The 80,871-nt window shown below is 56.8% G+C and carries 75 protein-coding genes (1 of these 75 only partly in view); 57 read left to right on the top strand and 18 right to left on the bottom strand.

The features are described 5' to 3' along the window. Positions 1-219 precede the first annotated feature (219 nt). From metA to aceK, 4 genes are all read left to right on the top strand, one after another. A complete protein-coding gene (metA, locus tag AC3WOK_RS22305) occupies positions 220-1,149 on the top strand; it encodes a homoserine O-acetyltransferase MetA (protein ID WP_059312978.1) in 930 nt (309 codons plus the stop codon). Between the two features lie 270 nt (positions 1,150-1,419). Continuing rightward, positions 1,420-3,021, top strand: a complete 1,602-nt coding sequence (gene aceB / locus AC3WOK_RS22300; protein ID WP_059312977.1) for a malate synthase A — start codon at positions 1,420-1,422, stop codon at positions 3,019-3,021. Positions 3,022-3,052: 31 nt separating this feature from the next. Beyond that, positions 3,053-4,357, top strand: coding sequence for an isocitrate lyase (gene aceA, locus AC3WOK_RS22295; RefSeq protein WP_492355122.1), 1,305 nt, complete (start codon positions 3,053-3,055; stop codon positions 4,355-4,357). A gap of 48 nt (positions 4,358-4,405) precedes the next feature. Next, entirely contained in the window at positions 4,406-6,145 is a 1,740-nt protein-coding gene (gene aceK / locus AC3WOK_RS22290) for a bifunctional isocitrate dehydrogenase kinase/phosphatase (RefSeq protein WP_447854939.1), read from the top strand. A 68-nt stretch (positions 6,146-6,213) separates the two neighbouring features. On the opposite strand, the gene iclR is transcribed toward aceK, so the two are convergent. Beyond that, entirely contained in the window at positions 6,214-7,041 is an 828-nt protein-coding gene (iclR, locus tag AC3WOK_RS22285; RefSeq protein WP_074164757.1) for a glyoxylate bypass operon transcriptional repressor IclR, read from the bottom strand. Between the two features lie 193 nt (positions 7,042-7,234). Between iclR and metH the strand changes: the two genes are divergently transcribed. The 5 genes from metH to rluF all read left to right on the top strand — a co-directional run bounded on the left by metH (position 7,235) and on the right by rluF (position 14,299). Then, entirely contained in the window at positions 7,235-10,918 is a 3,684-nt protein-coding gene (gene metH / locus AC3WOK_RS22280) for a methionine synthase (protein WP_447854941.1), read from the top strand. Between the two features lie 116 nt (positions 10,919-11,034). Next, complete coding sequence (locus AC3WOK_RS22275; RefSeq protein WP_059312972.1) at positions 11,035-12,666, top strand: Na/Pi cotransporter family protein; 1,632 nt, start codon at positions 11,035-11,037, stop codon at positions 12,664-12,666. A gap of 95 nt (positions 12,667-12,761) precedes the next feature. Then, positions 12,762-13,055, top strand: coding sequence for a type II toxin-antitoxin system CcdA family antitoxin (locus tag AC3WOK_RS22270; RefSeq protein ID WP_059312971.1), 294 nt, complete (start codon positions 12,762-12,764; stop codon positions 13,053-13,055). Then, positions 13,055-13,372 (top strand): CcdB family protein, encoded by a 318-nt coding sequence (locus AC3WOK_RS22265; RefSeq protein WP_059312970.1) that lies wholly within the window; start codon positions 13,055-13,057, stop codon positions 13,370-13,372. Before AC3WOK_RS22270 ends, AC3WOK_RS22265 begins: the two co-directional genes overlap by 1 nt. A 54-nt stretch (positions 13,373-13,426) precedes the next feature. Further along, positions 13,427-14,299 carry a 23S rRNA pseudouridine(2604) synthase RluF gene (rluF, locus tag AC3WOK_RS22260; protein ID WP_047345636.1) on the top strand — a complete coding sequence of 291 codons (873 nt, stop codon included), beginning with the start codon at positions 13,427-13,429 and terminating at the stop codon, positions 14,297-14,299. On the opposite strand, the gene AC3WOK_RS22255 is transcribed toward rluF, so the two are convergent. The 3 genes from AC3WOK_RS22255 to lysC form a co-directional block, all read right to left on the bottom strand. Further along, entirely contained in the window at positions 14,300-14,572 is a 273-nt protein-coding gene (locus AC3WOK_RS22255) for a YjbD family protein (protein WP_059312969.1), read from the bottom strand. 50 nt (positions 14,573-14,622) lie between these two features. Next, a complete protein-coding gene (gene panS, locus AC3WOK_RS22250) occupies positions 14,623-15,567 on the bottom strand; it encodes a ketopantoate/pantoate/pantothenate transporter PanS (RefSeq protein ID WP_059312968.1) in 945 nt (314 codons plus the stop codon). Positions 15,568-15,660: 93 nt separating this feature from the next. After that, positions 15,661-17,010: a lysine-sensitive aspartokinase 3 gene (gene lysC / locus AC3WOK_RS22245; protein ID WP_047345633.1), complete on the bottom strand. Its 1,350-nt coding sequence runs from the start codon at positions 17,008-17,010 to the stop codon at positions 15,661-15,663. A 374-nt stretch (positions 17,011-17,384) separates the two neighbouring features. On the opposite strand from lysC, the gene pgi reads away from it, so the two are divergent. The 5 genes from pgi (at position 17,385) to AC3WOK_RS22220 (ending at position 23,231) form a co-directional block, all read left to right on the top strand. Further along, a complete protein-coding gene (gene pgi, locus AC3WOK_RS22240) occupies positions 17,385-19,034 on the top strand; it encodes a glucose-6-phosphate isomerase (RefSeq protein WP_047345632.1) in 1,650 nt (549 codons plus the stop codon). Positions 19,035-19,401: 367 nt separating this feature from the next. Beyond that, positions 19,402-19,644: an exopolysaccharide production protein YjbE gene (gene yjbE, locus AC3WOK_RS22235; RefSeq protein WP_008503423.1), complete on the top strand. Its 243-nt coding sequence runs from the start codon at positions 19,402-19,404 to the stop codon at positions 19,642-19,644. A gap of 118 nt (positions 19,645-19,762) precedes the next feature. Beyond that, complete coding sequence (locus AC3WOK_RS22230; protein ID WP_063432020.1) at positions 19,763-20,401, top strand: YjbF family lipoprotein; 639 nt, start codon at positions 19,763-19,765, stop codon at positions 20,399-20,401. Continuing rightward, a complete protein-coding gene (locus AC3WOK_RS22225) occupies positions 20,398-21,135 on the top strand; it encodes a capsule biosynthesis GfcC family protein (protein WP_074170392.1) in 738 nt (245 codons plus the stop codon). The genes AC3WOK_RS22230 and AC3WOK_RS22225 overlap by 4 nt, the downstream gene beginning before the upstream one ends. Then, the gene (locus AC3WOK_RS22220; protein ID WP_059312965.1) at positions 21,135-23,231 is read left to right on the top strand and encodes a YjbH domain-containing protein; all 2,097 of its coding nucleotides are present in this window, start codon (positions 21,135-21,137) and stop codon (positions 23,229-23,231) included. Before AC3WOK_RS22225 ends, AC3WOK_RS22220 begins: the two co-directional genes overlap by 1 nt. A gap of 77 nt (positions 23,232-23,308) precedes the next feature. On the opposite strand, the gene AC3WOK_RS22215 is transcribed toward AC3WOK_RS22220, so the two are convergent. Beyond that, positions 23,309-23,761, bottom strand: a complete 453-nt coding sequence (locus tag AC3WOK_RS22215; RefSeq protein ID WP_492355121.1) for an acyltransferase — start codon at positions 23,759-23,761, stop codon at positions 23,309-23,311. A 96-nt stretch (positions 23,762-23,857) separates the two neighbouring features. Here AC3WOK_RS22215 and psiE point away from each other — a divergent pair, with 96 nt between their 5' ends. Continuing rightward, entirely contained in the window at positions 23,858-24,268 is a 411-nt protein-coding gene (gene psiE, locus AC3WOK_RS22210; RefSeq protein ID WP_021242727.1) for a phosphate-starvation-inducible protein PsiE, read from the top strand. Positions 24,269-24,365: 97 nt separating this feature from the next. Here the strand turns inward: psiE and malG are convergent, their stop codons facing one another. The 3 genes from malG to malE all read right to left on the bottom strand — a co-directional run bounded on the left by malG (position 24,366) and on the right by malE (position 28,127). Then, the gene (malG, locus tag AC3WOK_RS22205) at positions 24,366-25,256 is read right to left on the bottom strand and encodes a maltose ABC transporter permease MalG (protein WP_003860332.1); all 891 of its coding nucleotides are present in this window, start codon (positions 25,254-25,256) and stop codon (positions 24,366-24,368) included. A 14-nt stretch (positions 25,257-25,270) separates the two neighbouring features. Further along, positions 25,271-26,815: a maltose ABC transporter permease MalF gene (malF, locus tag AC3WOK_RS22200; RefSeq protein WP_059312963.1), complete on the bottom strand. Its 1,545-nt coding sequence runs from the start codon at positions 26,813-26,815 to the stop codon at positions 25,271-25,273. 121 nt (positions 26,816-26,936) lie between these two features. Next, positions 26,937-28,127 (bottom strand): maltose/maltodextrin ABC transporter substrate-binding protein MalE, encoded by a 1,191-nt coding sequence (malE, locus tag AC3WOK_RS22195; RefSeq protein WP_492355120.1) that lies wholly within the window; start codon positions 28,125-28,127, stop codon positions 26,937-26,939. 369 nt (positions 28,128-28,496) lie between these two features. Between malE and malK the strand changes: the two genes are divergently transcribed. From malK to ubiA, 5 genes are all read left to right on the top strand, one after another. Continuing rightward, positions 28,497-29,606: a maltose/maltodextrin ABC transporter ATP-binding protein MalK gene (gene malK, locus AC3WOK_RS22190; protein ID WP_059312961.1), complete on the top strand. Its 1,110-nt coding sequence runs from the start codon at positions 28,497-28,499 to the stop codon at positions 29,604-29,606. Between the two features lie 71 nt (positions 29,607-29,677). Next, on the top strand, positions 29,678-30,988 hold the full coding sequence (locus AC3WOK_RS22185; protein ID WP_047345624.1) for a maltoporin: 1,311 nt from the start codon (positions 29,678-29,680) through the stop codon (positions 30,986-30,988). 113 nt (positions 30,989-31,101) lie between these two features. Further along, positions 31,102-32,055, top strand: coding sequence for a maltose operon protein MalM (gene malM / locus AC3WOK_RS22180; RefSeq protein WP_492355119.1), 954 nt, complete (start codon positions 31,102-31,104; stop codon positions 32,053-32,055). A gap of 180 nt (positions 32,056-32,235) precedes the next feature. After that, positions 32,236-32,733: a chorismate lyase gene (ubiC, locus tag AC3WOK_RS22175; RefSeq protein ID WP_023334136.1), complete on the top strand. Its 498-nt coding sequence runs from the start codon at positions 32,236-32,238 to the stop codon at positions 32,731-32,733. A 12-nt stretch (positions 32,734-32,745) separates the two neighbouring features. Further along, positions 32,746-33,615: a 4-hydroxybenzoate octaprenyltransferase gene (gene ubiA / locus AC3WOK_RS22170; protein ID WP_047345622.1), complete on the top strand. Its 870-nt coding sequence runs from the start codon at positions 32,746-32,748 to the stop codon at positions 33,613-33,615. Between the two features lie 89 nt (positions 33,616-33,704). On the opposite strand, the gene zntA is transcribed toward ubiA, so the two are convergent. Both zntA and AC3WOK_RS22160 read right to left on the bottom strand, forming a co-directional pair. Then, on the bottom strand, positions 33,705-35,876 hold the full coding sequence (gene zntA / locus AC3WOK_RS22165; RefSeq protein ID WP_492355118.1) for a Zn(II)/Cd(II)/Pb(II) translocating P-type ATPase ZntA: 2,172 nt from the start codon (positions 35,874-35,876) through the stop codon (positions 33,705-33,707). Between the two features lie 77 nt (positions 35,877-35,953). Further along, positions 35,954-36,580: a lysoplasmalogenase gene (locus tag AC3WOK_RS22160; RefSeq protein ID WP_045909154.1), complete on the bottom strand. Its 627-nt coding sequence runs from the start codon at positions 36,578-36,580 to the stop codon at positions 35,954-35,956. Between the two features lie 129 nt (positions 36,581-36,709). Here AC3WOK_RS22160 and AC3WOK_RS22155 point away from each other — a divergent pair, with 129 nt between their 5' ends. After that, complete coding sequence (locus AC3WOK_RS22155; RefSeq protein WP_492355117.1) at positions 36,710-37,066, top strand: DUF2500 domain-containing protein; 357 nt, start codon at positions 36,710-36,712, stop codon at positions 37,064-37,066. A 60-nt stretch (positions 37,067-37,126) separates the two neighbouring features. Here AC3WOK_RS22155 and AC3WOK_RS22150 read toward each other — a convergent pair whose 3' ends face one another. Then, positions 37,127-37,408, bottom strand: coding sequence for a DUF1145 family protein (locus tag AC3WOK_RS22150; RefSeq protein WP_010436509.1), 282 nt, complete (start codon positions 37,406-37,408; stop codon positions 37,127-37,129). Beyond that, positions 37,392-37,994: a 16S rRNA (guanine(966)-N(2))-methyltransferase gene (rsmD, locus tag AC3WOK_RS22145; protein WP_047345619.1), complete on the bottom strand. Its 603-nt coding sequence runs from the start codon at positions 37,992-37,994 to the stop codon at positions 37,392-37,394. Before rsmD ends, AC3WOK_RS22150 begins: the two co-directional genes overlap by 17 nt. Before the next feature lie 127 nt (positions 37,995-38,121). On the opposite strand from rsmD, the gene ftsY reads away from it, so the two are divergent. The 6 genes from ftsY (at position 38,122) to livJ (ending at position 45,112) form a co-directional block, all read left to right on the top strand. Further along, positions 38,122-39,588: a signal recognition particle-docking protein FtsY gene (gene ftsY / locus AC3WOK_RS22140; RefSeq protein WP_447854948.1), complete on the top strand. Its 1,467-nt coding sequence runs from the start codon at positions 38,122-38,124 to the stop codon at positions 39,586-39,588. Between the two features lie 2 nt (positions 39,589-39,590). After that, positions 39,591-40,256: a cell division ATP-binding protein FtsE gene (gene ftsE / locus AC3WOK_RS22135; RefSeq protein ID WP_025758973.1), complete on the top strand. Its 666-nt coding sequence runs from the start codon at positions 39,591-39,593 to the stop codon at positions 40,254-40,256. After that, entirely contained in the window at positions 40,249-41,304 is a 1,056-nt protein-coding gene (gene ftsX, locus AC3WOK_RS22130; RefSeq protein WP_023326488.1) for a permease-like cell division protein FtsX, read from the top strand. The genes ftsE and ftsX overlap by 8 nt, the downstream gene beginning before the upstream one ends. Before the next feature lie 251 nt (positions 41,305-41,555). Beyond that, positions 41,556-42,413 carry an RNA polymerase sigma factor RpoH gene (gene rpoH, locus AC3WOK_RS22125; RefSeq protein ID WP_010436497.1) on the top strand — a complete coding sequence of 286 codons (858 nt, stop codon included), beginning with the start codon at positions 41,556-41,558 and terminating at the stop codon, positions 42,411-42,413. A 135-nt stretch (positions 42,414-42,548) separates the two neighbouring features. Beyond that, the gene (locus tag AC3WOK_RS22120; protein ID WP_059312956.1) at positions 42,549-43,814 is read left to right on the top strand and encodes a 4-aminobutyrate--2-oxoglutarate transaminase; all 1,266 of its coding nucleotides are present in this window, start codon (positions 42,549-42,551) and stop codon (positions 43,812-43,814) included. A 197-nt stretch (positions 43,815-44,011) separates the two neighbouring features. Then, complete coding sequence (gene livJ / locus AC3WOK_RS22115) at positions 44,012-45,112, top strand: branched chain amino acid ABC transporter substrate-binding protein LivJ (RefSeq protein ID WP_072250764.1); 1,101 nt, start codon at positions 44,012-44,014, stop codon at positions 45,110-45,112. A gap of 104 nt (positions 45,113-45,216) precedes the next feature. On the opposite strand, the gene panM is transcribed toward livJ, so the two are convergent. Continuing rightward, complete coding sequence (panM, locus tag AC3WOK_RS22110; protein WP_047345615.1) at positions 45,217-45,606, bottom strand: aspartate 1-decarboxylase autocleavage activator PanM; 390 nt, start codon at positions 45,604-45,606, stop codon at positions 45,217-45,219. Between the two features lie 424 nt (positions 45,607-46,030). Here panM and livK point away from each other — a divergent pair, with 424 nt between their 5' ends. The 10 genes from livK (at position 46,031) to ugpQ (ending at position 56,090) form a co-directional block, all read left to right on the top strand. Further along, on the top strand, positions 46,031-47,140 hold the full coding sequence (gene livK, locus AC3WOK_RS22105; RefSeq protein WP_008500098.1) for a high-affinity branched-chain amino acid ABC transporter substrate-binding protein LivK: 1,110 nt from the start codon (positions 46,031-46,033) through the stop codon (positions 47,138-47,140). Between the two features lie 46 nt (positions 47,141-47,186). Beyond that, positions 47,187-48,113, top strand: coding sequence for a high-affinity branched-chain amino acid ABC transporter permease LivH (livH, locus tag AC3WOK_RS22100; protein WP_013099131.1), 927 nt, complete (start codon positions 47,187-47,189; stop codon positions 48,111-48,113). After that, positions 48,110-49,387 (top strand): branched chain amino acid ABC transporter permease LivM, encoded by a 1,278-nt coding sequence (gene livM / locus AC3WOK_RS22095; RefSeq protein ID WP_047345614.1) that lies wholly within the window; start codon positions 48,110-48,112, stop codon positions 49,385-49,387. The genes livH and livM overlap by 4 nt, the downstream gene beginning before the upstream one ends. Then, positions 49,384-50,151, top strand: a complete 768-nt coding sequence (gene livG / locus AC3WOK_RS22090; protein ID WP_008500101.1) for a high-affinity branched-chain amino acid ABC transporter ATP-binding protein LivG — start codon at positions 49,384-49,386, stop codon at positions 50,149-50,151. The genes livM and livG overlap by 4 nt, the downstream gene beginning before the upstream one ends. A 1-nt stretch (position 50,152) precedes the next feature. Then, positions 50,153-50,866, top strand: coding sequence for a high-affinity branched-chain amino acid ABC transporter ATP-binding protein LivF (gene livF, locus AC3WOK_RS22085; protein WP_047345613.1), 714 nt, complete (start codon positions 50,153-50,155; stop codon positions 50,864-50,866). A 260-nt stretch (positions 50,867-51,126) separates the two neighbouring features. Beyond that, complete coding sequence (gene ugpB / locus AC3WOK_RS22080; RefSeq protein WP_301512242.1) at positions 51,127-52,443, top strand: sn-glycerol-3-phosphate ABC transporter substrate-binding protein UgpB; 1,317 nt, start codon at positions 51,127-51,129, stop codon at positions 52,441-52,443. A gap of 102 nt (positions 52,444-52,545) precedes the next feature. Then, the gene (gene ugpA, locus AC3WOK_RS22075) at positions 52,546-53,433 is read left to right on the top strand and encodes a sn-glycerol-3-phosphate ABC transporter permease UgpA (RefSeq protein WP_059312952.1); all 888 of its coding nucleotides are present in this window, start codon (positions 52,546-52,548) and stop codon (positions 53,431-53,433) included. Further along, positions 53,430-54,275, top strand: a complete 846-nt coding sequence (gene ugpE, locus AC3WOK_RS22070) for a sn-glycerol-3-phosphate ABC transporter permease UgpE (RefSeq protein WP_063958086.1) — start codon at positions 53,430-53,432, stop codon at positions 54,273-54,275. The genes ugpA and ugpE overlap by 4 nt, the downstream gene beginning before the upstream one ends. A gap of 1 nt (position 54,276) precedes the next feature. Further along, positions 54,277-55,347, top strand: a complete 1,071-nt coding sequence (locus tag AC3WOK_RS22065; RefSeq protein WP_492355116.1) for a sn-glycerol-3-phosphate import ATP-binding protein UgpC — start codon at positions 54,277-54,279, stop codon at positions 55,345-55,347. Next, positions 55,344-56,090, top strand: a complete 747-nt coding sequence (ugpQ, locus tag AC3WOK_RS22060; protein ID WP_492355115.1) for a glycerophosphodiester phosphodiesterase — start codon at positions 55,344-55,346, stop codon at positions 56,088-56,090. Before AC3WOK_RS22065 ends, ugpQ begins: the two co-directional genes overlap by 4 nt. On the opposite strand, the gene AC3WOK_RS22055 is transcribed toward ugpQ, so the two are convergent. After that, complete coding sequence (locus tag AC3WOK_RS22055; protein WP_063958100.1) at positions 56,074-56,451, bottom strand: DUF2756 family protein; 378 nt, start codon at positions 56,449-56,451, stop codon at positions 56,074-56,076. The two genes, ugpQ and AC3WOK_RS22055, sit on opposite strands and share 17 nt — an antisense overlap. Positions 56,452-56,577: 126 nt before the next feature. Here AC3WOK_RS22055 and ggt point away from each other — a divergent pair, with 126 nt between their 5' ends. After that, on the top strand, positions 56,578-58,320 hold the full coding sequence (ggt, locus tag AC3WOK_RS22050; protein ID WP_492355123.1) for a gamma-glutamyltransferase: 1,743 nt from the start codon (positions 56,578-56,580) through the stop codon (positions 58,318-58,320). A gap of 91 nt (positions 58,321-58,411) precedes the next feature. On the opposite strand, the gene yhhY is transcribed toward ggt, so the two are convergent. Next, positions 58,412-58,900 carry an N-acetyltransferase gene (yhhY, locus tag AC3WOK_RS22045; protein ID WP_047345606.1) on the bottom strand — a complete coding sequence of 163 codons (489 nt, stop codon included), beginning with the start codon at positions 58,898-58,900 and terminating at the stop codon, positions 58,412-58,414. 255 nt (positions 58,901-59,155) lie between these two features. On the opposite strand from yhhY, the gene AC3WOK_RS22040 reads away from it, so the two are divergent. The 5 genes from AC3WOK_RS22040 to gntU all read left to right on the top strand — a co-directional run bounded on the left by AC3WOK_RS22040 (position 59,156) and on the right by gntU (position 64,107). Continuing rightward, complete coding sequence (locus AC3WOK_RS22040) at positions 59,156-60,193, top strand: oxidoreductase (protein WP_492355114.1); 1,038 nt, start codon at positions 59,156-59,158, stop codon at positions 60,191-60,193. Between the two features lie 123 nt (positions 60,194-60,316). After that, positions 60,317-61,012 (top strand): pirin family protein, encoded by a 696-nt coding sequence (locus tag AC3WOK_RS22035; protein ID WP_000639796.1) that lies wholly within the window; start codon positions 60,317-60,319, stop codon positions 61,010-61,012. Positions 61,013-61,113: 101 nt separating this feature from the next. Continuing rightward, entirely contained in the window at positions 61,114-62,109 is a 996-nt protein-coding gene (gene gntR, locus AC3WOK_RS22030) for a gluconate operon transcriptional repressor GntR (protein WP_021242747.1), read from the top strand. A gap of 126 nt (positions 62,110-62,235) precedes the next feature. Then, entirely contained in the window at positions 62,236-62,763 is a 528-nt protein-coding gene (gene gntK / locus AC3WOK_RS22025; protein WP_492355113.1) for a gluconokinase, read from the top strand. Positions 62,764-62,766: 3 nt separating this feature from the next. After that, positions 62,767-64,107, top strand: a complete 1,341-nt coding sequence (gene gntU, locus AC3WOK_RS22020; protein ID WP_010436459.1) for a gluconate transporter — start codon at positions 62,767-62,769, stop codon at positions 64,105-64,107. Between the two features lie 117 nt (positions 64,108-64,224). On the opposite strand, the gene plsB is transcribed toward gntU, so the two are convergent. Continuing rightward, complete coding sequence (gene plsB / locus AC3WOK_RS22015) at positions 64,225-66,645, bottom strand: glycerol-3-phosphate 1-O-acyltransferase PlsB (RefSeq protein WP_492355112.1); 2,421 nt, start codon at positions 66,643-66,645, stop codon at positions 64,225-64,227. Between the two features lie 154 nt (positions 66,646-66,799). On the opposite strand from plsB, the gene AC3WOK_RS22010 reads away from it, so the two are divergent. The 4 genes from AC3WOK_RS22010 to AC3WOK_RS21995 all read left to right on the top strand — a co-directional run bounded on the left by AC3WOK_RS22010 (position 66,800) and on the right by AC3WOK_RS21995 (position 69,616). Beyond that, complete coding sequence (locus AC3WOK_RS22010; protein WP_492355111.1) at positions 66,800-67,168, top strand: diacylglycerol kinase; 369 nt, start codon at positions 66,800-66,802, stop codon at positions 67,166-67,168. Positions 67,169-67,276: 108 nt separating this feature from the next. Beyond that, positions 67,277-67,885, top strand: a complete 609-nt coding sequence (gene lexA / locus AC3WOK_RS22005) for a transcriptional repressor LexA (RefSeq protein ID WP_024906710.1) — start codon at positions 67,277-67,279, stop codon at positions 67,883-67,885. 63 nt (positions 67,886-67,948) lie between these two features. Then, a complete protein-coding gene (dinF, locus tag AC3WOK_RS22000; RefSeq protein ID WP_059312945.1) occupies positions 67,949-69,286 on the top strand; it encodes an MATE family efflux transporter DinF in 1,338 nt (445 codons plus the stop codon). Positions 69,287-69,406: 120 nt separating this feature from the next. Then, positions 69,407-69,616, top strand: coding sequence for a CsbD family protein (locus AC3WOK_RS21995; protein WP_014882139.1), 210 nt, complete (start codon positions 69,407-69,409; stop codon positions 69,614-69,616). A gap of 47 nt (positions 69,617-69,663) precedes the next feature. Here AC3WOK_RS21995 and zur read toward each other — a convergent pair whose 3' ends face one another. Then, positions 69,664-70,176: a zinc uptake transcriptional repressor Zur gene (zur, locus tag AC3WOK_RS21990; protein ID WP_047345602.1), complete on the bottom strand. Its 513-nt coding sequence runs from the start codon at positions 70,174-70,176 to the stop codon at positions 69,664-69,666. A gap of 115 nt (positions 70,177-70,291) precedes the next feature. Here zur and AC3WOK_RS21985 point away from each other — a divergent pair, with 115 nt between their 5' ends. From AC3WOK_RS21985 to pspG, 4 genes are all read left to right on the top strand, one after another. Next, entirely contained in the window at positions 70,292-70,780 is a 489-nt protein-coding gene (locus AC3WOK_RS21985; protein ID WP_059312944.1) for a cupin domain-containing protein, read from the top strand. A 172-nt stretch (positions 70,781-70,952) separates the two neighbouring features. Then, positions 70,953-72,263, top strand: coding sequence for a conjugal transfer protein TraF (locus tag AC3WOK_RS21980; RefSeq protein WP_047345600.1), 1,311 nt, complete (start codon positions 70,953-70,955; stop codon positions 72,261-72,263). An 82-nt stretch (positions 72,264-72,345) separates the two neighbouring features. Next, positions 72,346-73,341, top strand: a complete 996-nt coding sequence (gene dusA, locus AC3WOK_RS21975; protein ID WP_447854954.1) for a tRNA dihydrouridine(20/20a) synthase DusA — start codon at positions 72,346-72,348, stop codon at positions 73,339-73,341. Between the two features lie 136 nt (positions 73,342-73,477). Then, positions 73,478-73,720 (top strand): envelope stress response protein PspG, encoded by a 243-nt coding sequence (gene pspG / locus AC3WOK_RS21970; RefSeq protein WP_023310044.1) that lies wholly within the window; start codon positions 73,478-73,480, stop codon positions 73,718-73,720. 184 nt (positions 73,721-73,904) lie between these two features. Here pspG and AC3WOK_RS21965 read toward each other — a convergent pair whose 3' ends face one another. Further along, positions 73,905-74,888: a quinone oxidoreductase gene (locus AC3WOK_RS21965; RefSeq protein ID WP_059312943.1), complete on the bottom strand. Its 984-nt coding sequence runs from the start codon at positions 74,886-74,888 to the stop codon at positions 73,905-73,907. A gap of 67 nt (positions 74,889-74,955) precedes the next feature. Here AC3WOK_RS21965 and dnaB point away from each other — a divergent pair, with 67 nt between their 5' ends. From dnaB to aphA, 6 genes are all read left to right on the top strand, one after another. After that, on the top strand, positions 74,956-76,368 hold the full coding sequence (gene dnaB, locus AC3WOK_RS21960; RefSeq protein ID WP_023310046.1) for a replicative DNA helicase: 1,413 nt from the start codon (positions 74,956-74,958) through the stop codon (positions 76,366-76,368). A gap of 16 nt (positions 76,369-76,384) precedes the next feature. Then, positions 76,385-77,464 (top strand): alanine racemase, encoded by a 1,080-nt coding sequence (gene alr, locus AC3WOK_RS21955; protein ID WP_447854955.1) that lies wholly within the window; start codon positions 76,385-76,387, stop codon positions 77,462-77,464. 22 nt (positions 77,465-77,486) lie between these two features. Further along, a complete protein-coding gene (gene pnuC, locus AC3WOK_RS21950; RefSeq protein WP_447854956.1) occupies positions 77,487-78,044 on the top strand; it encodes a nicotinamide riboside transporter PnuC in 558 nt (185 codons plus the stop codon). Further along, positions 78,041-79,051 carry an AAA family ATPase gene (locus tag AC3WOK_RS21945; protein WP_059312941.1) on the top strand — a complete coding sequence of 337 codons (1,011 nt, stop codon included), beginning with the start codon at positions 78,041-78,043 and terminating at the stop codon, positions 79,049-79,051. Before pnuC ends, AC3WOK_RS21945 begins: the two co-directional genes overlap by 4 nt. Positions 79,052-79,126: 75 nt before the next feature. Next, positions 79,127-80,320, top strand: a complete 1,194-nt coding sequence (gene tyrB, locus AC3WOK_RS21940) for an aromatic amino acid transaminase (RefSeq protein ID WP_059312940.1) — start codon at positions 79,127-79,129, stop codon at positions 80,318-80,320. 217 nt (positions 80,321-80,537) lie between these two features. Beyond that, on the top strand, positions 80,538-80,871 hold the 5' portion of the coding sequence (gene aphA / locus AC3WOK_RS21935) for an acid phosphatase AphA (RefSeq protein ID WP_047345593.1). The gene runs 380 nt beyond the window's last position; only the first 334 of its 714 coding nucleotides appear in the window; the start codon lies at positions 80,538-80,540; its stop codon lies off the right edge, out of view.

The raw sequence follows: 80,871 nt of genomic DNA, 5'->3' as shown, positions 1-80,871 counted from the left end.
GATGGTAGTGTGGGGTCTCCCCATGTGAGAGTAGGGAACTGCCAGGCATCAATTAGAAGAACCCCGTACCGTAAGGTCGGGGTTTTTTGCTTTTGTTTTCTCCTCTCCCTGAAACTTTCTCACCTTCGACTTGCAGACTCGACATTCCGATCGTTTCTCGGTATCGTTAGCTGTCTGGATGTCTAAACGTTTATACGTATATTGTGAGGAAGTCAGGTTATGCCGATTCGGGTGCAGGACGAGCTACCAGCCGTCAATTTCTTACGTGAAGAAAACGTCTTCGTTATGACGGCTTCGCGTGCGACAGGTCAGGAAATTCGCCCGCTGAAGGTACTCATTCTCAATTTGATGCCGAAAAAGATCGAAACAGAGAACCAGTTCCTGCGTTTGCTTTCTAACTCCCCGCTGCAGGTCGATATTCAATTGCTGCGAATCGATGCCCGTGAGTCACGTAACACGCCTTCTGAGCACCTAAACAACTTCTACTGCAACTTCGATGACATTCAGGGTGAAAACTTCGACGGACTGATTGTGACCGGCGCCCCGCTGGGCCTGGTTGAATTTAACGATGTCGCCTACTGGCCACAGATCAAACAGGTCCTGGAGTGGGCAAAAGATCACGTCACGTCCACATTGTTTGTCTGTTGGGCGGTACAAGCCGCACTGAATATTCTTTATGGCATCCCCAAGCAAACCCGTACTGAAAAACTCTCCGGCGTATACGAACACCACATTCTTCATCCACATGCGTTGCTGACACGTGGTTTCGATGACTCTTTCCTGGCACCACATTCTCGCTACGCCGATTTCCCGGCCCAGCTGATTCGTGATTACACCGATCTGGAGATCCTGGCCGAAACGGAAGATGGAGATGCTTATCTGTTTGCCAGCAAGGATAAACGTATTGCTTTTGTGACCGGGCATCCTGAATACGATCCGCATACTCTCGCGTCAGAGTATTTCCGTGATGTCGAAGCGGGTCTTAATCCGGAAGTACCGTACAACTATTTCCCAAAAGACGATCCGCAGAACAAACCAAGAGCGACCTGGCGCAGCCACGGGAATTTACTTTTTACCAACTGGCTCAACTATTACGTCTACCAGATAACGCCATACGATCTGCGTCACATGAATCCGACGCTGGAGTAATCTTCTGCATTAAACGATCCTAAAGCGTTTCAGCTATTCAAATCAGGCACCTTCGGGTGCCTTTTTTATTTCCGAAATGCCACTCACCATTCGATCAAACTTTAATCTCAATAAAATCAACAAATTAATTCCATTTAATAATTAAAATGGAAATTGTTTTTGATTTTAGAAAAAATATAGATAGTCTTAATTCTGCTGAGCGAAAACTACCCAACGATCTTTCGTTCGCATCGGGGGCGTGATTTTGGATCTTTGATGAGGAGCAGAGTAATGACTCAACAGGCAACGACGGTCGATGAACTGGCCTTTACCCAGCCGTATGGCGAGCAAGAACAGCAGGTTTTGACGCCAGAAGCGGTAGAATTTCTGACTGAGCTGGTGACCCGCTTTACGCCACAGCGTAATAAGCTGCTGGCGGCACGTATTCATCAGCAGCAGGAAATTGACGATGGCAAGTTGCCTGGTTTCATTTCGGAAACCGCTTCCATTCGCCGTGGTGAGTGGAAAATTCGCGGCATTCCTGAAGATTTACAGGATCGTCGCGTTGAGATCACCGGTCCGGTAGAGCGTAAAATGGTGATCAACGCCATGAACGCGAATGTTAAAGTCTTTATGGCCGATTTCGAAGACTCGCTGGCGCCGGACTGGCGTAAGGTCATCGAGGGGCAGATCAACCTGCGCGACGCTGTAAACGGCACCATCAGCTATACCAACGAAGCCGGTAAAATTTACCAGCTTAAACCGAACCCGGCGGTTCTGATCTGCCGCGTTCGCGGGCTGCATCTGCCCGAAAAACATGTCACTTGGCGTGGGGAAGCCATTCCGGGGAGCCTGTTTGATTTTGCGCTCTATTTCTTCCACAACCATAAAAACCTGCTGGCAAAAGGTAGCGGCCCTTATTTCTACCTGCCGAAGACCCAATCCTGGCAGGAAGCGGCCTGGTGGAGTGAGGTGTTCAGCTACGCGGAAGATCGTTTCAACCTGCCGCGCGGCACCATCAAAGCCACGCTGCTGATTGAAACGCTGCCTGCCGTGTTCCAGATGAACGAAATTCTGCATGCCCTGCGCGACCACATCGTCGGCCTGAACTGTGGGCGCTGGGATTATATTTTCAGCTACATCAAGACCCTGAAAAATTATCCCGATCGTGTGCTGCCCGATCGCCAGGTCGTTACCATGGATAAACCGTTCCTGAGCGCCTACTCGCGTCTGCTGATCAAAACCTGCCACAAGCGCGGCGCCTTTGCGATGGGCGGCATGGCGGCCTTTATCCCGAGCAAAGATGCTGAGCGTAACAATCAGGTGCTCAACAAGGTGAAAGCCGATAAAGAGCTTGAAGCACGTAACGGCCATGACGGGACGTGGATCGCGCATCCGGGTCTGGCGGATACGGCAATGGAAGTCTTTAACCGCGTACTCGGTGACAATAAAAACCAGCTGTTCGTCACGCGCGAAGACGATGCCCCGACGGCTGAAGAACAGCTGCTGGCACCGTGTGCAGGTGAACGTACCGAAGAGGGCATGCGCGCAAATATTCGCGTTGCCGTGCAGTACATCGAAGCGTGGATCTCCGGTAACGGCTGCGTACCGATCTACGGCCTGATGGAAGATGCCGCGACGGCAGAGATCTCACGCACCTCGATCTGGCAGTGGATCCACCATCAAAAAACGCTCAGCAACGGCAAGCCGGTGACCAAATCCCTGTTCCGCCAGATGCTGGCTGAAGAGATGCGGGTGATCCAGGACGAGCTGGGCGAACACCGCTTCAGCAGCGGACGTTTTGACGACGCCGCGCGCCTGATGGAGCAAATCACCACATCTGATGACTTAATCGACTTCCTGACCCTGCCGGGCTACCGCTTCCTGGCGTAACTCACCACATAACAATATGGAGCATCTGCACATGAAAACCCGTACCCAACAAATCGAAGACTTAAAGAAAGAGTGGACACAGCCTCGCTGGGAAGGCATCCGCCGTCCTTACAGCGTGGAGGAAGTGGTGAAATTACGCGGCTCGGTCAACCCGGAATGCACGCTGGCCCAGAACGGTGCGGCGAAAATGTGGAAGCTGTTGCACGGTGGTTCCAAAAAGGGCTATATCAACAGCCTCGGTGCGCTGACCGGCGGTCAGGCGCTGCAGCAGGCGAAGGCGGGCATTGAAGCTATTTATCTCTCCGGCTGGCAGGTCGCGGCGGATGCCAACCTGGCGTCCAGCATGTATCCGGATCAGTCGCTCTATCCGGCTAACTCCGTGCCATCGGTCGTGGATCGGATCAACAACACCTTCCGCCGTGCGGATCAGATCCAGTGGGCCGCAGGTATTGAGCCAAACGATCCGCGCTTTATTGACTACTTCCTGCCGATCGTCGCGGATGCAGAAGCGGGTTTTGGTGGCGTGCTGAACGCCTTCGAGCTGATGAAATCGATGATTGAGGCCGGTGCAGCGGCCGTTCACTTCGAAGATCAGCTGGCGTCCGTGAAGAAGTGCGGACACATGGGCGGGAAAGTTCTTGTCCCAACCCAGGAAGCGATTCAGAAGCTGGTTGCGGCCCGTCTGGCGGCTGACGTGCTCGGCGTGCCGACGCTGGTGATTGCCCGTACCGATGCTGACGCGGCGGATCTGATCACCTCTGACTGCGACCCGTACGACAGCGAGTTTATTACCGGCGAGCGTACCAGCGAAGGGTTCTATCGCACCCATGCGGGCATTGAGCAGGCGATCAGCCGTGGCCTGGCGTACGCGCCGTACGCGGATCTGGTGTGGTGTGAAACCTCCACGCCGGATCTGGCGCTGGCAAAACGCTTTGCCGACGCCATCCACGCGAAATACCCGGGCAAGCTGCTGGCCTACAACTGCTCGCCGTCCTTCAACTGGCAGAAAAAGCTGGATGACAAAACCATCGCCAGCTTCCAGCAGCAGCTGTCCGACATGGGCTACAAATACCAGTTCATTACCCTGGCAGGCATCCACAGCATGTGGTTCAACATGTTCGACCTGGCTCATGCGTATGCACAGGGCGAAGGCATGAAGCACTATGTTGAGAAGGTGCAGCAGCCGGAATTTGCGGCGGGCAAAGACGGTTATACCTTCGTCTCTCACCAGCAGGAGGTGGGAACCGGTTACTTTGATAATGTGACGACCATCATTCAGGGCGGCACCTCCTCCGTCACGGCATTAACGGGATCAACCGAAGAAGCACAGTTCTAATCTTTTCCCCCTCTCCCCTCTGGGGAGAGGGGTGGGTAAGGGGAATATATGTCGCGTGGCCTGGAATTGCTGATTGCCCAAACCATTTTGCAGGGCTTTGATGCCCAGTATGGTCGTTTTCTGGAAGTGACCTCCGGCGCGCAGCAGCGCTTCGAACACGCTGACTGGCATGCGGTTCAGCAGGCGATGAAGCAGCGTATCCATCTCTACGACCACCACGTGGGGCTGGTGGTGGAGCAGTTGCGCTGTATCACTGACGGTAAAAGTCCGGATGCGGAATTTTTACTGAGCGTCAAAGAGCATTACACCCATTTGTTACCCGACTACCCGCGCTTCGAGATTGCGGAGAGCTTTTTTAACTCCGTCTATTGCCGGTTATTTGACCACCGCTCATTATCTCCTGAGCGGTTATTTATTTTCAGCTCCCAGCCTGAGCGACGCTTTCGAACCATCCCGCGTCCGCTGGCGAAAGATTTCTTTCCCGAGCGCGGCTGGGAAAAGCTCCTGCACCGCGTCTTAACGGATTTGCCGCTGCGCTTGCCCTGGGAAAATAAAACCCGGGATATCGGTTATATCCACGCGCATCTCAACGAAATCTTCGGCGCGGAGGTGCTCAGCCGCAGTCATTTGCAGGTCGCCAACGAGCTTTTCTACCGCAATAAAGCCGCATGGCTGGTGGGCAAACTGGTTACGCCAACCGCTATTGTGCCGTTTCTGCTGCCGATTCACCGTACCGACGACGGGGAACTGTTTGTCGATACCTGCCTGACCACCGGCGCCGAAGCCAGCATCGTATTTGGCTTCGCCCGCTCCTATTTCATGGTGTACGCCCCGCTGCCAGCCGCTCTGGTGGAGTGGCTACGCGAGATCCTGCCGGGCAAAACCACCGCCGAGCTGTATATGGCGATTGGCTGCCAGAAGCACGCCAAAACGGAAAGCTACCGGGAGTACCTGCGCTATGTCACCACGGCGGATGAGCAGTTCATCGAAGCGCCCGGCATTCGCGGCATGGTAATGCTGGTGTTTACGCTTCCGGGCTTTGACCGCGTATTTAAGGTGATTAAAGACAGGTTTGCGCCACAGAAAGAGATGACCGCAGCCCATGTTCGCGCCTGCTACCAGCTGGTTAAAGAGCACGATCGCGTCGGACGCATGGCGGATACCCAGGAATTCGAAAACTTTGTGCTGGATAAGCAGCAGATCGATCCGGCGCTCATGACGCTTTTACTGCAGGAAGCCTCCGGCAAAATCACCGATCTTGGCGACAAAATCGTGATAAGCCATCTCTACATAGAACGCCGCATGGTGCCGCTCAATATCTGGCTGGAACAGTCCGACGGCCAGGCGCTGCGTGATGCCATTGAAGAGTACGGGAACGCAATTCGCCAGCTTGCCGCCGCCAATATCTTCCCGGGCGATATGCTGTTTAAAAACTTCGGCGTCACCCGCCACGGGCGAGTGGTGTTCTACGATTATGACGAAATTTGCTACATGACCGAGGTGAATTTCCGCGATATCCCGCCGCCCCGCTACCCGGAAGATGAGCTTTCCGGTGAACCGTGGTACAGCGTATCGCCGGGGGACGTGTTTCCCGAAGAGTTTCGCCACTGGCTGTGCGCCGACCCGCGCATCGGGCCGTTATTTGAAGAGATGCATGAGGATCTGTTCCGCGCCAGCTACTGGCGCGGGCTGCAAACGCGGATCAAAAATGGGCATGTGGAAGATGTGTACGCTTACCGACGCAAGCAGCGGTTTAGTGTCCGATTTTCTCCCTCTCCCTCAGGGTGAGGTCAACATGTTTTCTCCCTCTCCCTGTGGGAGAGGGCCGGGGTGAGGGCATCAGGCCGCACTCAATCTTAACGGATCCCACCGTACGCCAGCGTCACCTCTTTCGCCGCCTTGATCACCAGCGCACCCAGTTCGGTCACGCGGTCATCGGTCATCCGCGAAATCGGCCCGGAGATAGATATGGCCGCAAACGGCTCGCGGTGCTCGTCGAAAATACAGGCCGCCAGGCAGCGCAGCCCCAGGGCATGTTCTTCATCATCAAACGAATAGCCGCGCTTGCGGGTCAGGGCCAAATCTTCTTTCAGATGCACCGGCGACACCAGGGTGGCGTGGGTATAGGCGGGGAGCCCTTTACGGTGTAGTAGCCCCGTCACCTGCTCCTCGCTCAGCTGCGACAGAAACGCTTTACCCGCCCCGGAGGCGTGCATCGGCAGCTTGCCGCCGATCGGCGCGGACATGCGCATCAGCTGCGTGCACTGCACCTGGTCGATAATAATCGCCTGGTGGTCGCTCTGGTCCAGCACCGCCAGGTTGACCGTCTCGCCGGAGTCTTCCATCAGCTTGCGCAGAATCGGATGCACAATCGCCAGCAGGTTGCGACTCTGCAGGAAGCTGCTGCCGACGATAAACGCATGCGCGCCCACCGCCCAGTGCCCCAGTTCGCCAACCTGGCGGACAAAGCCCAGCTGCTGCATGGTGGTCAGCAGCCGGTGCGTAGTGGAGTTCGGCAGGCCCGCCTGCTGCGCCAGCTCCGTCAGGGCCACGCTGCTGTGCGACTCGGCTATCCACTCCAGCAGCTTCAGACCGCGCGTGAGCGATTGAACCTGTCCGCCCTGTTGTGCGGCGGTGGTGGCAGCAGGCTTTCTGCCGCGTTTAGCGGGAACGGTCGCGACCATGACGATCTCCTTTTTCTGTATCGTGGAAATCATTTTCGTTTTATTTGGTGAATTTGCAACCGTTATCCTGACTGATCGGAGGAGTGATGGTGAACATGTCTCATGTTACCCCTGAGCGGCTTTTCCACCCTGCGAGATTATGCCAGTATGGAACGCAGCCTTTTGGCCATGTTGAGCGTTGTCGGGAGCAAGTGTGAGCAGCAAAGTAGAGCAACTGCGTGCGCAGTTAAATGAACGAATTCTGGTGCTGGACGGCGGCATGGGCACCATGATCCAGGGCTATCGCCTGAGCGAAGACGATTTCCGCGGCGAACGCTTCGCTGACTGGCCATGCGATCTGAAAGGGAACAACGACCTGCTGGTGCTCAGCAAGCCGTCCGTGATTAAGGATATCCATAACGCGTACTTCGAAGCGGGTGCGGATATCGTTGAAACCAACACCTTTAACTCGACAACCATCGCCATGGCGGATTACCAGATGGAATCCCTGTCGGCGGAAATCAACTATGAAGCCGCGAAGCTGGCGCGCGCCTGTGCAGACGAGTGGACGGTCCGCACGCCGGAAAAACCGCGCTACGTGGCTGGGGTGCTTGGCCCTACCAACCGCACTGCATCGATTTCACCGGACGTGAACGACCCGGCATTTCGTAACATCACCTTTGACCAGCTGGTTGCGGCCTACCGTGAATCGACCAGAGCGCTGGTGGAAGGCGGTTCCGATCTGATCCTGATTGAAACGGTGTTCGATACCCTCAACGCCAAAGCCGCGATTTACGCGGTGAAAGAGGAGTTCGAGGCGCTGGGCGTTGACCTGCCGATCATGATTTCCGGCACCATCACCGACGCCTCGGGCCGTACGCTGTCCGGCCAGACAACCGAAGCGTTTTACAACTCTCTGCGCCACGCGGAGGCGCTCTCCTTCGGCCTGAACTGCGCGCTGGGGCCGGATGAACTGCGCCAGTACGTCCAGGAGCTGTCGCGCATCGCGGAATGCTACGTTACGGCCCACCCGAACGCCGGTCTGCCGAATGCGTTTGGTGAGTACGATCTGGATGCCGACACCATGGCGGCGCAAATCCGCGAGTGGGCCGAGTCCGGCTTCCTGAATATCGTCGGCGGCTGCTGCGGCACCACGCCGGAGCACATCGCCGCCATGAGCAACGCCGTGGCCGGGTTGCCGCCGCGCAAGCTGCCTGAGCTTCCCGTTGCCTGTCGTCTTTCCGGCCTGGAGCCGTTGACCATCGGCGACGACAGCCTGTTTGTGAACGTGGGTGAGCGAACTAACGTTACCGGCTCGGCGAAGTTTAAGCGCCTGATCAAAGAAGAGAAGTACAGCGAAGCGCTGGACGTTGCCCGCCAGCAGGTGGAAAGCGGCGCGCAGATTATCGATATCAACATGGATGAGGGGATGCTCGACGCCGAAGCGGCGATGGTGCGTTTCCTCAACCTGATTGCCGGTGAGCCGGACATTGCCCGCGTGCCGATCATGATTGACTCCTCCAAATGGGAGGTCATCGAAAAAGGGCTGAAGTGCATCCAGGGCAAAGGCATCGTCAACTCCATCTCGATGAAAGAGGGGGTTGATATCTTTATCCACCACGCGAAGATGGTCCGCCGCTACGGTGCCGCCGTGGTGGTGATGGCCTTCGACGAAGTGGGCCAGGCGGATACCCGCGAGCGCAAAATTGAGATTTGCCGCCGCGCGTACAAAATTTTGACCGAAGAGGTGGGCTTCCCGCCGGAAGACATTATTTTCGACCCGAACATCTTCGCCGTCGCGACCGGGATTGAAGAGCACAACAACTACGCGCAGGACTTTATCGGCGCGTGTGAAGACATTAAGCGCGAGCTGCCGCATGCGCTTATCTCCGGCGGCGTGTCGAACGTCTCGTTCTCGTTCCGCGGCAATGACCCGGTGCGCGAAGCGATCCACGCCGTGTTCCTCTACTACGCCATCCGCAACGGGATGGACATGGGGATCGTTAACGCCGGCCAGCTGGCGATTTACGACGACCTGCCAGCGGAGCTGCGCGACGCGGTGGAAGACGTGATCCTTAACCGCCGAGACGACGCGACCGAACGCATGCTGGACCTGGCGGAGAAATACCGCGGCAGCAAATCTGACGAGGCGGCCAACGTTCAGCAGGCGGAGTGGCGTTCCTGGGACGTGAAAAAACGTCTGGAATATTCGCTGGTCAAAGGCATCACCGAATTTATTGAACTCGACACCGAAGAGGCGCGACAGCAGGCCTCCCGCCCGATTGAAGTGATTGAAGGCCCGCTGATGGACGGCATGAACGTGGTCGGCGATCTGTTCGGCGAGGGCAAAATGTTCCTGCCGCAGGTGGTGAAATCCGCTCGCGTGATGAAGCAGGCAGTGGCGTATCTCGAGCCCTATATCGAAGCCAGCAAAGAGAAAGGCTCCAGCAACGGTAAAATGGTCATCGCCACCGTGAAGGGCGACGTGCACGACATCGGCAAGAACATCGTCGGCGTAGTGCTGCAGTGTAATAACTACGAAATTATCGACCTTGGCGTGATGGTCCCGGCGGATAAAATCCTCAAGACCGCGCGCGAAGTGAATGCCGACCTGATTGGCCTCTCCGGGCTGATCACGCCGTCGCTGGACGAAATGGTCAACGTGGCAAAAGAGATGGAGCGTCAGGGCTTCACCATTCCGCTGCTGATTGGCGGGGCGACCACCTCGAAAGCGCACACGGCGGTGAAAATCGAACAAAACTACAGCGGCCCGACGGTGTACGTGCAGAACGCCTCGCGCACGGTCGGCGTGGTCTCCGCGCTGCTCTCCGACACCCAGTGCGATGACTTTGTGGCGCGCACCCGTAAAGAGTACGAAACCGTTCGCATCCAGCACGGGCGCAAGAAACCGCGCACGCCGCCCGTCACGCTGCAGGCGGCGCGCGATAACGATCTGGCCTTTGACTGGTCGAGCTATACGCCCCCGGTCGCGCATCGTTTGGGCGTGCAGGAGGTAACCGCCAGCATCGAAACGCTGCGCAACTACATCGACTGGACGCCGTTCTTTATGACCTGGTCGCTGGCAGGCAAATATCCGCGCATTCTGGAAGATGAGGTTGTCGGTGAAGAGGCGAAGCGCCTGTTTAAAGACGCTAACGACATGCTTGATAAGCTGAGTGCGGAGCAAACCCTTAATCCGCGCGGCGTGGTCGGCCTGTTCCCGGCGAACCGCGTGGGCGACGATATCGAAATTTATCGTGATGAAACCCGCACCCACGTGCTGGCGGTCAGCCGCCATCTGCGCCAGCAAACAGAAAAAGTGGGTTTTGCCAACTACTGCCTGGCCGATTTCGTCGCACCGAAGTTAAGTGGTAAAGCCGACTATATCGGTGCCTTTGCGGTAACCGGCGGTCTGGAAGAAGATGCGCTGGCGGACGCGTTCGAAGCGCAGCACGACGATTACAATAAAATCATGGTGAAAGCGATTGCCGACCGCCTGGCGGAAGCCTTCGCCGAGTACCTGCACGAGCGGGTGCGCAAGGTGCACTGGGGCTACGCGGCCAATGAGAACCTCAGCAACGAGGATCTGATCCGCGAAAACTACCAGGGCATTCGCCCGGCACCGGGCTACCCGGCCTGTCCGGAACACACTGAAAAGGGCACCATCTGGACGTTACTGGACGTAGAAGCGCATACCGGCATGAAGCTCACCGAGTCGTTCGCCATGTGGCCGGGCGCGTCCGTCTCCGGCTGGTACTTTAGCCATCCGGACAGCAAATACTTCGCCGTCGCGCAGCTGCAGCGCGATCAGATCGAAGATTATGCCCTGCGCAAAGGAATGAGCGTTGCTGAGGTTGAGCGCTGGCTAGCGCCGAATTTAGGCTACGACGCGGACTGAGGTCACTTTTCCTTACAACAAACAGGGCGCTCATTGGGCGCCCTGTCTCTTTCTTACGTTTAAACCCTTATACTGAACCTAAGGAAAACGAATAACGATAAGGAGGAAAACCTTCCGTGCTGACCCTGTTACATCTGCTCTCTGCAGTCGCACTGCTCGTCTGGGGCACCCATATCGTCCGTACCGGCGTGATGCGGGTCTTTGGTGCCCGTTTACGTACCGTTCTCAGCAGCAGCGTTGAGAAGAAGCCGCTCGCCTTCTGCGCGGGCATTGGCGTAACGGCGCTGGTTCAGAGCAGTAACGCCACAACCCTGCTGGTCACCTCCTTTGTGGCGCAGGATCTGGTGGCACTGGCTCCGGCACTGGTTATTGTGCTGGGTGCCGACGTGGGTACCGCGCTGATGGCGCGTATCCTGACGTTCGATCTCTCCTGGCTGTCTCCGCTGCTGATTTTTGTCGGCGTTATCTTCTTCCTCGGCCGCAAGCAGACGCGGGCCGGACAGCTTGGGCGCGTGGGGATTGGCCTGGGGCTGATCCTGCTGGCGCTGGAGCTGATTGTGCAGGCGGTCACGCCTATCACCGAGGCCAACGGCGTGCAGGTCATCTTTGCCTCCCTGACCGGTGACATCATGCTGGACGCGCTGATCGGCGCGGTGTTTGCCATCGTCAGCTACTCCAGCCTGGCCGCCGTGCTGCTGACCGCAACGCTCACCGCTGCGGGGGCGATCTCCTTCCCGGTGGCGCTGTGCCTGGTGATCGGGGCTAACCTCGGCTCTGGCCTGCTGGCGATGCTCAATAACAGCGCCGCCAACGCTGCCGCGCGTCGCGTGGCCCTCGGCAGCCTGCTGTTTAAGCTGGTGGGTAGCCTGCTTATCCTGCCCTTTATCCATCCCCTGGCGAACCTGATGGACAACCTCCCGCTGCCGAAGGCGGAGCTGGTGATCTATTTCCACGTTTTCTATAACTTGGTGCGCTGCCTGGCGATGGTACCTTTCGCTGAGCCGATGGCCCGATTCTGCGAACGCCTTATTCAGGATGAACCGGAGCTGGACGCGCGCCTGAAACCGAAGCATCTGGATACCTCCGCGCTGGATACCCCGGCGCTGGCGCTGGCGAATGCCGCTCGCGAGACGCTGCGCATGGGCGACGCCATGGAAACCATGCTCGAAGGCCTGCAAAAGGTGATGCACGGCGAGCCGCGAGAAGAGAAAGAACTGCGCAGGCTGGCGGACGATATCAACGTGCTTTATACCGCCATCAAGCTTTACCTGGCGCGTATGCCGCAGGATGAGCTGGCGGAAGAGGAGTCCCGCCGATGGGCGGAAATCATTGAGATGTCGCTTAACCTTGAGCAGGCCTCAGATATCGTTGAGCGCATGGGCAGCGAGATCGCCGACAAATCCCTTGCCGCGCGTCGGGCGTTTTCAGGTGAAGGCCTGAAGGAGCTGGAGGCGCTGCACGAACAGCTGGTGAGCAACCTGAAGCTGGCCATGTCGGTCTTCTTCTCCAGCGACGTGCCGAGCGCGCGCCGCCTGCGCCGCAACAAGCATCGCTTCCGCATTCTTAACCGTCGCTACTCGCACGCCCACGTTGAGCGTCTGCACCAGCAGAACGTGCAGAGCATCGAAACCAGCTCGCTCCACCTGGGGCTGCTGGGCGATATGAAACGCCTCAACTCGTTGTTCTGCGCGGTGGCCTACAGCGTGATGGAACAACCGGATGAAGATGACGAGCGGGATGAGTATTAATCTCTGAAAGCGCCTCGCAAAACCGTTTCGCGAGGCGTGACATCTTATAACGCGCCATTTACTCTTCAGACCTTACATTTTTAAGGGAATAGAAAATGCTCGTTTATTACGCTACACTTCGCCAATTCATGCGCATTCCTATGGGGGTTTTCATGCGCACTACGCATGGCATCAAAAAATCAGTCAATGTGTCGTTAGCGCCAGAAATCCTGGAAGAGGCGAGACGGCTTAAACTTAATCTCTCTGCCGTGCTCACGGCTGCACTGCAGGAGCAGTTTCGTGCGCATCAGCGTGCAGAGTGGTTAGCAGAAAATAAAGCTTCTATCGAGGCCATTAACCAATGGGTTGATGAAAACGGCTCCTTTAGTGACTTTCAGAGGTCGTTCTGATGGAGCAATATTTTGCTTATGAGAATGAAGGTAAGGGGAAAACTGCCTATCCTTGGCTAATCAATATGCAGCATCCGGTGGCCAATGTGATGAAACATGTCCTGGTTGCTCCCGCAGTTGAGCTTAGACACCTGGGAGGCATTCAACCGCCTGCGAAAGTGTGCCCTGTCGTTGAGATAGCGGGTAAGCCTTGCGTGGTCATGGTGCATATGATGGCAGGCATATCGCCAAAAGAGTTAGGCGAGCGTGTCGCCGATCTTACGCAAAACCGGGCTTCATTGCGGGATGCACTCGATTTTTTGATCAACGGTTACTAACACTTTTTTGTCAGCCGCAAGGTAAGGTATATTTCGCCCTTCACAGGAGAAACTATGCTGCCAACTCAATCAACCCGATTAAACAAATACATTAGCGAGAGCGGGATCTGCTCACGTCGCGAGGCGGACCGTTACATTGAACAGGGTAACGTGTTCCTCAACGGCAAACGCGCCACGATTGGTGACCAGGTGATGCCTGGCGACGTGGTCAAAGTGAATGGTCAGCTCATCGAGCCGCGCGATGCTGAAGACCTGGTGTTTATCGCGTTGAATAAACCGGTTGGGATTGTCAGCACCACGGAAGACGGTGAGCGGGACAACATCGTTGATTTCGTGAACCACAGCAGCCGTATCTTCCCGATTGGCCGTCTGGATAAAGACTCTCAGGGGCTGATTTTCCTCACCAACCATGGCGATCTGGTCAACAAAATTCTGCGTGCCGGTAACGATCACGAGAAAGAGTACATCGTGACGGTGAATAAGCCGGTCACGGACGAGTTTATTCGCGGCATGGGCGCCGGTGTGCCAATCCTCGGTACCGTCACGAAAAAGTGTAAGGTGAAGAAAGAAGCACCGTTCGCGTTCCGCATTACCCTGGTGCAGGGCTTAAACCGTCAGATCCGCCGTATGTGCGAATACTTTGGCTATGAGGTGACGAAGCTCGAGCGCACGCGCATTATGAACGTCAGCCTGTCCGGTATCCCGCTGGGGGAGTGGCGTGATTTAACCGGCGACGAGCTGATTGAGCTGTTCAAGCTCATCGAGAATTCCTCGTCCGAAGCGAAGCCGAAGGCTAAAGCAAAACCGAAAACCCAGGCGATTAAGCGCCCGGTGGTGAAGGCGCCGCAGGCGGAAGAGAAAGGACGTGGCAAACCGGCCAACGGGAAGCGCTTTGTCCAGCCTGGCCGTAAAAAGAAAGGGCGCTAGTTAGCGCCTTCCACGGGTAGAGGTCGTGGCCGACCAGGAGAAGGTCGTTTCTGTATCCGGCTTATAGGCCTGCTGCTTTTTCAGTTTGCGGGCTTTCTTCGCCTCGGCGTCACGCTGAGCCATCAGTTTATCGATGTACTCTTTTTTCACCTGATTGGTTTCGGCGTTCGTCAGCGTACGGCCATGTGCGATGCGTGCACGGTCGAGAAGCGTTTTAAGTTCGCGCTGCTCGGCTTCCGTCATGTCTTTCTGGGTCAATCGTGGTGTAGCCATTGCTGAAGCCTCCTGAGAGAGAGGCTTCAGTGTAAAGCAAGTACCGCCAATTAACCCTGTTTCACCGCATCTTTTTTCGTTTGCCCATCAATCGGTTTGCCGGACCAGTAGCCCGCCAGCAGCGAACCGGACAGATTATGCCAGACGGAGAACAGGGCCCCCGGCAGTGCCGCGAGCGGTGAGAAGTAGATTTTCCCGAGCGCCGCCGCCAGGCCGGAGTTCTGCATGCCCACCTCGATTGCCAGCGTGCGGCAGGTCGACTCGTCAAAGCCAAACAGCTTCCCGCCCCAGTAGCCGCCCAGCAGGCCGATGGTGTTATGCAGTACCACCGCGACAATCACCACAAATCCTACGGAAGCAATGTGTGACGCGGAACCCGCCACCACGGCGCTGATGATGGCCAGAATACAGACCATCGAAAACGCAGGCAGATACGGCTCAACCGCTTTCACCACGCGTGGGAAAAGATGGTGAATCACCAGGCCCAGCGCAATCGGGATCACCACGATTTGCAGAATGCTCAGCAGCATGCCCATCACGTCCACCTGAATATGCGCGTCCACGTACAGGCGGGTCAACAGCGGTGTGGCAATCACGCCAACCAGCGTTGAGACGGAAGAGATAGTGACGGAGAGCGCCACGTCGCCTTTCGCAAGAAAGATCATCACGTTGGACGCTGTGCCGCTGGCTACGCTACCTACCAGCACCATCCCGGCGGAGAGGTCAGGCGGCATCTTAAAGGCCATCGCCAGCAGCCACGCCGCAAGAGGCATCACCAGGTAGTGGAGGAAGATCCCTGCGGCAACCGGAGCCGGGCGGGACAGCACGCGCTTAAAGTCGTCGATTTTCAGATGCACGCCCATGCCCAGCATAATGAGCATCAGCAGGGTGGTGACCCACGGGCCAATACCGGTGAACGTGGTGGGGGTATAATACGCGAGTACGGAGAGCAGCAGCGCCCATAACGGGAACAGCCGCGTGATGGCGGATAACATAGTGGTTTCCTTGCAGTATTGTCGTGTTGTTTAGTTATGAAAAAGCCGGGTCTGTGCCCGGCTTGTAGATAATGTTTATCGTGCTAACGAATTTTATTCAAACAAATTCTGATGAAGTTTCTGCACCACCTGCTCGGCCTGATCGGCTGGCACCAGGAAGCAGAGGTTATAGCTGGATGCGCCGTAGCAAATCATACGAATGCTGAACGGGTCGAGTACGCCGAACACTTCTTTGCCGACGCCGCAGGCGCGCGACAGTTTGTTACCGATGATGGCAACCAGCGCCAGGTCTTCTTCCACTTCCACGCGGCACAGCTCAGACAGCTCAATCAGCAGCGACTGCGTCAGCAGGGTATCGCCCGTGGAGGTGGAGCCGGTAGTGTCCAGCGTCAGCGCAATGCTCACTTCAGAGGTGGTGATCAGATCCACGGAGATATTGTGCCGCGCCAGAATGCCAAACACCTCCGCCAGGAAACCGCGGGAGTGCAGCATATTGTGGCTGTGGAGCGTCACCAGCGTCTGGCGACGGCGCAGGGCCAGCGCGCGGAACAGCGGTGGGTTTTCCGTTTTCTTGCACACCAGCGTACCGCCCGCTTTTGGATCTTTACTGGAGCCGACGAAGACCGGAATATCGCTGCGTACGGCGGGCAGCAGCGTAGCAGGGTGCAGCACTTTCGCGCCGAAGGTGGCCATTTCCGCCGCTTCTTCAAACGCGATCACATCAATACGTTTCGCCGCGGAAACGACGCGCGGGTCGGTGGTGTAAATGCCCGGAACGTCAGTCCAGATATCGACGCGGGTGGCATGCAGGGCTTCGCCCAGCAGAGCGGCGGTATAGTCGCTGCCGCCACGGCCAAGCGTTGTCGTACGCCCTTTTGCTTCACTGCCGATAAAGCCCTGGGTGATCACGATACCCTCTGCCAGACGCGGTGCTAGCTGCTGAGTGGTCAGCTCGGCCAGCGCTTCAACGTCCGGCTCGGCGCGGCCGAAGCGATCGCTGGTACGCATCACTTTACGCACGTCAAACCACTGCGCCTGAATGTTACGTTCGCGCATGATCTCCACAAACAGCAGCGTGGACATCAGTTCACCGTGGCTGACCAGTTCGTCAGTCAGGGCGGTGGAGGTTGCCAGAGAAGCAGCTTCTGCCAGGGTGGTGATGTTTTCCAGCAGACGTTCCACTTCTTCGCGGATGACGTTCGGGTTCTGCAGACGTTCAAGAATGTCGAACTGAATTTTGCGCAGTGCATCCAGCTTCACGAAACGTTCGGTCGCTTCCAGTCCTTCAGACAGAGAAACCAGCAGGTTCGTCACGCCGGCAGAGGCGGAAAGCACCACCAGGCGGGTATTCGGATCGGCCAGCACCACATCGGCGCTGCGGTTCATGGCATCGTAATCGGCCACACTGGTGCCGCCAAATTTGGCGACCACAAAACTCGTCATAACAACCTCGTGTCAGGGAATGAATAAGCGACCATGGCACAAGAGTGAAACGAAAACAGGTGCAGGCGCAAAATACGGCCCTATAAATAAAATGCGGGGGAGGTCCTGTCAATGCTGGGATTATGCGGATTTTTTATGGGGGGGTACCCCTGAGAAACAGGACTTATAACAGCACCAGATTTTATGCTCCGTTTTAGGGTATTTTGACCGACATTTCGCCGCCCCGGGAGGGCTCTTCAGCAGCTATACTTTTCGGGTCTTTTCACCTGCGTTTGATGCAGGCCAGGGCAATGGCATAAAAACCATCACAATTTTTATTTGCAGGCGCTACAATCGACCGCAGTCACAATTCTCAAATCAGAAGAGTATTGCTAATGAAAAACATCAACCCAACGCAGACCGCTGCCTGGCAGGCACTCCAGAAACATTTTGATGAAATGAAAGACGTCACCATCGCGGACCTGTTCGCGAAAGATGCCGATCGTTTCAGTAAGTTCTCCGCGACCTTCGACGACCTGATGCTGGTGGATTTCTCCAAAAACCGCATTACCGAAGAGACGCTGGCAAAACTGCAGGATCTGGCGAAAGAGACCGAGCTTGCTGACGCCATCAAATCCATGTTCTCCGGTGAGAAGATCAACCGCACCGAAGACCGTGCCGTGCTGCACGTAGCCCTGCGTAACCGTAGCAATACGCCAATCATCGTTGACGGCAAAGACGTCATGCCGGAAGTCAACGCGGTGCTGGAAAAGATGAAAGCCTTCTCTGAAGCAATCATCTCCGGAAGCTGGAAAGGCTACACCGGCAAACCGATCACCGACGTGGTTAACATCGGTATCGGCGGTTCTGACCTCGGCCCGTTCATGGTGACCGAAGCGCTGCGCCCTTACAAAAACCACCTCAACATGCACTTCGTCTCTAACGTTGATGGTACCCACATCGCCGAAGTGCTGAAGAACGTGAACCCGGAAACCACGCTGTTCCTGGTGGCGTCCAAAACCTTCACCACCCAGGAAACCATGACCAACGCCCACAGCGCGCGCGACTGGTTCCTGAAAACCGCGGGCGACAACAAGCACGTGGCGAAACACTTCGCGGCGCTGTCCACCAACGGTAAAGCGGTCAGCGAGTTCGGCATCGACACCGCGAACATGTTTGAGTTCTGGGACTGGGTCGGCGGTCGTTACTCTCTGTGGTCCGCGATCGGTCTGTCCATCATTCTCTCCGTGGGCTTCGACAACTTCGTTGAGCTGCTCTCCGGCGCGCACGCGATGGATAAACATTTCTCCACGACCGCTCCTGAGAAAAACCTGCCGGTACTGCTGGCGCTGATCGGTATCTGGTACAACAACTTCTTCGGTGCTGAAACCGAAGCCATCCTGCCGTACGACCAGTACATGCACCGCTTTGCAGCCTACTTCCAGCAGGGCAACATGGAATCCAACGGTAAATACGTTGACCGTAACGGCAACGCGGTGGATTACCAGACCGGCCCAATCATCTGGGGCGAGCCGGGCACCAACGGTCAGCACGCGTTCTACCAGCTGATCCACCAGGGCACCAAAATGGTACCGTGCGATTTCATCGCTCCGGCTATCACCCATAATCCGCTGTCCGACCACCATCCGAAGCTGCTGTCGAACTTCTTCGCCCAGACCGAAGCGCTGGCGTTCGGTAAATCCCGCGAGGTGGTTGAGCAGGAATACCGCGATCAGGGTAAAGACCCGGCAACCCTGGACCACGTTGTTCCGTTCAAAGTATTCGAAGGCAACCGCCCAACCAACTCCATCCTGCTGCGCGAAATCACGCCGTTTAGCCTGGGTGCGCTGATTGCCCTTTATGAGCATAAAATCTTCACGCAGGGCGCGATCCTGAACATCTTCACCTTTGACCAGTGGGGCGTTGAGCTGGGCAAACAGCTGGCAAACCGTATCCTGCCAGAGCTGGGTGACGATAAGGCGATTGCCAGCCATGACAGCTCGACAAATGGTTTGATCAACCGCTATAAAGCATGGCGCGCGTAATTAAAACGTCATGAAAACGTGCCGGCGAAATGCCGGCATTTTTTTATCGGATAATTCCTGATGTCTGTTATTTAGCTCTAATTCCTTTACTGAGTTTTATCTGAAAAAAGCCGTTAACCCGTTAATCACTGCGGTTTACTTTCGGAATATACGGATAATGCAATGACCTTTATTTAATTCTATATCACTGATTTGCTTGTTTTTTATATTCCGTTAATTCTCCTTATATTTCAATTTTATCCATTAGTCTGAAAACCCCTTTCCTATTTCCCCTTACGGCAAACCCGCGGCGGGAGTTGTGTATACTCGAATCCGCCTGAAATTCTTTTTGGGCAAATCTCCATTCATTAAATGAAGGGAAATTCTTATGAAGAAAGTACTGTATGGCATTTTTGCCATATCTGCGCTTGCGGCGACATCTGTCTATGCTGCTCCGGTTCAGGTCGGGGAAGCGGCAGGTTCGGCTGCGACGTCTGCGTCTGCGGGGAGTTCTACCGCGGCCAGCGCCAGCACCGTAAGTTCAGCCGTGGGTGTCGCGCTGGCGGCAACCGGTGGCGGTGATGGCTCCAATACCGGAACCACGACCACTACGACAACCAGCACCCAGTAATAGCGGGTGTTTTAATCATAACCACACTTCGGTGTGGTTATTCTGGCTTTTCAGTAGCCTTCGGGACCTGTAGGCCGGGTAAGCGCAGCGCCACCCGGCAATAATGCGGAGAAGAGTCGTGAAGCGACCTGGGATCATCCTGATTTGCCTGCTTTTGCAGGCGTGCTCGGCCACCACCAAAGGGCTGGGAAACTCACTGTGGGACAGCATGTTCGGCACGCCGGGCGTGCATCTGACCGATGACGAACTGCAGAACATGCCTTATGCCAGTCAGTACATGCAGCTTAACGATGGCCCGCAGCTGTTTGTGGTGCTCGCTTTCGATGAAAACGGGCAGCAGAAATGGGTGACGCAGGATCAGGCCACCATCGTGACGCAGCACGGTCGTATCGTAAAAACCCTGTTGGGCGGCGATAACCTGCTTGAGGTAAATAACCTCGCTGCCGACCCGCTGATCAAACCTAACCAGGTTACCGACGGCGCAAGCTGGACGCGCACGATGGGCTGGACCGAACATAAGCAGGTGCGTTACGCCACGGCGCGCTCTACCTTCCGATGGGACGGCACGGACAGCGTCAGCGTGGGCAGCGACGAAACCCGTGTTCGCGTGCTGGATGAAGAAGTCGTCACTGACCAGGCCACCTGGCATAACCGCTTCTGGATTGACGAAGACGGGCAGATCCGCCAGTCCCTGCAGTATCTCGGCGCCAATTTCTTCCCGGTGAAGAGCACTCTGATCAAGGCGGCGAAATCATGAAAATGCTTATCCAGGTTGCGCTTCTCGCCAGTCTTGCCGCGCCGCTGGCATGGTCCGCCGGGACGGTACAGGTCTACACGCCGGACAGTGAAAAACCCAAGACCTTAACTAACGCAGATCATCTGCTCGATCTCGTCGGGCAGCCCAGGCTTGCCAACAGCTGGTGGCAAGGGGCGGTGATCGGCGAGCGTCAGGCAACGGTTAAGGCGGAGCAAGAGCATCTTGCGCTGCTGGCTCGCCTGACGGGTTTGGCGGAGCAGGAAGACGGCGACGATGTCGCAGCCATTAACCACGTTCGCCAGCAGCTGCAGGCGCTGAAGGTGACAGGTCGCCAGAAAGTGAACCTTGACCCAGATGAAGTGCGCGTTACGGAAAAGGGCAACCCTACGCTTGAAGGGGATTACACCCTCTGGCTACCTGCCCAGCCTTCCACCATTACCGTTTTCGGGCTTATCAGCAGCCCGGGTAAAAAGCCCTTTATGCCTGGCCGCGATGTGGCGAGCTACCTCGACGAGCAGAGCCTGCTGAGCGGGGCGGATAACAGCTACGCCTGGGTCGTTTACCCTGACGGGCACACGCAAAAAGCGCCGGTTGCTTACTGGAACAAGCGCCATATCGAACCCATGCCAGGCAGCATTATTTTTGTCGGTTTTGCCGACCATTTCTGGACGAAGGCATATGACGGGCTTAACGCCGATATCCTTCACTCCCTGATTCAGCGGATACCGGAATAATGAAAAGAATCCATCTCTACAGCATGCTGGCGCTCTGCGTGAGTGCCGCCTGCCATGCAGAAACGTATCCGGCACCCATTGGCCCGTCTCAGTCAGACTTCGGCGGCGTCGGTTTACTGCAAACGCCTACCGCGCGGATGGCGCGGGAAGGGGAAATTAGCCTTAACTACCGCGATAACGACCAGTATCGCTACTACTCGGCGTCGGTGCAGCTGTTCCCGTGGCTTGAAACCACGCTGCGCTATACCGACGTGCGTACTAAACGGTACAGCAGCGTAGAGGCGTTCTCCGGCGATCAGACCTACAAGGATAAAGCCTTCGACGTCAAACTGCGCCTGTGGGAAGAGAGCTACTGGATGCCGCAGGTGTCCGTGGGTGCGAAAGATATCGGCGGTACCGGTCTGTTTGATGCGGAATACGTCGTGGCCAGCAAAGCCTGGGGGCCGTTCGACTTCTCGCTCGGCCTGGGGTGGGGCTATCTGGGCACCAGCGGCAACGTGAAAAACCCGTTTTGCTCCTACAGCGATAAATACTGCTACCGCGATAACAGCTATCAGAAAGCGGGCTCTATCAACGGCGACCAGATGTTCCACGGTCCGGCGTCGCTGTTTGGCGGCGTTGAATATCAGACGCCCTGGCAGCCATTGCGCCTGAAGCTGGAGTATGAAGGGAATGACTACTCGCAGGACTTCGCCGGGAAGATTGAGCAGAAGAGCAAGTTTAACGTCGGCGCCATTTATCGCGTCACTGACTGGGCCGACGTTAACCTCAGCTACGAGCGTGGCAATACGGTGATGTTTGGCTTCACGCTGCGCACCAACTTCAACGACATGCGCCCGCACTACAATGATAACGCGCGGCCTGCCTATCAGCCGGAGCCGCAGGATGCGATCCTGCAGCACTCCGTGGTGGCAAACCAGCTGACGCTGCTGAAATACAATGCCGGTCTGGCGGATCCGAAGATTCAGACCAAGGGCGATACGCTTTACGTCACCGGCGAGCAGGTGAAATACCGCGACTCGCGGGAAGGGATCGAGCGCGCCAATCGGATCGTTATGAACGATCTGCCGGAGGGGATCCGCACGATCCGCGTGACGGAGAACCGCCTCAACCTGCCGCAGGTTACAACCGAAACGGACGTCGCCAGCCTCAAGCGCCATCTGGAAGGCGAACCGCTCGGGCATGAAACCGAGCTGGTGCAAAAACGCGTTGAGCCGGTGGTGCCGGACACCACCGAACAGGGCTGGTATATCGATAAATCGCGCTTTGATTTCCATATCGATCCGGTGCTGAACCAGTCCGTCGGCGGGCCTGAAAACTTCTACATGTATCAGCTGGGCGTCATGGCGACGGCGGATCTGTGGCTCACCGACCACCTGCTGACCACCGGCAGCCTGTTCGGCAACATCGCCAACAACTACGACAAGTTCAACTACACCAACCCGCCTAAAGACTCGAAACTGCCGCGCGTGCGTACCCGTGTGCGTGAATACGTGCAGAACGATGCCTACGTGAATAACCTGCAGGCCAACTACTTCCAGTACTTCGGCAACGGCTTCTACGGCCAGGTCTACGGCGGGTATCTGGAAACCATGTACGGCGGGGCGGGGGCAGAGGTGCTGTATCGTCCGGTAGACAGCAACTGGGCGTTTGGTGTTGATGCCAACTACGTCAAGCAGCGCGACTGGCGCAGCGCGCAGGACATGATGAAGTTCACCGACTACAGCGTCAAAACGGGCCATCTGACCGCCTACTGGACACCGTCGTTCGCACCTGACGTGCTGGTGAAAGCCAGCGTGGGCCAGTACCTGGCAGGCGATAAGGGCGGTACGCTGGATATTTCTAAACACTTCGACAGCGGCGTGGTGGTAGGCGGTTACGCGACGATCACCAACGTCTCGCCGGACGAGTACGGGGAAGGGGACTTCACCAAAGGGGTCTATGTGTCGATTCCGCTGGATCTGTTCTCGTCAGGCCCAACCCGCAGCCGCGCGGCTATTGGCTGGACGCCGCTAACGCGTGACGGCGGTCAGCAGCTGGGTCGTAAGTTCCAGCTGTATGACATGACGAGCGATAAGAACATTAACTTCCGCTGATGCTTCACGCCGGGCGGCACTGCGTTTGCCCGGCCTACTATTTTGTAGGCCCGGTAAGCGCAGCGCCACCGGGCGAATCACAAGCGGCGCAGTAGCCTCGCCGGGTTCCCGGCATAGACACCTTTCTCGACGATCGATTTCGTCACCACGCTTCCCGCCCCAATCACCGCGCCATCGCAGATGGAGACCGCCAGAATGGTGGCACCGCTGCCTATCGAGACATCATTCCCCACGGTAATGCGTCCCCAGCTGTTCCGGTCAGCGTTGGGTTTGCCTTCGCGGAACATATCGTTGGCAAACATCACCCCATGGCCAATAAAGCAGCGTTCGCCTACGGTGACGTACTCGCAAATGAAGGTGTGCGACTGAATTTTGCTGTCGTCTCCAATGCAGGTATTGCCCTGAATTTCAACAAACGGGCCGACGAACACGCCGTTGCCGAGCACGCAGTCATAGAGATTGGCGGGTTCGTAAAGGGTGACATTTTCACCGCAGGTTACGTTGCGAACCCCGGTAGGTTTACGTTCCATCGGTTACCTCCGTACATAAAACATAATTAAAAAATATAGATCCACGTCACATTTTTGCGTTATACAGGAACCTCGCCCTGGAGAATGAGGTGCTGTATGACATCCCTGACTCGTCCGCGCGTTGAGTTTATCTCAACAGTCCTCCAGACCGTACTGAACCTCGGTCTGTTGAGCCTTGGCCTGATACTGGTCGTCTTTTTGGGTAAAGAGACGGTGCATCTGGCGGATGTACTGTTCGCCCCCGAGCAAACCAGCAAATATGCGCTGGTGGAAGGACTGGTGGTCTACTTTCTCTACTTTGAATTTATCGCCCTGATTGTGAAGTATTTTCAGTCAGGCTTTCACTTCCCGCTACGTTATTTTGTCTACATTGGGATCACCGCGATAGTGCGGCTGATCATCGTCGATCATAAATCTCCCCTTGATGTGCTGATCTACTCCGCGGCGATCCTGCTGCTGGTGATCACCCTCTGGCTGTGTAATTCGAAGCGGCTGAAGCGAGAATAAAAAAATGGCGCTCCGAAGAGCGCCTAACAACAGTCACAAGTTGGGTCAATACAATACGTCTAAAGTTGAGGGTTGCAGTGGCATAACAAAATGAAACTTAACCTTTCACACCGCCCGCCGTCAGGCCGTTGACCAGCCAGCGCTGTGCCAGCAGGAACACCACGGTAATCGGGATGGCGGAGAGTACGGCCGCCGCGGCAAAGTCGCCCCACAGGTAGTTTTGCGGGTTGAGGTATTGCTGCATACCGACGGCCAGGGTGTAGCTGTTTACATCGCGCAGCAGCAGCGACGCAACCGGCACTTCGGTGATGGCGGCGATAAACGACAGGATAAACACCACCGCCAGGATAGGCACCGACAGCGGCAGCAGAACCAGACGGAACGCCTGCCACGGGGTTGCGCCATCCAGCGCGGCCGCTTCTTCCAGCGAGCCATCGATGGTTTCGAAATAGCCTTTAATGGTCCACACGTGCAGCGCGATACCGCCAAGGTAGGCGAAGATCACGCCGCCGTGGGTGTTCAGACCGATAAACGGCACGTACTGGCCCAGGCGGTCAAACAGGGCATACAGCGCCACCAGCGACAGCACCGCCGGGAACATCTGGAAAATCAGCATCCCTTTCAGCAGCGTCGCTTTGCCAGGGAAACGCATACGGGCGAAGGCGTAAGCACAGGTCGTGGAGAGCGTCACGATGCCGATAGCGGTGATTGTCGCCACTTTGACCGAGTTCCACAGCCACAGCAGGACCGGGAACGGCGGCGGCGTGACGCGGCCATCCGCGTGTTCCACGCTGAAGCCCAGCGCGAGCTTCCAGTGCTCCCAGGAGATTTCGTCCGGGATCAGGCTCCCGGTGGCGAAGTTACCCGAACGCAGGGAGATGGCGATAACCATCAGCAGCGGGAACATGATCGCCGCAATAAAAATCAGCAGGCCTAAGTGCGTCGCCAGGAGGCGCAACTTCTGAGATTTGGGTTGTACCATAGCCATGATCGATGCCCTCCTTAGTCAAATTTCATACGTGTGGCTTTCAGGTTCACAATCGCCAGGGCGCCGACCAGCAGGAAGATCAGGGTGGCTATTGCCGCCGCCAGACCGAAGTCCTGACCGCCGCCGCCTTCGAAGGCGATACGGTAGGTGTAGCTCACGAGCAGGTCGGTATAGCCTGCCGGCGTCGTGGTGCCAAGGCGGTCCGGGCCACCGTTGGTCAACAGCTGAATCAGCACGAAGTTGTTAAAGTTAAAGGCGAAGCTGGCAATCATCAGCGGGGTCAGCGGCTTGATGAGCAGCGGCAGCGTAATTTTGAAGAAGTTCTGGAACGGACCCGCGCCGTCCATCGCCGAGGCTTCGTACAGGTCGTCCGGGATGGCCTTCAGCAGCCCCATGCACAGAATCATCATGTACGGATAACCCAGCCAGGTATTCACGATGATAATCATCGAGCGGGCGGTGGTCGGGTCGCTGAACCAGGCCGGTTTGATGCCGAACAGCGCGCTCAGCATCATGTTGATTTCACCGAAGCTCTGGTTGAACAGCCCTTTGAAAATCAGAATCGAGATAAACGACGGTACGGCGTAGGGCAGGATCAGCAGCACGCGGTAAATCGCTTTGCCTTTCAGGGATTCCCACTGGACGAGGCAGGCCAGCACCATGCCTACGGCAACGGTCAGGATCACGGTCAGCACCGAGAAGACGACCGTCCAGACGAAGATGGCGAAGAACGGTTTCTGAATGCCTTCGTCAGTGAACACGCGGGTAAAGTTATCCCAGCCGATGGTCACGGTATAGCCCGGGCTGAGTTTGTCATCACCCCATTTGCCATCGGCAGTAATGGATTGATAGAAACCAATGTCGTTGTTCGGACGATATTTCACGCCGCTCTGGTTGTTGGTCAGCGTACCGTCATCCGCCAGGGTGTAGAGCGGCTGTGTGCCGGAGAACTGGCGCAGCGAGCTCATGGTCACTTTGCTTTCATCTGGCAGCACGGCGGTGAGCTGGGTCAGCGCCTGGCGGTTCTGGGTAATGACGCGCAGGTTGGCACGTTCACCTTCCGGCAGCGCTGCGGCCTCTTTTAGGGTCAGCTTCTGCTCGCCGCCAAATTTGAACGCGTCGGAGACATAGTATTTGCTGCTTGCTTCGTCAGTAAGCGCTAACTTCCACTCGTTACCGGCAGGATACAGGCCGAAGTTAAAAGTCTTACCGGCCTGATAAGAGCGATCCAGAAGCACCTGCGTTGCGCGTTCTTGCGCGAGCTGGTTAGTGCTGCTGTAGTTGGTGAACGCAATGGCGATGGTACAGATCAGCGGGAAGAGAACAAACAGCCCCATTCCGGCCACGCCAGGGTAGACATAGCGCCAGGCGTAGGCTTTACGGTTGGCGAAAATATACAGGCCAGCAGAGCTTAAAATCAGCGTCATGATGGCAAACAGATATTCCCCTTGTACGTACATTAAAACAACAAGGTAACCCACCAGCAGGCACAGCAGACCTATCACTGACCACTTCAGCGCGTCGCTTTGCCACCAGTGTTTCTTTTTAATGACATCCATGGGGTTCTTCCTCTACAACGGTGGAAACTTATCGTCAGGTGGCGCTGCGCTTACCTGACCTACGGATCGTGCCGTAGTCGTAGGGCGGGTAAGCGCACGCGCCACCCGCCGTTTTTCAGACTTACTTAGTAATACGGCCCTGAGCATCTTTCAGCGCGGCATCAACGGTCTGGCGACCGCTTGCGGCGTTGATGACGGCGGTACGGGTGGCGTACCAGAACGCGGCCATCTGTGGGATGTTCGGCATGATTTCGCCTTTCTGGGCGTTATCCATGGTAGCTGCGATGCGTGGGTCTTTCGCCAGCTGATCCTGGAAGGATTTCAGCGCAACGGCGCCCAGCGGTTTGTCCTTGTTCACTTCGTCCAGACCCTGATCGGTCAGCAGGTAGTTTTCCAGGAACTCTTTCGCCAGCTCTTTGTTCGGGCTGGCGGCGTTGATGCCTGCGCTCAGCACGCCCACGAACGGTTTAGACGGCTTGCCGTTGAAGGTTGGCAGCAGCGTGACGCCGTAGTTGATTTTGCTCTTATCGATGTTGGTCCAGGCCCACGGACCGTTGATGGTCATCGCGGTTTCGCCTTTGTTGAACGCCGCTTCCGCGATGGAGTAATCGGTATCCGCGTTCATGTGTTTATTCTTGATGAGGTCAACCAGGAAGGTCAGGCCTGCTTTCGCGCCAGCGCTGTCTACGCCCACGTCTTTCACGTCGTATTTGCCGTTTTCAAACTTGAACGCGTAACCGCCGTCGGCAGCAATCAGCGGCCAGGTGAAGTACGGTTCCTGCAGGTTGAACATCAGCGCAGATTTACCTTTCGCCTTCAGCTCTTTATCCAGTTTCGGGATCTCTTCCCAGGTCTTCGGCGGGTTTGGTACCAGGTCTTTGTTGTAAATCAGGGACAGGGCTTCAACCGCGATTGGGTAAGCAATCAGTTTGCCGTTATAGCGAACGGCATCCCAGGTGAACGGGAACAGTTTGTCCTGGAACGCTTTGTCCGGGGTGACTTCAGCCAGCAGACCAGACTGCGCGTAACCGCCGAAACGGTCATGTGCCCAGAAGATAATGTCCGGGCCGTCGCCGGTTGCGGCAACCTGCGGGAATTTCTCTTCCAGCTTGTCCGGGTGCTCTACGGTAACTTTGATACCGGTGTCTTTCTCGAATTTTTTGCCCACTTCGGCCAGGCCGTTATAGCCTTTGTCGCCGTTAATCCAGATAACCAGCTTGCCTTCTTCAATTTTGGCGAGCGCCGGTGCGGAAATCATCATTGCTGCAAGGGCGGACAATGCGAAAACGCGTGCGCCAGTCTTGATATTCATATCTGCCATCCTTTTGGTGATGTCTCGTGGTATGACTTCAGTGGTTCAACGTGACTCAGTCTCCTTATTTGACATCCTCTTTCCATCCTCCCAACCCCTACGCCCCACCCCCGGTTTGTGTGATCTCCGTTGCATAAATTTAAGTTATGAGTGCTGGCGCACATAAAAACACACCCAATTTTGCAGGCCGCTTCACGAATTTCGCCTCAGCCCGCCAGCGGCGGTCGCAGAGCCTGCTCTCTCATCCTCCCGCCTCCTCCCCCATAAAAAAGCCGGGGGGTGGAGGATTCAGGAAAGTAATGGATACCCCATAGTGAACTTATCTTGAATGTTTCTGTCGGTGACAGGTTGTAACGAAGGGAGAAGGGCATGGCGAGCGTACAGCTGCGTAATGTAACGAAAGCCTGGGGTGACGTTGTGGTGTCGAAAGACATCAATCTGGACATCAACGAAGGTGAATTCGTGGTGTTTGTTGGCCCATCAGGCTGTGGTAAATCTACTCTGCTGCGTATGATTGCCGGTCTTGAAACCATCACCAGCGGCGACTTGCTGATCGGTGATACCCGAATGAACGACATCCCACCTGCCGAACGTGGCGTCGGCATGGTGTTCCAGTCTTATGCACTCTATCCCCATCTTTCCGTTGCCGAGAACATGTCCTTTGGCCTGAAGCTGGCCGGCGCGAAAAAAGAGGTCATTAACCAGCGCGTCACGCAGGTGGCGGAAGTGTTACAGCTGGCGCACCTGCTGGAGCGTAAACCAAAAGCGCTTTCCGGTGGACAGCGTCAGCGCGTGGCGATTGGTCGTACCCTTGTCGCCGAGCCGCGCGTGTTCCTGCTCGATGAACCTCTCTCTAACCTGGATGCCGCCCTGCGCGTCCAGATGCGCATTGAAATCTCCCGTCTGCACAAACGTCTTGGCCGCACGATGATTTACGTCACCCACGATCAGGTCGAAGCGATGACCCTGGCGGACAAAATCGTGGTGCTGGATGCCGGTCGCGTGGCGCAGGTGGGTAAACCGCTGGAGCTGTATCACTACCCGGCAGACCGCTTTGTTGCGGGCTTCATTGGCTCGCCAAAGATGAACTTCCTGCCCGTCAAAGTGACCGCAACAGCCATTGAACAGGTACAGGTGGAGCTGCCAAACCGCCAGCAGGTCTGGCTGCCGGTCGACAGCGCCAACGTACAGGTCGGGGCAAACATGTCCCTGGGTATTCGTCCTGAACATTTACTCCCGAGCCACATCGCCGATGTGACCCTGGAAGGTGACGTTCAGGTCGTCGAACAGCTTGGTCACGAAACACAGATTCATATCCAGATCCCCGCCATCCGTCAGAACCTGGTCTACCGCCAGAATGACGTGGTGTTGGTAGAAGAGGGTGCCAAATTCGCTATCGGCTTGCCGCCAGAGCGTTGCCATCTGTTCCGTGAGGATGGCACTGCATGTCGTCGGTTGCACAAAGAGCCAGGCGTTTAAGCAATCCCAAAAGAAGACACGAAACCGACAGGTGAAGTGTTCAAAGAAAAGCAATGATCTCAGGAGATAGAATGATGATTACTCTGCGCAAACAAGTCCCTCTGGCAATCGCCGTTGCGGCAGGCATCCTGTCTGCCCAGGCGGGCGCCGTGGACTTTAAAGGTTATGCTCGTTCCGGCATTGGCTGGACCGGGAGTGGCGGTGAACAACAATGTTTCCAGGCAACAGGCGCTCAAAGTAAATACCGTCTCGGTAACGAATGTGAGACCTATGCTGAACTGAAACTGGGTCAGGAAGTGTGGAAAGAGGGCGATAAGAGCTTCTACTTCGACACCAACGTCGCGTATTCCGTTTCTCAGCAGAACGACTGGGAATCCACCAGCCCGGCCTTCCGTGAAGCAAACGTGCAGGGTAAAAACCTGATTGAATGGCTGCCAGGCTCCACCATCTGGGCCGGTAAGCGCTTCTATCAGCGTCATGACGTTCACATGATCGACTTCTACTACTGGGATATCTCTGGTCCTGGTGCGGGTATCGAAAACATCGACCTGGGCTTCGGTAAGCTCTCTCTGGCCGCAACCCGTTCTTCTGAGTCCGGCGGTTCCGCGACCTTCGCCGACCGTGATGCGAATGGCGACCGCGTTTATGACAACGTTGTGCCAAACGATGTCTTCGACGTCCGTTTAGCCGGTCTGGAAACTAACCCGGGCGGTACGCTGGAGCTGGGTGTTGATTACGGTCACACCAACATTCCAGACGATTACTACCTGCAGCCTGGCGCCTCTAAAGATGGCTGGCTGTTCACCGCTGAACACACCCAGAGCATGATGAAGGGCTTCAACAAGTTCGTGCTGCAGTACGGTACGGACTCTATGACTTCTAACGGCAAAGGCATCCCACAAGGTGGTAGCGTTGATAACGACGGTTCCATGTGGCGCGTGCTGGACCACGGTGCAATCACCCTGGCAGACCGTTGGGACCTGATGTATGTCGGTATGTACCAGAACATCGATCGTGACAACAACAACGGTACCGAGTGGTGGACCGTGGGTGTTCGTCCAATGTTCAAATGGACGCCGATCATGAGCACCCTGCTGGAAGTTGGCTACGACAACGTTAAATCTCAGAAAACTGACGAGAAAAACAGCCAGTACAAAATTACCCTGGCACAACAGTGGCAGGCAGGCGACAGCATCTGGTCTCGTCCGGCTATCCGTGTCTTCGCAACTTACGCGAAGTGGGATGAGAAATGGGGCTATGCGAACAACAGTGACACCGGCTACACCTCTGGCGTGGCATACAGTGACACTTCCGCGAAAACCTTCAGCCGCGGCGATGACGATGAGTGGACCTTCGGTGCCCAGATGGAAATCTGGTGGTAATTCGTTAGACCTGACGTAATGACCTAAAAGAGGGGCGCAAGCCCCTCTATCCTTAGGGTGCTGCGCGCTATTGCCTGGCCACCGCAGTGCTCACGCTATCAGAGGTAATAACAATGAAAATGAAGAAAAGTCTCGTCGCGCTGTGCCTCTCTGCGGAGCTGATGGCCTGTGTTCCGGCGGTCTCCTTTGCAGACGTGAATTTCGTACCACAAAATACCAGTGCTGCGCCGGCTATCCCGGCGGCGGCGCTCCAGCAGCTGACCTGGACGCCAGTTGATCAATCCAAAACGCAGTCGACACAGCTTTCTACGGGCGGCCAGCAGCTGAACGTGCCAGGAATCACCGGGCCTGTCGCCGCCTACAGCGTACCGGCCAACATTGGTGAACTGACCCTGACGTTAACCAGCGAAGTGGACAAGCAGACAAGCGTTTTTGCGCCTAACGTTCTGATTCTGGACCAAAACCTGACGCCTTCTGCTTTCTTCCCGAGCAGCTACTTTAGCTATCAGGAGCCTGGCGTGATGAGTGCAGACCGCCTGCAAGGCGTGATGCGCCTGACGCCTGCCCTGGGACAGCAAAAGATTTACGTGCTGGTCTTCACCACAGAGAAAGATTTGCAGCAGACCACAAAGCTGGTTGACCCGGCGAAAGCCTACGCCAAAGGCACCGGCAACTCTGTTCCGGATATTCCGGACCCGCTTGCCCGTCATACCACTGATGGCCTGGTCAAACTGAAAGTCTCCACCAACAGCGCCTCCAGCGTACTCGTTGGCCCCCTGTTTGGCTCGTCTGGCCCAGGCCCGGTGACTGTGGGGAATACCGCTGCACCGGCCTATGCCGCGCCAGTTGCCACGGCAGCCGCACCGGTAGCAACCACAGCGCCGGCCCCGGCGAAGAAAGCTGAGCCGGTACTGAACGACACCGAAGAATACTTCAACAACGCCATTAAGCAGGCGGTGAAGCGCGGCGATGTCGATAAAGCGCTGAAACTGCTTGATGAAGCCGAACGTTTAGGTTCAACCACTGCCCGTTCCACCTTTATCAGCAGTGTAAAAGGCAAGGGGTAACCGTTTCCCCACAGTGCTGATTTGTTAGTCGTTTGGTGCGCCTGAGTGGGCGCACTTTTTTTCGTCCCGGCCAGGTTGTTGCGCCCTTGTTGCAATAGCGATCGTTAAATAACGTTTGGCCCCCCTCAATCCGCGTTTCTGCGATACAATGCCATTACGTTATGTATCGGAGAGTCTGGCATGTCACACCCCGCGCTAACGCAACTGCGTGCGCTGCGCTATTTCGACCAAATACCTGCGCTTGATCCGCAGCAGCTTGACTGGCTGTTGCTGGAAGATTCCATGACGAAACGTTTTGAGCAGCAGGGTAAAACGGTTACGGTGACCCTGATTCAGGAAGGGTTTGTCTCCGGCGATGAGATCGCCAGTGAGCTGCCGCTGCTGCCGCAGGAGCCACGCTACTGGCTGCGTGAAATTTTACTCTGTGCTGACGGTGAGCCGTGGCTTGCCGGGCGGACGGTGGTGCCCGAGTCCACCCTTTCCGGGCCCGAGCTGGCGCTGCAGCGCCTGGGGAAAACGCCGCTGGGGCGTTACCTCTTCACCTCGTCTGAGCTTACCCGGGATTTTATTGAAATTGGTCGTGATGCCGAACTGTGGGGGCGTCGTTCCCGCCTTCGCCTGAGCGGTAAGCCGTTAATTCTGACGGAGCTTTTTTTACCGGCATCGCCGTTGTACTAAGAGGAAGAAAAAATGGAGTGGAGCCTGACGCAGAGTAAGCTGTTGGCTTATCACCGCTTAATGCGCACCGATAAACCTATTGGCGCGCTACTGTTGCTGTGGCCGACCCTGTGGGCGCTGTGGGTTGCAACGCCGGGCGTGCCGCCGCTGTGGATCCTCGGCGTGTTTGTTGCCGGCGTCTGGCTGATGCGTGCGGCGGGCTGCGTGGTCAATGACTATGCCGACCGCAAATTCGACGGCCATGTCAAACGGACTGCCGGTCGTCCGTTGCCCAGCGGGCAGGTCACCGGAAAAGAAGCACGCGTGCTGTTCATCGTTCTGGTGCTGCTCTCCTTCCTGCTGGTGTTAACCCTGAACACCATGACCATTCTGCTTTCCGTGGCAGCGCTGGCGCTGGCCTGGGTTTATCCGTTTATGAAGCGCTATACCCACCTGCCGCAGGTGGTGCTGGGCGCAGCGTTTGGCTGGTCGATTCCGATGGCGTTTGCCGCGGTCAGCGAGTCGTTACCGCTCAGCTGCTGGCTGATGTTCCTGGCGAACATTCTCTGGGCCGTGGCCTACGACACCCAGTACGCGATGGTTGACCGCGACGACGACCTGAAGATTGGCATCAAATCAACCGCCATCCTTTTTGGCCGTCAGGACAAGCTGATTATCGGTATTCTGCAGGTCGCTGTACTGGCCTTGATGGTCGCGATCGGACGCCTGAACGGACTGAACTGGGAGTTTTACTGGTCAGTGCTGGTGGCGGGGCTGCTGTTTGCCTATCAGCAGAAGCTGATCGCTAAGCGTGAACGCGACGCCTGTTTTAAAGCGTTTATGAACAATAACTACGTTGGCCTGGTGCTGTTTTTAGGCCTGGCGATGGGCTATTTCTTATAAAAAAAGTCGGGTGGCGGCTTCGCCTTACCCGACCTACGCGTTAGCAGAAAATGCAGGCCCGGTAAGCGTTAGCGCCACCGGGCTTTTTTTTACCGGCGACGCAGCAGCCGAAGCGCGTTCGCCGTAACCAGCACCGTTGCCCCGGTATCCGCCAGCACCGCCAGCCACAGCCCGGTCATGCCCAGCAGCGTAGTCACCAGGAAAATCCCCTTCAGCCCCAGCGCGATGCCGATGTTCTGCCGGATATTGGCCCGCGTCGCGCGCGCAAGCGCGATGGTCTGCGCCAGCCCCGTCAGACGGTTATGCGTTAATGCCGCGTCGGCGGTCTCCAGCGCTACGTCGGTACCGCTGCCCATCGCAATGCCAATGGTGGACGCCTTCATGGCTGGCGCATCGTTAATCCCGTCGCCGACCATCGCCAGCGGGGCGTGCCTGTTCAATTCCGTCACCGCGCTGACCTTGTCCGCAGGCAACAATCCGGCTTTAAACTCGAGCCCCAGTTCGCCGGCAATGGCCGCCGCCGCGCGAGGGTTATCCCCGGTTAAAATCACACCCTGCACCCCCAACTGATGCAGCGCCGCTACGGCCTCTTTTGCATCCTCACGCAGGGTATCGCGCAGCGCCAGAATGCCTTTCATAATGCCGTCCTGCATGACGGCAACAACCGTCTGCCCGGCCTTCTCTAACGCCTCGACCTGTGGATCGGCGGCGTGGCCCGCCGCGACAATCAGCACATTTTTGCCTTCGACGCTGGCCTCAATCCCTGACCCTACCAGCGCTCGCTGCGCCGTCGCCGCCGGGATCGCTAACCCTCTCGCCTGCGCTTCACGCACGATCGCCAGCGCCAGCGGGTGGGTTGACCCCTGTTCGACGGCGGCGGCCAGCGTCAGCAGGTCATTTTCACTGATATCCTGCGGATAAACGCCGGTCACCTGCGGCTTGCCGACGGTCAACGTGCCGGTTTTATCGAAGGCGATGTGCTGGACCTGGCTCAGCTGCTCCAGCGCCGCTCCGCCCTTAATCAGCGCGCCGCGACGTGCCGCTGCCGCCAGCCCGGACGTAATGGCCGCCGGGGTAGAGATGACCAGCGCGCACGGGCAGCCAATCAGCAGCAGCGTCAGCCCTTTATAAATCCAGCCCTCCCACGGCGCGCCGAAGAAAAGCGGCGGCACGACGGTAACCAGCAGGGCAACCAGCATAATGGCGGGCGTGTAGATCCGGCTGAAGCGGTCAATAAAGCGTTCAACCGGCGCGCGGCGTTCTTCGGCCTCTTCAATCAGCTTCAGGATGCGGTCAATGGCGCTGTCGCCCGGTTCGGACAGGACCTTAAGCTGCACCAGACGGTCGACGCTGGTGGCGCCCGCAGGCACTTTTTCGCCCACCGCGCGCTCTACCGGAATGGATTCCCCGGTGAGGGCGCTTTCGTCGAAGCTTGCCGTGGCGGTGAGCAACTCACCGTCCGCGGGCAGCCGCCCCCCTGCGGACACTTCAATCACGTCGCCCGGGCGGAGCGTATTGATGGCGACCGTTTCACGCGTGCCGTTTACCACGCGCGTGGCGGTTTCCGGTTTTAGGGCCATTAACGCGCTGACCCCTTTACGCGCGCGGCTGGCAGCCCAGCCCTCAAGGCGTTCACCGATTAAAAACAGCAGCAGCACCATCGCCGCTTCTGCCGTTGCGCCAATAAACAGCGCGCCGATGGCGGCCACGCTCATCAGCGTTTCGATGGCGAACCAGCTGCCGCTTTTCATCAGACGCAGCGCCTGTCGGGCAATCGGGAACAGACCGACCAGGGTGGTGGCGATAAACGCCAGATTGCCGAACGGGTGGTTAATCTGTTCCAGCCCCCAGCTCAGGGCCATCATGATGATGAGGGTGATAAGCGGCAGATTTTCTTGCAGGGATGACGTTTTTTCCGCGGGCGCGGTTTCGCTGCGCAGGCTGTAGCCCGCCTTGCTCACTGCGGCTTCCACCTGTTTGCTGACGTCGTTATCGGCGCTGACCAGCAGCTTTTCGGTGGCAAACAGCACCTGTACGTGACTGACGCCCGGCACCTGTTTTACCGCATTTTCAACTTTACGGGCGCAGGCCGCGCAGTCCATACCGTTGACCACCCAGATGTAGCGGCTGCCGCTTTCAGGAAGCGGTTGAGTTTGCGTTTCGCACGCGCCTTCGCAGCAGCAGTCGTCTTTGGACGGAACCGGGCTGAGCTTAAGTGCCGAGAATTGAGGAACTTTTTTGGGTGTTTCTGGAGTCGACATGGCAGTCTCCGGTTAATGATAATTTTCTCATTAACTGAAGCATACACTCTGGAGTCGACTCCAGAGTCAAGCGTTATTTAGATATACAGCGAACGCACAATCAGGAAGTGCCCGGCGAAGTAACAGGCCGCGGCGATCGCGTTATCCGCCCGGAAACGGCGGCGATAATGGCTGCCCAGCCACACGATATTCCCGATCAACAGCAGCGCTGCACCGAAGAATGCGGACATCGCCGGGGCCGTTGGGCGGAAGAACCACAGTTCACCTGCCAGCCATACCATCACCAGCGTCATGGCAATAAACGTGCAGACCGGCAACCGCATCTCTTCCAGACGAGACCAGATCACCGCAATCAGCAGGGCGCCAATCACCAGCAGCACCAGCGGCAGCGGCCAGAAGAACGAGAGCGTCATCTGGCTGGCGAAGTAGATCGTATACAGCAGATGCGACAGGAAAAATGCCCCTACGGCATACAGCAGACGCTGGCGCGGCAGCAGGGTCAGGGCATCGCCAATCAGAGATGCGCACAGCCCGGCGAGGACCAGGTAGCTTACGGCGTTAAACATCGGCGCTTGCCAGGCAAGCAGCAGGAGCAGCAGTAGCGTGACGGGTTTAAACAGCCAGCGCTGCCAGGTGGGACCGCGGTACGACGCATCGACGTAAAGCCATGCGGAAAAACAGACAGCGATAAATGACCAAAGCATATTAACTCCCTGTATCTGTTAAGTCTGAATAATCAGTTTCTGATCCAGTGTAGTGACGCGAGCGGGCGTTTGGCAATGGCGGGGAAGGCAAGGTATCCTGATTTCCGCATAATCTTATGGGATTTTAGAATGAGCAAGATGCCGCTGTTTTTCATTATCGTGGTGGCGATTATCGTCATTGCCGCTTCGTTCCGTTTCGTGCAGCAGCGCCGCGAGAGAGCGGATAACGATGCCGCGCCGCTGATGCAAAAGCGCGTAGTGGTGACGAACAAACGTGAGAAACCGCTCAACGACCGCCGCTCGCGCCAGCAGCAGGTGACGCCTGCGGGCACAGCAATGCGCTATGAAGCGAGCTTTAAGCCGGAAACGGGCGGCCTGGAGATGACCTTCCGCCTGGAAGCGCAGCAGTACCATCAGCTGACGGTGGGGGAGAAAGGGACGCTCAGTTACAAAGGATCGCGGTTTGAAGGGTTCAGGGCGGAATAATGCACGAACGGTTCCCTCTCCCTGCGGGAGAGGGTTAGGGTAAGGGCATCAGGCCGCACCTTACTTCTTCACCTGCGCCTTAAACTTTTTCATCCACACCAGCAGTTCAAACACGCCGAAAATAAAGACGCGAAGCTGCTGCCAGCCCGTCATCTGCGGGCCGTCTTTAGGCAGACCGTTTTTCAGCATCACCATCTGCAGGGCGTGCATGAACGACGTGAAAATCAGCGCGACGTTAACAAAAATATTCATCGGACGCGGGAACGGGTGCACCAGGTTGAGAATTAAAAACGCCCAGACGCCCAGCATCAACAAACGTCCCAGATTAATCAGTACCGGCATCGGATTCTCCTTGAGCCTGACGGTGATACAGACGATAAGCGACCTGACCTGCGACTTTTTCGCGGTGCAGATCCCAGTGAGCGGGAACCGGCGGCAGACCGTTTTCCACTTCGCTTTCAACGTAAATCAATGCGTCATCCGCCAGCCAGCCATTCTGCTCCAGCAGGGAAAGCGTCTCTTCCAGCAGACCCTTGCGGAACGGCGGATCGACAAACACCACGTTATGCGGCGTGCCCTTCTGTGCAAGAAAACTCAGGGTGTTGGTGTTCACGACTTTTGCGTTGCCCGCTTTCAGCGTCGCCAGATTTTGCTGCAGCGTCTGCGCTACGCCGCGCTCCATCTCCAGCAGGGTGGCGCTGGCGGCATAGCGCGACAGCGCTTCCAGCCCGAGCGCGCCGCTTCCGGCGAAGCAGTCGAGGCAGTGGGCGTCTACCATTGACGGGGCCAGCCAGTTAAACAGCGTTTCGCGCACGCGGTCGGTGGTAGGGCGCAAACCGGGGCTGTCCGGCACCGGTAATTTCCGGCCTCGCCACTGACCGCCGATAATACGAATTTGACCGGCCGGGGCGCGGTTGGGTTTCTTCATCTCAGGAAAGCTCTGTTAACAATTGGCCTGCGATTGCGGGCGGTGATGTCAATTAAGTAAAGTGTTAGACTATTTCATCATTTTTTTAGCTTCCATGTATATAGCGCCGCGAGGAGTGTAGTCGCAGATGGCAAAACAAAAAAAACGTGGCTTCTTTTCCTGGCTGGGCTTCGGTGAAAAAGAGCAAGAAACAGAACAGAAAACCGAAGAGCAACAAGCCGTTGAAGAGCAGTCGCAGCCTGAAACGCCTGTAGAAACCGCCGCGGTTGTCGAAGCGGAAGAGACGGCGCACAGCAAAGAAGAGATTGAAACCTTTGCTGAAGAGGTGGTTGAGATCACTGAACAGGTTCAGGAGAGCGACAAGCCAGAACCGGTTGTGGTTGAAGAGATCCCCGAAGCGCCGCAGGCCGTTATCGAACGTGAAGAGCTGCCGCTGCCGGAAGAGGTGAACGCCGACGCGGTTTCTGCCGAAGAGTGGCAGGCCGAAGCGGAAACCGTTGAAATTGTTGAAGCGGTGGAAGAAGAAGCGGCACTTGAGCCAGAGCTGACCGACGAAGAGCTGGAAGCCCAGGCGCTGGCGGCGGAAGCGGCTGAAGAAGCGGTTATCGTCGTGCCGGTGGAAGAGCCAGAGCAGACCGAAGAAGAGATCGTTCAGGAACAGGAAAAACCGACCAAAGAAGGTTTCTTCGCCCGCCTGAAGCGCAGCCTGCTTAAAACCAAAGAAAACTTAGGTTCCGGATTTATCAGTCTTTTCCGCGGCAAGAAGATCGACGACGATCTGTTTGAAGAGCTGGAAGAGCAGCTGCTGATTGCGGACGTCGGCGTGGAAACCACCCGGAAGATCATCGCCAACCTGACCGAAGGGGCGAGCCGCAAGCAGTTGCGCGACGCCGAGGCGCTGTACGGCCTGCTGAAAGACGAGATGGGCGAAATTCTCGCAAAAGTTGACGAACCGCTTAATATTGAAGGCAAAACGCCATTTGTTATTCTGATGGTCGGCGTGAACGGCGTGGGTAAAACCACCACCATCGGCAAGCTGGCGCGTCAGTTCGAGCAGCAGGGCAAATCGGTGATGCTGGCGGCGGGCGATACCTTCCGTGCGGCGGCGGTTGAGCAGCTCCAGGTGTGGGGCCAGCGCAACAACATTCCGGTGATTGCCCAGCATACCGGCGCGGATTCCGCGTCAGTTATCTTCGACGCCATCCAGGCCGCGAAGGCGCGCAACGTGGACGTGCTGATTGCCGATACCGCAGGGCGTTTGCAGAACAAATCGCACCTGATGGAAGAGTTGAAGAAAATCGTTCGCGTCATGAAGAAGCTGGACGAAGACGCGCCGCATGAAATTATGCTGACCATTGATGCCAGCACCGGACAGAACGCCATCAGCCAGGCGAAGCTGTTCAATGAAGCGGTAGGACTGACGGGTATCGCGCTGACCAAACTGGACGGTACCGCGAAAGGCGGGGTGATCTTCTCCGTGGCCGACCAGTTCGGCATTCCTATCCGTTACATCGGTGTGGGCGAGCGTATTGAGGATTTACGTCCGTTTAAAGCGGACGACTTTATTGAGGCATTATTTGCCCGAGAGGACTAACAATGATTCGCTTTGAACACGTCAGCAAGGCCTATCTCGGTGGGAGACAAGCGCTGCAGGGGGTGACATTTCACCTGCAGCCGGGCGAGATGGCATTCCTGACCGGCCATTCCGGCGCGGGGAAAAGTACCCTGCTCAAGCTTATCTGTGGGATTGAGCGGCCAAGCGCCGGGAAAATCTTTTTCGGCGGCCATGAGATCAGCCGCCTGAAAAACCGCGAAGTGCCGTTCCTGCGTCGTCAGATCGGCATGATTTTCCAGGACCACCACCTGCTGATGGATCGCACCGTTTTCGATAACGTGGCCATTCCGCTGATTATTGCCGGCGCCAGCTACGATGATATCCGCCGCCGCGTCTCTGCGGCGCTGGATAAGGTCGGGCTGCTGGACAAAGCGAAGAACTTCCCGATCCAGCTCTCCGGCGGTGAACAGCAGCGCGTGGGCATTGCCCGTGCGGTGGTGAATAAGCCTGCGGTGCTGCTGGCGGATGAACCGACCGGTAACCTGGACGATGCCCTGTCAGAAGGGATTTTGCGTCTGTTTGAGGAGTTTAACCGCGTGGGGGTCACCGTACTGATGGCGACGCACGACATCGGGCTCATTTCCCGTCGTTCGTACCGCATGCTGACCCTGAGCGACGGTCATTTGCACGGAGGCCACGGTGAATAAGCGTGATGCAATAAACCAGATTCGGCAGTTCGGGAACCGGTTTGACCGCTTCCGTAAGCCGCAGGGCGGCGGTGACGGCAATCGTAATGCGCCGAAGCGCCAGAAGGCTGCGCCAAAGCCGGCCTCCCGCAAAACCAACGTGTTTAACGAGCAGGTGCGCTACGCGTTCCACGGCGCCCTGCAGGACCTGAAAAGCAAACCGCTGGCGACGTTCCTGACGGTGATGGTGATTGCCATCTCCCTCACGCTGCCAAGCGTCTGCTATATGGTCTATAAAAACGTCAACCAGGCGGCCTCGCAGTATTATCCGTCCCCGCAGATCACGGTCTATCTGGATAAAGCGCTCGACGATAACGCCGCGGCGCAGGTGGTCGGGCAAATTCAGGCCGAGCAGGGCGTGGAGAAGGTTAATTATCTCTCACGTGAAGACGCGCTGGGCGAGTTCCGTAACTGGTCAGGCTTTGGCGGTGCGCTGGATATGCTCGAAGAGAACCCGCTGCCCGCCGTGGCGGTGGTGATCCCGAAGCTGGATTTCCAGGGGACCGATTCGCTTAACACTCTGCGCGATCGCATCACACGCATTAAAGGCATTGATGAAGTGCGCATGGATGACAGCTGGTTCGCACGCCTTGCGGCCCTGACCGGGCTGGTAGGACGCGTCGCGGCGATGATTGGCGTGCTGATGGTGGCGGCGGTCTTCCTCGTCATCGGTAACAGCGTGCGCCTGAGCATCTTCGCCCGTCGCGATACCATCAACGTGCAAAAGCTGATTGGCGCGACGGATGGCTTCATCCTTCGACCGTTCCTCTACGGCGGTGCATTGCTCGGTTTTTCCGGCGCATTTCTTTCACTGATATTGTCAGAAATTTTGGTGATGCGGCTTTCGTCTGCCGTAACTGAAGTGGCGCAGGTTTTCGGAACGAAGTTTGATATCAGCGGCTTAGGGTTCGATGAGTGCCTGTTACTGCTGCTGGTTTGCTCAATGATTGGGTGGGTGGCAGCCTGGCTGGCAACCGTTCAACATTTACGTCACTTTACTCCCGACTAATAAAAGCGTGATATAATCTTTCCCTGCACCGAGATGTTCGCTCTGCAGGGAAAGCGTCCCTGTTGTCTCTTCCCCTGTTATCATCTCCATGTCACAATTTGTGCGTAATTTATTCACCGTTGCACCTGGAACTTGTGGATAAAATCACTGTCTGATAAAAGAGTGAATGCTAATCTCGTTGCTCAAACGCTTTGGCATGGCTGTTGCCTGACGGGGACAGCCTGGACCAGAAGAAACATTGAGAGGAATGAATGACCAAAGAAATGCAAACTTTAGCTTTAGCCCCTGTTGGTAACCTGGAATCTTACATCCGGGCTGCGAACACCTGGCCGATGTTGACGGCTGAGGAAGAAAAGGAGCTTGCTGAAAAGCTGCATTACCAGGGCGATCTGGAAGCAGCTAAGACGCTGATCCTGTCTCACCTGCGCTTTGTTGTTCACGTTGCTCGCAACTACTCGGGCTACGGCCTGCCGCAGGCGGACTTGATTCAGGAAGGTAACATCGGCCTGATGAAGGCTGTACGTCGCTTTAACCCGGAAGTGGGTGTGCGACTGGTCTCTTTCGCCGTGCACTGGATCAAAGCAGAAATTCATGAATACGTGCTGCGTAACTGGCGTATTGTGAAAGTTGCCACGACAAAAGCGCAACGCAAACTGTTCTTCAACCTGCGTAAAACCAAGCAGCGTCTGGGCTGGTTCAATCAGGATGAAGTCGAAATGGTGGCGCGCGAGCTGGGCGTATCCAGCAAAGACGTTCGTGAGATGGAATCCCGTATGGCCGCGCAGGACATGACCTTTGACATGTCTTCCGACGACGACGCATCCGACAGCCAGCCGATGGCCCCGGTCCTGTACCTGCAGGATAAGACTTCTAACTTTGCTGATGGCATTGAAGAAGATAACTGGGAAGACCAGGCGGCGAACAAGCTGACCTTTGCGATGGAAGGCCTCGACGAGCGTAGCCAGGACATCATCCGTGCCCGCTGGCTGGACGAAGATAACAAGTCCACGCTGCAGGAGCTGGCCGACCGCTACGGCGTTTCTGCGGAACGTGTCCGTCAGCTTGAAAAGAACGCGATGAAAAAACTTCGCGCCGCTATCGAAGCGTAATTTCCGCGAAGTCCCCGATAACCCTCGAATGCAAATTCGGGGGTTTTGTTTTTTTATCTCCCGCTCTGGCGAATTCCCTCCCCCTGGCAAACACTTACAGATGCGCTAAGCAGGTGAATTTCTCAGGGGGACAGGGTGAAAAATAACGAACTGCACGACCGGCGTTTACAGGCGACGCCGCGCGGCATCGGCGTGATGTGTAACTTCTATGCCGATAAAGCCGAAAACGCCACGGTGTGGGACGTCGAGGGTAACGAGTACATCGACTTCGCCGCGGGGATCGCGGTCCTGAATACCGGCCATCGCCATCCAAAAATCATTTCCGCTATCGAAAAACAACTCCACGCCTTTACCCATACGGCCTACCAGATTGTGCCGTACGAAGGCTATGTGTCGCTTGCCGAACGCCTCAACGCACGCGTGCCAATTGACGGCCCGGCGAAAACGGCATTCTTCTCTACGGGCGCAGAGGCGGTCGAAAACGCCGTAAAAATTGCCCGCGCCTTTACCAAACGTCCTGGCCTTATCACCTTCGGCGGCGCGTTCCACGGCCGCACCTTTATGACCATGGCGCTGACCGGCAAAGTCGCGCCGTACAAGCTTGGCTTCGGTCCCTTCCCCGGCTCGGTGTATCACGCCCAGTACCCGAATGAACTGCACGGCGTCAGCACGGCGGAAGCGCTAAAGAGCCTGGAGCGCATCTTTAAGGCGGATATTGCGCCTGACCAGGTCGCGGCGATTATTCTCGAACCGGTTCAGGGAGAGGGCGGGTTTAACATCGCCCCTGCTGATTTTATGCAGGCGCTGCGCGCCCAGTGCGATACCCACGGTATTTTGCTTATTGCCGACGAAGTGCAAAGCGGTTTCGCCCGCACCGGCAAGCTGTTCTCGATGGAAAACCACTGTGTGAAGCCGGACCTTATCACCATGGCGAAAAGCCTGGCGGGTGGGATGCCGCTTTCGGCGGTGTCGGGCCGTGCAGAGGTGATGGACGCCCCTGCACCGGGCGGGCTGGGCGGCACCTACGCGGGTAACCCGCTGGCGATTGCGGCCGCGCACGCCGTGCTGGACGTGATTGATGAAGAGGATCTCTGTACGCGCTCGGCGCACCTTGGGCATCACCTGGTGGAAGTGCTGAACAAAGCGAAGGAACACTGCCCGTATATCGCTGATATTCGCGCGCAGGGCTCGATGGTGGCGGTGGAGTTTAACGACCCGCAGACGGGGCACCCTTCGCCGGAATTTACCCGGCAGGTACAGGATCGCGCGTTGCAGGAAGGTTTGCTGCTGCTGAGCTGCGGCGTCTACGGCAACGTTATTCGTTTCCTCTATCCGCTGACTATCCCCGAAGCGCAGTTCCGTCAGGCGCTGGACATTATCTCCGCGTCGCTGACACGTTAAAGCCACACGCCCGGCGGAAATTCCTGCCGGGCTTATCATATATTCATTTCAAATTAGCTATTCCAAAATAATAAAAATCGGGTATGTTTTAGCAGAGTATGCTGAAAAAGCGCGAACAGCACACCTATAACTGAAATAAAGCGCTGCACAACAACATCACAACAATCGTAATAACCATAATAATGGGGAATCTCAGGATGAACATGAAGGGTAAAGCGTTACTGGCAGGATGTATCGCGTTGGCATTCAGCACCATGGCTCAGGCAGACATCAAAGTGGCTGTTGTTGGCGCAATGTCCGGTCCGGTAGCGCAGTACGGCGACCAGGAGTTTACCGGCGCAGAACAGGCGGTTGCAGACATTAATGCTAAGGGCGGTATCAAAGGCGAAAAGCTGCAGATCGTAAAATATGATGATGCCTGTGACCCGAAACAAGCGGTCGCGGTCGCGAACAAAGTGGTGAACGACGGAATCAAATACGTTATCGGTCACCTGTGCTCTTCCTCTACTCAGCCAGCGTCTGACATCTACGAAGACGAAGGTATTCTGATGATCACCCCGGCAGCGACCGCACCGGAGTTGACGGCGCGCGGCTATAAGCTGACCCTGCGCACCACCGGTCTGGACTCTGACCAGGGCCCAACCGCGGCTAAATACATTGTTGAAAAAGTGAAGCCGAAGCGCATCGCCATCGTTCACGACAAGCAGCAGTACGGTGAAGGCCTGGCGCGTTCGGTGCAGGACAACCTCAAAAAAGCGAAGGCTGATATCGTGTTCTTCGACGGGATCACCGCCGGTGAGAAAGACTTCTCCACGCTGGTGGCGCGCCTGAAGAAAGAGAATATTGATTTCGTTTACTACGGCGGTTATCACCCGGAAATGGGCCAGATCCTGCGTCAGGCGCGTGCTGCGGGCCTGAAAACCCAGTTTATGGGGCCGGAAGGTGTGGCGAACGTTTCCCTGTCTAACATCGCGGGTGAGTCTGCGGAAGGCCTGCTGGTGACCAAGCCGAAGAACTACGACCAGGTGCCTGCAAACAAACCTATCGTAGATGCCATCAAGGCGAAGAAACAGGATCCAAGCGGTGCGTTCGTCTGGACAACCTACGCTGCGCTGCAGTCTCTGCAGGCGGGTCTGAACCAGTCAGCCGATCCGGCTGAGATTGCCACCTGGCTGAAAGCGAATACCGTCGAGACCGTCATGGGGCCACTTTCCTGGGATGCGAAGGGCGACCTGAAGGGCTTCGAGTTTGGCGTGTTTGACTGGCATGCCAACGGTACTGCTACTGACGCAAAATAAACGCAAATGGCAACCGTAAGGTTGCCATTTTAGTGTTTGCACCCTCTCCCCGTGGGAGAGGGCTGGGGTGAGGGCATCAGGCCGCACAGATCAGGCAGCACACGTCAACTCTGGCGCTTCTCCCACCCGCTCTCCTGCGCCGTAAACCCTAACGCCTGCATAAACGCCGCCATCACGCCGCGGTCTTCCACGCCCACGTCTGCCATCCACCAGGAGGTCACGCTCGGGTTTTCACGGATTACTTCTTCAATTAAATACTGGCCCACGCCGCGCCGACGGGTGACGTCACGCACGCGCAGCGAGTCCAGCGCTCCTTCTGTGCCGCTCAGGGTCACGCGAACCGCAGCCAGCAGGCGCTCGTTAAAACGCGCGGCATAAATGCGGTGGGTCTCATCGACGCGAAGCGACGAAGGGGAATATTCCGGCCAGATTTTGCCCAGGTCGATATGATCCTGGTCGCTAAAGGTCACCAGACGCACGATAGTCAGTTTCATTAGCTACTTGTCCAAATCAAATTGAGTAAGGGCAGTGTACTCAATTTATCCACTCAGCGGCTTCCTCTTTTTATTCCCATTCGCCAGGTGATTAGTTTTTTGACAACGCAATGGGCAGTTTGAAAACACACGGATCGAAAAATAAGCAGAATTTTAACCTGAATGGTAGTGATTTATTCGGCGCTTTGTACCGTTATTTTATGCTGCAAACTGCACTTTTATTTGTTTATCTCTGCCTGATTTCAGAATATTATCTTTGCTTAATCGCCTGAAAAATAGAGATTTTAGTCTGGTTTTTGATAAAAAACTGCGCTAAACCATTAAAGGCACTGGTAAAAATAGCGTTGTTCATTAAAAGTACAGAATGCTTTTTAACCATAATAAAACAAAATATAAACACGACATCACGAATGGGGATTCAGAGATGAAAAGGAACGCGAAGACGTTAATCGCGGGGATGGTCGCACTGTCGATCTCGCATGCCGCTATGGCGGAGGACATTAAAGTTGCGGTAGTGGGTGCAATGTCCGGCCCTGTTGCCCAGTGGGGTGACATGGAGTTCAACGGCGCGCGCCAGGCCATCAAAGACATCAATGCTAAAGGCGGCATCAAAGGCGACAAGCTGGTGGGCGTGGAATATGACGACGCCTGCGATCCTAAACAGGCCGTCGCGGTCGCCAACAAAATCGTTAACGATGGCATCCAGTACGTAATCGGCCACCTGTGCTCATCCTCCACCCAGCCCGCGTCTGATATCTACGAAGACGAAGGCATTCTGATGATCACTCCGGGCGCCACCAATCCGGAGCTGACCCAGCGCGGCTACCAGCACATTATGCGTACCGCCGGTCTGGACTCCTCCCAGGGGCCAACCGCGGCGAAATACATCCTCGAGACGGTTAAACCGCAGCGCATTGCCATCATTCATGACAAACAGCAGTACGGCGAAGGCCTGGCGCGCTCCGTTCAGGACGGCCTGAAAAAAGGCGGCGCGAACATCGTCTTCTTCGACGGCATTACCGCCGGTGAGAAAGACTTCTCCGCGCTGATCGCCCGTCTGCAAAAAGAGAATATCGACTTCGTTTACTACGGCGGCTACTACCCGGAAATGGGGCAGATGCTGCGCCAGGCGCGCGCGACCGGCCTGAAAACCCAGTTTATGGGGCCTGAGGGCGTGGGTAACGCCTCCCTGTCAAACATCGCCGGGGATTCTGCCGAAGGCATGCTGGTGACGATGCCAAAACGCTATGACCAGGATCCGGCCAACAAGGCTATCGTTGATGCGCTCAAGGCGCAGAAGAAGGATCCGAGCGGTCCGTACGTCTGGATCACCTACGCGGCCGTACAGTCTCTGGCCACCGCGCTGGACCGTACCGGCAGCAAAGAACCGCTGGATCTGGTGAAAGATTTAAAAGCACACGGGGCGAACACCGTGATTGGGCCGCTGAACTGGGATGAGAAAGGCGATCTGAAGGGATTTGAGTTTGGTGTCTTTAAGTGGCACGCCGACGGTTCGTCCTCGGCCGCCAAATAATTATCCCACCGCCCGGACTGACGGGCGGGTATAAAAAGGTTTGCATATGTCCGAGCAGTTTCTCTATTTCCTGCAGCAGATGTTTAACGGCGTCACGCTGGGAAGCACCTACGCGCTGATTGCCATCGGCTATACGATGGTTTACGGCATTATCGGCATGATTAACTTCGCCCACGGCGAGGTTTACATGATCGGTAGCTATGTCTCCTTTATGATCATCGCCGCGCTGATGATGATGGGCATCGACAGCAGCTGGCTGCTGGTCGCCGCCGGATTTGTCGGCGCGATTGTGATTGCCAGCGCCTACGGCTGGAGCATCGAGCGCGTGGCCTACCGGCCGGTGCGCAGCTCCAAGCGCCTGATTGCGCTCATCTCCGCGATTGGTATGTCCATCTTCCTGCAAAACTACGTCAGCCTGACCGAAGGCTCGCGCGACGTGGCGCTGCCAAGCCTGTTTAACGGCCAGTGGATTGTGGGGGCCAGCGAAAACTTCTCTGCCTCTATCACCACCATGCAGCTGGTTATCTGGGTGGTGACCTTTATTGCGATGCTCGCCCTGACCCTGTTCATTCGCTACTCCCGCATGGGGCGTGCCTGCCGCGCCTGCGCGGAAGACCTGAAGATGGCGAGTCTGCTCGGCATTAACACCGACCGCGTGATTGCCTTGACCTTCGTGATTGGCGCCGCGATGGCGGCCGTCGCAGGCGTCCTGCTCGGCCAGTTCTACGGCGTGATCAACCCGTACATCGGTTTTATGGCCGGGATGAAAGCCTTCACCGCAGCGGTGCTGGGCGGTATTGGCAGTATTCCGGGCGCGATGATCGGCGGCCTGATCCTGGGCGTGGCGGAAGCGCTCTCTTCGGCGTACCTGAGTACGGAATATAAAGATGTGGTGTCGTTTGCCCTGCTGATTCTGGTTCTGCTGGTAATGCCTACCGGTATTCTGGGCCGTCCGGAGGTAGAGAAAGTATGAAACCGATGCATTTTGCAATGGCGCTGCTCTCTGCCGCCATGTTCTTCGTGCTGGCGGGCGTCTTTATGGGCGTCCAGTTAGGTCTGGACGGCACGAAGCTGGTGGTGGATACCGCCCCCGACATCCGCTGGCAGTGGGTGTTTATCGGCACTGCCGTGGTATTCCTGTTCCAGCTGCTGCGTCCGCTCTTCCAGAAGACGCTGAAAAACGTCTCCGGGCCGAAATTCGTCCTGCCGGCAATCGACGGTTCTACCGTTAAGCAGAAGCTGTTCCTCGTGGCGCTGCTGGTCGCCGCCGTGGCGTGGCCGTTTGTGGTCTCGCGCGGAACCGTAGATATCGCCACCCTGACCATGATCTACGTGATTCTCGGTCTCGGTCTGAACGTGGTGGTGGGGCTGTCTGGCCTGCTGGTGCTGGGCTACGGCGGCTTCTACGCCATCGGCGCCTATACCTTTGCGCTGCTGAACCACTATTACGGCCTCGGCTTCTGGACCTGCCTGCCGCTGGCGGGGCTGGTCTCTGCCGCCGCCGGTTTCCTGCTTGGCTTCCCGGTGCTGCGCCTGCGCGGCGACTACCTGGCGATTGTGACCTTAGGCTTCGGCGAAATCGTCCGTATCCTGCTGCTGAATAATACTGAAGTGACCGGCGGCCCGAACGGCATCAGCCAGATCCCGAAACCGACCTTCTTCGGCCTGGAGTTCAGCCGTACCGCCCGCGAAGGCGGCTGGGACACTTTCAGCAACTTCTTCGGCGTGAAATACGACCCGTCCGACCGCGTGATTTGGCTCTATCTGGTGGCGCTGCTGCTGGTGGTGATTACCCTGTTCGTGATTAACCGCCTGCTGCGCATGCCGCTGGGCCGCGCGTGGGAAGCGCTGCGCGAAGATGAAATCGCCTGCCGCTCGCTGGGCCTGAACCCGACCCGCATCAAGCTGACCGCGTTCACCATTAGCGCCGCGTTTGCCGGTTTCGCCGGGACGCTGTTTGCCGCGCGCCAGGGCTTCGTTAGCCCGGAATCCTTCACCTTTGCCGAATCGGCCTTCGTGCTGGCGATTGTGGTACTCGGCGGGATGGGCTCGCAGTTTGCCGTTATCCTCGCGGCCATCCTGCTGGTGGTCTCGCGCGAGCTGATGCGCGACTTTAACGAATACAGCATGCTGATGCTGGGTGGTTTGATGGTGCTGATGATGATCTGGCGTCCGCAGGGCCTGCTGCCGATGACCCGTCCACAGCTGAAGCTGAAGAACGGGCAAGCGAAAGGAGAGCAGGCATGAGTCAGCCATTATTATCCGTTAACGGCCTGATGATGCGCTTTGGCGGCCTGCTGGCGGTCAACAACGTGAATCTGGATCTGCACAAGAAAGAGATTGTCTCCCTGATTGGCCCGAACGGCGCGGGGAAAACCACGGTCTTCAACTGCCTGACCGGCTTCTACAAGCCGACGGGGGGCACCATCATGCTGCGCGACCAGCATCTTGAAGGATTACCGGGCCAGCAGATTGCCCGCATGGGCGTGGTGCGTACCTTCCAGCACGTGCGTCTGTTCCGCGAGATGACGGTGATTGAGAACCTGCTGGTGGCACAGCATCAGCAGCTGAAAACCGGGCTGTTCTCCGGCCTGCTGAAGACCCCGGCCTTCCGCCGCGCGCAGGATGAAGCGCTCGACCGCGCCGCCACCTGGCTTGACCGAATTGGCCTGCTGCAGCACGCCAACCGTCAGGCGAGCAACCTGGCCTACGGCGACCAGCGTCGCCTTGAAATCGTGCGCTGCATGGTGACGCAGCCGGAGATCCTTATGCTCGACGAACCGGCGGCAGGGCTCAACCCGAAAGAGACTAAAGAGCTGGACGAGCTGATTGCCGAGCTGCGCGACCATCACGACACCACCATTCTGCTGATTGAGCATGACATGAAGCTGGTGATGGGCATTTCTGACCGTATCTACGTGGTCAACCAGGGCACGCCGCTGGCAAACGGCACGCCGGAAGAGATCCGCAACAACCCGGACGTGATCCGCGCATACCTTGGTGAGGCATAAGATGGAAAAAGCGATGTTAACGTTCGACAAGGTCAATGCGCACTACGGCAAGATCCAGGCACTGCATGACGTCAGCCTGCATATCAATCAGGGTGAAATCGTCACCCTGATCGGGGCCAACGGCGCGGGCAAAACCACGCTGCTCGGCACCCTGTGCGGCGACCCGCGCGCCAGCAGCGGGCGGATTGTGTTTGATGGCAAAGACATTACCGACTGGCAGACGGCCAAAATTATGCGCGAGGCGGTGGCGATTGTTCCGGAAGGACGTCGCGTGTTTTCCCGCATGACGGTGGAAGAGAACCTGGCGATGGGCGGGTTCTTCGCCCACCGCGATGAATACCAGACCCGCATTAAGTGGGTGTATGAACTCTTCCCGCGCCTGTGGGAGCGCCGCATTCAGCGTGCGGGCACCATGTCCGGCGGCGAGCAGCAGATGCTGGCGATTGGCCGCGCGCTGATGAGCCAGCCGCGCCTGCTGCTGCTGGACGAACCGTCGCTCGGTCTGGCGCCGATCATCATCCAGCAGATTTTCGACACCATCGAGCAGCTGCGTAAAGAGGGGATGACCATCTTCCTCGTCGAGCAGAACGCCAACCAGGCCCTGAAGCTCGCCGATCGTGGCTACGTGCTGGAGAACGGGCGCGTGGTGCTCTCCGATACCGGCGACGCGCTGCTGGCGAACGAGGCGGTGCGGAGCGCGTATTTAGGCGGTTAATCGCATTTCCCACTCACCCTAACCCTCTCCCTCAAGGGAGAGGGAACCGATCGCTTTTCTCCCTCTCCCCGTGGGAGAGGGTCGGGGTGAGGGCACCAGACCGCACCCAATCCCCCTTCACACAACCATCATCCCCCTGACGCCTGGCTGTCACTTATCTGTAAACAAACAGTTATTTTTCTGTCATTCGAGCATGTCATGTTACCTCGCGAGCATAAAACGCGTGATATCGCGCATCCGGCACAATAAGAGAGATGACAATGACATCGTTACGACACACAGCTTTGGGTCTGGCACTGGGTCTGGCTTTTGCGACGAACGCAATGGCTGTGACGACCATTCCGTTCTGGCATTCCATGGAAGGGGAGTTGGGTAAAGAAGTTGACTCCCTGGCGCAGCGTTTCAACGACACCCATCCGGATTACAAAATTGTGCCGGTGTACAAAGGCAACTACGAGCAGAGCCTGAGCGCGGGCATCGCCGCCTTCCGTACCGGTAACGCCCCTGCGCTGTTACAGGTTTATGAAGTGGGTACCGCGACCATGATGGCCTCCAAAGCCATTAAGCCGGTGTATGAAGTGTTCAAAGACGCGGGTATCAACTTCGACGAATCCCAGTTCGTGCCAACCGTGGCGGGTTATTACACCGATTCCAAAACCGGGCATCTGCTGTCCCAGCCGTTTAACAGCTCTACGCCGGTGCTGTACTACAACAAAGATGCCTTCAAAAAAGCCGGTTTAGACCCGGAGCAGCCGCCAAAAACCTGGCAAGACCTGGCCGAATACACCGCGAAGCTGAAAGCGGCGGGGATGAAGTGCGGTTACGCCAGCGGCTGGCAGGGCTGGATCCAGATTGAAAACTTCAGCGCCTGGCACGGCCTGCCGGTTGCGACAAAAAACAACGGCTTCGACGGCACCGATGCGGTGCTGGAATTCAACAAGCCGGAGCAGGTGAAGCACATCGCGCTGCTGGAAGAACTCAACAAGAAGGGCGACTTCAGCTACTTCGGGCGTAAAGACGAATCTACCGAGAAGTTCTACAACGGTGACTGCGCCATTACCACCGCCTCGTCCGGCTCGCTGGCCGATATCCGTCACTACGCCAAATTCAACTACGGCGTGGGCATGATGCCATACGACGCTGACGTGAAGGGCGCGCCACAGAACGCCATTATCGGCGGGGCGAGCCTGTGGGTGATGCAGGGCAAGGACAAAGGCACCTACAAAGGCGTGGCCGAGTTCCTCGACTTCCTGGCGAAGCCGGAAAACGCGGCCGAATGGCACCAGAAGACCGGCTACCTGCCGATTACCAAAGCCGCGTATGACCTGACCCGCGAGCAGGGCTTCTACAGCAAGAACCCGGGTGCGGATATCGCGACGCGCCAGATGCTGAACAAGCCGCCGTTGCCGTTCACCAAAGGCCTGCGCCTGGGCAACATGCCGCAGATCCGCACCATCGTTGATGAAGAGCTGGAAAGCGTGTGGACTGGGAAGAAAACGCCACAGCAGGCGCTGGATTCAGCGGTAGAGCGCGGGAATCAGCTGCTGCGCCGCTTTGAGCAGTCGACCAAATCGTAAAAAAATGCCCGGTGGCGCTTTGCTTACCGGGCCTACGATGTGCCCCATGTAGGCCGGGTAAGGCGTAGCCGCCACCCGGCATTGTTCAGGAACCAAATCTCAATGTCATCATCCCGTCCGGTGTTCCGTTCCCGCTGGCTGCCCTATCTTCTGGTCGCGCCGCAGCTGGTCATCACCGTTATCTTCTTTATCTGGCCTGCGGGCGAAGCGCTGTGGTACTCGGTACAAAGCGTCGATCCGTTCGGGCTTTCCAGCCAGTTTGTTGGCCTGGATAACTTCGCTGCCCTGTGGCATGACAGCTACTACCTGGACTCCTTCTGGACGACGATGAAGTTCAGCGCGCTGGTCACCGTGAGCGGCCTTGTCGCCTCGCTGTTCTTTGCCGCGCTGGTGGATTACGTGGTGCGCGGCAGCCGTATTTATCAAACGCTGATGCTGCTGCCGTACGCCGTGGCCCCCGCCGTCGCCGCCGTGCTGTGGATCTTCCTGTTTAACCCGGGGCGCGGGTTGATTACCCACTTCCTGGCCGAACTGGGCTACGACTGGAACCATGCCCAGAACAGCGGTCAGGCAATGTTCCTGGTGGTGTTCGCCTCTGTGTGGAAGCAGATCAGCTACAACTTCCTGTTCTTTTTTGCCGCGCTGCAGTCCATCCCGCGCTCGCTGGTGGAAGCGGCGGCGATTGACGGCGCAGGGCCTATTCGTCGCTTCTTCAGGCTGTCGCTGCCGCTGATCGCCCCGGTGAGTTTTTTCCTGCTGGTGGTCAACCTCGTGTACGCCTTCTTCGACACCTTCCCGGTGATCGACGCGGCCACCGCGGGCGGCCCGGTACAGGCCACCACCACGCTGATTTATAAGATCTACCGCGAAGGCTTCGCCGGTCTGGATCTTTCAGCCTCCGCCGCGCAGTCGGTCGTGCTGATGTTCCTCGTTATCATCCTCACGGTGGTGCAGTTCCGCTATGTCGAAAGTAAGGTGCGCTACCAATGATTGAGAACCGTCGCGGGCTGACGATTTTCAGCCATACCATGCTGATTTTAGGAATTATCGTCATCCTGTTCCCGCTGTACGTGGCGTTTGTCGCCGCCACGCTGGACACCAAAGCGGTGTTCGACACGCCGATGACGCTGATCCCCGGCACACATCTTTTCGAGAACATAAAAACCATCTGGACCCAGGGCGTGGGTGCCAACAGCGCGCCGTTCTGGCTGATGATGCTCAACAGCTTCATCATGGCGTTTGGCATCACCGTCGGCAAAATCACGGTGTCGATGCTTTCGGCGTTCGCCATCGTCTGGTTCCGCTTTCCGCTGCGTAACCTGTTCTTCTGGATGATTTTCATCACCCTGATGCTGCCGGTGGAGGTGCGTATCTTCCCGACGGTGGAGGTGATCGCCAACCTGAAGATGCTCGACAGCTACGCGGGCTTAACCCTGCCGCTGATGGCCTCGGCGACCGCCACCTTCCTGTTCCGCCAGTTCTTTATGACCCTGCCGGACGAGCTGATTGAAGCCGCCCGCATCGACGGCGCCTCGCCGATGCGCTTCTTCCGCGACATTGTGCTGCCGCTGTCGAAAACCAACCTCGCGGCGCTGTTTGTGATCACCTTTATCTACGGCTGGAACCAGTACCTGTGGCCGCTGCTGATTATTCAGGACGTCAACCTCGGCACCGCCGTCGCGGGCATCAAAGGCATGATCGCCACCGGCGAAGGCACCACCCTCTGGAACCAGGTGATGGCGGCGATGCTGCTCACCCTTATCCCACCCGTAGTCATTGTTTTAGCCATGCAGCGTGCGTTTGTCCGCGGCCTGGTCGATAGCGAGAAATAAGATGGCAGGTTTAAAACTTCAGGCAGTAACCAAAAGCTGGGACGGTAAAACCCAGGTGATTCAGCCGCTGACGCTCGACGTGGCGGACGGGGAATTCATCGTCATGGTCGGCCCGTCCGGCTGCGGCAAATCCACCCTGCTGCGCATGGTGGCGGGGCTGGAGCGCGTGACGTCCGGAGATATCTGGATTGACCGCCAGCGCGTTACCGAGATGGAGCCCAAAGATCGCGGCATCGCGATGGTGTTCCAGAACTACGCGCTTTATCCGCACATGAGCGTGGAAGAGAACATGGCCTGGGGGCTGAAAATCCGCGGGATGGGAAAAGGCCATATCGAGGAGCGCGTGAAAGAGGCGGCACGCATTCTGGAGCTGGACGGCCTGCTGAAGCGCCGCCCGCGCGAGCTCTCCGGCGGCCAGCGCCAGCGCGTGGCGATGGGGCGCGCCATCGTGCGCGATCCGGCGGTGTTCCTGTTCGACGAACCGCTCTCTAACCTCGACGCCAAGCTGCGCGTGCAGATGCGTCTTGAGCTGCAGCAGTTGCACCGTCGTCTGAAAACCACCTCCCTGTACGTGACCCACGATCAAGTCGAAGCCATGACCCTCGCCCAGCGCGTGATGGTGATGAACAAAGGCATCGCCGAGCAGATTGGCACCCCGGTGGAGGTGTATGAGAAACCGGCTACCCGCTTTGTGGCGAGCTTTATCGGCAGCCCGGCAATGAACCTGCTGGAAGGACGGATCAGCAGCGCGGGCACCCACTTTGAACTGGAAAGCGGGATGGCATTGCCCATCAACTGGTACTATCGTGGCCACGCCGGGCGTAAGATGACGCTCGGTATCCGCCCGGAGCATTTTGGTTTAACCTCTCAGGCGGACGGCGGCGTGCCGCTGGTGATGGACACGCTGGAGATGTTGGGTGCAGATAACCTGGCGCACGGACGCTGGGGTGAGCAAAAAATAGTGGTGCGTTTAGCGCATCAGGAACGCCCGAAAGCAGGCAGCACGCTGTGGCTGCACCTGCCGGAAAATCACCTGCACTTCTTTGACGGTGAAACAGGACAACGAGTATGAGCAACTGGCCTTATCCCCACATCGTCGCCCACCGGGGCGGCGGTAAGCTGGCGCCGGAAAACACGCTGGCGGCGATTGACGTTGGCGCGCGCTACGGCCACACGATGATCGAGTTCGACGCCAAGCTGTCGAAAGACGGCGAAATTTTCTTGCTGCATGACGATAACCTCGAACGCACCAGCAACGGCTGGGGCGTGGCGGGTGAATTGCCGTGGCGCGATCTGCTTAAGGTAGATGCCGGAAGCTGGTACAGCGGCGAATTCAAAGGCGAGCCGCTGCCGCTGCTGGCGGAAGTGGCAGATCGCTGCCGCCAGCACGGCATGATGGCCAATATCGAAATCAAACCGACCACCGGTACTGGGCCGTTAACGGGCAAGGTTATCGCGCTGGCCGCGCGTGAGCTGTGGGAAGGCATGACGCCGCCGCTGCTCTCCTCGTTTGAAGTTGACGCCCTGGAAGCGGCACAGGCGGCCGTGCCGGAACTGCCGCGCGGGCTGCTGCTGGACGAGTGGCGCGAAGACTGGCGCGAGCTGACGACCCGCTTAGCGTGTGTCTCTATTCATCTCAACCACAGGCTGCTGGATGAGGCGCGGGTGAAGATGTTGAAAGCGGCGGGTCTGCATATTCTGGTTTATACGGTCAACAAGCCCCAGCGCGCGGCCGAGCTGCTGCGCTGGGGCGTGGACAGCATCTGTACCGATGCGATTGACATCATCGGCCCGAACTTTAGTTCTGCGGATTAAGCATACTGCCGTTCGACTGCGGCGGCAGCATATGCTGCTGTCCGCTGCCTGACGACGTCATGCCGCCTAACATCCCGCCGTTTTTATTGGGCAGCGGCTGTTCACGTACCTGTCCCTGCTGCACGCGCTGCGTGTTGGTATTCATCTGATTTTGCAGGCTCTGCTGCTGCATCTGGGTCTGCGTTTTCAGCTGCTGATTCAGCATCCCTTTCTGCTGTTGCTGCTGGCTCATCATCTCGGTCTGCATGCGCTGCTGGCTCGGGATAACATAACCCTGCTGGTTCGGGTTATTCATGGTGTTCAGTGGCTGTGCGAGCGCGGCAAACGGGATCAGCGCCGTAAGAATCAGTAAGCGTTTCATTGTCATTTCCTCCTTTTGAGGTCTCTCTTAAGTTTACCCTGATTTCACCATGACGATGATTTTTTAGGAGTTGTGAACCAGGCTTAAGCGGGGAATATGGATCCCTTCACCTGGAGAACAATAATGATGAAACCAACGTTTTTGCGCTGGGTAGCAATCGCTGCGCTGATGGCCGGCGGCACATTTAGCGTGGCGGCCAACTCGCCAGCGGCTCCTCCTGTTTCTTACGGCGTGGAGGAGGATGTTTTTCATCCCGTGCGGGCAACCCATGGCATGGTGGCGTCGGTGGATGCTCTGGCAACCAAAGTGGGCGTCGATATTCTCAAGCAGGGCGGTAACGCGGTTGATGCAGCGGTCGCCGTCGGCTATGCGCTGGCGGTGACGCACCCGCAGGCGGGGAACCTGGGCGGCGGCGGCTTTATGATGCTGCGCACCAAAGACGGCAAAACGACGGCCATCGACTTCCGCGAGATGGCGCCTGCTCAGGCGTCCCGCGATATGTTCCTCGACGATCAGGGTAACCCTGACAGCAAAAAATCCCTGACGTCGCACCTCGCCTCCGGCACGCCGGGCACCGTCGCAGGCTTCTCGCTGGCGCTGGAAAAATACGGCACCCTGCCGCTGAATAAAGTGGTGCAGCCTGCCATCAAGCTGGCGCGCGACGGCTTTGTGGTAAACGATGCGCTGGCGGACGACCTCAAAACCTACGGCAGCGAAGTTATTCCGAATCATGAAAACAGCAAAGCGATCTTCTGGAAAGACGGTGAGCCGTTGAAGAAGGGCGACAGGCTGGTGCAGAAAAACCTCGCCAAAAGCCTGGAGCTGATTGCGGAGCACGGCCCGGACGCTTTCTACAAAGGGGCGATTGCTGACCAGATTGCTGAAGAGATGCAAAAGAACGGCGGGCTCATCACCAAAGCCGATCTGGCAGAATACAAAGCGGTGGAGCGCGAGCCGATTAGCGGAACCTACCGCGGCTACGAGGTGTTCTCCATGCCGCCGCCGTCTTCCGGGGGCATTCACATCGTGCAGATCCTCAACATTCTCGAAAACTTCGACATGCACAAGTTCGGCTTCGGCAGTGCGGATGCCATGCAGGTGATGGCGGAAGCGGAAAAACGCGCTTACGCCGACCGGTCGGAATATCTCGGCGATCCGGACTTCGTGAAGGTGCCGTGGCAGGCGCTGACTAACAAGGCGTATGCCAAATCCATTGCCGACCAGATTGATATCAACAAGGCCAAGCCGTCGAGCGAGATCCGCCCAGGCAAGCTGGCGCCGTATGAAAGCAACCAGACCACCCATTTCTCGGTGGTGGATAAAGACGGTAACGCGGTAGCGGTGACCTACACGCTCAACACCACGTTTGGTACCGGAATTGTGGCGGGCAACAGCGGCATTCTGCTGAACAACGAGATGGATGACTTCTCCGCCAAGCCGGGCGTGCCGAACGTCTACGGGCTGGTGGGCGGCGATGCGAATGCGGTAGGGCCGAAGAAACGCCCGCTGTCGTCCATGTCGCCGACTATCGTGGTGAAAGATGGTAAAACCTGGCTGGTGACCGGTAGCCCGGGCGGTAGCCGTATTATCACTACCGTGCTGCAGATGGTGGTGAACAGCATCGACTTTGGAATGAACGTCGCCGAAGCGACCAACGCCCCGCGTTTCCACCACCAGTGGCTGCCGGACGAGCTGCGCGTCGAGAAGGGCTTTAGCCCGGATACGATTAAACTGCTGGAGCAGCGCGGGCAGAAGGTAGCGGTGAAAGAGGCGATGGGCAGCACCCAGAGCATTATGGTGGGTCCAGACGGGGCGTTGTTTGGCGCGTCGGACCCGCGGTCGGTGGATGATTTATCGGCGGGGTATTGATGTGTTGTTGCCGGGTGGCGGCTTCGCCTTACCCGGCCTGGGTTTTTCATTCCCTCTCCCTATGGGAGAGGGTTAGGGTGAGGGCAATAAACTACTTCATCCGCGCCATATAATACGCGTCCACATACTCGCCGTTGCGCAGGGCAAATTTCCTGCCGGTCCCTTCGATTTCAAAGCCAAAATTTTTATAGAGCGCGACTGCCGCCGGGTTATCGGCAAAGACCGTCAGTTCTATGCGTTCAATGCGCAGCCAGTTGTCGCACAGGTTAATCATTTCGCTCATGAGCCTGCGGCCTACGCCGCGCCCCTGCATATCCGCAGCCACGCTTATGCCGAATGTGGCAACGTGGCTGCGACGGGGGTTTTCCATCACGTCCAGCGCCATATGTCCGATAACGCGCTGTTCCAGACAGGCAACAAGATGGCGTCGGCCTGGTTTTGTCGCAACGCGTTCGTGCCACATTTCCATTGAGGGATGAGGGAGCTGTAGCGTGTCGTGATACACATCAGGATGCGACATGATGTCACGCAAAGCTTCTGCATCGCTGGGTTCGATGTGGCGTATCACTATTTCACTCATTCCTTATTCCTCAGTCAGTTAAACGTCCCTTCCAACATCAATGACTTTAAAATTTGAGTCAACCGCTAATTTTTGCAAAAAGTATTGGACAAGTGCGAATGAGAATGATTATTATTGCTCTGCATTCAGGAAGACCGCTACGGGAACCTGAAAGCACGACATTGCTCACATTGCTTCCAGTATTACTTTAGCCAGCTTCTCGCTGGCTTTTTTTTTGTTATGGTTAGACTCAGTAACCTTAAAAAGGACTGAGCCATGACACTACATTGCGCATTTATTGGATTTGGCAAAAGCACCACGCGTTACCACCTTCCGTATGTTCTTCACCGTAAAGATACCTGGCACGTGGCCCATATCTATCGCCGCCGCGCGAAGCCGGAAGAGCAATCCCCGCAGTATTCCCATATTCATTTCACCAGCGATCTCGACGAGGTACTGGGCGACCCGCAGGTTAAACTGGTCATCGTCTGTACCCACGCCGACAGCCACTTCGACTACGCTAAGTGCGCGCTCGAAGCGGGCAAAAACGTGCTGGTAGAAAAGCCCTTCACCCCGACTATCGCCGAAGCGAAGGAACTGTTCGCGCTGGCGAAAAGCAAAGGCCTGACCGTTACGCCGTATCAGAACCGTCGCTTCGACAGCTGCTTCCTGACGGCGAAAAAGGCGATTGATAGCGGCAAGCTCGGCGACATTGTGGAAATTGAAAGCCACTTCGACTACTACCGCCCGGTGGCGGAAACCCAGCCCGGGCTGCCGCAGGATGGCTCCTTCTATGGTTTGGGCGTCCATACCATGGACCAGATCATCTCGTTGTTTGGCCGCCCGGATCATGTCACTTATGACATCCGCAGCCTGCGGAATAAAGCCAACCCGGACGATACCTTTGAAGCGCAGCTGTTCTACGGCGACCTCAAAGCCATCGTCAAGACCAGCCATCTGGTGAAAATCGACTATCCGAAATTTATCGTTCACGGGACCCGAGGCTCGTTTATTAAGTACGGCATTGACCAGCAGGAGACCAGCCTGAAGGCCAACGTTATGCCCGGTGAGCCGGGATTTGCGGCGGATGATTCCGTTGGCGTGCTGGAGTATGTGAACGACGAGGGCGTGACGGTCAGGGAAGAACTCAAACCCGAAGCGGGTGACTACGGCCGCGTGTACGATGCGCTGTTTGAGACCCTCGCCAACGGCACGCCGAATTACGTCAAGGAATCTGACGTTCTGACCAACCTGGAAATCCTTGAGCGGGCCTTCGAACAGGCCTCTCCTGCCACGGTAACCCTCGCGAAATAAGCAAAAAAGGCTCCTCTGCGCTTGTTCATAATTTTTGAACAGAGGAGTCAATTTTCACCCTCTATGATCCCAGACCGTTTGCGTCCACACTTACTCCATCGAAACGAACTGAGGGTGAAAACAATGATCTACTTACGCAAAGCAAACGAACGTGGTCACGCGAATCATGGCTGGCTGGACTCATGGCATTCATTCTCGTTTGCCGACTACTACGACCCGAACTTCATGGGCTTCTCCGCACTGCGCGTGATTAATGACGACGTGATTGACGCAGGCCAGGGCTTTGGTACCCACCCGCACAAAGACATGGAAATCCTGACCTATGTGCTGGAAGGCGCGGTTGAGCACCAGGACAGCATGGGCAACAAAGAGCAGGTTCCGGCGGGCGAGTTCCAGATTATGAGCGCGGGTACCGGGGTACGTCACTCCGAGTACAACCCGAGCAAAACGGAAAAACTGCACCTGTATCAAATCTGGATCATTCCAGAAGAAACCGGCATCACGCCGCGCTACGAGCAGCGCCGCTTTGACGCGAAACAGGGCAAACAGCTGGTACTGTCCCCGGACGCGCGTGAAGGTTCCCTGAAAGTGCATCAGGATATGGAGTTGTACCGCTGGGCGCTGGCGAAAGATGAACAGTCTGTGCATCAGATTGCCGCTAACCGCCGCGTCTGGATCCAGGTGGTGAAAGGTGAAGTGTCCATCAACGGCACCAAAGCGACAACCGCCGATGGTCTGGCAATCTGGGACGAGCAGGCGCTCTCCGTGCATGCCGACAGCGAAAGTGAAATTCTGCTGTTTGACCTGCCGCCGGTGTAATAAATCATAAATAAATGCCCATCCTTCCCTATGACAGGGGAAGGATGGGCTTTGTCCGTGATAAACTGAGAAAATCTCTCACTTCAAGATTTCTCAGGACGATGAAAAAGAAACGCCCCGTACTTCAGGATGTCGCCGATCGCGTCGGTGTGACCAAAATGACGGTCAGCCGTTTTTTACGTAACCCGGAACAGGTTTCCGTGGCGTTGCGTGGCAAGATTGCCGCTGCCCTTGATGAACTGGGTTATATCCCCAACCGCGCACCCGATATTCTCTCGAATGCGACCAGCCGCGCGGTGGGCGTCCTTCTGCCGTCCTTAACCAACCAGGTGTTCGCCGAAGTTCTGCGCGGCATTGAAAGCGTCACCGATGCTTTTGGTTACCAGACCATGCTCGCCCACTACGGTTACAAGCCGGAACTGGAAGAGGAACGTCTGGAATCGATGCTTTCCTGGAACATTGACGGCCTGATTTTAACCGAACGTACCCACACAGCCCGCACGCTCAAAATGATTGAAGTCGCCGGCATTCCGGTGGTGGAACTGATGGACAGCCAGTCGCCGTGCCTCGACATCGCCGTGGGCTTTGATAACTTCGAAGCGGCGCGTCAGATGACGGCGGCAATTATCGCTCGCGGGCATCGTCATATTGCCTACCTGGGTGCGCGACTTGATGAACGTACTATCATCAAACAGAAGGGATACGAGCAGGCGATGCTCGACGCGAACTTAACCCCTTACAGCGTGATGGTGGAGCAGTCCTCTTCCTATACGTCGGGTATTGAGCTGATGCGTCAGGCGCGACGTGAGTATCCGCAACTGGACGGTATTTTCTGTACCAACGATGACCTTGCGGTCGGCGCGGCGTTTGAGTGTCAGCGTCTGGGGCTGAAGATCCCTGATGATATGGCGATCGCCGGCTTCCACGGCCACGACATTGGCCAGGTGATGGAGCCGCGTCTGGCGAGCGTCCTGACCCCACGTGAACGTATGGGCCGCATTGGCGCAGAACGCCTGCTGGCGCGCATTCGTGGCGAGACGGTTACCCCAAAAATGTTAGATTTAGGTTTCACCTTGTCACCGGGTGGATCTATTTGAACTGACAAATTTGAAGTAGCTCACACTTATTCACTTCGCGCACGTTTGGATATTGCTTCTCTTTTGCCCCGGCAGGACAATGTTACCGATAACTGTTACCCGTAACAATTGACTGAGGGACACCCTTTGAGCACGACTAATCACGATCACCACGTCTACGTCCTGATGGGCGTTTCCGGTAGCGGGAAATCAGCCGTAGCCAGCGAAGTGGCGCATCAACTCCAGGCTGCGTTCCTTGATGGCGACTTCCTCCATCCGCGCAGCAACATCATGAAAATGGCCTCCGGCGAGCCGCTGAACGACGACGACCGCAAGCCGTGGTTGCAGGCGCTGAATGACGCCGCGTTCGCCATGCAGCGCACCAATAAAGTTTCCCTGATCGTCTGCTCCGCGCTGAAAAAAACCTATCGCAACCTGCTGCGTGACGGCAACCCGAACCTCTCTTTCATCTACCTGAAAGGAGACTTCGAGGTGATTGAAAGCCGCCTGAAGGCGCGTAAGGGTCACTTCTTCAAAACTCAGATGCTGGTGACGCAGTTCGAAGCGCTGCAGGAGCCGGGTGAAGACGAGAAAGACGTCTTAGTGGTTGATATCGATCAGTCACTGGAAGGTGTTGTTGCCAGCACCATCGAGGTCATTAATAAAAGGCAGTAAGTTTTGAGTACATTGACGCTAGTTTTGACAGCAGTGGGTTCCGTATTGCTGCTGCTGTTTTTAGTGATGAAGGCGCGTATGCACGCCTTTGTTGCTTTGATGGTGGTTTCTATTGGTGCAGGTCTCTTTTCCGGTATGCCGCTCGACAAGATCGCCGCGACGATGGAAAAAGGGATGGGCGGCACGCTGGGCTTCCTGGCGATTGTGGTCGCGCTTGGCGCGATGTTTGGCAAGATTTTGCACGAGACGGGCGCGGTCGACCAGATTGCCGTCAAAATGCTGAAATCCTTTGGCCACAGCCGCGCGCACTATGCGATAGGCCTGGCGGGGCTGATTTGCGCGCTGCCGCTGTTCTTCGAAGTCGCCGTGGTGCTGCTGATTAGCGTGGCGTTCTCCATGGCTCGCCATACCGGCACTAACCTCGTGAAGCTGGTTATTCCGCTGTTTGCGGGCGTGGCGGCGGCCGCAGCGTTTCTGCTGCCCGGACCCGCGCCGATGCTGCTGGCCTCCCAGATGCACGCTGACTTTGGCTGGATGATTCTGATTGGCCTGTGCGCGGCGATCCCGGGGATGATTATTGCCGGCCCGCTTTGGGGCAACTTCATCAGCCGTTACGTTGAGCTGCACATTCCTGACGACATCACCGAGCCGCACCTGGGCGAAGGCAAAATGCCGTCCTTCGGCTTTAGCCTGTCGCTGATCCTGTTGCCGCTGGTTCTCGTGGGGCTGAAAACTATCGCCGCGCGCTTTGTGCCGGTAGGGTCTTCCGCCTACGAGTGGTTCGAGTTCATCGGCCATCCGTTTACGGCGATCCTGGTGGCCTGTCTGGTGGCGATTTACGGCCTGGCGATGCGTCAGGGGATGCCGAAAGACCGGGTGATGGAGATCTGCGGTGCCGCGCTGCAGCCTGCGGGTATCATCCTGCTGGTGATCGGTGCAGGCGGCGTGTTCAAGCAGGTGCTGGTGGATTCTGGCGTAGGCCCGGCTCTGGGTGAGGCGCTGACCGGAATGGGCCTGCCGATTGCGGTAACCTGCTTTGTGCTGGCTGCGGCGGTGCGTATTATCCAGGGTTCTGCAACCGTGGCATGTTTAACCGCCGTGGGCCTGGTGATGCCGGTAATTGAACAGCTGAACTACTCCGGTGCGCAGATGGCCGCGCTGTCTATCTGTATCGCGGGCGGTTCGATTGTGGTCTCCCACGTTAACGACGCAGGCTTCTGGCTGTTCGGTAAATTCACCGGCGCCACCGAAGCGCAGACCCTGAAAACCTGGACGCTGATGGAAACCATCCTCGGCACGACGGGTGCGATTGTCGGGATGATTGCCTTTACGCTGCTGAGCTAAATGCGGTGATTTAAAACGGCTTAAAAATAAGGCCCGGTAGCGTTAGCGCTTACCGGGCCTTTTTATTATGCAGACAGCAGGCCGGGAAAGGTGAGACCACCACCCGGCGTTTTCACATCATTCGCCCTGCGTGGCGCTCTCAATCGTCAAACGCACGTCCGAGGTGATCAGCTCTGCCAGCATCTGGTATACCTTCAGCGTCTCTTCCGGTTCGGCATCGCCCGTATCGCTGATAAAGCCTTCGTCACGCAGCGTCAGCACCAGGGAACTGAAGACCGCTTTGTCGAAGAATTCAGGGGCGTTAATGCCGTGCAGAACGGACAGGCGCTGTGCCAGCGTCCGGCTCTCTTTTTCCAGCGTACCGCGGTTGATAGACGGGTTCGCACTCAGCAGCCAGAAGGTAATGGCGTAGCGCTGCAGCGTTTCGCGCGCACCGGCCGCCAGCAGCTGCAGGGTACGGGAGCGTGACGGATTGATGTGCAGCTCGTCATTCGTGACGGTGATCAGCCCCTGGCGGCGCAGTTCTTCCGTCAGTTTGTCCAGCTCGCCCGCCAGCTCTTCTTTGCTCCAGCGCAGGAACAGCTCCGCTTTCAGCATCGGGTAGAGCGTATCAACGTGACGCAATAGCTCCTGACGCGAGATGCGGCGATGCTGGGTGATGATGGCCGCCATGAGCGACGGCAGCATCAGCATATGGGTGATGTTGTTGCGGTAGTACGTCATCAGCACTGCCTGCTCGCGCGGCAGAATGATGATGTCGCCGATCGTGTCTTTTTCGACTTCAAACTTGTTCATCTGCAGCGCGTGATCGATAAGCTCACTGGCGGTCGCAGAAGGCACGGTTGAATCGACCGAATATGGCACGTTGCGCATCATATCCAGATAGCAATCCAGCTGTTCCGTCAGCTGTTCACGGGTCAGCGAGCGCTGGCGCGAAGCGAGAAGCGCCGTACAGCACAGGTTCATGGCGTTAGCCGCCCCGGCGTTGTTAATGCGCACCATCAACTCGGACGCAATGCCGTTGACCGTTGGCGTCAGCCAGGCCGGACGGATCGCTTCGATAGGGTCGATGGACTCGCGCCACTCCGGAACGTGATGGTTCAGATACGTCATCAGCGGCATCGGCTCGCCAAAGTTCACGTAGCCCTGGCCCAGGTTGCGTAACTTGCTCAGGCCGCGCAGCATCTGCGGCAGGCTCTCTTTCTCTTTGGTCGCACCGCGCAGCTCTTTGGCGTAAGTGCCCACTTCCATTACGTGCTCATAGCCAATGTAGATTGGCACCAGCGTGATGGGACGGGTTCCTCCGCGCAGCATGGCCTGAATGGTCATCGACAGCGTGCCGGTCTTAGGATCGAGCAGACGTCCGGTACGGGAACGGCCGCCCTCCACGAAGTACTCCACGGAATAGCCGCGGCTGAACAGCTCGCCGAGATATTCACGGAATACGGTGGAGTAGAGCTTGTTGCCCTTAAAGGTACGCCGGATAAAGAAGGCGCCCAGGCGGCGGAAAATCGGGCCTGCTGGCCAGAAGTTCAGGTTGATGCCGGCAGCGATGTGCGGCGGCACCAGCCCCTGGTGATAGAGGACATAGGAAAGAAGCAGGTAGTCCATGTGGCTGCGGTGGCAGGGAACATAGACAATTTCATGGCCATCGTGCGCCAGCTGACGTACGCGCTCGGCGTTATGAACGTTGATGCCCTGGTAGAGGCGGTTCCAGGTAAAGCCGAGAATACGATCGGAAAGGCGGATCATCTCGTAAGAGAAGTTCGCTGCAATCTCTTCCATCAGCGCAATGGCGTTCTGCTGGGCTTTCTCATGCGAAATTTTCTTGCTGCGCGCTTCGTCTTCTACGGCGCGGGCAATCGCTTTGGAAGCCAGCAGCTTGTTGAACAGATCCTGACGCGCCGGGAGGCGTGGCCCTACGGCAGCCAGGCGCTGACGGGCGAAGTGCATACGCGCCACGCGCGCCAGTTTTTGCGCGATGATCTTGTCGGTGCCGTGCTCGTCCGCCATTCGACGCAGCGAAACGGAAGGCGAGAAGCGCACAAAGCTGTCGCGTCCCAGCCAGGAGACCGCGAAGAATTTCTGGATGCCGTTAAGCATGCGCAGCGGTGGATTCTCTTCACCTTTTTCACGGCCCGGACGGCGACCAAACATCACCGATACCGGCACCATCTGCACATCCAGGTCAGGATTGCTGCGGTGCAGGTCGAGATAGTCATGGAACAGCTTGATGGACTCTTCTTTTGGCGTGTAATAGGTAAACACGCGAGGTCCGCCATGAATGAACACGTAGCGCGGCAGCAGGGTGCCGTCAACTTCCAGCGGTTCAAGCGGGTCAGGTAGGTCATGCGCCAGACACTGGGCGCGAAGCGTCAGTAAGTCTGCCTTCGAGTTATAAGGCAAAACGTACATAATAGGACGCGACGTATCGAGCCCCAATTCCAGCGCGGGTTCTGCTGGGATAGACTTGCTTTTTACCAGGATGCTTAATGGTAAATTAAGTAATTTGTAGTAAATTCGTGGCCAGCCGGACATAAACGATGTAAAGCCTCTGGTTAATAATGCAATTGCGGCGCAAGGATAACAGAAAGCGCGCAAAATTTCTGTTGTTACCCGTCATACTTCAAGCGGCAGCGAAACGCGCTACAGCTATAGTTACTGACGCTATTTCCAATAAAAGGTTCTTTTAATGGCCAATAATACCACTGGGTTAACTCGAATCATCAAAGCCGCCGGCTATTCCTGGAAAGGTTTCCGCGCCGCGTGGATCAATGAAGCCGCTTTTCGCCAGGAGGGCGTCGCCGCTATCATCGCGGTGATTATCGCCTGTTTCCTTGATGTTGATGCAATAACACGCGTACTTCTGATCGGCTCCGTGCTTCTGGTGATGATAGTGGAAATTCTTAATAGCGCTATTGAGGCTGTTGTTGACCGTATCGGCTCTGATTTCCACGAACTCGCTGGCCGGGCAAAAGACATGGGCTCTGCTGCCGTGCTGCTGTCAATTATTACTGCCGTTATCACCTGGGTCACGCTGCTTTGGTCACATTTCCGATGAGCCTCGAGGAATAATTAAGTCCCTGGTTTTTTGTGCAGTTTTTGGTTCCAAAATCGCCTTTGACTGTATATACTCACAGCATAACTGTATATACACCCAGGGGGCGGAATGAAAGCGTTAACGACCAGGCAGCAAGAGGTGTTTGATCTCATCCGGGATCATATCGGCCAGACGGGTATGCCACCCACGCGTGCGGAAATCGCGCAGCGTCTGGGCTTCCGTTCTCCGAATGCTGCCGAAGAACACCTGAAAGCGCTGGCACGTAAGGGCGTGATTGAGATTGTTTCGGGCGCGTCACGTGGTATCCGCCTGCTGGTGGAAGAAGAGACGGGCATTCCGCTGGTGGGGCGCGTTGCTGCGGGTGAGCCTTTACTGGCACAGCAGCATATTGAAGGCCACTATCAGGTCGATCCAGCCATGTTCAAACCGAGCGCTGATTTCCTGCTGCGCGTAAGCGGTATGTCAATGAAAGACATCGGTATTCTTGACGGCGATCTGCTTGCGGTTCACAAAACGCAGGATGTGCGCAACGGCCAGGTCGTGGTCGCACGCATCGATGACGAAGTCACCGTCAAGCGCCTTAAAAAGCAGGGTAACACCGTCCAGCTGTTGCCTGAAAACAACGAGTTCTCCCCGATTGTGGTGGATCTCCGTGAACATAACTTCTCTATCGAAGGACTGGCGGTTGGGGTTATTCGCAACGGTGAATGGCTTTAATCTCTTCCTGACAGGCTACGGCTCCGCTGTAGCCTGATTCATTTTCTGCTCCCGGTATTTTTCATGTCACTGCTGACGGCATCCGATAAGGCATTGTGGCGTCTTGCTCTGCCAATGATTTTCTCCAATATCACCGTGCCCTTGCTGGGTCTGGTCGATACTGCCGTTATTGGTCATCTTGATTCGCCTGTTTATCTTGGCGGCGTGGCGATTGGCGCGACGGCAACCAGCTTCCTGTTTATGCTGCTGCTCTTTTTGCGCATGAGCACCACCGGACTGACCGCACAGGCTTATGGCGCAAAAGATCCGCTGCGTCTGGCTCGCGCGCTGGTGCAGCCGCTGATACTTGCGCTTGGCGCGGGGGCGTTAATCGTTTTACTGCGCGCTCCCCTGATTGACCTTGCGCTTCATATCGTTGGCGGCAGCGAAGCGGTACTGGAGCAGGCGCGACGTTTTCTTGAAATCCGCTGGCTCAGCGCGCCCGCCTCGCTGGCTAACCTGGTTCTGCTGGGCTGGCTCCTGGGCGTACAGTACGCCCGTGCACCGGTGATTTTGCTGGTAGTGGGTAACCTTCTCAACATCGTGCTGGATATCTGGCTGGTGATGGGTCTGCATATGAACGTGCAGGGTGCGGCACTGGCGACCGCGATTGCAGAATACGGAACCTTTATTATTGGTTTGTGGATGGTCTGGCGCGTTCTGGCGATGCGCGGGATCTCCCTTGCGCTGCTTAAAACCGCCTGGCGCGGGAATATCCGTAAGCTGCTGGCGCTCAACCGTGACATCATGCTGCGCTCGCTGCTTCTTCAGCTCTGTTTCGGCGCGCTGACGGTTTTCGGGGCCCGGCTGGGGCCCGAAATCGTCGCGGTCAACGCGGTATTGATGACGCTTCTGACCTTTACCGCCTACGCGCTGGACGGCTTTGCCTATGCGGTTGAAGCGCATTCTGGGCAGGCGTATGGCGCGCGCGAAAGCGGGCAGCTACAGGATGTCTGGCGGGCAGCCTGCCGTCAGTCGGGACTGGTCGCGCTGGCGTTTGGTCTGGTTTATGCCTGTTTTGGCGAGCAGATTGTGGCGTTACTCACCTCTCTTTCTTCACTGCGCGAGCTGGCGGGCCATTACCTTATCTGGCAGGTGATTTTACCGGTGGTCGGCGTCTGGTGTTATCTCCTGGACGGCATGTTTATCGGTGCGACGCGCGGAGCCGAAATGCGTAACAGCATGGCTGTCGCGGCGGCCGGATTTGGCCTGACGCTGTTGACGCTACCGTGGCTTGGCAACCACGGTTTATGGCTGGCCCTTGCCGTCTTCCTCTCGCTGCGGGGGTTATCGCTGGCTTTTATCTGGCGGCGCCACTGGCGGGACAATACCTGGTTCCCCTCGCGTCACGATATATCGTGACGGTTAAAGATTCCGAATATGAAACCAACAGCCGAATCCTTAACTACAATAATTATCACGTCCAGCAGAAAAGAACGTAACGGACGTTACGACCCGACGCTTAACTAAGAGGACACGATGATGAATAAAGACGAAATCGGCGGCAACTGGAAGCAGTTCAAAGGTAAAGCGAAAGAACAGTGGGGTAAGCTGACTGATGACGATATGACCGTCATTGAAGGTAAACGCGATCAGCTTGTCGGTAAAATTCAGGAACGTTACGGCTACGCGAAAGATCAGGCGGAAAACGAAGTCAAAGACTGGGAAACCCGTAACGACTACCGCTGGTAACGCTGAATAACCCACGAGGCGGCTCTAAGCCGCCTTTTCTTTTGTCGCTAACGCGGCTTTTTCTTCACGAGTATAGAGTGGTCATGCTGGCACGCGTCCTGATGACGACAGGCTTCCACTTCAACGCACGCTGAACACAGCCCGTGCGCTTCAATCACGTTATGACGCAGGGCAAAGCCCATTTTAGCGGCCAGCGAATGCATAATGTCTTCCACGCCTTCCGCGCCTTCTTCTTTCACAACCCCACAGCGGTCACAGATAAACATCGCCGATGTATGCGTTGGCTGATCGAACAGATGGCACAGCACATAGCTGTTTGTGGACTCTACTTTATGCACGAATCCTTGTTCCAGCAGGAAATCCAGCGCGCGGTAGACCGTCGGCGGTTTCGCCTGCGGCTCGCTTTCGCGGAGCAGGTCGAGCAGATCGTAGGCGCTGATTGCACCCTGCTGCAGGCTCATCAGACGTAATACTTCAAGGCGCTGCGGAGTCAGGCGCACATTGCGTTGCGCGCACAGCTTTTCGGCCTGCGCTAACAGCTCTTTTGTGGACTTATCCATGTAGCACCCCGGATGTTATAGGACGGAAAACCCTCACTTTATCATGTTCTGGTAAAAACACCGAGATCCGCCAGTCTGTGCTATACCTGACCCATCGCAAACCGGGAAATAAACAATGAAAAGACCTGACTGTATTCGGCACTGGCGCGACGTTGAAGGTGCGGATGATTCGACCTATCCAGGGAGTGATGAGCTGTTTTCTATCGGTGCACCGCTGGCTCGCAGGCTCGGGCTCGGGCGCATTGGCATTCATCATGAACGGTTGCCGCCGGGACGCAGGACGTCTTATCCCCATGCGGAAAGCGACGAAGAAGAGTTTATCTACGTGCTCGAAGGCTACCCGGAGGCCTGGATTAATGGCTATTTGTGGAAGCTTGAACCGGGCGACAGCGTGGGGTTCCCCGCCGGAACCGGTATCTGCCATACCTTTATCAACAACACGGATGAAGAGGTTCGGCTACTGGTCGTTGGCGAGGCCAACAAGAAGCACAACCGCATCTACTACCCGCTCAACCCCGTGTATGCCGCCACGCGTGAAGATCGCTGGGTCGACCATCCTCCACAGTTTTTTGGACCGCACGATGGAAAACCTGGGAAAAAATAATTTCCTCTTCTATAAATATTGAGGGCCGTCACAAAATATAACAGGCCGTAAGGGAATTTTACTTAGGGAAAGAAATAGCGGGTCTTTTACTACTTATTCACAGCAATAGTTCGTTCCTGTTTGGGTGATAACAGACAGGGGTTATTTCATAACAGACTATAACGGGCATCCTGTGAAAAAAAATTTTAAATTTTCGGTGGTGAGTATCGCTGTCTCCTTGTTTATGGCAAATCAGGCGGGAGCAGCCAATACCTGGACAGAATCACGTAGCGACGCAATGGGTGGCACTGGCGTTGCCTCTGGCAGCTATGGCAGTGGGGCGTTAATCAACCCCGCGCTGCTGGCAAAGGCAAAACCGGACGATGATGTGACGGTTATCTTGCCTTCGGTCGGCGCGCAGATCACAGATAAAGACAATCTTCAGGATGAGATTGATAATATCAACGACAAAATTAACCACTATAAAGACGTGGTGGATAATCTTACGCCGATTGAAATTATCACCAATCCGCTGGGTTCTATTAACCAGTTCCAGGGCGCGGCAAAAGATCTTGCCGACGAGCTGGACTATCTCAAGGGCAAAACCGCACGCGCGACGGCAGGGGCTGGCATTGCAGTGAGTATCCCTAACGACGTGCTCTCCGTGGCCTTTATGGCGAAAGGCTACGCCCATGGTCGGGTAAGCTCGTCTATCGATCAACAGGACATTGATTATCTGCGCGGTATTCAAAAAAGCGATGCGGTAGCGGCCGGTGTCGCGCTGGATGCTGCCCTGAACGGCACGGATCAAATCACCAAAAACCTCAACTCTACGGCTTCTGGCCGGGCGGCAATTGTGTCCGACTACGGCGTTGCCGTTGCGCGCCAGTTCGATCTCGGCGGTGTCCCGGTATCCGTGGGCGTGACGCCAAAACTGCAAAAAACCTGGGTCTATAACTACACCACCTCAATCTACGATTACGACAGTAATAAGTGGAACGATAGCCGCTACCGTACAGACGATACGGGCTTTAACGTTGATGCCGGTATTGCGGCTGATTTCGGCGAAAACTGGACGGTTGGCGTGAGCGGACAAAACCTGATGTCGCGTGATATCGACACCAAAGATATCCGTATCCGCAACGGGCGTACCGGGGAAGTGGTGAGCTATAAAGATACCTACCAGATCCGTCCGCTGGTGACCGCCGGGGCCGCCTGGCACAACGATCTGGTGACGCTGACTGCCGATGGCGATCTGACGGAAACCAAAGGCTTCAAGAGCGAAGATAACTCACAGTACGTTGGCGTCGGTGCCGAGGTTACGCCGCTGAGCTGGCTGGCCGTGCGTGCGGGTTATCGCGCGGACGTGAAGGGTAACGACAGCAATGTCTTTACCGGCGGTGTCGGTTTCGCGCCGTTTAGCACCGTTCACGTTGACCTGATGGGGCTGTACGGCGAAGACGAAACCTGGGGCGCAGGGGCTCAACTGAGCATGACGTTCTAAAGTCCACCGGAGGCGCTGCGCCTCCGGCTTTTCTTTGTGCTATAGTAGCGCCCCTTTTCCACCAGATGCTTAAAACTTCGCCATGTCGTCAGAATTACAGACTGCTTTTCCCGCACACCGTTTTTCCATTGCGCCGATGCTCGACTGGACGGACAGACACTGCCGCTACTTCCTGCGTCAGCTCTCCCGCCACACGCTGCTGTACACCGAAATGGTGACCACGGGCGCAATCATCCACGGGAAGGGCGACTACCTGGCCTATAGCGAAGAAGAGCATCCGGTTGCCCTGCAGCTGGGCGGCAGCGATCCGGCCGCGCTGGCGCAGTGTGCGAAGCTGGCAGAAGCGCGCGGCTACGACGAGATCAACCTTAATGTGGGTTGTCCGTCCGACCGCGTGCAAAACGGCATGTTCGGTGCTTGCCTGATGGGGAACGCGCAGCTGGTGGCGGACTGTATCAAGGCGATGCGCGACGTGGTCTCCATTCCGGTGACGGTTAAAACCCGCATCGGCATTGACGACCAGGACAGCTACGAATTCCTGTGCGATTTTATCAATACGGTTTCCGGCAAGGGTGAATGCGAGATGTTTATCATCCACGCGCGTAAAGCCTGGCTTTCTGGCCTGAGCCCGAAAGAGAACCGTGAAATTCCGCCGCTGGATTACCCTCGCGTGTACCAGCTGAAGCGTGATTTCCCGCATCTGACGATGTCGATTAACGGCGGCATCAAATCGCTGGAAGAGGCCAACGCGCATCTGGCGCATATGGATGGCGTCATGGTCGGGCGCGAGGCGTACCAAAACCCGGGCATTCTGGCGACGGTCGATCGCGAAATCTTTGGCGTTGAAGGGGCAGACAGCGATCCGGTTGCGGTGGTGAGAGCGATGTACCCGTACATCGAACGCGAGTTGAGTAACGGTACGTATCTCGGCCATATCACACGCCATATGCTCGGCCTGTTCCAGGGGATCCCCGGGGCGCGCCAGTGGCGTCGCTATCTCAGCGAAAACGCACACAAGGCCGGGGCCGATATTGAGGTGCTGGAGCACGCGCTGCATCTGGTCGCGGATAAACGATAAGTTACGCTAAAAAGTCGTCAAATTCACCACGCCCTGCGAATTCTCGCGGGGCGTTTTGCTTTAAGAACAGCATGTTAGCTTTGGCATGAATTTTGTAATGCTTACTGCATTATTCGGGAACTCGTGGGAGAGCACCATGCTGGAACTACTTTTTGTGATTGGCTTTTTTGTCATGCTGCTAGCGACGGGCGTTTCGCTGCTCGGCATTCTGGCGGCTATCGTTGTGGCGACGGTGGTTATGTTTATTGGCGGATTATTTGCCCTGACGATCAAACTGCTGCCGTGGTTACTGCTGGCCATTGCGGTGGTGTGGGTGATTCGGGCGATTAAAGCGCCAAAAGTGCCCAGTTATCAGCGCAATAACCGCTTTCGTTACTAAGGTATTGAGGGGTTCGTCACATACTTGTAACTTTTCCGGCGGCGGGGCTTAGAACAGAATAGGATTTGCTTATCGAATCTGTCACTATGGCTGTCGTTAAAGAATTCATCGAGCTGTACCCTACATACAGCCGAACTAAAAAAAGAAAGGGCTTCCCACGGGAAGCCCAATTTCTTTTTGGGGATCAGGGAATCAACAGGCTCGACCCCTGCGTTGCCCGGCTCTCCAGTACCTCATGCGCGCGCTGCGCATCGGTTAGCGCGTATTTCTGCGCGTCTGCCACATCCACTTTTATGACCCCGCTGGCGATCAGCGAGAACAGCTCGTTGCTGGCTTCCTCAAGTTCTTCCCGGCTGGTGATATAACCCTGCAGGGAAGGGCGCGTCACGTACAGCGAGCCTTTCTGGTTCAGGATCCCGAGATTGACGCCGGTCACGGCGCCTGAGGCATTCCCGAAACTTACCATCAGCCCTCGACGCTGCAGACAGTCTAGCGACGCTTCCCAGGTGTCTTTCCCTACCGAGTCATACACGACGCGGACTTTTTTGCCGTTAGTGATCTCTTTCAGCCGTTCAACAATGCTCTCTTCACGGTAGTTAATCACCTGCCAGGCGCCCGCCTGCAGCGCGCGCTGCGCTTTTTGCGCATTGCCCACGGTACCGATCAGCTTCGCGCCCAGCGCTTTTGCCCACTGACAGGCGATAAGCCCGACGCCACCCGCCGCGGCGTGAAACAGGAACTGCTCGTCGGGTTTAATTTCATAGGTTTTGCGCAGCAGGTAGTAAACGGTCAAACCCTTCAGGAACGAGGCCGCCGCCTGCTCAAAGGAGATGGCGTTGGGCAGCAGGGCGGCCTTATCCGCCGGGACGTTGTGGACGGAGCTGTAAGCGCCCAGCGCAGATTGCGCATACACCACGCGATCGCCTTCTTTAATATGCTTAACCGCGCTGCCCACGTTGATGACGATACCGGCCGCCTCGGTACCCAGCCCGCTCGGCATTGACGGAGGCGGGTAGAGGCCGCCGCGAATATAGGTGTCGATGTAGTTTATACCGATGGCTTTGTTTTCAACCTGAACTTCATTTTCGCCAGGCGCGGCAGGGGTGAACTCCACCGCTTTCAGTACGTCTGGCCCACCGTGTTTCTGGAATTCAATGCGCGTTGCCATGCTCCCTCCGTAAGAAAAATATGGTAATCTTTCGACCCACTTCTTTATCTCGGTAACTCCATTCACTATGGCAGGAAACAAACCCTTCAACAAACAGACTGAACCTCGCGAGCGTGATTTCCAGGTCGCAGGGTTAAAAGTCCCGCCGCACTCGATTGAAGCGGAACAGTCGGTGTTGGGCGGTTTAATGCTGGATAACGAACGCTGGGACGACGTCGCCGAGCGCGTCGTGGCGGAAGATTTCTACACCCGTCCGCACCGCCACATCTTTACCGAAATGGCGCGTCTGCAGGAGTCGGGCAGCCCAATCGACCTGATCACGCTCGCGGAATCGCTGGAGCGTCTGGGGCAACTCGACAGCTGCGGCGGATTTGCCTATCTGGCGGAACTGTCAAAAAATACGCCTAGTGCGGCGAACATCAGCGCTTATGCGGACATCGTGCGCGAACGTGCCGTCGTCCGCGAAATGATCTCGGTGGCGAACGAGATCGCCGAAGCCGGGTTCGATCCGCAGGGGCGTACCAGCGAAGACCTGCTCGACCTTGCCGAGTCTCGCGTCTTTAAAATCGCCGAAAGCCGCGCGAACAAAGACGAAGGCCCGAAAAACATCGCTGATGTCCTCGATGCCACCGTTGCCCGTATCGAACAGCTGTTCCAGCAGCCGCACGACGGTGTGACCGGGGTAAACACCGGCTATGACGATCTCAACAAGAAAACCGCTGGCCTGCAGCCGTCGGATTTGATTATCGTCGCGGCGCGTCCGTCGATGGGTAAAACGACATTTGCGATGAACCTCGTGGAAAACGCGGCGATGTTGCAGGATAAGCCGGTGCTCATCTTCAGTCTAGAGATGCCCTCCGAGCAGATTATGATGCGTTCTCTGGCGTCGTTGTCCCGCGTGGATCAGACACGCATCCGTACCGGCCAGCTCGACGATGAAGACTGGGCGCGCATCTCCGGCACCATGGGCATTCTGCTGGAAAAACGTAACATCTATATTGATGACTCCTCCGGCCTGACGCCGACGGAAGTCCGTTCCCGCGCGCGTCGTATCGCTCGTGAACACGGCGGCATCGGCCTTATCATGATCGACTACCTTCAGCTGATGCGCGTCCCGTCGCTTTCCGACAACCGTACGCTGGAAATTGCGGAGATTTCACGCTCGCTCAAGGCCTTAGCCAAAGAGCTGCACGTGCCGGTGGTAGCGCTGTCGCAGCTTAACCGCTCCCTGGAACAACGTGCCGACAAGCGTCCGGTCAACTCCGACCTGCGTGAATCCGGCTCCATCGAGCAGGATGCCGACTTAATCATGTTTATCTACCGTGATGAGGTTTATCACGAGAACAGTGACCTGAAAGGGATCGCCGAGATTATTATTGGTAAACAACGTAACGGCCCGATCGGGACGGTACGTCTGACCTTTAACGGACAGTGGTCGCGTTTCGACAACTATGCCGGTCCTCAATATGATGATGAGTAATTTCTAAGGAATTCAAATGCAAGCGGCAACTGTTGTTATTAACCGCCGCGCTCTGCGACACAACCTGCAACGTCTGCGTGAACTGGCACCCGCCAGCAAGCTCGTTGCAGTCGTGAAAGCGAACGCTTACGGACACGGTCTTCTTGAGACCGCGCGAACGCTCCCCGATGCCGACGCCTTTGGCGTCGCCCGTCTTGAAGAAGCTCTCCGCCTGCGCGCGGGGGGAATTACTCAACCTATTTTGCTGCTGGAAGGCTTTTTCGAAGCCACGGATCTGCCGACCATTGCTGACCAGCATCTTCACACGGCGGTGCATAACGAAGAGCAGCTCGCCGCGCTCGAAACCGCGGAGCTGAGCGAGCCGGTAACCGTGTGGATGAAGCTCGATACGGGCATGCACCGTCTGGGCGTGCGACCGGAAAACGCGGAGGCGTTTTATCAGCGTTTGTGCCAGTGCAAAAACGTGCGCCAGCCGGTGAATATTGTCAGCCACTTTGCCCGCGCCGACGAGCCCGAGTGCGGCGAGACCGAGCGGCAGCTGGATATCTTTACTACCTTCTGCGAAGGCAAGCCGGGGAGGCGGTCTCTGGCGGCATCCGGCGGTATTTTACTGTGGCCCCAGTCGCACTTTGACTGGGCTCGCCCGGGCATCATTCTTTACGGCGTGTCGCCCCTGGAGAACAAGCCCTGGGGACCTGACCTGGGCTTCAAGCCGGTAATGTCCCTTGTTTCTAACCTGATTGCCGTGCGTGAACACAAAGCGGGTGAGCCGGTGGGCTACGGCGGTACCTGGACCAGCGAGCGCGATACCCGTCTCGGCGTCGTGGCGATGGGCTATGGCGACGGTTATCCGCGCGCAGCGCCGTCGGGTACGCCGGTTCTGGTCAACGGTCGCGAGGTGAAGATTGTTGGCCGCGTGGCGATGGACATGATTTGCGTCGATCTGGGACCTGAAGCCCAGGATAAGCCCGGCGACGATGTAGTGCTGTGGGGCGAGGGTTTGCCTGTTGAACGCATTGCTGAAATCACGAAAGTGAGTGCTTACGAACTTATCACGCGCCTGACGTCACGGGTGGCGATGAAGTACATCGACTAACATTTTATTCCAGGGAAGGATAATGTCCCCTTCAGAAATCGCCGCCTGTCTGGCCTACGCGCTCTCCGTCTGGCTGGCCGCCAGAAATAACATCCACACGTGGTGGGTTGGCATCATAGGCTGCGGGCTTTACGCGTGGGTCTTTTATTCAGTGCAGCTTTACGCTGACGTTACGCTTCAGTTCTTCTTCATTATCACGAGCATAACCGGTTGGCTGCACTGGCTTAGAGGCAATCGCGGGGACGTATTGCCCGTTCGGCGTACCAGACCGGGGCATTTTTTTATTCTCCTGGCCTGCGCCATGAGCGTGGCGGCGGTGTACGGACTGATACTGCATCTCTACACCAATGCCTGGGCTCCCTGGCTGGACTCCATCATTTTAACATTCAGCGTTCTTGCTCAGTTTATGCTGATGGGACGACGACTGGAAAACTGGTACGTCTGGATTGCCGTCAACACGCTGGCGGTACCGCTGTATGCGATGCGGGACCTGCATCTGACCGCCGGGTTATATCTGCTGTTTTGGTTTAATGCCTGGCATGGACTGTATCAATGGCGTAAGGAGATCCGCGCGCAGTGAAGCGTTATGCCAGCGGCCTGGTTGTGGGCAAATTCGCACCTTTGCATTCAGGTCATGAAGCGCTTATCAATGCGGCTCTTGAGCAGTGCGAGACGGTCTTTGTCATTAGCTATTCGGTGCCGGAAATACGCGGTTACGAGCCCGAAAAACGGCTTCACTGGCTACAGATGCGCTTCCCACAATGCCGCCATCTTGTGCTTTCTCCGCAGGTGATGGCGTCTTACGCTATTGCGCCGCCCCCACCGAACGACGCTGACGCCGATCTGCATCGTCATTACGTTGCCACGCTGTGTGAAGACGTTCTGCATTGTCAGCCACGGGCGGTATTTACCGCCGAAGACTACGGTGACGGCTTTGCCGCAGTGTTGAGCCAGCGTTTCGGGCTGCCGGTTACACACATACGTCTTCAGCGGCCACAGGGGCCGGAAGCCCCGTCGGGAACACGCATACGCTCTGATGTTCACCGCTACCGTCAGATGATGTCCCCGGAGGTTTATCGCAGCTTTGTATTTCGTATCTGCTTATTAGGCGGCGAATCGACGGGCAAAAGCACGCTTTCCCGGGCCCTCTCACAGACCTTGAACGTTCCGTACGTTGCAGAGTTTGGCCGTGAACACTGGGAGGCGAAGAACGGCGTGCTGGAGAAGGACGATCTGCTGCATATCGCCCGGGAGCAGGTGCGCAGAGAGGAATTAGCCTGCACCGCTCCGTACCTGGTGTGTGATACCTCGCCTTTAACCACCCTGTTCTATACGCTCGACCAGTTCGGCAGCGCACCGCAGGAGCTCATGGCGTTAGCCGAACGAGACTACGCTCTGGTCGTACTCTGCGGCGATGAATTTCCTTTTGTGCAGGATGGCACACGGCAAGGCGAGGCGTTTCGCCGTCGACAGCAGGCATGGTATGAAGCAGAGCTAACGCAGCGAAAGATCCCCTTTTTGCGCATACGGGGTTCGTTGTCTGGGCGCATAGAGCAAATTTGCCAACATATCTCGTGGCCGGGCTGATATCGCTCTCGACCTTCTCCCGCTTCCGGTTTATTGTTGAAATTCCTGCCTCATCGAATTCCGGAGAACCATCGCGTGTTTCAGAAAGTTGACGCCTATGCCGGCGACCCTATTCTCTCCTTAATGGAGCGTTTCAAAGAAGATCCTCGCAGCGACAAAGTGAACCTCAGCATTGGTCTGTATTACAACGAGGACGGCATTATTCCTCAGTTGAAAGCCGTAGCTGAAGCAGAAACGCGTCTGAACGCCGCTCCACACGGCGCATCGCTGTACCTGCCGATGGAAGGGTTAAATTCTTACCGCAGCACCATTGCACCTCTGCTGTTTGGCGCCGATCACGCGGTGCTGGCGCAAAAACGCGTGGCGACTATCCAGACGCTGGGTGGCTCGGGTGCGCTGAAAGTGGGGGCCGACTTCCTGAAAAAATATTTCCCGGATTCGGGCGTGTGGGTCAGCGACCCAACGTGGGAAAACCACGTTGCGATTTTTGAAGGCGCAGGCTTTAAGGTGGCGACCTATCCATGGTTCGACAGCGAAACCAACGGCGTGCGCGTTGAAGCGCTGCTGGAAAAACTGAACACCCTGCCGGAGCGCAGCATTGTCCTGCTGCATCCGTGCTGCCATAACCCGACCGGTGCGGACCTCACGAATGCCCAGTGGGATGCCGTGATCGAGGTACTGAAGGCGCGCAACCTGATCCCATTCCTCGACATCGCCTATCAGGGCTTTGGCGCGGGTATGGAAGAAGATGCCTACGCGATTCGCGCCGTTGCCAGCGCCGGTCTCCCTGTACTGGTGAGTAACTCTTTCTCTAAAATCTTCTCCCTGTACGGTGAACGCGTTGGGGGCCTGTCCGTGGTGTGTGAGGACGCCGAAGCCGCCGGCCGCGTGCTGGGTCAGCTGAAGGCGACGGTGCGCCGCATCTACTCCAGCCCGCCAAACTTTGGTGCGCAGGTGGTGGCCACGGTTCTTGGTGATGAACAGCTGAAAGCCAGCTGGCTTGCCGAAGTGGAATCCATGCGCAAGCGCATTCTGTCGATGCGTCAGGAACTGGTTAACGTACTGAAAGAGGCCGTGCCGGGGCACAATTTCGACTACCTGCTTAAGCAGCGCGGGATGTTCAGCTACACTGGCCTCAGCGCCGCCCAGGTCGATCGCCTGCGTGAAGAGTTCGGCGTCTACCTGATTGCCAGCGGACGTATGTGCGTGGCGGGCCTGAATGCCAGCAACGTTCATCGCGTGGCGCAGGCTTTTGCTGCTGTGATGTAAGTACTTGCCAACCCTCCCTCTCCCCGTGGGAGAGGGCCGGGGTGAGGGCATCAGGCCGCACAAAAAGGTTGGCCGGCCTTTTGTGATCTTATTCTTTTTATTCAGCCTCATAAGTAAAAACTCCTTCCCTTCATCTCCCGCTGGGGTTATGGTCGGAGAGTTTTTTGACCAATCGCTCAGAATAAAACGATAACAAACTGAATATTCAGGGGAAAATATGCGCAAGATCACACTGGCGCTCAGCGCCGCCTGCTTATTGTTCTCGCTTAACAGTGCTGTCGTGGCGCGTGCTTCTGCACCCACGCCGCTTTACACCGGCACCACCGCCGCGATCCTTGCCGAGCAGGCTCCCATTCACTGGGTTTCCGTGGCCCAAATCGAAAACAGCCTGATGGGACGCCCGCCAATGGCCGTGGGCTTCGACATTGACGATACCGTTCTCTTCTCCAGCCCGGGCTTCTGGCGCGGCAAAAAAATGTATTCGCCCGACAGCGAAGCGTATCTGAAGAACCCGGAATTCTGGGAAAAAATGAACAACGGCTGGGACGAAT

Source organism: Enterobacter sp. FW301-JW81, from assembly GCF_058788735.1.
Note: the sequence above shows the minus strand (reverse complement) of the source record. Positions and strands in the feature narration are given on the sequence as shown.

Excerpts from the sequence above, each read along its gene's own strand:
- dinF (WP_059312945.1), top strand. The coding sequence starts at position 67,949 with ATGTCACTGCTGACGGCATCCGATAAGGCATTGTGGCGTCTTGCTCTG.
- alr (WP_447854955.1), top strand. The coding sequence starts at position 76,385 with ATGCAAGCGGCAACTGTTGTTATTAACCGCCGCGCTCTGCGACACAAC.
- AC3WOK_RS22265 (WP_059312970.1), top strand. The coding sequence starts at position 13,055 with ATGGAGCAATATTTTGCTTATGAGAATGAAGGTAAGGGGAAAACTGCC.
- malK (WP_059312961.1), top strand. The coding sequence starts at position 28,497 with ATGGCGAGCGTACAGCTGCGTAATGTAACGAAAGCCTGGGGTGACGTT.
- ftsY (WP_447854948.1), top strand. The coding sequence starts at position 38,122 with ATGGCAAAACAAAAAAAACGTGGCTTCTTTTCCTGGCTGGGCTTCGGT.
- aceK (WP_447854939.1), top strand. The coding sequence starts at position 4,406 with ATGTCGCGTGGCCTGGAATTGCTGATTGCCCAAACCATTTTGCAGGGC.
- ugpA (WP_059312952.1), top strand. The coding sequence starts at position 52,546 with ATGTCATCATCCCGTCCGGTGTTCCGTTCCCGCTGGCTGCCCTATCTT.
- metA (WP_059312978.1), top strand. The coding sequence starts at position 220 with ATGCCGATTCGGGTGCAGGACGAGCTACCAGCCGTCAATTTCTTACGT.
- AC3WOK_RS22255 (WP_059312969.1), bottom strand. The coding sequence starts at position 14,572 with ATGGCTACACCACGATTGACCCAGAAAGACATGACGGAAGCCGAGCAG.
- psiE (WP_021242727.1), top strand. The coding sequence starts at position 23,858 with ATGACATCCCTGACTCGTCCGCGCGTTGAGTTTATCTCAACAGTCCTC.
- aceA (WP_492355122.1), top strand. The coding sequence starts at position 3,053 with ATGAAAACCCGTACCCAACAAATCGAAGACTTAAAGAAAGAGTGGACA.
- livK (WP_008500098.1), top strand. The coding sequence starts at position 46,031 with ATGAAAAGGAACGCGAAGACGTTAATCGCGGGGATGGTCGCACTGTCG.
- AC3WOK_RS22155 (WP_492355117.1), top strand. The coding sequence starts at position 36,710 with ATGAGCAAGATGCCGCTGTTTTTCATTATCGTGGTGGCGATTATCGTC.
- livM (WP_047345614.1), top strand. The coding sequence starts at position 48,110 with ATGAAACCGATGCATTTTGCAATGGCGCTGCTCTCTGCCGCCATGTTC.
- zur (WP_047345602.1), bottom strand. The coding sequence starts at position 70,176 with ATGGATAAGTCCACAAAAGAGCTGTTAGCGCAGGCCGAAAAGCTGTGC.
- AC3WOK_RS22270 (WP_059312971.1), top strand. The coding sequence starts at position 12,762 with ATGCTCGTTTATTACGCTACACTTCGCCAATTCATGCGCATTCCTATG.
- ftsE (WP_025758973.1), top strand. The coding sequence starts at position 39,591 with ATGATTCGCTTTGAACACGTCAGCAAGGCCTATCTCGGTGGGAGACAA.
- rsmD (WP_047345619.1), bottom strand. The coding sequence starts at position 37,994 with ATGAAGAAACCCAACCGCGCCCCGGCCGGTCAAATTCGTATTATCGGC.
- plsB (WP_492355112.1), bottom strand. The coding sequence starts at position 66,645 with ATGTCCGGCTGGCCACGAATTTACTACAAATTACTTAATTTACCATTA.
- AC3WOK_RS22010 (WP_492355111.1), top strand. The coding sequence starts at position 66,800 with ATGGCCAATAATACCACTGGGTTAACTCGAATCATCAAAGCCGCCGGC.
- AC3WOK_RS22040 (WP_492355114.1), top strand. The coding sequence starts at position 59,156 with ATGACACTACATTGCGCATTTATTGGATTTGGCAAAAGCACCACGCGT.
- dusA (WP_447854954.1), top strand. The coding sequence starts at position 72,346 with ATGTCGTCAGAATTACAGACTGCTTTTCCCGCACACCGTTTTTCCATT.
- lexA (WP_024906710.1), top strand. The coding sequence starts at position 67,277 with ATGAAAGCGTTAACGACCAGGCAGCAAGAGGTGTTTGATCTCATCCGG.
- yjbE (WP_008503423.1), top strand. The coding sequence starts at position 19,402 with ATGAAGAAAGTACTGTATGGCATTTTTGCCATATCTGCGCTTGCGGCG.
- malM (WP_492355119.1), top strand. The coding sequence starts at position 31,102 with ATGAAAATGAAGAAAAGTCTCGTCGCGCTGTGCCTCTCTGCGGAGCTG.
- pspG (WP_023310044.1), top strand. The coding sequence starts at position 73,478 with ATGCTGGAACTACTTTTTGTGATTGGCTTTTTTGTCATGCTGCTAGCG.
- AC3WOK_RS22055 (WP_063958100.1), bottom strand. The coding sequence starts at position 56,451 with ATGAAACGCTTACTGATTCTTACGGCGCTGATCCCGTTTGCCGCGCTC.
- AC3WOK_RS21985 (WP_059312944.1), top strand. The coding sequence starts at position 70,292 with ATGAAAAGACCTGACTGTATTCGGCACTGGCGCGACGTTGAAGGTGCG.
- livG (WP_008500101.1), top strand. The coding sequence starts at position 49,384 with ATGAGTCAGCCATTATTATCCGTTAACGGCCTGATGATGCGCTTTGGC.
- malG (WP_003860332.1), bottom strand. The coding sequence starts at position 25,256 with ATGGCTATGGTACAACCCAAATCTCAGAAGTTGCGCCTCCTGGCGACG.
- AC3WOK_RS22220 (WP_059312965.1), top strand. The coding sequence starts at position 21,135 with ATGAAAAGAATCCATCTCTACAGCATGCTGGCGCTCTGCGTGAGTGCC.
- ubiA (WP_047345622.1), top strand. The coding sequence starts at position 32,746 with ATGGAGTGGAGCCTGACGCAGAGTAAGCTGTTGGCTTATCACCGCTTA.
- ubiC (WP_023334136.1), top strand. The coding sequence starts at position 32,236 with ATGTCACACCCCGCGCTAACGCAACTGCGTGCGCTGCGCTATTTCGAC.
- aceB (WP_059312977.1), top strand. The coding sequence starts at position 1,420 with ATGACTCAACAGGCAACGACGGTCGATGAACTGGCCTTTACCCAGCCG.
- yhhY (WP_047345606.1), bottom strand. The coding sequence starts at position 58,900 with ATGAGTGAAATAGTGATACGCCACATCGAACCCAGCGATGCAGAAGCT.
- AC3WOK_RS21965 (WP_059312943.1), bottom strand. The coding sequence starts at position 74,888 with ATGGCAACGCGCATTGAATTCCAGAAACACGGTGGGCCAGACGTACTG.
- rpoH (WP_010436497.1), top strand. The coding sequence starts at position 41,556 with ATGACCAAAGAAATGCAAACTTTAGCTTTAGCCCCTGTTGGTAACCTG.
- AC3WOK_RS22185 (WP_047345624.1), top strand. The coding sequence starts at position 29,678 with ATGATGATTACTCTGCGCAAACAAGTCCCTCTGGCAATCGCCGTTGCG.
- ugpQ (WP_492355115.1), top strand. The coding sequence starts at position 55,344 with ATGAGCAACTGGCCTTATCCCCACATCGTCGCCCACCGGGGCGGCGGT.
- AC3WOK_RS22065 (WP_492355116.1), top strand. The coding sequence starts at position 54,277 with ATGGCAGGTTTAAAACTTCAGGCAGTAACCAAAAGCTGGGACGGTAAA.
- livJ (WP_072250764.1), top strand. The coding sequence starts at position 44,012 with ATGAACATGAAGGGTAAAGCGTTACTGGCAGGATGTATCGCGTTGGCA.
- zntA (WP_492355118.1), bottom strand. The coding sequence starts at position 35,876 with ATGTCGACTCCAGAAACACCCAAAAAAGTTCCTCAATTCTCGGCACTT.
- ggt (WP_492355123.1), top strand. The coding sequence starts at position 56,578 with ATGAAACCAACGTTTTTGCGCTGGGTAGCAATCGCTGCGCTGATGGCC.
- AC3WOK_RS22215 (WP_492355121.1), bottom strand. The coding sequence starts at position 23,761 with ATGGAACGTAAACCTACCGGGGTTCGCAACGTAACCTGCGGTGAAAAT.
- AC3WOK_RS22225 (WP_074170392.1), top strand. The coding sequence starts at position 20,398 with ATGAAAATGCTTATCCAGGTTGCGCTTCTCGCCAGTCTTGCCGCGCCG.
- AC3WOK_RS22035 (WP_000639796.1), top strand. The coding sequence starts at position 60,317 with ATGATCTACTTACGCAAAGCAAACGAACGTGGTCACGCGAATCATGGC.
- livF (WP_047345613.1), top strand. The coding sequence starts at position 50,153 with ATGGAAAAAGCGATGTTAACGTTCGACAAGGTCAATGCGCACTACGGC.
- pnuC (WP_447854956.1), top strand. The coding sequence starts at position 77,487 with ATGTCCCCTTCAGAAATCGCCGCCTGTCTGGCCTACGCGCTCTCCGTC.
- AC3WOK_RS21995 (WP_014882139.1), top strand. The coding sequence starts at position 69,407 with ATGAATAAAGACGAAATCGGCGGCAACTGGAAGCAGTTCAAAGGTAAA.
- ugpE (WP_063958086.1), top strand. The coding sequence starts at position 53,430 with ATGATTGAGAACCGTCGCGGGCTGACGATTTTCAGCCATACCATGCTG.
- pgi (WP_047345632.1), top strand. The coding sequence starts at position 17,385 with ATGAAAAACATCAACCCAACGCAGACCGCTGCCTGGCAGGCACTCCAG.
- ugpB (WP_301512242.1), top strand. The coding sequence starts at position 51,127 with ATGACATCGTTACGACACACAGCTTTGGGTCTGGCACTGGGTCTGGCT.
- malF (WP_059312963.1), bottom strand. The coding sequence starts at position 26,815 with ATGGATGTCATTAAAAAGAAACACTGGTGGCAAAGCGACGCGCTGAAG.
- dnaB (WP_023310046.1), top strand. The coding sequence starts at position 74,956 with ATGGCAGGAAACAAACCCTTCAACAAACAGACTGAACCTCGCGAGCGT.
- rluF (WP_047345636.1), top strand. The coding sequence starts at position 13,427 with ATGCTGCCAACTCAATCAACCCGATTAAACAAATACATTAGCGAGAGC.
- iclR (WP_074164757.1), bottom strand. The coding sequence starts at position 7,041 with ATGGTCGCGACCGTTCCCGCTAAACGCGGCAGAAAGCCTGCTGCCACC.
- lysC (WP_047345633.1), bottom strand. The coding sequence starts at position 17,010 with ATGACGAGTTTTGTGGTCGCCAAATTTGGCGGCACCAGTGTGGCCGAT.
- livH (WP_013099131.1), top strand. The coding sequence starts at position 47,187 with ATGTCCGAGCAGTTTCTCTATTTCCTGCAGCAGATGTTTAACGGCGTC.
- AC3WOK_RS22160 (WP_045909154.1), bottom strand. The coding sequence starts at position 36,580 with ATGCTTTGGTCATTTATCGCTGTCTGTTTTTCCGCATGGCTTTACGTC.
- AC3WOK_RS22150 (WP_010436509.1), bottom strand. The coding sequence starts at position 37,408 with ATGCCGGTACTGATTAATCTGGGACGTTTGTTGATGCTGGGCGTCTGG.
- gntR (WP_021242747.1), top strand. The coding sequence starts at position 61,114 with ATGAAAAAGAAACGCCCCGTACTTCAGGATGTCGCCGATCGCGTCGGT.
- panS (WP_059312968.1), bottom strand. The coding sequence starts at position 15,567 with ATGTTATCCGCCATCACGCGGCTGTTCCCGTTATGGGCGCTGCTGCTC.
- panM (WP_047345615.1), bottom strand. The coding sequence starts at position 45,606 with ATGAAACTGACTATCGTGCGTCTGGTGACCTTTAGCGACCAGGATCAT.
- malE (WP_492355120.1), bottom strand. The coding sequence starts at position 28,127 with ATGAATATCAAGACTGGCGCACGCGTTTTCGCATTGTCCGCCCTTGCA.